General features: G+C 63.9%; 102 protein-coding genes and 1 pseudogene. 38 read left to right on the forward strand and 65 right to left on the reverse strand.

The window, feature by feature from the left end:
• The 7 genes and pseudogenes from YUA_RS51500 to ltnD form a co-directional block, all read right to left on the reverse strand.
• Positions 1-161 (reverse strand): annotated as a pseudogene (locus tag YUA_RS51500) (IS701 family transposase); the annotation flags it as partial.
• Positions 162-281: 120 nt separating this feature from the next.
• Positions 282-1,478, reverse strand: a complete 1,197-nt coding sequence (locus tag YUA_RS0100010; RefSeq protein WP_027528771.1) for an efflux RND transporter periplasmic adaptor subunit — start codon at positions 1,476-1,478, stop codon at positions 282-284.
• Positions 1,465-4,644 (reverse strand): efflux RND transporter permease subunit, encoded by a 3,180-nt coding sequence (locus tag YUA_RS0100015; RefSeq protein ID WP_027528772.1) that lies wholly within the window; start codon positions 4,642-4,644, stop codon positions 1,465-1,467. Before YUA_RS0100015 ends, YUA_RS0100010 begins: the two co-directional genes overlap by 14 nt.
• Positions 4,645-4,888: 244 nt before the next feature.
• A complete protein-coding gene (locus YUA_RS0100020) occupies positions 4,889-6,580 on the reverse strand; it encodes a methyl-accepting chemotaxis protein (protein WP_027528773.1) in 1,692 nt (563 codons plus the stop codon).
• A 165-nt stretch (positions 6,581-6,745) separates the two neighbouring features.
• Complete coding sequence (otnK, locus tag YUA_RS0100025) at positions 6,746-8,035, reverse strand: 3-oxo-tetronate kinase (protein WP_027528774.1); 1,290 nt, start codon at positions 8,033-8,035, stop codon at positions 6,746-6,748.
• Positions 8,032-8,814: a 2-oxo-tetronate isomerase gene (gene otnI, locus YUA_RS0100030; RefSeq protein WP_027528775.1), complete on the reverse strand. Its 783-nt coding sequence runs from the start codon at positions 8,812-8,814 to the stop codon at positions 8,032-8,034. The genes otnK and otnI overlap by 4 nt, the downstream gene beginning before the upstream one ends.
• Positions 8,815-8,826: 12 nt before the next feature.
• Entirely contained in the window at positions 8,827-9,885 is a 1,059-nt protein-coding gene (gene ltnD / locus YUA_RS0100035; RefSeq protein WP_256375352.1) for an L-threonate dehydrogenase, read from the reverse strand.
• Here ltnD and YUA_RS0100040 point away from each other — a divergent pair.
• Positions 9,849-10,553 (forward strand): aldolase, encoded by a 705-nt coding sequence (locus YUA_RS0100040; protein WP_035970266.1) that lies wholly within the window; start codon positions 9,849-9,851, stop codon positions 10,551-10,553. The genes ltnD and YUA_RS0100040 overlap by 37 nt on opposite strands.
• A 139-nt stretch (positions 10,554-10,692) precedes the next feature.
• Here the strand turns inward: YUA_RS0100040 and YUA_RS0100045 are convergent, their stop codons facing one another.
• From YUA_RS0100045 to YUA_RS0100070, 6 genes are all read right to left on the reverse strand, one after another.
• Complete coding sequence (locus tag YUA_RS0100045; RefSeq protein WP_027528778.1) at positions 10,693-11,397, reverse strand: ABC transporter ATP-binding protein; 705 nt, start codon at positions 11,395-11,397, stop codon at positions 10,693-10,695.
• Complete coding sequence (locus tag YUA_RS0100050) at positions 11,381-12,112, reverse strand: ABC transporter ATP-binding protein (protein WP_027528779.1); 732 nt, start codon at positions 12,110-12,112, stop codon at positions 11,381-11,383. Before YUA_RS0100050 ends, YUA_RS0100045 begins: the two co-directional genes overlap by 17 nt.
• Entirely contained in the window at positions 12,109-13,092 is a 984-nt protein-coding gene (locus YUA_RS0100055) for a branched-chain amino acid ABC transporter permease (protein WP_027528780.1), read from the reverse strand. Before YUA_RS0100055 ends, YUA_RS0100050 begins: the two co-directional genes overlap by 4 nt.
• Positions 13,092-13,970, reverse strand: a complete 879-nt coding sequence (locus YUA_RS0100060; RefSeq protein ID WP_027528781.1) for a branched-chain amino acid ABC transporter permease — start codon at positions 13,968-13,970, stop codon at positions 13,092-13,094. The genes YUA_RS0100055 and YUA_RS0100060 overlap by 1 nt, the downstream gene beginning before the upstream one ends.
• Positions 13,971-14,123: 153 nt before the next feature.
• Entirely contained in the window at positions 14,124-15,368 is a 1,245-nt protein-coding gene (locus tag YUA_RS0100065; RefSeq protein WP_027528782.1) for an ABC transporter substrate-binding protein, read from the reverse strand.
• Positions 15,369-15,457: 89 nt separating this feature from the next.
• The gene (locus YUA_RS0100070; RefSeq protein ID WP_027528783.1) at positions 15,458-16,273 is read right to left on the reverse strand and encodes a putative hydro-lyase; all 816 of its coding nucleotides are present in this window, start codon (positions 16,271-16,273) and stop codon (positions 15,458-15,460) included.
• A gap of 119 nt (positions 16,274-16,392) precedes the next feature.
• On the opposite strand from YUA_RS0100070, the gene YUA_RS0100075 reads away from it, so the two are divergent.
• From YUA_RS0100075 to YUA_RS0100090, 4 genes are read left to right on the forward strand one after another with little or no spacing between them, the layout of a single operon-like run.
• Positions 16,393-17,310 carry a LysR family transcriptional regulator gene (locus tag YUA_RS0100075; protein ID WP_027528784.1) on the forward strand — a complete coding sequence of 306 codons (918 nt, stop codon included), beginning with the start codon at positions 16,393-16,395 and terminating at the stop codon, positions 17,308-17,310.
• A gap of 31 nt (positions 17,311-17,341) precedes the next feature.
• The gene (locus YUA_RS0100080) at positions 17,342-18,592 is read left to right on the forward strand and encodes a Zn-dependent hydrolase (RefSeq protein ID WP_027528785.1); all 1,251 of its coding nucleotides are present in this window, start codon (positions 17,342-17,344) and stop codon (positions 18,590-18,592) included.
• A gap of 12 nt (positions 18,593-18,604) precedes the next feature.
• Positions 18,605-19,516 (forward strand): NAD(P)-dependent oxidoreductase, encoded by a 912-nt coding sequence (locus tag YUA_RS0100085; RefSeq protein WP_027528786.1) that lies wholly within the window; start codon positions 18,605-18,607, stop codon positions 19,514-19,516.
• Between the two features lie 11 nt (positions 19,517-19,527).
• Positions 19,528-20,601, forward strand: coding sequence for a malate/lactate/ureidoglycolate dehydrogenase (locus YUA_RS0100090; protein ID WP_027528787.1), 1,074 nt, complete (start codon positions 19,528-19,530; stop codon positions 20,599-20,601).
• A 234-nt stretch (positions 20,602-20,835) separates the two neighbouring features.
• Here YUA_RS0100090 and YUA_RS0100095 read toward each other — a convergent pair whose 3' ends face one another.
• The gene (locus YUA_RS0100095; protein WP_027528788.1) at positions 20,836-21,909 is read right to left on the reverse strand and encodes a tartrate dehydrogenase; all 1,074 of its coding nucleotides are present in this window, start codon (positions 21,907-21,909) and stop codon (positions 20,836-20,838) included.
• A 155-nt stretch (positions 21,910-22,064) separates the two neighbouring features.
• On the opposite strand from YUA_RS0100095, the gene YUA_RS0100100 reads away from it, so the two are divergent.
• Positions 22,065-23,483 carry an amidase gene (locus YUA_RS0100100; RefSeq protein WP_027528789.1) on the forward strand — a complete coding sequence of 473 codons (1,419 nt, stop codon included), beginning with the start codon at positions 22,065-22,067 and terminating at the stop codon, positions 23,481-23,483.
• 59 nt (positions 23,484-23,542) lie between these two features.
• On the opposite strand, the gene YUA_RS0100105 is transcribed toward YUA_RS0100100, so the two are convergent.
• Both YUA_RS0100105 and YUA_RS0100110 read right to left on the reverse strand, forming a co-directional pair.
• Positions 23,543-24,649 carry an amino acid ABC transporter permease gene (locus tag YUA_RS0100105; protein WP_027528790.1) on the reverse strand — a complete coding sequence of 369 codons (1,107 nt, stop codon included), beginning with the start codon at positions 24,647-24,649 and terminating at the stop codon, positions 23,543-23,545.
• 2 nt (positions 24,650-24,651) lie between these two features.
• Positions 24,652-25,839 (reverse strand): amino acid ABC transporter permease, encoded by a 1,188-nt coding sequence (locus YUA_RS0100110; RefSeq protein WP_027528791.1) that lies wholly within the window; start codon positions 25,837-25,839, stop codon positions 24,652-24,654.
• Positions 25,840-25,926: 87 nt separating this feature from the next.
• Between YUA_RS0100110 and YUA_RS0100115 the strand changes: the two genes are divergently transcribed.
• The 4 genes from YUA_RS0100115 (at position 25,927) to YUA_RS0100130 (ending at position 29,973) form a co-directional block, all read left to right on the forward strand.
• A complete protein-coding gene (locus YUA_RS0100115; RefSeq protein WP_027528792.1) occupies positions 25,927-26,799 on the forward strand; it encodes a MurR/RpiR family transcriptional regulator in 873 nt (290 codons plus the stop codon).
• Positions 26,800-26,802: 3 nt separating this feature from the next.
• Positions 26,803-28,152 (forward strand): aspartate aminotransferase family protein, encoded by a 1,350-nt coding sequence (locus YUA_RS0100120; RefSeq protein ID WP_027528793.1) that lies wholly within the window; start codon positions 26,803-26,805, stop codon positions 28,150-28,152.
• 12 nt (positions 28,153-28,164) lie between these two features.
• A complete protein-coding gene (locus YUA_RS0100125) occupies positions 28,165-29,178 on the forward strand; it encodes an amino acid ABC transporter substrate-binding protein (RefSeq protein ID WP_027528794.1) in 1,014 nt (337 codons plus the stop codon).
• Positions 29,179-29,322: 144 nt separating this feature from the next.
• A complete protein-coding gene (locus YUA_RS0100130) occupies positions 29,323-29,973 on the forward strand; it encodes an aspartate/glutamate racemase family protein (RefSeq protein ID WP_027528795.1) in 651 nt (216 codons plus the stop codon).
• On the opposite strand, the gene YUA_RS0100135 is transcribed toward YUA_RS0100130, so the two are convergent.
• Positions 29,970-30,617 carry a TetR/AcrR family transcriptional regulator gene (locus tag YUA_RS0100135; RefSeq protein ID WP_027528796.1) on the reverse strand — a complete coding sequence of 216 codons (648 nt, stop codon included), beginning with the start codon at positions 30,615-30,617 and terminating at the stop codon, positions 29,970-29,972. The two genes, YUA_RS0100130 and YUA_RS0100135, sit on opposite strands and share 4 nt — an antisense overlap.
• A gap of 155 nt (positions 30,618-30,772) precedes the next feature.
• Here YUA_RS0100135 and YUA_RS0100140 point away from each other — a divergent pair, with 155 nt between their 5' ends.
• The 5 genes from YUA_RS0100140 (at position 30,773) to YUA_RS0100160 (ending at position 35,564) form a co-directional block, all read left to right on the forward strand.
• Entirely contained in the window at positions 30,773-30,982 is a 210-nt protein-coding gene (locus tag YUA_RS0100140; protein WP_027528797.1) for a ferredoxin, read from the forward strand.
• Between the two features lie 92 nt (positions 30,983-31,074).
• Positions 31,075-32,295, forward strand: a complete 1,221-nt coding sequence (locus YUA_RS0100145; protein WP_027528798.1) for a cytochrome P450 — start codon at positions 31,075-31,077, stop codon at positions 32,293-32,295.
• A 28-nt stretch (positions 32,296-32,323) separates the two neighbouring features.
• Entirely contained in the window at positions 32,324-33,646 is a 1,323-nt protein-coding gene (locus YUA_RS0100150) for an MFS transporter (RefSeq protein ID WP_027528799.1), read from the forward strand.
• Positions 33,647-33,649: 3 nt separating this feature from the next.
• Positions 33,650-34,309: a sulfite oxidase-like oxidoreductase gene (locus tag YUA_RS0100155; RefSeq protein ID WP_027528800.1), complete on the forward strand. Its 660-nt coding sequence runs from the start codon at positions 33,650-33,652 to the stop codon at positions 34,307-34,309.
• A 25-nt stretch (positions 34,310-34,334) separates the two neighbouring features.
• Positions 34,335-35,564, forward strand: coding sequence for a bifunctional alpha/beta hydrolase/OsmC family protein (locus YUA_RS0100160; RefSeq protein ID WP_027528801.1), 1,230 nt, complete (start codon positions 34,335-34,337; stop codon positions 35,562-35,564).
• Here YUA_RS0100160 and YUA_RS0100165 read toward each other — a convergent pair.
• Positions 35,561-36,991: a PLP-dependent aminotransferase family protein gene (locus YUA_RS0100165; protein ID WP_027528802.1), complete on the reverse strand. Its 1,431-nt coding sequence runs from the start codon at positions 36,989-36,991 to the stop codon at positions 35,561-35,563. The two genes, YUA_RS0100160 and YUA_RS0100165, sit on opposite strands and share 4 nt — an antisense overlap.
• Positions 36,992-37,091: 100 nt before the next feature.
• Here YUA_RS0100165 and YUA_RS0100170 point away from each other — a divergent pair, with 100 nt between their 5' ends.
• A complete protein-coding gene (locus tag YUA_RS0100170) occupies positions 37,092-38,009 on the forward strand; it encodes a DMT family transporter (protein WP_027528803.1) in 918 nt (305 codons plus the stop codon).
• Here YUA_RS0100170 and YUA_RS0100175 read toward each other — a convergent pair.
• From YUA_RS0100175 to YUA_RS0100250, 16 genes are all read right to left on the reverse strand, one after another.
• Positions 37,988-39,043 carry a YeeE/YedE family protein gene (locus YUA_RS0100175; RefSeq protein ID WP_027528804.1) on the reverse strand — a complete coding sequence of 352 codons (1,056 nt, stop codon included), beginning with the start codon at positions 39,041-39,043 and terminating at the stop codon, positions 37,988-37,990. The genes YUA_RS0100170 and YUA_RS0100175 overlap by 22 nt on opposite strands.
• A gap of 2 nt (positions 39,044-39,045) precedes the next feature.
• The gene (locus YUA_RS0100180) at positions 39,046-40,050 is read right to left on the reverse strand and encodes a zinc-binding alcohol dehydrogenase family protein (RefSeq protein WP_027528805.1); all 1,005 of its coding nucleotides are present in this window, start codon (positions 40,048-40,050) and stop codon (positions 39,046-39,048) included.
• 52 nt (positions 40,051-40,102) lie between these two features.
• Positions 40,103-41,434, reverse strand: a complete 1,332-nt coding sequence (gene paaK, locus YUA_RS0100185) for a phenylacetate--CoA ligase PaaK (protein ID WP_027528806.1) — start codon at positions 41,432-41,434, stop codon at positions 40,103-40,105.
• Positions 41,435-41,477: 43 nt separating this feature from the next.
• Positions 41,478-41,927, reverse strand: a complete 450-nt coding sequence (gene paaI / locus YUA_RS0100190) for a hydroxyphenylacetyl-CoA thioesterase PaaI (protein WP_027528807.1) — start codon at positions 41,925-41,927, stop codon at positions 41,478-41,480.
• 55 nt (positions 41,928-41,982) lie between these two features.
• Positions 41,983-43,065 (reverse strand): 1,2-phenylacetyl-CoA epoxidase subunit PaaE, encoded by a 1,083-nt coding sequence (gene paaE / locus YUA_RS0100195; protein WP_027528808.1) that lies wholly within the window; start codon positions 43,063-43,065, stop codon positions 41,983-41,985.
• A 138-nt stretch (positions 43,066-43,203) separates the two neighbouring features.
• Positions 43,204-43,707: a 1,2-phenylacetyl-CoA epoxidase subunit PaaD gene (paaD, locus tag YUA_RS0100200; protein ID WP_027528809.1), complete on the reverse strand. Its 504-nt coding sequence runs from the start codon at positions 43,705-43,707 to the stop codon at positions 43,204-43,206.
• Positions 43,701-44,477: a 1,2-phenylacetyl-CoA epoxidase subunit PaaC gene (gene paaC / locus YUA_RS0100205; protein WP_027528810.1), complete on the reverse strand. Its 777-nt coding sequence runs from the start codon at positions 44,475-44,477 to the stop codon at positions 43,701-43,703. Before paaC ends, paaD begins: the two co-directional genes overlap by 7 nt.
• The gene (gene paaB / locus YUA_RS0100210) at positions 44,477-44,764 is read right to left on the reverse strand and encodes a 1,2-phenylacetyl-CoA epoxidase subunit PaaB (protein WP_008136594.1); all 288 of its coding nucleotides are present in this window, start codon (positions 44,762-44,764) and stop codon (positions 44,477-44,479) included. The genes paaC and paaB overlap by 1 nt, the downstream gene beginning before the upstream one ends.
• Positions 44,765-44,775: 11 nt before the next feature.
• The gene (gene paaA / locus YUA_RS0100215) at positions 44,776-45,768 is read right to left on the reverse strand and encodes a 1,2-phenylacetyl-CoA epoxidase subunit PaaA (protein ID WP_027528811.1); all 993 of its coding nucleotides are present in this window, start codon (positions 45,766-45,768) and stop codon (positions 44,776-44,778) included.
• Between the two features lie 74 nt (positions 45,769-45,842).
• The gene (paaX, locus tag YUA_RS0100220; protein ID WP_027528812.1) at positions 45,843-46,709 is read right to left on the reverse strand and encodes a phenylacetic acid degradation operon negative regulatory protein PaaX; all 867 of its coding nucleotides are present in this window, start codon (positions 46,707-46,709) and stop codon (positions 45,843-45,845) included.
• Positions 46,710-46,906: 197 nt separating this feature from the next.
• The gene (locus YUA_RS0100225) at positions 46,907-47,677 is read right to left on the reverse strand and encodes a triacylglycerol lipase (protein WP_027528813.1); all 771 of its coding nucleotides are present in this window, start codon (positions 47,675-47,677) and stop codon (positions 46,907-46,909) included.
• Positions 47,678-47,866: 189 nt separating this feature from the next.
• On the reverse strand, positions 47,867-49,153 hold the full coding sequence (locus tag YUA_RS0100230) for a DUF445 domain-containing protein (RefSeq protein WP_027528814.1): 1,287 nt from the start codon (positions 49,151-49,153) through the stop codon (positions 47,867-47,869).
• A 162-nt stretch (positions 49,154-49,315) separates the two neighbouring features.
• Complete coding sequence (locus YUA_RS0100235; protein ID WP_027528815.1) at positions 49,316-49,771, reverse strand: phasin; 456 nt, start codon at positions 49,769-49,771, stop codon at positions 49,316-49,318.
• Positions 49,772-49,996: 225 nt separating this feature from the next.
• Positions 49,997-50,590 carry a GNAT family N-acetyltransferase gene (locus YUA_RS0100240; RefSeq protein ID WP_027528816.1) on the reverse strand — a complete coding sequence of 198 codons (594 nt, stop codon included), beginning with the start codon at positions 50,588-50,590 and terminating at the stop codon, positions 49,997-49,999.
• Positions 50,587-51,669 carry an alpha/beta fold hydrolase gene (locus YUA_RS0100245; protein ID WP_027528817.1) on the reverse strand — a complete coding sequence of 361 codons (1,083 nt, stop codon included), beginning with the start codon at positions 51,667-51,669 and terminating at the stop codon, positions 50,587-50,589. Before YUA_RS0100245 ends, YUA_RS0100240 begins: the two co-directional genes overlap by 4 nt.
• Positions 51,666-52,046, reverse strand: a complete 381-nt coding sequence (locus YUA_RS0100250; RefSeq protein WP_027528818.1) for a hypothetical protein — start codon at positions 52,044-52,046, stop codon at positions 51,666-51,668. Before YUA_RS0100250 ends, YUA_RS0100245 begins: the two co-directional genes overlap by 4 nt.
• Before the next feature lie 164 nt (positions 52,047-52,210).
• On the opposite strand from YUA_RS0100250, the gene YUA_RS0100255 reads away from it, so the two are divergent.
• Positions 52,211-53,125 carry an alpha/beta fold hydrolase gene (locus tag YUA_RS0100255; protein WP_027528819.1) on the forward strand — a complete coding sequence of 305 codons (915 nt, stop codon included), beginning with the start codon at positions 52,211-52,213 and terminating at the stop codon, positions 53,123-53,125.
• On the opposite strand, the gene YUA_RS0100260 is transcribed toward YUA_RS0100255, so the two are convergent.
• From YUA_RS0100260 to YUA_RS0100285, 6 genes are read right to left on the reverse strand one after another with little or no spacing between them, the layout of a single operon-like run.
• The gene (locus tag YUA_RS0100260; RefSeq protein ID WP_027528820.1) at positions 53,122-53,796 is read right to left on the reverse strand and encodes a spermidine synthase; all 675 of its coding nucleotides are present in this window, start codon (positions 53,794-53,796) and stop codon (positions 53,122-53,124) included. The genes YUA_RS0100255 and YUA_RS0100260 overlap by 4 nt on opposite strands.
• Before the next feature lie 30 nt (positions 53,797-53,826).
• A complete protein-coding gene (locus tag YUA_RS0100265; RefSeq protein WP_027528821.1) occupies positions 53,827-57,063 on the reverse strand; it encodes a bifunctional cytochrome P450/NADPH--P450 reductase in 3,237 nt (1,078 codons plus the stop codon).
• Positions 57,064-57,094: 31 nt separating this feature from the next.
• Entirely contained in the window at positions 57,095-58,090 is a 996-nt protein-coding gene (locus tag YUA_RS0100270) for an alpha/beta fold hydrolase (RefSeq protein WP_027528822.1), read from the reverse strand.
• A 10-nt stretch (positions 58,091-58,100) separates the two neighbouring features.
• Complete coding sequence (locus YUA_RS0100275; protein ID WP_027528823.1) at positions 58,101-59,651, reverse strand: wax ester/triacylglycerol synthase family O-acyltransferase; 1,551 nt, start codon at positions 59,649-59,651, stop codon at positions 58,101-58,103.
• Positions 59,652-59,697: 46 nt separating this feature from the next.
• Positions 59,698-60,498: a triacylglycerol lipase gene (locus YUA_RS0100280; RefSeq protein WP_027528824.1), complete on the reverse strand. Its 801-nt coding sequence runs from the start codon at positions 60,496-60,498 to the stop codon at positions 59,698-59,700.
• Positions 60,498-60,755, reverse strand: coding sequence for a DUF6489 family protein (locus YUA_RS0100285; protein WP_027528825.1), 258 nt, complete (start codon positions 60,753-60,755; stop codon positions 60,498-60,500). Before YUA_RS0100285 ends, YUA_RS0100280 begins: the two co-directional genes overlap by 1 nt.
• A 375-nt stretch (positions 60,756-61,130) precedes the next feature.
• Here YUA_RS0100285 and YUA_RS0100290 point away from each other — a divergent pair, with 375 nt between their 5' ends.
• The 12 genes from YUA_RS0100290 (at position 61,131) to YUA_RS0100345 (ending at position 74,843) form a co-directional block, all read left to right on the forward strand.
• A complete protein-coding gene (locus tag YUA_RS0100290; protein ID WP_027528826.1) occupies positions 61,131-62,729 on the forward strand; it encodes an ABC transporter substrate-binding protein in 1,599 nt (532 codons plus the stop codon).
• Between the two features lie 115 nt (positions 62,730-62,844).
• On the forward strand, positions 62,845-63,825 hold the full coding sequence (locus YUA_RS0100295; protein WP_027528827.1) for an ABC transporter permease: 981 nt from the start codon (positions 62,845-62,847) through the stop codon (positions 63,823-63,825).
• A gap of 1 nt (position 63,826) precedes the next feature.
• Positions 63,827-64,786 carry an ABC transporter permease gene (locus YUA_RS0100300; protein WP_027528828.1) on the forward strand — a complete coding sequence of 320 codons (960 nt, stop codon included), beginning with the start codon at positions 63,827-63,829 and terminating at the stop codon, positions 64,784-64,786.
• 13 nt (positions 64,787-64,799) lie between these two features.
• Complete coding sequence (locus tag YUA_RS0100305; protein WP_027528829.1) at positions 64,800-65,786, forward strand: ABC transporter ATP-binding protein; 987 nt, start codon at positions 64,800-64,802, stop codon at positions 65,784-65,786.
• Positions 65,783-66,772: an ABC transporter ATP-binding protein gene (locus YUA_RS0100310; RefSeq protein WP_027528830.1), complete on the forward strand. Its 990-nt coding sequence runs from the start codon at positions 65,783-65,785 to the stop codon at positions 66,770-66,772. Before YUA_RS0100305 ends, YUA_RS0100310 begins: the two co-directional genes overlap by 4 nt.
• Positions 66,773-66,853: 81 nt before the next feature.
• Positions 66,854-68,659 (forward strand): gamma-glutamyltransferase family protein, encoded by a 1,806-nt coding sequence (locus YUA_RS0100315; protein ID WP_027528831.1) that lies wholly within the window; start codon positions 66,854-66,856, stop codon positions 68,657-68,659.
• A 9-nt stretch (positions 68,660-68,668) separates the two neighbouring features.
• Entirely contained in the window at positions 68,669-69,379 is a 711-nt protein-coding gene (locus YUA_RS0100320) for a DUF1028 domain-containing protein (RefSeq protein WP_027528832.1), read from the forward strand.
• Positions 69,376-70,365: an ABC transporter ATP-binding protein gene (locus tag YUA_RS0100325; RefSeq protein ID WP_027528833.1), complete on the forward strand. Its 990-nt coding sequence runs from the start codon at positions 69,376-69,378 to the stop codon at positions 70,363-70,365. The genes YUA_RS0100320 and YUA_RS0100325 overlap by 4 nt, the downstream gene beginning before the upstream one ends.
• The gene (locus YUA_RS43260) at positions 70,362-71,471 is read left to right on the forward strand and encodes an ABC transporter ATP-binding protein (protein ID WP_084291867.1); all 1,110 of its coding nucleotides are present in this window, start codon (positions 70,362-70,364) and stop codon (positions 71,469-71,471) included. The genes YUA_RS0100325 and YUA_RS43260 overlap by 4 nt, the downstream gene beginning before the upstream one ends.
• A gap of 22 nt (positions 71,472-71,493) precedes the next feature.
• Positions 71,494-73,002 carry an ABC transporter substrate-binding protein gene (locus YUA_RS0100335; RefSeq protein ID WP_027528834.1) on the forward strand — a complete coding sequence of 503 codons (1,509 nt, stop codon included), beginning with the start codon at positions 71,494-71,496 and terminating at the stop codon, positions 73,000-73,002.
• A gap of 10 nt (positions 73,003-73,012) precedes the next feature.
• Positions 73,013-73,954, forward strand: coding sequence for an ABC transporter permease (locus YUA_RS0100340; RefSeq protein ID WP_027528835.1), 942 nt, complete (start codon positions 73,013-73,015; stop codon positions 73,952-73,954).
• A gap of 4 nt (positions 73,955-73,958) precedes the next feature.
• Entirely contained in the window at positions 73,959-74,843 is an 885-nt protein-coding gene (locus YUA_RS0100345; protein WP_027528836.1) for an ABC transporter permease, read from the forward strand.
• Here YUA_RS0100345 and YUA_RS0100350 read toward each other — a convergent pair.
• The 9 genes from YUA_RS0100350 to YUA_RS51505 all read right to left on the reverse strand — a co-directional run bounded on the left by YUA_RS0100350 (position 74,840) and on the right by YUA_RS51505 (position 85,798).
• Positions 74,840-75,586, reverse strand: a complete 747-nt coding sequence (locus YUA_RS0100350; RefSeq protein WP_027528837.1) for a hypothetical protein — start codon at positions 75,584-75,586, stop codon at positions 74,840-74,842. The two genes, YUA_RS0100345 and YUA_RS0100350, sit on opposite strands and share 4 nt — an antisense overlap.
• A gap of 9 nt (positions 75,587-75,595) precedes the next feature.
• Complete coding sequence (locus tag YUA_RS0100355) at positions 75,596-76,846, reverse strand: adenylate/guanylate cyclase domain-containing protein (protein WP_027528838.1); 1,251 nt, start codon at positions 76,844-76,846, stop codon at positions 75,596-75,598.
• A complete protein-coding gene (locus YUA_RS0100360) occupies positions 76,843-77,232 on the reverse strand; it encodes a response regulator (protein WP_027528839.1) in 390 nt (129 codons plus the stop codon). Before YUA_RS0100360 ends, YUA_RS0100355 begins: the two co-directional genes overlap by 4 nt.
• Positions 77,229-79,826, reverse strand: a complete 2,598-nt coding sequence (locus YUA_RS0100365) for an ATP-binding protein (protein WP_027528840.1) — start codon at positions 79,824-79,826, stop codon at positions 77,229-77,231. The genes YUA_RS0100360 and YUA_RS0100365 overlap by 4 nt, the downstream gene beginning before the upstream one ends.
• A 54-nt stretch (positions 79,827-79,880) precedes the next feature.
• The gene (locus YUA_RS0100370) at positions 79,881-80,096 is read right to left on the reverse strand and encodes a hypothetical protein (RefSeq protein WP_027528841.1); all 216 of its coding nucleotides are present in this window, start codon (positions 80,094-80,096) and stop codon (positions 79,881-79,883) included.
• Between the two features lie 49 nt (positions 80,097-80,145).
• A complete protein-coding gene (locus YUA_RS0100375; protein WP_027528842.1) occupies positions 80,146-83,241 on the reverse strand; it encodes a MexW/MexI family multidrug efflux RND transporter permease subunit in 3,096 nt (1,031 codons plus the stop codon).
• A 79-nt stretch (positions 83,242-83,320) separates the two neighbouring features.
• A complete protein-coding gene (locus YUA_RS0100380) occupies positions 83,321-84,514 on the reverse strand; it encodes an efflux RND transporter periplasmic adaptor subunit (RefSeq protein ID WP_027528843.1) in 1,194 nt (397 codons plus the stop codon).
• Position 84,515: 1 nt separating this feature from the next.
• Positions 84,516-85,217 (reverse strand): TetR/AcrR family transcriptional regulator, encoded by a 702-nt coding sequence (locus tag YUA_RS0100385; RefSeq protein ID WP_084291869.1) that lies wholly within the window; start codon positions 85,215-85,217, stop codon positions 84,516-84,518.
• A gap of 137 nt (positions 85,218-85,354) precedes the next feature.
• Positions 85,355-85,798, reverse strand: a complete 444-nt coding sequence (locus YUA_RS51505; RefSeq protein ID WP_084291871.1) for a hypothetical protein — start codon at positions 85,796-85,798, stop codon at positions 85,355-85,357.
• A gap of 106 nt (positions 85,799-85,904) precedes the next feature.
• Here YUA_RS51505 and YUA_RS0100395 point away from each other — a divergent pair, with 106 nt between their 5' ends.
• From YUA_RS0100395 to YUA_RS43270, 3 genes are all read left to right on the forward strand, one after another.
• On the forward strand, positions 85,905-87,125 hold the full coding sequence (locus tag YUA_RS0100395; RefSeq protein WP_027528845.1) for a cytochrome P450: 1,221 nt from the start codon (positions 85,905-85,907) through the stop codon (positions 87,123-87,125).
• Positions 87,126-87,342: 217 nt separating this feature from the next.
• Positions 87,343-88,557, forward strand: a complete 1,215-nt coding sequence (gene rocD, locus YUA_RS0100400) for an ornithine--oxo-acid transaminase (protein ID WP_027528846.1) — start codon at positions 87,343-87,345, stop codon at positions 88,555-88,557.
• Positions 88,558-89,068: 511 nt separating this feature from the next.
• A complete protein-coding gene (locus YUA_RS43270; RefSeq protein ID WP_245285079.1) occupies positions 89,069-90,493 on the forward strand; it encodes a Spy/CpxP family protein refolding chaperone in 1,425 nt (474 codons plus the stop codon).
• A gap of 157 nt (positions 90,494-90,650) precedes the next feature.
• Here YUA_RS43270 and YUA_RS52480 read toward each other — a convergent pair whose 3' ends face one another.
• Positions 90,651-91,094, reverse strand: coding sequence for a hypothetical protein (locus YUA_RS52480; protein ID WP_371259859.1), 444 nt, complete (start codon positions 91,092-91,094; stop codon positions 90,651-90,653).
• 266 nt (positions 91,095-91,360) lie between these two features.
• Positions 91,361-92,938 carry a winged helix-turn-helix domain-containing protein gene (locus tag YUA_RS0100415; protein WP_027528849.1) on the reverse strand — a complete coding sequence of 526 codons (1,578 nt, stop codon included), beginning with the start codon at positions 92,936-92,938 and terminating at the stop codon, positions 91,361-91,363.
• 94 nt (positions 92,939-93,032) lie between these two features.
• On the opposite strand from YUA_RS0100415, the gene YUA_RS0100420 reads away from it, so the two are divergent.
• Entirely contained in the window at positions 93,033-94,076 is a 1,044-nt protein-coding gene (locus YUA_RS0100420; RefSeq protein WP_051383067.1) for a tripartite tricarboxylate transporter substrate binding protein, read from the forward strand.
• Positions 94,077-94,095: 19 nt separating this feature from the next.
• Positions 94,096-95,100, forward strand: a complete 1,005-nt coding sequence (locus YUA_RS0100425) for a methyltransferase (protein WP_027528851.1) — start codon at positions 94,096-94,098, stop codon at positions 95,098-95,100.
• A 489-nt stretch (positions 95,101-95,589) separates the two neighbouring features.
• Here the strand turns inward: YUA_RS0100425 and YUA_RS0100430 are convergent, their stop codons facing one another.
• The 9 genes from YUA_RS0100430 to YUA_RS0100470 form a co-directional block, all read right to left on the reverse strand.
• Positions 95,590-96,453: a sugar phosphate isomerase/epimerase gene (locus YUA_RS0100430; protein ID WP_027528852.1), complete on the reverse strand. Its 864-nt coding sequence runs from the start codon at positions 96,451-96,453 to the stop codon at positions 95,590-95,592.
• The gene (locus YUA_RS0100435; RefSeq protein ID WP_027528853.1) at positions 96,453-97,658 is read right to left on the reverse strand and encodes a dihydrodipicolinate synthase family protein; all 1,206 of its coding nucleotides are present in this window, start codon (positions 97,656-97,658) and stop codon (positions 96,453-96,455) included. Before YUA_RS0100435 ends, YUA_RS0100430 begins: the two co-directional genes overlap by 1 nt.
• Before the next feature lie 10 nt (positions 97,659-97,668).
• Complete coding sequence (locus YUA_RS0100440; protein WP_027528854.1) at positions 97,669-98,820, reverse strand: Gfo/Idh/MocA family protein; 1,152 nt, start codon at positions 98,818-98,820, stop codon at positions 97,669-97,671.
• Positions 98,817-100,214, reverse strand: a complete 1,398-nt coding sequence (locus tag YUA_RS0100445) for a hypothetical protein (protein ID WP_027528855.1) — start codon at positions 100,212-100,214, stop codon at positions 98,817-98,819. The genes YUA_RS0100440 and YUA_RS0100445 overlap by 4 nt, the downstream gene beginning before the upstream one ends.
• 213 nt (positions 100,215-100,427) lie before the next feature.
• Positions 100,428-101,276, reverse strand: a complete 849-nt coding sequence (locus YUA_RS0100450) for an ABC transporter ATP-binding protein (RefSeq protein WP_027528856.1) — start codon at positions 101,274-101,276, stop codon at positions 100,428-100,430.
• The gene (locus YUA_RS0100455) at positions 101,273-102,265 is read right to left on the reverse strand and encodes an ABC transporter substrate-binding protein (RefSeq protein WP_027528857.1); all 993 of its coding nucleotides are present in this window, start codon (positions 102,263-102,265) and stop codon (positions 101,273-101,275) included. The genes YUA_RS0100450 and YUA_RS0100455 overlap by 4 nt, the downstream gene beginning before the upstream one ends.
• Before the next feature lie 55 nt (positions 102,266-102,320).
• On the reverse strand, positions 102,321-103,130 hold the full coding sequence (locus YUA_RS0100460; RefSeq protein ID WP_027528858.1) for an ABC transporter permease: 810 nt from the start codon (positions 103,128-103,130) through the stop codon (positions 102,321-102,323).
• Positions 103,131-103,449: 319 nt separating this feature from the next.
• Positions 103,450-104,109 (reverse strand): TetR/AcrR family transcriptional regulator, encoded by a 660-nt coding sequence (locus tag YUA_RS0100465; RefSeq protein ID WP_027528859.1) that lies wholly within the window; start codon positions 104,107-104,109, stop codon positions 103,450-103,452.
• Positions 104,110-104,327: 218 nt separating this feature from the next.
• A complete protein-coding gene (locus YUA_RS0100470; RefSeq protein ID WP_027528860.1) occupies positions 104,328-105,176 on the reverse strand; it encodes a VOC family protein in 849 nt (282 codons plus the stop codon).
• Between the two features lie 210 nt (positions 105,177-105,386).
• On the opposite strand from YUA_RS0100470, the gene YUA_RS0100480 reads away from it, so the two are divergent.
• Positions 105,387-106,280, forward strand: a complete 894-nt coding sequence (locus YUA_RS0100480; RefSeq protein WP_027528861.1) for a sugar kinase — start codon at positions 105,387-105,389, stop codon at positions 106,278-106,280.
• A gap of 18 nt (positions 106,281-106,298) precedes the next feature.
• Positions 106,299-107,216, forward strand: coding sequence for a ribokinase (gene rbsK / locus YUA_RS0100485; protein ID WP_027528862.1), 918 nt, complete (start codon positions 106,299-106,301; stop codon positions 107,214-107,216).
• Here the strand turns inward: rbsK and YUA_RS0100490 are convergent, their stop codons facing one another.
• Entirely contained in the window at positions 107,217-108,437 is a 1,221-nt protein-coding gene (locus tag YUA_RS0100490) for an NAD(P)/FAD-dependent oxidoreductase (protein WP_027528863.1), read from the reverse strand.
• A gap of 244 nt (positions 108,438-108,681) precedes the next feature.
• Here YUA_RS0100490 and YUA_RS0100495 point away from each other — a divergent pair, with 244 nt between their 5' ends.
• Entirely contained in the window at positions 108,682-109,476 is a 795-nt protein-coding gene (locus YUA_RS0100495; protein ID WP_027528864.1) for an enoyl-CoA hydratase/isomerase family protein, read from the forward strand.
• Between the two features lie 4 nt (positions 109,477-109,480).
• Here the strand turns inward: YUA_RS0100495 and YUA_RS0100500 are convergent, their stop codons facing one another.
• From YUA_RS0100500 to YUA_RS0100515, 4 genes are all read right to left on the reverse strand, one after another.
• On the reverse strand, positions 109,481-110,821 hold the full coding sequence (locus tag YUA_RS0100500; protein WP_027528865.1) for a TRAP transporter large permease: 1,341 nt from the start codon (positions 110,819-110,821) through the stop codon (positions 109,481-109,483).
• On the reverse strand, positions 110,818-111,396 hold the full coding sequence (locus YUA_RS0100505; RefSeq protein ID WP_027528866.1) for a TRAP transporter small permease: 579 nt from the start codon (positions 111,394-111,396) through the stop codon (positions 110,818-110,820). Before YUA_RS0100505 ends, YUA_RS0100500 begins: the two co-directional genes overlap by 4 nt.
• Positions 111,397-111,615: 219 nt before the next feature.
• Positions 111,616-112,623: a TRAP transporter substrate-binding protein gene (locus YUA_RS0100510; RefSeq protein WP_027528867.1), complete on the reverse strand. Its 1,008-nt coding sequence runs from the start codon at positions 112,621-112,623 to the stop codon at positions 111,616-111,618.
• Positions 112,624-112,684: 61 nt separating this feature from the next.
• Complete coding sequence (locus YUA_RS0100515; RefSeq protein ID WP_035970338.1) at positions 112,685-114,403, reverse strand: IlvD/Edd family dehydratase; 1,719 nt, start codon at positions 114,401-114,403, stop codon at positions 112,685-112,687.
• 184 nt (positions 114,404-114,587) lie between these two features.
• Between YUA_RS0100515 and YUA_RS0100520 the strand changes: the two genes are divergently transcribed.
• Positions 114,588-115,271 carry a GntR family transcriptional regulator gene (locus YUA_RS0100520; RefSeq protein WP_027528869.1) on the forward strand — a complete coding sequence of 228 codons (684 nt, stop codon included), beginning with the start codon at positions 114,588-114,590 and terminating at the stop codon, positions 115,269-115,271.
• Positions 115,272-115,343 lie beyond the last annotated feature (72 nt).

Raw genomic sequence — 115,343 nt, forward strand, 5'->3', positions numbered from 1 at the left:
GCAGCCATCGGCTCGACGCTCTTACGTTCGCCCGGCAATATCAAGCCGGTGCAATAGTCACGCAGCGGCCTCATCCGCACTGCCTGACCGATCACACTTCCAAGCCCAGCTACATAGGCCGCAAACCGTGCCCCGCTGCTTTCACCCTGATTGAGATCCATCTGGCCCTCCGCATGCCAAATATTGAATCTCCTCAAATATTTGATTCTCCGCCCACCGCGGCCGCGACCGAATGACTCAGTAAGATTAGCCGAAGGCGTAACCCACCCTACAAAACCGTCTCAGCCCTTCGGCGCCTGCTTTTCCGACGCAGTTGCCGGCTTGCCGCCGGCGCCGACCACGCGCACCTGGTCGCCGTCGGACAAGCCGTCCGGCGGCGCCGCGATGATGCGGTCGTCGGGCGCGATGCCCGAGGCAAGCTCGATCTCCTTGCCGAGATCGCGGGCGATGGTCACGGTCTTGAACTGCACCTTGTCGTCGGAGCCCACGGTCGCAACGCGCAGGCCGTTGCTGTTGAAGATCAGGGCACTGGCGGGAATGCTGAGCGGCGCGGAATCGCGCTGCAGGTTCAGCTTCACGCTGGCGTAGCCGCCGGGCATCAGCTCGCCGCTCGAATTGTCCAGGCCGAGCTGCATGCGCGTGGTGCCCGAGGCGACGTCGACCGCCTGCGAGGAGGCCTCCACCGTGGCCTGGAACGTCCGGTTCGGGTAATCCGGCATCACCATGGTGGCCTTGGCCCCCATCTTGATCGCCGGCACGTAGTTCTGGGGCACGTTGACGTAAACGCGCAGCTTGGTGATGTCGGAGACCACGAACATCGCCGGACCCGAACCGCCGCCGGCGTTGATCAGCGCACCGACGTCGGTGTCGCGCGCCGTGACCACGCCGTCGAACGGCACGGTGATCTTCTTGTAGCCGGCGAGCGCCTCGAGCCGCTCGACATTGGCCTGCCCGGAATGGACGGCGGCGTTCTTGTTGGAGAGATCGGCGGTGCGCTCGTCGATCTCCTGTGCCGAGACGAAATTGGAGGCCACCAGCGTCTTGCGGCGGTTGAGCGTTGCCTCCGACAGCCTGGCGCTGGCCTGCTGGCTGGCGAGGTCGGCGCGGGCCTGCAAGAGCTGCTGGTCGAGGTCGGGCGCCTCGATCTCGGCGATCACCTGCCCTGCCTTGACGCGGGCACCGATGTCGGCGCTCCAGCTTTTCAGATAACCGGAGACGCGCGCGAAGATCGGGGCGCGGTAATAGGCCTCAAGCCGCCCCGGCAGGTCGATGGTGGAATTAAGCGCCTTGGCGGTGGGCAGCGTGACCGCAACGCTGGGAACGGCCTGGTCATCGGTCCATTCCTTCAGCTTGGAGCTTTGGTCCTCGCGAGCCCGGATGCCGGTGCCGACCACGAGGCCTGCCGCAATCAGCGCCACCACGCTGAAAATGCCCAGTTTCCGGCGCGACACCGGGGAGCGGGATTCAGTGGGCGACATGCGGAGTCTCCAATGGGGCGGCGGCTTTGGCGCCTTGTTTCTTGTGTACCATGCTGAACACCACGGGAACAAACATCAGCGTGGCGAAAGTTGCAAAGATCAGGCCGCCAATCACGGCGCGGCCAAGTGGCGCATTCTGCTCGCCACCCTCGCCGAGCCCCAGGGCCATCGGCGCCATGCCGATGATCATGGCGAGTGCGGTCATCAGCACCGGCCGAAACCGGACGAAGCCGGCTTCCAGCGCGGCCGCGATGGGGTCGCCCAGCTCCTCATAGCGCTCGCGGGCAAAGGAGATCACCAGCACGCTGTTGGCGGTGGCAACGCCCATGCACATGATGGCGCCGGTGAGCGCCGGCACCGACAGCGTGGTCTGGGTCGTGAACAGCATCCAGACGATGCCGGCGAGCGCGGCCGGCAGCGCCGTGATGATCACGAACGGATCGGACCAGGACTGGAAGTTCACGACGATCAGGAAATAGATCAGCACGACGGCGCCGAGCAGGCCGAACAGAAGACCGGTGAAGGCGCTGTTCATGGTCTGCACTTGACCAAGCAACGCCACGGAGGAGCCCTTCGGCACGTCTCTGGCGGTGTCGGCGATGGCCTGGCGGATGTCGGTTGCGACAGCACCGAGATCGCGGCCCGACGTCGTGGCAAAGATCTGCACGAGGTTTTGAATGTCGTATTGCGACACCACCGCGCTCGAGGTTGCACGCTTGATGTCGGCGATGCCGCCGAGGATCGGCGACTGCGAGGCGCCGGCCGCGGTGATCGGCAGCGTCTGCAACGCGCTGAGCGAATCGATCTGATATTGCGGCGTCTGCATCACGATCGAATAGGACACGCCGTTATCGGGATTGAGATAGTAAGTCGGCGCCACTTGTGACGAGCCGGCGAGATTGACGACGAGGCTGTTGGTGACGTCGCGCTCGGTCAGGCCGACATATTGCGCGCGGGTGCGATCGACATCGATATTGAAGGTCGGCAGGTTCGGCGATTGCTGGATGCGGGCATCTGCAACGCCTGGAATGCGGCGGACCCTGGCGAGCAACTTGTTGGCGTAGGCAAAGTTGCCGTCGAGATTGGCCCCGCGGATTTGCAAGTCGATCGGCGCCGGCGCGCCGAAATTCAGGATCTGGCTGACGATGTCGGCCGGCAGGAAGGCGAAGCTGACGCCCGGGAACAGCCGTGGCAGCTGCTCACGCAGCACCTTCACATGCTCTTCGGTCGGCTTGTGACCTTCCTTCAGCTTGATCTGGATGTCGCCGTCCTGCGGACCGATCACGCCGGTGTTGTTGTAGGTCATGTTGATGCCGGAGATCGGCATGCCGATGTTGTCGGTCATGGTCTCGATCTCGCCCGGAATCAGCTTGCGCACCGCCTTCTGCACGTCCGCGAGCTGGTTGGCGGCCTCCTCGACGCGGGTGCCGACCTGGGTGCGCACATGCATCAGGATGTTGCCGGCATCGACGGCGGGGAAGAAATTGCGCCCCAAGAACGGCACCAGCGCGAAGGACGCACCGACCACGCAGAGGAATCCGATCACGAACACTGCGCGGTGTGCAAGGGCGAGCCCGAGGAAGTTATGGTAACCGCCACGAATGCGCTCGAAGCGTGCCTCGAAACCGCGCTGAAACCACACGAGCGGATTGCGCGATTTCGGCGGCTCGCCCTCATGATGGACATGGGCCTGCAGCAAATAGTTCGCCATGGTCGGCACAAGCGTGCGCGACAGGATGAACGACCAGATCATCGCGAACATCACCGCTTCGGCCATCGGCACAAACAGGAAGCGCGCGACGCCGGTGAGAAAGAACATCGGCACGAATACGATGCAGATACAGAGCAGCGAGACAAAGGCCGGCGTCACGATCTGGTTGGCGCCGTCGAGGATCGACTGCTCGACCGGCTTGCCCTGCTCGAGATGATAATTGATATTCTCGATGGTCACCGTGGCGTCGTCGACGAGGATGCCGACCGCTAGCGCAAGGCCGCCGAGCGTCATGATGTTGAGCGTCTCGCCGATCGCCGACAGCATGACGATGGCACCGAGCACGGACAGCGGGATCGAGACCGCGATGATGACGGTCGAGCGCCAGCTGCCGAGGAACAGCAGGATCATCACGCTGGTGAGCAGCGCCGCGATCACGCCTTCGAAGGCGACGCCCTGGATCGCGCCGCGGACGAACACCGACTGGTCGCCGATGAACCCGACCTTCAGCGCGTCCGGCATCTGGTCCTTGACGTCAATCACCTTCTGCTTGATGCCGGCGATGATATCGAGCGTCGAGGTCGCGCCCGCCTTCAGCACCATCATCAGCACCGAACGGTTGCCGTCGACGTGGACGATGTTGGTCTGCGGCGGATTGCCGTCGCGCACGGTGGCGACGTCGCGCACATAGACCATCGCACCGTTGACGGTCTTGATCGGCAGATTGCCGAGCTCGTCGATCTTGAGTGGCGAGTTGTTGAGCTGGATGCTGTACTCGAAGGTGCCGATCTTCTGGGTGCCGACCGGCGTGATCAGGTTCTGGGCCGCGAGCGCATTGGCGACGTCCTGGCCGGACAGGCCACGGGCCTGCAGCGCGGTCGGGTCGAGGTCGATCTGGACCTGGCGCTGCTTGCCGCCGAACGGATACGGGATCGCCGCACCGGGCACGGTGACGAGCGGCGTGCGCAGCTGGTTGATTCCGATGTCGGCGAGGTTCTGTTCGGTCAGGCCGTCGCCCGACAGCGCCACCTGGATGATCGGCACGGTGGAGGCGGAGTAGTTCAGGATCAAGGGCGGCGTCGCGCCCGGCGGCATCTGCTTCAGCAGCGTCTGCGAGATCGCCGTAACCTGCGCATTGGCGGTGCGGATGTCGACATTGGGCTGGAAGAAGATCTTGATGATGCCAAAGCCGTTATAGGAATTGGCGGTGATGTGCTCGATGTCGTTGACGGTCGTCGTCAGCGCCCGCTGGAACGGCGTGGTGATGCGGCCCGACATCTGGTCGGGCGGCAGGCCGGTGTACTGCCAGACCACACCGATCACGGGGATGCGGATGTCCGGAAAGATGTCGGTCGGCGTCCGCAGAGCCGCAAGCGGCCCGATGATCAGAAGCAGGAGCGCCAGCACGACAAACGTGTAGGGCCGGCTCAGGGCAATACGAACCAGAGCAATCATTCGTCAGGCAATTCCAAAACAGGGGACAGGGAACACCCCCGCGGGTTCCTCGGCTGATTTAGCCGAACACCGCCGAAATGGCTAATGGGCAGCGCGTCACGCGCGGTCACTTCCCTGCTATTGCATAGCGAAATCGCATTCCAGATATGCAGCCTCTGGCCAAAAGATTACAGAGAGGGCTTTCAACCACGTAAAAAAGCGGCGCCCGGAGGCGCCGCTTTCAGAACAGGTATCGTCTTCAGGCTTACGCCGCGCGGACGTTGGTCAGGAACTTGCTGACCTCGGTCTTCAACCGGGTCGAGTCGTTGGACAGCATCTGTGCCGCCGACAGCACCTGCGAGGAGGCCGTGCCGGTCTCGGTCGCACCGCGCTGCACGTCGGTGATGTTGGAGGAGACCTGCTGGGTGCCGTGGGCCGCCTGCTGCACGTTGCGGGCGATTTCCTGGGTCGCGGCGCCCTGCTCTTCCACTGCGGCGGCAATCGCCGAGGAGATTTCCGAGAGTCGCTCGATGGTCGAGGAGATCTCCTTGATGGCGCCGACCGAGTCGTTGGTCGCCGCCTGGATGCCGGAGATCTGCTGGCCGATCTCGCCGGTCGCCTTGGCGGTCTGCTCGGCGAGTGCCTTCACCTCAGATGCGACCACCGCGAAGCCGCGGCCGGCCTCACCGGCGCGCGCCGCTTCGATGGTGGCGTTCAGCGCCAGCAGGTTGGTCTGGCCGGCGATGGTGTTGATGAGTTCGACGACGTCGCCGATGCGGGAGGCGGCCTTCGAGAGCTCACTGACGCGTTCGGTGGTGGCGCGGGCCTGGCCGACGGCGTCACCGGCCATCCGCGCCGATTCCTGCACCTGACGGCTGATCTCGCCCACGGAAGAGGCCATCTCTTCGGTCGCCGAGGCCACCGACTGCACGTTGGTGGAGGCTTCTTCGGAAGCCGCGGCAACCGTGGTCGCCAGACGCTGCGAGCGGTCGGCGGTCCCGGTCAGCGTCGAGGCCGAGGCTTCGAGTTGGGTCGAGGCCGACGACACGGTCTGGACGATCTCGCCAATCATCGTTTCGAATTCGCGGGTGACGTTGTCGACGCGGCGGCCGCGCTCGATCTTGGCCTCGGCATCGGCCGCAGCGGCCTCGTCGGCGGCCTTCTTGGCGATCAGCGCCTCCTTGAAGACCTGGAGCACGTCGGCCATGGCGCCGATCTCGGTCTTATCGCCGCGATGCGGGACTTCGGCGGACAGGTCGCCCTTGCCCAGCGCCTGCATCGGCTCGATGATCGAGTTGATGCCGCTGGAGACGTCCCGGACGAGATAGAAGCCGACGCCGATGCCGGTCAGGACGGCTGCGCCGAGAATCACCACAACCAGCATGAAAGCATTGAAGTAGCTATCGGCGGCATCCTGGGCCGCCTGAGTGCCGCCCTTGGTATTGAGGTCGATATCCTTTTGCAGGACCTCGTCAGACTTGAGGCCGATCTTGTTGACCGTCTTTGTGTTCAGCTCATGGGACGCGTGCGGGACCTTGCCGGCCTCCATACGTGACAGCTCCATGACCTCTTCGGCGCCTTTCTGGTAGTCGCCCCACAGCTTGGACCACTCGGCATACAGCGCGCGCTCTTCCGGTAGGCTAATCATGGCCTCATATTGCTTGCGAGCTTTCCCCAACGTCTCCGTCACTGTCGCCGCGGTTGTTTCTGCCGCAATCTTGTCGTCCAGCTTCTCGGACAACATGTGCTCGCGAACCACATTGCGATAAGTGATGACGGCGGCGCGAATTTCGCCGAGCACCCGCACGCTGGGCATCCAGTTCGTGGTGATGTCGGTGGTGTTGGCATTCATCGACCGCATCTTCATGACGGCGAGCACGCCCATGCCGGCCATCGCGACCAGCAGGAACGCCACGACGCTGATGATCTTGGCGCGGATGGAGATGGTGGCGAGCATAATTGGGTCTCTTTACGTTGGCGCGGCACGCGGCCTGGAAAAGCAGTCAACCGAAAGCGGCGGTGCCGATATCCAACAACAAAGCGACTGAGCAGTTGTTAACTACGACTCCGTACGAGTACGGAACGCTAAAGAAATGAACGGGGCGCTAAAAACGCCCTGCGCTCAGCGCATGAGCCCAAGCGCGTCCGAGAAAAACTCGGGTCCACCGAAATTGCCCGACTTCAAAGCGAGCAGCATGTCGCCCGCCTCGGCGCCGACGGCACGAAGCACCGGCACACCCGCGGCGATCTCCGCCCCAACGAGGAAGCCGGGAATCCTGAGGCGATCGACGACGGCACCGGAGGTCTCGCCGCCGGCTATGATCAAGCGCCGAACGCCTGATTTCACTAGGCTTTCCGCGATATCGGCCATCGTCTGCTCGATCGCCTGCCCCGCGGCGTCGCGGCCGTGACGCGCCTGGAGCGCAGCGACATCAGCCGGCGTCGCGCTCGATGCAATCAGCACCGGCCCCTGGGACAATCGCTCCTTCGCCCAGTCCAGCGCGCGCTGCGTTTCACTCGGTCCCGTAAGAATACGGTCAGGGTCGAGATGTAACACCGGCATGACGCGTTCGGCGTTGGCGATCTGCTGCAGGGTGGCCTGCGAGCAGCTTCCCGCAAGGCACGCCGCCTGTCCGCCGACGGCGGCACCCCGGTCGCTGCTCGTGGTGGCCGACTTGACCTTGCCGGTCGACACCAGCGCGCGAGCGAGCCCAAGGCCGATACCGGAGGCACCGACCGACAGCCGGTGCTCGACGGCGACAAGGCCGATGGTCTCGAGGTCGCGGTCGAACACGGCGTCGATGATCGCGGCGCCGATGCCCTTGCCTGATAACTCAGCAAGCCGGGCCCGTACGGCCTCCGCCCCGCGCGTCAGGGTCGCGAGATCGACGAGATCGATCTGCGTCTTGCTCTGGCGCGCCAGTACGCGCACCAGGTTGGAATCATGCATCGGGTTGAGCGGATGGTCCTTGAGCGGACTCTCGTTCAGCGGCACGGCACCGACGAACAGATTGCCCTGGTAGACGGTGCGGCCGGTCTCCGGGAAAGCCGGCGTGACCAGCACGACGGCCTCGCCGCAATCGGCGCGCAGCGCATCCATCACCGGCCCGATATTGCCGGCGTCAGTGGAATCGAAGGTCGAGCAGATCTTGAACAGCACGTGGCTCGCGCCGCGACCACGCAGCCACTTCCCGGCCGCGCGCGAGCGTGACACCGCAAGCCCCGCCTCGATCGAGCGGCTCTTCAGCGACACCACGACGGCATCGACCTCCGGCAGCTTCAGATCGTCGGCGGGCACGCCGATGGTCTGCACCGTGCGCAGGCCGGCGCGCGTGAGCGTGTTGGCGAGATCCGAGGCGCCGGTATAGTCGTCGGCAATGCAGCCAAGAGAAATCTTCGCTGCTAGCGTCACGGCTTCACTCCCGCATAGGGCTTGAACCAGGCGAGCCCATCGGCGGTCTTGCCACGCGGATTGTATTCGCAGCCGACGAATCCGGCATAGCCGAGGCGGTCGAGCTCATCGAACAGAAACGGATAATTGAGCTCCTCGCCGTCAGGCTCGTTGCGCGAGGGAATGCTGGCGATCTGGATGTGGCCGATGATCGGCATCATCTCGCGCAGCCGCATGGTGACGTCGCCATGAATGATCCCGCAGTGATAGATGTCGAACTGAAGTCTCAAATTGGGAAGCCGCAACTCCTGGATCAGATCGCGCGCGAAGCCGAAATCGTTGAGGAAATAGCCTGGCACGTTGCGGGAATTGATCGGCTCGAGCACGATGTCGATGCCATGCGGCGCGAAGAACTCCGCGGCCCACGCCACCGATTTGTAGAAGGCCTCGATTGCGACGCGTTCGCCGCGGTTGGCGATGCCCGCCATCAAATGCAGCCGCTTGACGCCGGTCGCTTTGGCGTAAGGCAGCGCCGTCTCCAGGCTCGCCTTGAGATCGGCAAAGCGTGCCGGCAGTGCGGCAAAGCCCTTCTCGCCGGCGCTCCAATCGCCCGGCGGCAGGTTGAACAGCGCCTGTGTCAGGCCGTTGCGCTTGAGCCGCTCGCCGACCGCTTCGACCGGATGCTCATAGGGAAAGAGAAACTCGACAGCGGTGAAGCCGGCTGCCGCGGCGGCATCGAACCGGTCGAGGAACGGCACCTCGGTGAACATCATCGAGAGGTTGGCGGCGAAACGGGGCATTGGAATCCTCTTCTACTTGTCGCCGGGAAGTTTTACGCCGGTGACCTGCGCATACATCCGCGCCACCGACGCATCATCGTCACGCCCCATGCCGGCGGCTGACGTCATCAGGAACATCTGGAGGGCCGCGGCGGAAACCGGCACCGGGAATCTGGCGCTGCGCGCCATGTCCTGGATGATGCCGAGGTCCTTGACGAAGATCTCAACCGCGCTGCGCGGCGTATAGTCGCCGTCGAGCACGTGCGGCATGCGGTTCTCGAACATCCACGAATTGCCGGCAGACGCCGTGATCACCTCATAGACCTTGCGGATGTCGAGGCCTTGCTTGGCGGCGAACGCGATTGCTTCGCTCGCGGCGGCGATATGCACGCCGGCCAGCAGCTGATTGATCATCTTGAACGCCGCACCCTGCCCAGCAGCATCGCCAAGTTCGTAGAGCTTTGCCGCCATGGCATCGAGCGCCGGGCGCGCTTTCGAAAAGGCGGCCGGGCCGCCGGATGCGAGGATCGTCAGCTCGCCTTGCGCGGCACGCTGCGCACCGCCGGAGATCGGCGCATCCAGGTAATTTCGCCCGGTTGCTTCCAGCTGTTTTGCCAGGCGCCGGGCCACGTCGGGATCCATGGTGGCAGAAGAGATGAAAACACTGTCCTTCGGCAGGGTCTCCGCGACACCATCTTTGCCGAACAGAATCGCTTCGGTCTGCGCGGCATTGACGACGACGCTGACGACGATGTCGGCGCCCTTGGCCGCCTCGGCCGGCGTTGTGGCGCCGGCGCCGCCGTCCTTCACAAAGCGCGCCACCGCATCGGCCGAAACGTCGCAGCCGGTGACCGTATGGCCGGCGCGCTTCAGCGAGGTCGCCATGCCGTACCCCATCGAGCCGAGCCCGATGACGGCGATGCGCTGATTTTGTGACGTGGAGGCGGCCATGCAACTAACCCTTCGAACGTTTCCCGGACGGCCGCCCTTTGCGGCGGCTCGTAACCTCGAATAACACGGCTTGGCCGCGCTGCCAAAGCGTGAGACAAGCGGGCATGACGGCCATGAGAACTGAAACGAGCAACGAGACAAGGCTGCGCGAGGATATCTGCCGCTTGGGACGGTCCCTGTTCGAGCGCGGGCTGACGCCGGGCTCGTCCGGCAATATCAGCGTCAGGCTGGATGGCGGCGGCTGGCTGGTGACGCCGACCAACGCCTCGCTCGGCTTCCTAGATCCTGCAAAACTGTCGCGGCTGGACGATCAGGGCCGACTCATGTCCGGCGATGCGCCGACCAAGGAAGTTCCGCTGCATACCGCACTCTACGACACGCGCGGAAGCGCGCGGGCGATCGTGCATCTGCATTCGACGCATTCGGTCGCGCTCTCGATGCTGCCCGAGATCGACCCGCGCGCCGCGCTGCCGCCGATGACGGCCTACTACCTGATGAAATGCGGCGCTACCGCGCTCGTGCCCTATTACCGCCCCGGCGATCCCGCGGTCGCGGATGCGATCAAGGGACTGGCGGGGAAATATTCATCCGTGCTGCTCGCCAATCACGGGCCCGTCGTCGCCGGCGACACGCTGGAAGCGGCGGTGTTCGCGACGGAAGAACTGGAAGAGACTGCGAAGCTGTATCTGCTGCTGCGCGGGATGAACCCGCGTTTTCTGTCGCCGGACCAGGTGACGGATCTGGTGAAGGTGTACGGGGTGATGCTGCCGGAGGATGGGCACGAGCCACACACGCCGGCGTCATCCTGAGGTGCGAGCCTTGCGATGCAAAGCATCGCAAGTTGAAGCCTCGAAGGATGGGCTACAGGCGCTTGCGGCTCATCCTTCGAGGCGCGCAAGAGCGCGCACCTCAGGATGACGGCAGTGCTCGCGGAGGCAGCTCCGGCGCCTACAGCCCCAGATACGCTTTGCGCACGTCCGGATTGCCCCTGATGTCGGCTGCCGGTCCCTGCATCAGCACGCGTCCGGTCTGCAGGATGTAGGCGCGGTCTGCGATCTCGAGGCACTCCGCCATGCGCTGTTCGACGATCAGCACGGTCATCCCGGCATCGCGGATGGTTTTCACCGCCTGGAAGATTTCATCGACCAACTTTGGCATGATGCCTTGCGACGGCTCGTCCAGCATCAACAGCCGCGGACGCGTCATCAAGGCGCGGCCAATCGCGAGCATCTGTTGCTCGCCGCCGGAGAGCGTTTCGGCGCGCTGCTCAAGGCGTTCGGACAGGCGCGGGAACAGCTTGAAGACGAGATCGAGCGGCCCCTCGCGATCCGCCTCGCCGCGATAGAGATAGCTGCCGAGGCGGAGATTGTCGCGCACAGAGAGGCGTGGAAACAGGCGGCGGTTCTCCGGCACATAGGCAATGCCGGTGGCGGTGATGTGATGCTGCGCCATGCCGTCAAGGCGCTTGCCGTCGAACGTCACGGTGCCCGAACGCGGGCGCTCGGCACCGGCGATGGATTTGAGCAGCGTCGACTTGCCCGCACCGTTGGCACCGGCAACGCAGACGATCTCCCCCTTCTGGACCTCGATCGAGATCGCGGAGATCGCGACCAGGCCCTGATAGGCGGTCGTGACTTCATGCACTGACAGCATGACGATCTCCCAGATATGCGCTGATCACCTTGGGATCGCGGACCACGTCGGCGGGCTTGCCTTCGACCAGAACCTTGCCGAGATCGAGCACGATGGCGCGGTCGACCAGCGGCATCACGATCTCCATGACGTGTTCGACCATCAGAACGGTGATGCCGGTATCGCGTACTTTTCGCACCAGCGCCACACCGGTTTGCGCCTCGGTCGGTGTGAGGCCGGTGAGGACCTCATCGAGCAGCAGCAGTTTCGGTTCGGTCGCAAGCGCACGAGCAACTTCGAGGCGGCGCTTCTCGGCCGGCACGAGGTCGCTCGCGAGCACGTCGGCGCGCGCGGCGAGCCCGGTGAACTCCAGTACTTCATGCGCCTTGCGGCGCGCCTCGCGCATCACCGTGTTGCGCACCAAGGCACCGACGATGACGTTGTCGATGACCGTCATGGTCTCAAAGCTCTTGACGACCTGGAAGGTGCGTCCGACGCCGCGCTGGCAGCGTTCAGCCGCGGGCAATGTGGTGACATCCTCACCGTCGAACCAGATCGAGCCTTGCGTCGGCGGCAGAACGCCGGCGATGAGATTGAACAGCGTCGACTTGCCGGCGCCGTTGGGACCGATCAGACCGACGATCTCGCCGCGGCCGACTGAGATCGAGACGTCGCTGTTGGCGACGAGGCCGCCGAACCGCTGCCAGACGCCGCGGGTTTCAAGGAGCGCGGTCATCGCGTGGCTCCCTTTGCCTTTGAACGGGAGAACAGGCTCACCAAGCCTTGCGGCAGCGCCAGCGAAATCGCCACGATCAGCGCACCATAGACGATGAGGTCGACGCCGCGTCCGGAGCCGCCGATATAGGAGCGCGTCAGTTCCGTCATCGGGATCAGGATGGCCGCGCCCAACACGGGACCCCAGAGGGTGCCGATGCCACCGAGCACGGCCGGGAGCGCCATCAGCAGCGAAAACTGGAAGCCCATGACGCTTTCTGGATCGATATAAGCGAGGAACTGCGCATAGAACGCGCCGCCGACGGCAACGAGGAAGGCGGAGACGGCGGCCGCACCCATTTTGGAGTTGAACACGACGACGCCGAGGCTTTCAGCGGCTTCCGGATTGTCCTTCACCGCGCGCCACCAAAAGCCCCACTTGGAATCCTCCAGCCACCAGGTGACGAACCAGGCGAGGCAGCAGAGCGCAAGCGCGAAATAGAAGTACGGCAGCTTGCTGCGCAGGAACTGGAATTTCAGCCAACTGTCGCCGCGCACCGGAATGGTGATGCCCATTGCGGCCCCCGCCCATTCCCAATTCTGGAACAGCAACAGCCCGATCTCGGCGATGACGATGGTCGCGATCACGAAGTAATGGCCACGCAGGCGGAAGAAGGGATAGCCAAGCCCCATCGCGATGAGAGCCGCGATTACGCCGCCGGCGAGCATGCCGAACCAGGGCAGCACGCCGAACTTGGTGAACAGCAGCTCCGTGGTATAGGCGCCGATGCCGAAATAGAGCGCGTGGCCGAGCGAGATCTGACCGCAATAACCGGACAGGATGTTCCAGCTCTGCGACAGCGCCGCATACATCAGGGTCAGGATCAGGATGTTCTGGACGTAGACATCCCTGACGAACACCGGCGCGAGCGCTGCGAGTCCAGCCAGGACCGCGGCGATGATGAGATCGCGGCGGCGCCGCGCGGCAAAATTCTTGTCCATCACATCTGTCCGAACAGGCCACGCGGCCGGATGAAGACAACGAGCAGATAGACAGCATAGATGCCGACCGACTTCAGCGAGGGCGGCAGCACCAATGCGGTGGTCGCTTCGACCAGGCCGACGATGATGCCGCCGGCGAAGGCGCCGAACACGCTGCCGAAGCCGCCGAGCGCGACGGTCACGTAGGCGATCAGCGCAAAGGATGCGCCGACATCGGGATAGATGTAGAAGAACACCGCCATGATCGCGCCGGCAAGACCGACCAGCGCGGCCCCTAAGCCCCAGCCGAGCGCAAACACGCGATTCTTGTCGATGCCGACCAGCGCCACCGCGCCGGGATCCTCACGGGTCGCTTCCAGCGCACGGCCAAAATCAGTGCGGTGGATGAAGAAGTAGAGGCCGGCAAAGGCCGCGATCGCGACCAACGCGCCGATCAGTTGCGGCTCCGGCAGGAAGATGCCGGCGACGGAGATGGTCTTACCGCCGGCCCAGGAGTGCGGGATGCTTCGGTAGTCCGGGGTGAAGAAGAACTGCGCGAGCCCGCGCATCACGATGGCGAGGCCGAAGGTGGAGAAGATCTGCACCATGCCGGCGTTGGCTTTGGCCCGCATCGCGAAGCGCACGACCAACAGGTAGACCACGGCTCCGAGCACGAACAGCGCCGCGGCGACCAGCGGCGCTGACAGCAAGGGGTCGATCGCGAAGAACGTGAACAGGAAGAAGCTCACATACATGGCGATCATCAGGAACTCGCCATGGGCGAAGTTCACGACGTCCATCAGGCCGAAGATCAGCGCGAGGCCGACCGCAATGAGTCCGTAGAGCAGGCCCATCAGGAGGCCGCTCGCGAGACTCTGGATAATGGCTTGGGCTGTCACAAGTCTGTCTCCCGAAATACGTCCTCATCCTGAGGAGCGCGCACAAGCGCGCGTCTCGAAGGATGGCCCAGCCCTCGTCCTTCGAGATGCGGGCTACGCCCGTTCCTCAGGACGACGGCGGGAGCTACCGTCTGCGCTCCCGCTCTTCGCACCTTACTTCATCGGCCAGGTCGCTTCCGCGATCGCGGCCTGCGGCGGAAAGATGGTGACGAACTTGCCGCCGATATATTGCAGCAGCACCGGGTCGGCGTCGTTGTTCTGGCCCATGTCGTCGAACTTGACGCGCTTCCAGGGCATGATGGTCTGCTCGCCCGGAATGTCCGTGGCGGCGAGCGCATCGCGGATCTTCTCGCCATCGGCGGACTTGGCGCGGTTGATCGCGTCAGCGAGGATGATCAGGCCCATAAACTGGCGCGAGGTGAGGTCGTTGAAGTCCTTGCCCGAGCGCGCCTTGAACATCTCGTTGAGCTTGCCGACCATCGGGCGCTTCTGCGCGAGGTCGAGCGAGAAGGTGCCGCGCGAGATCACGCCTTCGAGCTTGTCGCCGACGGCGTCGTAGAGCGCCTTCTCGGAAAAGCCGGCGTCCTGCGCCACGATCGCGTTCGGCTTGTAGCCGAGCTCGGCCATGGTCTTGACCAGCAGAATGCCGTCGGTGGTGTAGCTCGACGGCATCAGCACGTCGGCATTGGCGCTCTTGAGCTGCTGCACCTCGGCCGACAGCGAAGGCGAGTTGGCACGGTACTTAATGTCGGAGACGATCTTGTAGCCGCGTTCGCCGGCGATCTTGGCCTGGGCGTTGCCGGAGTCGGTGCCGAAAATGGTGTCTTCGTGGAACAGCGACAGCGTCTCGATCTTGGTGCCCTTCTTCTTCAGGGCATCGAAGAAGTCGAACATCGCGGCCGAATACATTTCGTCATGTGGCGCCGCACGGAAGTAATATTTGAGACCGCGGCGATGCAGGCTCGGCGAGGAGTTGTCGGCCGAAACGAACGGGATCTGGTAGCGCTCGCAGATCTGGCTGACAGTGACGGCCACCGCACTCTGATAGGTGCCGATGATGGCGGAGACCTTCTCCTGCGTGATCAGGCGCTCGGCCTCGGCGCGGCCCTTCTGCGGATCGGCCTGGTGGTCGGCAAACACGAGACGCACCTTGGCGCCGCCGAGGCCCGGCAGGCCCTCGCCCTTCGCCAGCGGCAGATCGAAATCAGTGTCCTTGTTGATGACCTCGAGCGCGGTCTCATAAGCCTTCTGCGCGTCGACGCCCTGCTGCGCACTGCCGCCGGAGAACGGATAGATGACGCCGATCACGACTTCAGAGGCCTGGGCGCGTGCAGCGAGCGGCACCAGGGCAGCAGTGGCGGTAGCACCGAGCAGAACGTCGCGGCGAGAGATCGTCATGGCAGAGTCCCCTGTTACTGAATTTCGACAGATCGAATGAAACGATTGACGGGTACGGTAAAGCCTGAAGAAGCAGCAAACGCTGCCCACTAAATCACGGCCATGGTTCTGTTCTTTAGATCCGTCACCAACATCAAACCAGGCGAATGCGTAATCGCGAACGGAACCTTGGCGGCATTGATGACTGATTGCGGCGTCACGCCGCAGGCCCAGAACACCGGGATCTCGTCATCGGCAACAAATACGGGATCACCATAGTCGGGCTTGGCAATGTCCTTGATGCCGATCAGATGCGGATGGCCGAGATGGACGGGCGCGCCGTGCACGGCGGGATAGCGCGAGGTGATCTGCACCGCGCGGATCGCATCGGCCGGCTTGAAGGGGCGCATCGAGACCACCATCGGACCCGCGAACGGACCGGCCTCGCCGCAGGCGATATTGGTGCGGTACATCGGCACCCGCACATTCTGCTCGATGTGCCGGATCGGCATGCCCTCGTCGAGTAATGCCTCCTCGAACGAGAACGAGCAGCCCAGCACAAAGGTCACGAGATCGTCGCGCCAGTGCTTGGTGACGTCGGTCGGCTCGTCCACGACCTCGCCGTCGCGCCAGACGCGGTAACGCGGCACGTCGGTGCGGATGTCGAGATCGACGCCGAGCGCGGGGATGTGCGGGCTGCCGACGTCAGACATGCCGATGATCGGACACGGTTTGGGATTGAGCTGGCAGAAGCGGTGGAAGGCGCTGGCGTATTCCGCCGGCAGGATCGCCAGATTGCCCTGGACGAAGCCGGGAGCGACCCCCGCGGTGGAACCGACCTCGCCACCACGATAGGCGAGCCGTGCCTTGCGGCTCGGGAGGGTGTCGGGCGTTTCAGTTTGCTGCGCTGCCACAAAAACAGTCATGTGATCGATCTGCCTATGAACTCGACAAGCGTAGCCAACATCAAGCATACTATAAAGTCTAATCGTCCTTTCTAATGGGTATCGATAAATCTATTTTATCGATCAGGAAAATCCTTCCAATGCTGGACTTCAGGTCGATCGAAACCTTCCTTTGGGTTGTGAAGCTCGGCAGCTTCCGCGGCGCCGCAGCACGGCTCAATACAACCCAGCCGGCGATCTCCCAGCGCATCGCCCAGCTCGAGCGCGAGATGGGCGTAAAGCTCCTGAACCGCGATCATCGCGTGGCCTCGCCGACCCCGAGCGGCCGGCAGATGATGGTCTATGCGGAAAAGCTGATCGGCCTGCGCGCTCAGATGATGGCCGAGATCGGCGATCGTTCGGCGATGCGCGGCGTGATGCGGCTCGGCGTCGCCGAGACCATCGTGCACACCTGGCTGCCGCGGCTGGTGAAGAGCATGAACGAAGTCTATCCGAACCTGTCGCTGGAGATCGAGGTCGACATCACGCCGAACCTCACCGCGCGCCTGCTTGCTCAGGAGATCGAGCTTGCCTTCGTGGTCGGGCCGCTGTCGGCCTCCGGCGTGCACAATCGTCTTCTCGCCGATTATCCGATCGGCTTTCTCGCAAGCCCGTCACTCGGGCTCGGCCATGGCCCGGTGACGCCCGCCGATCTCGCGCGGTTTCCGATCATCACTTTTCCGCGCAAGACCAGACCCTACGAGGTCGTGCGCGAGGTGTTCGACCGGCCGGACCTGCCGCCAATCCGTCTTCACGCCTCTGCCTCGCTCGCCACCGTGATCCACATGGCGGTGGAAGGTCTCGGCATCGCCGTGATCCCCGACGCCATCGTCGAGAACGAGCTCGCCGACGGTCGGCTGCAGTTGCTCGACACCGATCTCGAGATCGCGCCGCTGACGTTCACGGCAAGCTGGCTCGCCTCGCCCGACGTCGTCGCGGTGGAGCGCGTCGCCGAGCTTGCATGTCAGATTGCGCAGAGCAGCCTCGCAGTTGACGCGCCCGCGCTGGCGCGTCATTGAAAAAGGCGCCGGACCAATGAGAGACTGACGCATGAGCCGAGCCGCGACTAATTTGCAAATCGATTCCGCCCGCCTCTGGGGCTCCATCCACGAGACCGCGCAGTTCGGCGCGACGGCCAAAGGCGGTGTGCGGCGGCTGACGCTGAGCAGCGAAGACAAGCAGGTTCGCGACTGGTTCCGAAAGGCCTGCGAGGAAGCCGGCCTCGAGGTGCATGTCGATGCGCTCGGGTCTCAGTTCGGCCTGCGCAAGGGCCGCGACATGTCGAAGCTGCCCGTCGGCATCGGCTCGCATCTCGACACCCAGCCGACCGGCGGCAAATATGACGGCATTCTCGGCACGCTCGGCGCGCTCGAAGTGATCCGCACGCTGAATGATGCCGGCATCGAGACTGAGGCGCCGATCTGCGTCGTCAACTGGACCAACGAGGAAGGCTCACGCTTCGCGCCGGCGATGATGGCGTCCGCAGCTTACGTCGGCGATTTCACCACCGACGACATCCTCTCGCGCAAGGACATCGAGGGCACCACCGTCGGCCAGGCGCTCGACAGTATCGGCTATCGCGGCAACAAGCCGGTCGGCTTCCAGAAGCTCGGCTGTTTCGTCGAGCTGCACATTGAGCAGGGCCCGATCCTGGAAGCCGAGGGCAAGACCATCGGCGTGGTCGATTCCGGCCAGGGCGTGCTGTGGTACGATGGCAAGATTTCCGGCTTCGAAAGCCACGCGGGATCGACGCCGATGCCGTTGCGGCGCGATGCGCTGGCGACGTTGTCCGAGATCGTGCTGGCGATGGAGGCCACCGCGAAGAAGCACGGGCCGAACGCGGTCGGCACCATCGGCGAGGCTGTGATCGCAAACCCCTCGCGCAACGTCATTCCCGGCGAGATCGCCTTCACGATGGATTGCCGCAGCGCCGATGGCGCGATCATGGATGCCCTCGATCGCGACCTGCGTGCGGCCATCGCCGAGATCGCCGCGCGCCGCAAGGTCGAGGTCAAGATTGATCTCGTCTGGCGCAAGCCGCCGACGCATTTCGATCCCAAGCTCATCACGGCCGTCGAGAATGCGGCCGAGACGCTGGGCTATTCCTCCCGCCGCATCACCTCCGGCGCCGGCCACGACGCCTGCAACCTCAACACCGTGATGCCGGCGGCGATGGTGTTCGTGCCGTGCAAGGACGGCATCAGCCACAACGAGCTGGAAGACGCCACGCAGGGCGACTGTGCCGCGGGCACCAACGTGCTGATGCACACCGTGCTGGCGATCGCCGGCGTCGCATCCTGATCGGAGACAGACATGCGCGGAGTTTTCGTCGACGCCAACGAAGCCCTTGCCGTGATCATGGAGCGGCTGGAGAAGCCTGATGATCCCAAGGTACGGATCCACCGGGACCCTGATATCAAGCCTGAGCAATATCCTGAGATCCTCGACGGCGCCGAGATCGCGATCGTCGACCACACCGCGCTTCCGACCGAAGTCGCGAAGAAATGCGCGGGCCTCAAGCACGTCGTGTTCCTCGGCACCGGGGCGCGCAGCTACATGAATCCGGAGGAGCTCGCCGAGCTCGGCATCTCAGTGCATCTGATCAAGGGCTATGGCGACACGGCCGTAGCGGAGTCCGCGATAGCGCTGATGTGGTCTTCCGCGCGCGTCATCGCGATGATGGACCGCGAGATGCGCGCCGGCAACTGGCTGCGCGAGGACGGCATGCAGCTCACCGGCAAGACGCTCGGCCTGATCGGCTTCGGAGGTATCGCGGCCGAGGTCGCGCGCATCGCATCCGGCAGCGGCATGAAGGTGATCGCCTGGAATCGCTCGCCGAAGACCCATCCCGGCGTCGCGTTCACCGATCTCGACACGCTGCTGGCGCGGAGCGACGTCGTATCGCTGCATCTGCTGCTCAACGACGAGACGCGCGGCATGATCACACGCGAGGCGATCGCCAAGATGAAGCCGGGCGTCGTCTTCATCAACACCGCGCGCGCCGCGATCGTCGACGAGCAGGCGATGATCGATGCATTGAAGTCGGGCCACATCCGTCACGCCGGTCTCGATGTCTTCAACGTCGAGCCGCTGCCCGCGGACCATCCTCTGACCAAGATTCCGAACGTGACACTGTCGGCGCATTCGGCGTTCCGCACGCCGGAAGCGAGTGAGAACCTGATTGAAGCGGCATGGGTCCATTGTCGCCGGATCGTGAAAGGATAAGAGCAACAACAATGGCCGACTATCGCACCATCAAGGCAGAGCCGCTCACCAACGTCATCCGCGCCATCGTCAAGGCGGGCGGGTCTACGGACCGCGAAGCCGGGCTGGTGTCCACCAATCTCGTCGAGGCCAATCTCAAAGGACATGACTCCCACGGCGTCGGCATGATCCCGCGCTATGTCCAGAGCGTCACCAACGGCGGCCTCGCCGTGAACCAGCACGTCAAGATCGTGCTCGACACCGGTCCGCTTCTCACCCTCGACGGCCTCACCGGCTACGGCCAGGTGATCGGCCATGAAGCGATGGAGCTGGCCGCAGAGCGCGCCAAGCGCAACGGCGTGTGCCTCGTCGGCCTCTCCAACGCGCACCACATCGGCCGCATCGGCCATTGGGCCGAGCAGTGCATCGACCACGGGCTGGTCTCGATCCACTTCGTCAACGTGATCTCGCGCCCGATCGTGGCGCCCTGGGGCGGCAGCGATGCGCGCCACGGCACCAACCCGTTCTGCGTCGGCATCCCGCGCAGGGGCAAGGACCCGATCGTGCTCGACTTCGCCACCAGCAGGATCGCGCAGGGCAAGACCCGCGTCGCGCACAACAAGGGCGTCGAACTCGAGCCCGGCACCATTATCGACAATGAAGGCAAGCCCACCGTCAATCCGCGCTACACCGTGATCCCGCCGCACGGCGCCATCCTGCCGTTCGGCGAGCACAAGGGTTCGGGGCTCGCGCTGGTGTGCGAAATCCTCGGCGGCGCGCTCTCTGGCGGGCAGGTGGTCAAGGGCCCGTCTGACGGCAAGCACAACGTCCTCAACGGCATGCTCTCGATCATCATCGATCCGGACAAGCTCGGCACCGGCGAAAACCTCGCGCGCGAAGTCGAGAGCTTTGTCGCCTGGCACACCGGCTCGCCTCCCGGCCCCGGCGTCGACAAGGTGAAGATCGCCGGCGAGCCCGAGCGCGAGACGAAGCAGAAGCGGTTGGCCGAGGGAATCCCGGTTGACCCGACCACCTGGCAGGAGATTGTGGAGGCCGGCAAGAAGTTCGGGCTGGATCAGGCAGCGATCGAGAAGATCGTGGGCTGAGCAAGGACGAAGCAATCACAACCGCTGTCGTCCCGGACAAGCGCAGCGAAGCGGAGCGTTGATCCGGAACCCATAACCACAGGGAGTGGTTTGGCGACGACTCGGAGTTACCTGCGAATGCTGCGATTACTCCCTGTGGCTATGGGTCCCGGATCTGCGCGCGGTTTGGCGCGCTTGTCCGGGACGACCACGGAGTTTGCCGCGATGGCGGAGCCTAGCTCTCGCGAGTCCCCACTAATCCACCATCTCCGCCACCGCCTTGCCGCAAGCCGTGGTGTCGGCGTTGCCGCCGAGATCCCGGGTGCGCAGCGTGCGCTCCGCCAGCGTGCGCTCGATCGCATCGACGATCGACTTGCCGGCGACCTTCTCGCCGAGATGCTCGAGCATCATCGCGCCCGACCAGATGGCGCCGATCGGGTTCGCGATGCCCTGCCCCGCGATGTCAGGCGCCGAGCCGTGCACCGGTTCGAACACCGAGGGGAAATCGCCCTCGGGGTTGATATTGCCCGACGGCGCAATGCCAATCGTGCCGGTGCAGGCCGGACCGAGATCGGAGAGGATGTCGCCGAACAGGTTGGAGCCGACGACAACGTCGAACCAGTCCGGGTGCAGCACGAAGTTCGCCGTCAAAATGTCGATGTGGTACTTGTCCCACTTCACGCCCGGAAACTTCTTGGCCATCGCCTCCACCCGCTCGTCCCAATAGGGCATGGTGATGGAGATGCCGTTCGACTTCGTCGCCGAGGTCAAATGCTTCTTCGGCCGCGACTGGGCGAGCTCGAAAGCGAACTTCAGAATGCGGTCGACGCCGGTGCGGGTCATCACCGTCTGCTGGGTGACGAACTCGCGGTCGGTGTCCGGGAACATGCGGCCGCCGACGGAGGAATATTCGCCTTCCGTGTTCTCGCGCACCACCCAGAAATCGATGTCGCCGGGCTTGCGATTGGCCAGCGGCGACGGCACGCCGGGCATCAGCCGCACCGGGCGCAGATTCACATACTGGTCGAACTCGCGACGGAATTTGATCAGCGAGCCCCAAAGCGAAACGTGATCCGGAATCTTGGCCGGCCAGCCGACCGCGCCGAAATAAATCGCGTCGTGCTTGCCAATCTTTTCTTTCCAGTCGTCCGGCATCATCTGGCCGTGCTTCTCGTAATAGTCCCAGGACGAGAAGTCGAAATGATCGAAATGCAGGGAGACTCCGTGCTTCTTCGCGGCTGCCTCTAAAACGCGCAGGCCCTCGGGCATCACTTCCTTGCCGATGCCGTCGCCGGGAACGACTGCGATCCGGTATTGTTTCTTGCTCATCGAGAACGTCCTTGTTTGGTCCGGCAGCCGCCGCTTTTTTTGACCGCACTGCAATGGACCAAAGTCAGCGGCAGTGCAACGCTGCACTGCAATGTTGACCATGGCGCAGCCGTGCGCCTACTGATTTCATCCTTGTTCCGATAGGAGCACAATACTTGTCTCAAGACCTGATCCGCGAAACCGCCTGCGCCGTCGTCGACAAGCTACGCTCCGGCGATGTCTCTCCACTCGAACTGCTGGATGTCCTGGAGAAGCGCATCAGTGAGGTCGACGGCAAGGTCAACGCTCTGCCGACGCTATGCTTCGATCGCGCGCGGACCAACGCGAAAGCGCTGATGCAGAAGCCGGCCGGCGCGCGCGGTCTGCTGGCCGGCCTGCCGCTGCCGATCAAGGACCTGACCGATGTCGCGGGCGTGCTGAACACGCAAGGCTCGCCGATCTACAAGGACAACATTCCCGCGACGTCCGACCTCATGGTCGAGAACCTCGAGGCCAATGGCGCGGTCGTCTACGCCAAGTCCAACACGCCGGAATTCGGCGCCGGCGCCAACACCTTCAACGAAGTGTTCGGCGCGACGCTCAATCCCTGGGATACGACCAAGTCGGCGGCCGGCTCCTCCGGCGGCGCGGCGGTGGCACTCGCGACGGGGATGGCCTGGCTGGCGCAGGGTTCCGACATGGGTGGCTCCTTGCGCAGCCCTGCGGCCTTCTGCGGAATCGTCGGCATGCGGCCGAGCATCGGCCGCGTCGCGCATACTCCCAAATCGGGCATCGATCGCAATCTCGGCGTCGTCGGCCCGATGGCGCGCAATGTCGAGGACCTCGCATTGCTGCTCGACGCCATGAGCGGCGACTATGCGGACGATCCGCTGTCGCTGCCGGCGCCGACAACCTCCTTCCTGTCGGCCGCGCGCTCGGGCAAGAAGCCAAAACGCATCGCCTACTCGCCCAATCTCGGCATCACACCGGTTGATCCCGAGGTACAGGCGATCACACGCAAGGCGGCCGAGCGCTTCGCGGAAGCCGGCGCCATCGTCGAGGAGGCACATCCGGACTGGCGCGAGGCGCACGAATGCTTCCACGTGCTGCGCGCCTTCGATTTCGCGATCACCAAGGCCAATCTGCTGCGCACCAAGCGCGACCTGCTCAAGCCCGAAGTGATCTGGAACATCGAAGAGGGCCTCAAGCTCACCGTCGAGCAGCTCGCACGCGCCGAAGCGCAGCGCGTCGGTATGACCTCACGCGCGATCGAGTTCTTCAAAACCTACGATCTCCTGCTGACGCCGACCACGATCGTCCCTCCCTTCCCGATCGAGAACCGCTATGTCGCGGAATGCGCAGGCAAGAAATTTGAGAACTACGTCGAATGGCTCGGCATCGTCTACGCCATTACGCTCGCCTGCTGCCCGTCGCTGTCGTTGCCTTGCGGTTTCACCGCCTCGGGCTTGCCGGTCGGCGTGCAGCTCGTCGGCGCTCCCCGCGCGGATGCGCAGGTGATCGCTGGCGCGAAGGTGCTGGAGGACATTTTGGGCCTGGGCGGGCAGACGCCGATCGATCCGCGGGCGAAGAAGTAGCGCTCCGCACGCTCGGTACGCACCCTCGCCCCGCTCTTGCGGGGAGAGGTTAAGAACCTTCACCTCGCGCTCGTCGCTTCCAGGCTCCGGCTATAACGCGACATTGCAAAGCAGAAGGCGAAGTAGATCGCGGCGACGAAGATGTAGACTTCCACCGAAAACTGCTGCCAGGCCGGATCGATGATCGCGGTCTTCGCCGTCGTCAGCAGGTCGAAGATGCCGATGATCAGGACCAGGCTGGTGTCCTTGAAGAAGGCGATGAAGGTGTTGACCAGCGGCGGGATGACGTGGCGGATCGCCTGCGGCAGAACGACCAGCCGGTGCTTGCGCCAATAGGACAGCCCCAGCGCGTCGGCGGCCTCATATTGCCCGCGCGGCACGGCCTGGAGGCCGCCTCGGATGACTTCGGCAAGATAGGCGCCCGCGAACAGGATGATCGCGATCTGCGCGCGCAACAGCTTGTCGATGTTGAATCCGCTGGGCATGAACAGCGGAAACATGACGCTCGCCATGAACAGCAGGCTGACCAGCGGCACGCCGCGGATCAGTTCGACATAGACCACGCTCAGCGAGCGGATCGCCGGCAGTTTTGAGCGCCGGCCGAGCGCGACCAGAATGCCGAGCGGGAAACCGAACGCCAATCCGAACGTCGCCAGGATCAATGTCACCGGCAGCCCGCCCCAACGATCCTGCGAGACGAAGGGGAGCCCGAACACGCCGCCCCACATCAGCACGCTGATCAGCGCAAGGGCGCCGATCCAGAGATAGGCGAGCTCGCGCCGCCACAAGGCGCGGCGGGTGGAGAGATAGAACAACGCGATGAACAGCACCACGGACAGCGCTGGCCGCCATTGCTCGTCGAACGGATAGGTGCCGAACAGGATGAAGCGGTATTTTTCGGGGATGATGGCCCAACAGGCGCCGAGGCCGCGCACCGCCTTGCAGGCGCTGGAATCGTTGGCCGGCGTGAGCCAGACCGCGTTGGCGATGCCCCACTGCACGAAGCTGATCACGCCTTTCGCCAGCACCGCCAGCAACACCACCGAGAGGATGCCGTTGGGAATCGACGAGAACAGATTGGTGCGCAGCCAGCGCAGCACCGGATTGCCAATTTGCGGGCGGCGGGCGGGGCGCGGCAGGTCCGGCATGTCAGTGATCGCGGTCATGCTCAGCGCTCCGACAGCGCGATGCGCGCATTGAACCAGTTCATGAAGAAGCTGATGCCAAGGCTGATGGTGAGGAAGACAGCCATGATCAGCGAGATCGCCTCGATCGCCTGCCCGGTCTGGTTCAGCGTGGTGTTGGCGACCGAGACCACGTCCTGATAACCGATCGCGACCGCGAGCGAGGAGTTCTTGGTCAAATTGAGATACTGGCTGGTCATCGGCGGCACGATCACGCGCAGCGCCTGCGGCAGGATGATCTGCCGCAGCATGAAGCTGCGGCGCAGGCCGAGCGCGCTGGCAGCATCCCACTGGCCGCGCGGCACCGACTGGATGCCACTGCGCACGATCTCGGCAATGAAGGCCGAGGTGTAGGTGACGAGCGCAATCAGCAGCGCGAAATATTCCGGCGCAAGCGTCAACCCGCCGACGAAGTTGAAGCCGCGCAGCTCCGGCCATTCGATCTTCCACGACACGCCAAGCGACAGCGACACCGCCGCTGGCAGTACCACGATGAGGCCGAGCGCAAAGGGCCATGCCGGCCGCGGCTTGCCGTCGCGCATCTGCTGGGCGACGAGCCAGCGCTGAATGACAAGGAATGCAGCGCAGCCCAGCACGGCCGTGCCGAGAACCCAGAGCTGGGTCGAGCCAAGCGGGATCGCCGGCAGGATCAGGCCGCGATTGGAGAGGAAAACGCCCTCGACCGGACGCCACGCCGCGCGTGCGGCCGGCAGCGCCTGCATCAGCACGTACCAGAACAGCAGCTGAAGCAGCAGGGGAATGTCGCGCAGGACCTCGACATAGACGGCAGCGAGTCGCGACAGCAGCCAGTTTGCGGACAGTCGCGAAATCCCGATCAGCGTGCCCAGAATGGTCGCGAGCACGACGCCGATCACGGCGACGCGCAGCGTATTGGCGACGCCGACGACGAAGGCCCAGAGGTAGCTGTCTCTCGGATTGTACGCGAGCAGGCTGTCGGCGATCGGCATGCCGGCTTCGCGGCCGAGAAAGGAAAAGCCGGTGGTGATGCGGCGAGCCGAGAGGTTGGTGACGGTATTGGACCAGAGGAAGGCGATGACGGCGACCGCGATGCCGACCACCAGCACCTGCCAGAACAGGCCCTTCAACTCGTTCGGCCCGAGCGCGCCAAAAAAGCCGCGGCGCGGCGGCGGCCTGGGATCATCGGAGGTCACGGCACAAAAATCCTTCCTGAAAACAGCGATTTTCGGCGGCGCGCGTCAACTGTTGCACCAATCCAAGAACCGTGCAACAAATGTTTCATGGCCGAGCCCGCGAAATCTTCGCCCTTGAGCGAACTCCGCATTGCGTTGCCATCGCTCCCCTTGCGCCTGCAGGAGGTCGGGCGTTTCGTCGCGGCCAATGACTACGACGCCACGACCCGTTCGATGCGCGATCTCGCGGCGGAAGCCGGCGCCGATCCCGCCGCATTTACGCGCCTTGCGAAGGCGATCGGCTATTCCGGCTGGGACGAATTGCGCGCCGCGCTGACCGAGGCACGGCGGCCATCGCAGACCTCGCCCTTCTCGGCTCGCGCCAAAGGCCGCCGCCACGGCCCGAACGCCGACGTCACACTCATCACCGACAAGCTCGAGGCCGAGGCCGCGGATCTGCCGCGCATCTCCGCCCACGCGATCGCGGACGCGGCCCGCACGCTGCACGGTGCAAAACGGATCTGGATCACCGGCTATCGCAGCTGCCGCAGCGTCGCGGAATTGCTCAACTACGAGCTCCGGCTGTTTCGCCCCGAACAGGTGCAGATCGTCGGCGCGTCCGGCCCTGACGATCTCGATCTTGGCGCCTTCAGCCCCGGCGAGGCCGTGATCGTCATCGGCTTCATGCCCTATACCAACGCCAGCGTCCGGGTCGCGCAAGCCGCCTATCGCGCCGGTACGACGCTGATCGCGATCGCGGACAGCGTGGCCGCGCCGATGGCCGAGGGCGCCGACCACGTGTTGCTGTTCGAAGCCGCCTCCTCGCCCGGCTTCTTCCCGAGCCTCACCGGCGCGCTCGCGATTGCGCAGTCGCTCGCCGCGGTGACGTTCTCGCTCGGCGGCACGGCCGCCAGGAAGCGCCTTCAGGATACCGAGGCCCGGCTCGCCGCGGCCTCCACTTACGTCGCAGAGAAAGGTTGACCCATGAGCACCCGCACCAGCCGCGTGCTGCATCGCTCGTTGCGTGAGACGCCGCCCAAGGCGATCGGCGGCGAGGGCGTCTATCTGTTTGCCGAGGATGGGCGGCGCGTGATCGACGCATCCGGGGGCGCAGCAGTCTCCTGCCTCGGCCACCAGCATCCCCGCGTGATCGCGGCGATGGCGAAGCAGGCCTCGACACTCGCCTATGCGCACACCGCCTTCTTCTCCTCCGAGCCGGCCGAGGCGCTGGCTGAGACGCTGGTCGGCCATGAGCCCGGCGGTCTCGCCTACGCCTACTTCGTCAGCGGCGGATCGGAGGCGATCGAAGCCAGCATCAAGCTCGCTCGGCAATATTTCATCGAACGCGGCGAACCGCGGCGACAACATTTCATCGCGCGGCGGCAGAGCTATCACGGCAACACGCTTGGCGCACTCGCTGCCGGCGGCAATGCCTGGCGTCGCGCGCCCTACGCGCCGCTGCTCTCGGCCGCATTCAGCCATGTGACGCCGGCCTTCGCGTATCACGAGAAGCACGACGGTGAATCGGATGCGCAATTCGTGGCACGCCTCGCCGCGGAGCTCGAAGCCGAGTTCCAGCGGCTTGGTCCGAACACCGTTGCGGCGTTCCTGGCCGAACCCGTCGTCGGCGCCACAGCCGGCGCGGTCACGGCACCGGACGGCTACTTCAAGGTCGTGCGCGAGATCTGCGACCGGCACGGCGCTCTTCTCGTCCTCGACGAGGTCATGTGCGGCATGGGCCGCACCGGCACGACGCATGCCTGGCAGCAAGAAGGCATCGCCCCGGACATCCAGGCGATCGCCAAGGGCCTCGGCGGCGGCTATCAGCCGATCGGCGCAATGCTTGCGAGCGGCAAGATCATCGACACCATCCGCTCCGGCTCCGGAGCATTCCAGCACGGCCATACTTATCTCGCGCACCCCCTCGCCTGCGCGGCTGCGCTCGCGGTGCAGGATGTGATCCGGGAGGACAATCTGCTTGAGCAAGTGAAGCAGCGCGGCAAGCAGCTCGAGCAGCGGTTAACCGAACGCTTCGGCAATCACCGCCATGTCGGGGATATCAGAGGCCGCGGGCTGTTCTGGGCGATCGAGCTCGTCGCTGATCGTGCCAGCCGCACCTCGTTCGATCCGGCGCTCAAGCTCAATCAAAAGATCAAGGCGGAAGCCTTCGCCAACGGGCTCGGCTGTTATCCGGGCGGCGGCACCGTGGATGGCGTCCGCGGCGACCATGTGCTGCTGGCGCCGCCCTATATCGCTTCGGCTGACGAGATCGATCAGATCGTCGACAAGCTCGGCACGGCCGTCGACAACTTGTTGCGTAGTGTCAATCACTGAGGGGAGAGTAGCATGATGAGGAAAGTGGTTATTGCAGCGGGCGTGCTCGCGGCATCGACGGTTGTCGCCCACGCGGCGACGCTCGACACGGTCAAGAGCCGCGGCACATTGGTGTGCGGCGTCAGCGCGGGCTTTGCCGGCTTCTCGGCACCGGACTCGCAAGGCAATTACAAAGGCCTCGACGTCGATTATTGCCGCGCGCTCGCGGCCGGCGTGCTCGGTGATCCCAACAAGGTGCGTTACGTTTCGCTGACCGCACAGAATCGCTTCACTGCGCTGCAATCAGGCGAGATCGACGTGCTCTACCGCAACTCCACGCAGACTTATTTGCGCGGCGTCACGCTGGGCCTGCGGCAGGGACCGATCAACTTCTACGACGGCCAGGGTTTTGTCGTGAAGAAGGACCTCGGCGTGAAGGAGCTGAAGGACCTCAAGGGCGCCACCGTCTGCGTTGCGCAGGGTACGACCCATGAAGTTACGCTCGGCGATTACGGCCGCGCCAACGGCATCGACTGGAAGCCGCTGGTGTTCGACCGGGTCGACACCATGTACCAGACCTTCTTCGGTGGCCGTTGCGATGCCATGACCCAGGACGCCTCCGCGCTTGCCGGTGCCGTGACCACCGCAGCGCCGAACCCGGCCGACTACGTCGTGCTGCCGCAGACCATCAGCAAGGAGCCGCTCGGGCCCTTCACCCGCAACGGCGACGAGGTCTGGAGCGACATCATCACCTGGCTGCATTACGGCCTGATCGAAGCCGAGGAGCTCGGCGTGACGCAGGCCAATGTCGACGAGATGACGAAGTCGCAGACGCCCGCGATCCAGCGCCTGTTAGGAGCCTCCGGCGATCTCGGCTCGCGGCTCGGTCTCGACAACAAATGGCTGGCCACCGCGATCAAGGCCACCGGCAATTACGGCGAGATCTACGAGCGCAATGTCGGCAAGGCGAGCCCACTCAAGCTCGAGCGCGGTCTCAACGGCCTCTGGAGCAAGGGCGGCTTGATGTACGCGCTGCCGTTCAAGTAGACGTCTCCCGTGTCCCGGACGCGCTGCAGCGTGCAACGCTGCTGCGCTGAGCCGGGACCCAGAGGCCACAATGGGCCCCGGCTCTGCAGCGCAATACTGCGCATTGCGCTGCGTCCGGGGCACGAGACCTAGGTACTACGTTCAATGACAACGTCCCCTCGCATCGCCCTGATCCACGCCCTCAAACACTCCATCGCCCCAATCGAGGCGGCATTCGCGGCGGCGTGGCCGGAGGCGCGGCTGATGAACCTGCTCGACGACAGCCTGTCGGCGGATCTGGCGCGCGACGGCAAGCTCAACGATGCCATGAACGAGCGCTTTCTTGCGCTCGGCGATTATGCGGCAGCGACAGGGGCGAACGCGATCCTGTTCACCTGCTCGGCCTTCGGTCCCTGCATCGAGGCCGTCGCGGGGGCGCATGCGTCGATGCCGGTGCTGAAGCCGAACGAAGCGATGATCGAACGAGCCGTAACGATGGGCAAGAAGATCGGCCTGCTCTCGACTTTCCCGCCGACACTGGTCTCTATGCCGCCGGAGTTTCCGGCCTCCGTCCAGATCGTGCCAAAGCTTGCTGAGGGTGCGCTGGCTGCACTTGACCGCGGCGACCGCGCCACGCATGACCGGCTGATCGTCGAGACGTCAAAGGACTTGCGCGATTGCGACGTCATCGCGCTGGCCCAGTTCAGCATTGCATCAACCGGGCCGCTCGTCGCAGAAGCCACCGGCCGTCCCGTCGTGACAACGCCTGATAGCGCGGTCGAGAAGCTGATAAGGCTGCTCGCAGCGAAAGCTTAAGCGCCCGCCTTCTTACGACGCTGCGCATCCTTGATCGCGACGACGAGCGCCACCTTCGTTTCGTTCACAAAATCCTCGACCAATTCCTCGCGCGTAGCATGTGCGGCCTCGCCGGTGAACAGACCCTGCTCGGCCAGCATCACCACGCCATGCAGCGCGGCCCAGATCTTGAGCGCCTGCCGCTCGCGCAAATAGCCGACCGCAGGCGCTTCCAGCGCTTCAATCACGAGCTCGAATGTCTCGCGCGTGGCCTCGTGCAGCTCGCTACCCTTGGCCGCGCAGGAGACGGTGCGGGACGCGAACATCAAGCGGTAGACACCGTTACGACGCAGACCGAAGTCGAGCGTCGCCTGCGCGAGCCGCGACAGTTTCGATTGCTTTGATGGCTTCGCCATCGCTTCGCGCAACATCGTACTGAATTGCCGGAATGCCTCTGCCGTCACTGCGGCAAGCAAGGCCTCGCGATCGGCGAAATGACGGTAGGGCGCCGGCTGCGAAACCCCGAGCTGCTTTGCCAGCGCCTTGATGCTGATCGCTTCCGCCCCGCCCTGCTCCGCCTCGCGTAACGCAGCCTTGATCAAGGCGTCGCGGAGATCGCCATGGTGGTAGGTGTTCTCGGGCTTGCGAGCGAGTTGTGAACGCATGTTACGGCGGAGCCTATAAGTTTGCGCTTGACAGGGGAAGCCTGCCGCGAATGTAATAGCATATAACTTAGAATAAGCGGCAAACGCCGCAGACAATATTGACAAGAGGAACGCGCCGCCCTCCGGGCCACGCGCATACGACCGAGGGAGCCGCAATGGCAGAACGACTGCGAGTTCACGTCGATCCCGACAAATGCCAGGGCCACGCACGCTGCAAGGCGCTGGCGCCGGAGCTGTTCGAACTCGACGAATATGGCAACGCCCATGAGGTTGGAGACGGCACGGTTCCGCCGGGCCTCGAAGACAAGGCCTGGCTTGCCAAATCCAACTGCCCGGAAATCGCGATCGATGTGATCGAGGAGTAGCGCGGCCCTGCCCGCGCCTTCGCGTGCCTTCAGCGAACACGAGCCCCAAGGGATTTTCAAGGGATTTTCGATTTTCAAGGGATTTTCCTGCCATGTCCGACGTCAGCCAGCCCGCCGCCCATCCGCCTGTGACCGACTGGGTCAACGATTTCGACCACACCGATCCGCAATGGACGGACGATCCCTTCCCGATCTGGAAGGAGCTGCGCACCGCGAGCCCGGTCGTGCATACCGAGCGCTTTCTCGGCTGCTACATGCCGACGACCTATGAGGCGGTGCGCGAAATCGCCAACGACACCAAGCATTTCTCGTCGCGCCGCATCATCGTGCGCGACGTGCGCCCCGAGGTCGCCAGGAACGCGGCGCCGCCGATAACTTCGGATCCGCCCGTGCACAAGCCGGCCAAGCAATTGCTACTGCCGCCGTTCACGCCGGATGCGATGAAGAAGCTCGAGCCTCGGATGCGTGCGATCTGCAACGAGCTGATCGACGGGTTCATCGCCGACGACAAAGTCGACGCCGCGGCGCGCTATGGCAAATACATCCCGGTTCAGGCCATCGCGCACATGCTCGGCATCCCCGAGAGCGACAGTGATCTCTTCATCAACTGGATCCACATGATCCTGGAACTCGGCATCAAGGACGAGAACAAGCTGCTCGAGGCGGTGCAGGAGATGAGCGCCTATTTCAGGACGCATATCGAGGAGCGGAGGTCGAAGCCGACCAACGATCTCATCTCCTATCTGATGAATGCCAAGAACAAGGAAGGCCAGCCGCTGGAAGAGTCGCACGTGCTGGGTTCGCTGCGTCTGCTTCTGATCGCCGGCATCGACACCACCTGGAGCGCGATCGGCTCGTCGCTTTGGCATCTCGCCCGGACGCCGGCCGACCGCGAGCGGCTGATCGCCGAACCCGGGTTGATCCCGACCGCCGTGGAGGAGCTGCTGCGGGCCTATTCGCCGGTGACCATGGCCCGCGAGGTGGTCAAGGAGACCACGATTTCAGGCTGCCCGGTCAAGGCGGGCAACATGGTGTTGCTGTCTTTCCCGGCCGCGAACCGCGACCCAAAAATGTTTCCGGACGCTGACAAAGTCGTGATCGACCGCCGGGAGAACCGCCATGCCGCTTTCGGCCTCGGCATCCACCGCTGCGTCGGTTCCAACCTGGCGCGGATGGAGATGCAGGTGGCGCTGGAGGAGCGGCTGAAGCGGATTCCGGACTTCCGGCTCGATCCGGCAGGCACCGTGACCTGGTCGCAGGGTACGGTGAGAGGCCCCCGCCAGTTGCCATTTCTGCTTGGAAAGGCGATGTAAGCCCTTCCAAGACCAAGAGGGGCCGGACGTGACTGAGCAAGCAACCCAACCGGCCTCCAACCACATCGACCTCGCCGACGCCAGGCGTCGGATCAAGGCGATCTTCATCGGCTCGATCGGCAATCTCGTCGAGTGGTACGACTTCTACGCCTATACGGCGTTCGCGCTCTATTTCGCCCCGGCCTTCTTCCCTGGTAACGATCCCGTCGTCCAACAATTGAACGTCGCCGTGGTGTTCGCGGCGACCTTCCTGATGCGGCCGCTTGGGGGCTGGCTGTTCGGCTACATCGCCGATCATTTTGGCCGACGGATTTCGCTGACGCTATCCGTCGTCTTCATGTGCTTCGGTTCGCTGATCATCGCGCTGACGCCGACCTATGCCACGATCGGCCTTGCCGCCCCGGTGATCCTGGCGCTGGCCCGCGTGATCGAGGGCCTGAGCCTCGGCGGCGAATATGGCGCCAGTGCCACCTATTTGAGCGAGGTCGCTGATCCCAAGCATCGCGGCTTCTATTCGAGCTTTCAGTACGTCACGCTGATCGGAGGCCAGCTCACCGCGATCATCGTGCTGCTGCTCCTGCAAAAGGTCTTCCTCACGCCCGACGAGCTCAAGGCCTGGGGCTGGCGTATCCCGTTCGCGATCGGCGCGGCGCTCGCGATCTTTGCCGCCGTGATGCGGCGCAATCTGCACGAGACTGAAGCCTTCGAGGAAGCCAGGAAGGTGGTGAAGCCGACCGGCTCGCTCACGAACCTGCTGCGCTATCCGCGCGAACTGCTGCTGGTGGTCGGCCTCACTGCCGGCGGCACCGCGGCGTTCTACACCTTCACCACCTACATGCAGACCTTCGTCAAGCTCTCGGTCGGGCTGACCGAAGACCAGACCACCTTCGTGATCTTCGGCACGCTGATCTTCGCAACCATCCTGCAGCCGATCTATGGCGCGATCTCCGACAAGATTGGCCGCAAGCCACTTTTAATCTTCTTCGGCGTCGCCGGCACGCTCGCGACCGTGCCGCTCCTGATGACGCTGAAAGAAACCAAGTCGCCTTTCATGGCGTTCATCCTGATCTGCGCCGCCTGGCTGTTCGTCGCCGGCTACACCTCGATCAACGCGGTGGTGAAGGCCGAGCTGTTCCCGACCAATGTCCGCGCCCTCGGCGTCGGCCTGCCCTATGCCATCACGGTCTCGATCTTCGGCGGCACGGCGCCGGCGATCGCGCTCTATTTCAAGAGCATCGGGCGCGAGGAATGGTTCTACTATTATCTCGCCGGCGTCATCTGCCTGTCGCTGATCATCTATTCCACCATGCGCGACACCAAGCATGCCTCCGCGATGCATCGCCACGAGTAGCTCATGTCCGACGAGACACCATCCGACAGCAAGCTGACACGCACCAAGGAGAAATGGGCGCGCGAAGGCCGCTTTCTCACCGGCAAGATCACGCGTCCGGAAGACCAACGCCTACCGCCGGGCCAGCACCTGACCAGGGATTGGCCGGTGCTGGATCTCGGCGTCATGCCACCCGTGTCGCGCGATCGCTGGCGGCTCGACGTCTACGGCGCGGTCGACAATCCGGTGTTCTGGACCTATGCCGAGTTCGCGGCGCAGAGGCAGGCGCAGTTCACTTCCGACATCCATTGCGTGACAACGTGGTCGCGCTACGACAATGAATGGGAGGGGCTTGCGACGCGCGAGCTGCTCGCGGCCTGCCAGCCGCGTGACGATGCGCGCTTCGTGGTGCTGCATTCCCATGATGGCTACACCACCAACCTTGCGCTTGAAGACTTTGCCGCCGAGGACGCGCTGCTGGCCCATAGCTGGTCGGGTCAGCCGCTGTCGGACGAGCATGGCGGCCCGGTGCGGCTTGTCGTGCCGCACCTCTATTTCTGGAAGAGCGCAAAGTGGCTCCAGGCCATCGAATTCGTGACCGAAGACGCGCCGGGTTTCTGGGAAGTCCGCGGCTATCATAACCGCGGAGACCCCTGGGCCGAACAGCGCTATTCAGGCGATTAGGTTCAAGCAAGAACGGGGGGAGCCCATGCCGACGGAACGCTTTCAATTCACCGGCGAAGGCGGTCATCAGCTCTCGGCTGCGCTGGAGCTGCCGGAGGGCGAACCCGCAGCCTACGCGCTATTCGCGCATTGCTTCACCTGTGGCAAAGATACACTGGCCGCCAAGCGCATTTCCGTTGCACTTGCCGCCAAGGGCATCGCGGTGCTGCGCTTTGACTTCACCGGGCTTGGCTCCAGCGAGGGCGAGTTCGCCAATTCGACGTTCTCCTCCAACGTCGCCGATCTCGTGCATGCCGCCGATCATCTGCGCGCGACCCGCAAGGCGCCATCAATCCTGATCGGCCACAGCCTTGGCGGCGCCGCGATCCTGGCGGCAGCCGGAAAGATTCCGGAAGCCAAGGCGGTCGCGACCATTGCGGCGCCGTCCGATCCTGCTCACGTCACCGGTCTCTTCAAAGAGCATCTCGACAACATCCGCACGCAGGGGGAGGTTGAGGTCTCGCTCGCGGGCCGCCCGTTCCGGATCAAGCGCGAATTCCTCGACGACATTGTCGAGCACGAGCTGATGAAGGACGTCACCGGTCTCCACAAGGCGCTGCTGGTGATGCATTCGCCTGTCGACGATACCGTCGGCATCGACAATGCGACCAAGATCTTCGTTGCGGCGAAGCATCCCAAGAGCTTCGTCTCGCTCGATCATACCGATCATCTCCTGACGAAACCAGCGGACGCGCTTTACGCAGCCGACGTGATTGCGGCCTGGACCAGCCGCTACATCGATACGGCAAAACCTGCAAAAGAGATGGATCTCGCCGAAGAACCTCGCAAGGTGGTGGTGCAGGAGACCCGCAAGAGCAAGTTCAACCAGATCATCACCGTCGGGCCGCATCATCTGGTGGCGGACGAACCGGTAGCGGCCGGCGGCGAGGATGCCGGTCCCGGGCCCTATGATTTCCTTCTCGCCGGTCTCGGCGCCTGCACGTCGATGACCATGCGCCTCTATGCCGACCGTAAATCGCTGCCGCTCGACCGCGTCACCGTCACGCTGAAGCATTCAAAGATCTACGCCAAGGATTGCGCGGAATGCGAGACACGGGACGGCATGCTAGACCAGATCGAGCGCGACATCGCAATCGACGGGGCGCTCGATGCCGAGCAGCGCAAGAAGCTGATGGAGATCGCCGACAAGTGCCCGGTGCACCGGACCCTGACCTCGGAGATCCGCATCGTCACGAAGGCGGTGGACCAGAGCTAGAAGCACGACGCCATCGTTCGCACCGCCGTGCTGATCTCGCTCTCGCGCCAGGCCGCAAAGCCGAGCAAGAGACCATGATCGCGCGGCTTGCCCAGCGCCAGACTGGATAGAGCGCGCGTTTCGACGCCCGCCTCGACCAGCCGCTTCACCGCCGCCTGATCGGCACGACCGCGCTTGAGGCGCGCGACGAGCTGGATTCCGCCCGAGGGGACTTCGACCGAGAGCACCTCGCCGAGATGACGCTCCAGTCCCTCGACCAGATGATCGCGCCGCGCGTGATAGAGGCGGCGCATCCGGCGCAGATGCGCGAGGAAATGCCCGTCGGCGACGAACTCGGCCAGCGCCTCCTGGATGTGGCTGGAAGCGATTAGCCCGATGTGCCGCTGTGCGATCTCGAATGTGCTGACCAGCGCCGGTGGCACGACGAGATAGCCGAGCCGGATATCCGACGTCATCGCCTTTGAGAACGTGCCGACATAAAATACGCGGCCATGGGCATCGAGCCCCTGCAAGGCCGGCACCGGCCGGCTGTCATAGTGAAATTCACCGTCGTAATCGTCCTCGACGACCCAGGTCTTGCCGGGCTTACTTGACCGGAGAAACTCGGTGCGGCGGGCCAGCGACATCAGCCGTCCGGTCGGATGCTGGTGCGACGGCGTCATGAAGATGAGCTTCGGCGCCGCCATTCCCGGCATCCGCTGCATGCCCTGCTCGTCGAGCCTGATGCCGGTCACGCGCGCGCCAGACGCGCGGAAGGCGGCGGCAGCGCCGGGATAGCCGGGGTCCTCGACCCAGACATCGTCACCGGACGAGACGAGCACAGCCGCAATCAAGGTCAGAGCGGCCTGCGCACTCGGCAGGATCATGATCTGGTTCGCCGTGGCGCCAACGCCTCTGTTGGTCGCGAGATAATGCGCCAGCGCCTCGCACAGGCGGCTCCGGTTGACCGGACCAAGCTCACGCCTGGCCGCACGCACGGCACTGCGGCGCAGGCAGCGCGCCCAGACCTCGTTCGGAAACTCCCTGAAATCGCCATGCCCCGGACGCAAGGGCTTGAGCGGGGCCTGATAGGACATCGGCCAGTCCGTCTGCTTGAGCTGCGAAGCCCAAGGCGAGAGCTGCGGCCTGGCGGAGCGAACGCGCGAAGCGACGGTGCCTGCTCCTTCGATGCGCTCGGCACCATCGACCGTCACCACAGGACGACGTCCGTGTGACGCCTCGAGATATCCCTCGGCGGCGAGCTGCTCGAACGCATAGGTGACGGTGTTGCGCGAGACGCCGAGATCGCTCGCAAGCCGGCGGCTCGACGGCAGCGCGCGGCCTTTGCCGAGGCGGCCGGCCGCGATCAGGCTTCGAAGCCGGCTTGTCAGCTGGGCCACCAGCCCTTCTTCGTCGGCCCGGTTCAGGTCGATCAGAGCGGAGATCATGCTTTCGACAACTGGCACCTTATTCCTTTCCAATCTGGCACTTTTTCAGGTTCCAGCCGGAATGCTATCTCGCAGGCCACACCGCTTCAAGGATTCTGCGATGGACTCTCCCCTGTCCCCCCGCACGGCCATCGGCCTGTTCCTCATCGTCGTGCTGGCCTGGGGCGTGAACTGGTCGATCACGAAGCAGCTGGTGCAATTCCTTCCGCCACTGTGGACCTCAGCGATCCGGAGCTGGATCGCGTTGGCCGGATTGTTCGTGATCCTCGGACTGAGCAACAATCTGGTGATCCCGGAGCGGCGCGACATTCCAGTGGTCCTGAGCGTGGCGCTGCTGCATATGACGGTGTTCTCGGTCCTGGTTGCGGCCGGTGTGCGCTTCCTGCCCGCGAGCAAGGCGGTCGTGCTCGGCTACACCACGCCGCTCTGGGTCGCGATCGCAGCACCGTTGCTCGGGAAGGACACGCTGACCGCGCCAAAACTCGCCGGCGCCTTGTTGGGACTGATCGGCCTTGCCGTGATCCTGAACCCGGCGTCGATCGACTGGACCAACACCAACGTCGTGCTCGGCGCCGGCATGGTGATCCTGGCCGCGATCTCCTGGGCCGCAAACATCATCTATATCCGCGCGCATCGCTGGATCGCCTCGCCGCTCCAGCTCTTGATCTGGCAGGTGCTCGTGGCAACCATCGTACTGACGGGATCGGCGCTGGTCGCGGATGGCCTGCCGCACGCGGAATGGTCGTGGAGGCTCGTGCTGCTGTTCCTGTACTCCGGCCTGATCGGCACCGCGCTGGCCTATTGGGCGATGTCGATGGTCAACAAAAGCATCTCGGCGCTGACGACGGCGCTCGGCACCACCGGGACGCCGCTCGTCGGCATCGCCAGTGCGGCGATCCTGCTGGGGGAGCCGATCGACATCAGTCTGGCCGTTGCGGCCGGACTGATCGTCGCCGGCATTGGTCTTGCGACGCTGGGCGACCGGCTGCTGCGCCGTCAGGTCGCCGCGAGCGGCTGAAAGCGCAAGCTACCGCGCAGGCCTGCCGTCGTACCGAGCAGGATGCCGGCGACCGCAATGAACGAGCCCAGCGCGAGTGTCGACACGCCGGTGAGCCCCTGCCCGATCGAGCAGCCAAACGCCATCACGCCGCCGATGCCCATCAGCGCGGCGCCACCAGCCGAGCGCAGCATGTGGCGTGGCGATGAATAGCCTTCGAGATGGAAGCGGCCGGTGGTGAGTGCAGTTACCAGACTGCCGGCAAAGACACCGGCAACGGTCACGATGCCGAAGTTGAGCGTCAGGCCGGTCGAGAGCATCGCGTATTGCAGGCTATCGGCGATTGGCGCGATGAAGGTAAGCGAGGTCACCGGGACGGGATTGAAATCGTCGGCGCCGAGATAGCCAGTGACGTACCAGCCGCCGGCGACGAGAAAGCCCACGACGACACCCGCGGCGACCTGGCCTGGCGAGCGGCGGAACGCCGGATCGGCGAAGGCAAACAGGACCAGCGCGACGACGATCGCCGCTGCGGCCAGCGCGCGCGAAACGGCTTCACCGAGACCAAGAGTCGCCAACAGTGTGGGCAGCGAATTGGCGCTGACGGTGGTTTGGGAAGCCTGAACCAGCGCAATGCGCGCCGGCGCGATCAGGCCCTTGAGCGTCATCTGCGCGGCAATGGCGAGCACGATCACGACGACGAAAGAGCGGAGATTGCCGCGCCCGAGCAGAACAAGCGCACGCGAGCCGCAGCCGTTCGACAACACCATGCCGTAGCCGAACAGCAGGCCGCCGAGGAACAGCACCGGCACCGAAAATGTCTGTTGCAGGTAGATCGACCTGCCAAGATCGACCATTCCGTTGCCGGCAAGGACCTGGCTCGCGGCAATTGCGACCGCAACCGCCAGGGCATAGCTGCGCACCAGCCGCCCGTCCCCCTCCGTCAGCCATCCGCGCATGCTGCTCATCAGGCAGAAGCCGCTGAGCAGGCCGACGGAGCCATAAACCAGGCCAATGACGAGGCCGGCGAGGATGACGAGTTGGGAGGCCTCCATGATTACGGCTTCAGGATCACGCGATCGCGCCAAGAGCCGGCGACCGCAACGTACGCCTCCTTCGCGCACTCGAGCGGATAGATCGCATTCGTCTTGATCGGGAACGGCTTCAGCTGGCCGCTCGCAAAGCCGGGGCCGAGATCCCGCAGCACGGCGCCCGTTGCTGCCGACGACAGCCCGAGCGTGTCGATACCGACATAGGTGTGCTGTCCCCGGTAGAATTCGAGGATGTTGAACTGCACGATGCGGTCGATCGCGGCGATCAGTATCTGGCGGCCGCGAAGGGCGAGCGACTTATGCGCCGCCTGGAAGTAGGGATCGCCGACCGTATTGAAGACGATGTCGGCGCCCTTGCCGCCGGTCAATTCGCGCACACGCGTTGCGACGTCGGTTGCCGAGGCGTCAATCACTTCGATCGGCGCGTTGCTGTGGCCTTCATAGGCTTCCGCCTTGCGCACCACGCCAATCAAGCGCGCGCCCTGCCAGGTCGCGATCTGCACCGCGGCCTGACCGACCTTGCCGTTGACGCCGAACACCAGCACGGTCTCGCCCCTCTTCGGCACGCCAGCGCGGCGAAAGCCTTCCATCGCGGTGACGAAGGGCACGCCGATGCCGGCGGCCTCCTCCCAGGATACGGTCTTTGGTTTCTCCACGACTGCGTCCTCCTCGACCACGAGATGGCTTGCATGCGTGCCGTCGCGGCGGATGCCGAGATCACCGGAGGAGCCGAACACCTCGCGGCCGATCGTGCCGGCCGGGCCGTCGATCACCACGCCTGCATAGTCACGACCGGGCGTGCGCGGAAACACGGCATAGGGCATCAGCCCCGTCGCAGCCTTGACGTCGGACGGATTGATGGCTGCAGCCTTCACTTCGATCAGCAGGTCGCTCGGCCCGCGTATGAGCGTATGACGCTCGACGCTAGGTGCGATCGCCGCGGCATTTTCGGCCTTGGCATTGAGGCGGACGCAACGCGCCTCGACGGTTTTGGTATCGGCTGGCGACATAGGAAAGACCCGCGATTTCTCGCGGGCCTTGTCGCCCTTGGGGGCAGTCAAGTCAATCCTTCGGCCGCTTGTCGTAGAGCCGCTTGGCCTTGCCGAGCGAGCGCTCCAGCGTGGCCGGCGCGACCACCTGCACCCGGGAACTGATGCCGATCGTGTTCTTGATGTGGGTCGAGATCCGGTTGGCGTGATCGACGAGACCCCTTCCGTCCCAGCTCTCGGGCCGCGCCTCCGCGATGATGGTCAGCTCGTCCATGCGGCCTTCGCGGGTCAATTCCAGGATGAAATGGCCGCCGCACCAATCGGTCGCGAGCAGCACTTCCTCGATCTGGGTCGGGAACAGATTGACGCCGCGCAGGATGATCATGTCATCCGAACGGCCCGTCACCTTCTCCATGCGCCGCATGCCCGGCCGCGCCGTGCCCGGCAGCAGCCGCGTCAGGTCGCGGGTGCGATAGCGGATCACCGGAAAGCCTTCCTTGGTCAGCGAGGTGAACACCAGTTCGCCCTTCTCGCCGTCCGGCAGCACCGCGCCCGTCTGGGGGTCGATCACCTCGGGGTAAAAATGGTCTTCCCAGATGTGCAGGCCGTCCTTGGTTTCGATGCATTCCTGCGCGACGCCGGGACCGATCACCTCGGAGAGGCCGTAGATATCGGTCGCATCCATATCGAAGGCGTCCTCGATCTCGCCGCGCATGGCGTTGGTCCATGGCTCGGCCCCGAAGATCCCGACCTTGAGCGAGCACTGACGCGGATCGAGCTTCTGGCGCTTGAACTCGTCGAGGATCGCCAGCATATAGCTCGGCGTCACCGTGATGATGTCTGGCCGGAAGTCGTTGATGAGCTGCACCTGCCGCTCGGTCATGCCGCCCGAGATCGGCACCACCGTGCAGCCGAGCTTTTCAGCGCCATAGTGAACGCCCAGCCCCCCCGTGAACAGGCCGTAGCCATAGGCATTGTGGATGATCATGCCGGTACGACCTCCGGCGGCGCGGATCGACCGCGCCATCACCTCCGACCAGGTGTCGATGTCGCGTCGGGTATAGCCGACGACGATCGGCTTGCCCGTCGTGCCGGAGGACGCATGCACACGCACCAGCTTTTCACGGGGCACGGCGAACATGTTGAAGGGGTAATTGTCGCGAAGATCCGTCTTCACCGTGAACGGAAAATTGGCGAGATCGGAGAGCTCGCGAAAATCGGACGGATGTACGCCAGCCTTGTCGAACGCCTTGCGATAATGCGCGACATTGTCGTAGGCGTGCTTCAGCGACCAGGTGAGCCGCTGCTTCTGCAACGCCGTGATCTCGTCGCGTGAGGCGCGCTCATGCGCATCCAGCTCGGCCTTATAGACGTGGCCGCCTTCCCTCAGCTTCATCGAAGCCATTCTTGTTTCCCCACATTGATTTGTTCTTTTCTTTATTGATCTCTTACTGTTCTTGAGCCGGCAGCCACGTGCCGGGAATGACACGCGAATGCCCGCGGAATTCTGCGATGACGGTGTCGCCGGCGGTGACCCGCACGTCGTAGATGCCGGAGCGGCCGCCGCGGGTCACTTCGCGCGCCTTCGCGACGAGGCGGTCGCCGAGATTGCCGGGCTTGATGAAGGTAATCTGCCCCTGTGCGGCCACCACACGGTCGTTGTGCGAGTTGCAGGCAAAGGCAAAGGCGGAATCGGCGAGCGTGAAGATGAAGCCGCCATGGGCGATGCGCTGGCCGTTGACCATGTCCGACCGCACCGTCATGGCGAGCGTCGCGAAACCGGGGCCGACCTCGACAATCTCCATGCCGAGACCCTTGGAGGCATCGTCCTCCGCCCACATCGCATCGGCGCAGGCGCGGGCAACATTTTCAGGCGACAGGGCGGCTTTGACGTTCACGCGCTTCTCCCGGCGAAATACTTGCTCATGATGTTCTGCTGGTTGGCCAACACTGTCAAACATGGTCGTAGTCGACCACGACCCGCTCCGACGATGGCTTGGCCTGGCAAGTGAGAACAAAGCCGGCCTTCAGCTCCCAGGGCTCCAGCGAATAATTGAGGTCCATCGGTGCCTCACCCTCGACCAGTTTTGCGCGGCAGGTCGAGCACATGCCGCCCTTGCACGCGAAAGGCAGATCGACGCCGGCGCGCAGCGCGGCATCGAGGATCGCCTCGTCCTCGGCGACCGGTACGTCGCGACGCTTGCCGTCGATGATCAAGGAGGCAATCGCCTTCGGCGGTGCATCGGGCGCAACGACCTTCTGCGGCCGCGGCTTGCCGCCGAACTCCGAGACGAAGCGTTCGACGTGAATGCGATCGTCAGCGATGCCGATGTCACGACAGGTCGCCTCGATCTCCTCGCTCATGCCAAGGGGACCGCAGATGAAGACGTGATCGACGCTCGCCGCCGGCACCAGCGAGCGCAACAGCACCCGCACCTTGTCGCCGTCGAGCCGGCCATGCAGGATCGGGATGTCCTGCTCCTCGCCGGAGATGACGTGGAAAATCGAGAGCCGGTCGATGAAACGGTCTTTCAGCTCCTCGAGCGCCTCGAGGAACATGATGTTATCGGTCGCGCGGTTGCCGTAGAACAGGAAGAAGCGGCTGTTGGGCTCGCGCGCCAGCACACCCTTGACGATCGACAGGATCGGCGTGATGCCGGAGCCCGCGGCAAATCCGACATGGATACGCCCGACCTCGGCCGGCGGGACCGCGCCAAAACGCCCGGTCGGCGTCATCACATCGAGCTCGTCTCCGCGTTTCAACTCGTCGGCCGCCCAGCTTGAGAACGCGCCGCCGTCGACCTTCTTCACGGCGATGCGGATCTCGCCGTCGTCGGGGCCGGAGCAGATGGAATAAGAACGGCGCACCTCCTCACCATCGAGCGTGGTGCGGAGCGTGAGGTACTGCCCGGGACTGAAAGCATAATCATCGGCAAGCTCGCGGGGGATGGCGAACGTCATCGAGACCGCGTCCGACGCCTCGCGGCGGAGATCGTTGACGGCCAGGCGATGGAAGCGCGGTGCGGCTGCTGACATTATGGGCATCCTAGAGTGGTCTCACCGCCGTCATTGCGAGGAGCCCTTGCGACGAAGCAATCCAGACTGTCACCGCGGAGACAGTCTGGATTGCTTCGCTTCGCTCGCAATGACGATGGGGTTGGCATTGTGTGCTTCTCAATGACACTTGAAATAATCAAAGGGTTCGCGGCAGGACTTGCAGCGCCACAGCGCCTTGCAGGAGGTCGAGCCGAATTCGGACAGCAGCTCGGTCTTGTCCGAGCCACATTGTGGGCACGTGACGGCCTGCTCGCCGAACAGCGCGCGGCGCGAACCCGAAGCGTGCGGCGGCGCGATGCCGTAGGCACGCAGCTTGCGGCGGCCCTCTTCGCTCATCCAGTCGGTGGTCCAGGCCGGCGACAGCACGGTGCGTACTTTTGGCTCGCGGAAGCCAGCGCGCTCCAGCGCGATCTCGATTTCGAGCGCGATCATGTTCATGGCCGGACAGCCCGAATAGGTCGGGGTGATCGCAACCTCGACGTGGTCGCCGTCGAGAACGACATCGCGGAGTACACCGAGATCGGCGATGGTCAGCACCGGAATTTCGGGATCGACCACACTCGCCGCGGCGTCCCAGGCACGCCGGCGCAGCTCGCTATCGTGCTCCAGCACCATCACCATGTCTGCCCCGGAAAGGTACGCTGCATCGATTGCAGCTCGGACAGGAGGTGACCGAGATGCTCGGTGTGGCGGCCTGCCCGGCCGCCCTGCTGCATCCAGTCGCTTTGCGGCAGTGCCAGTGTGGCCTCGTCGACAACATCAGAGAGCGTCGTCATCCAGCGGCCGCGCAAGGTGCCGGGGTCCACAGCGATACCGGCATGGACCAGCGCGCGTTCGCCTTCATCGACGGCAAACATCTCTCCCGTGAAGGCCCAGAGGTGATCGATCGCGGCCTGTGCGCGGACGTGGCTCTCTTCCGTGCCATCGCCGAGCCGGATGATCCACTCCGAGGCATGACGCAGATGATAGGCGCTCTCCTTCTCCGACTTGGCGGCAATCGCCGCGAGCGTCGTATCGCGCGAACTCATCATTGCGCGCCAATAGAGATCGGCGAAGGCGGAATAGAAGAACTGCCGCACCAGGGTCTGGGCGAAGTCACCATTGGGCTGCTCGACCAGCAGCAGATTGCGGTACTGCCTGATGTCGCGCAGGTAAGCGAGCTTGTCCTCGTCGTTGTCCTTGCCTTCGGTCTTGGCAGCGCAAGTGTAGAGTTCGCGCGCCTGGCCGATGAGGTCGAGCGCGATGTTGGAAAGCGCCATATCCTCTTCCATCATCGGCGCGTGCCCGCACCATTCCGACAGCCGGTGGCCGAGGATTAGCGCATCGTCGGCGCGACGCAGCGCGTAGAGCACCAATGGCGTTTCGGAGACCTGGATGTTGGCGGCGGGCATCACATGTGCCCCACTTCTTCCGGCACCTCATAGAACGTCGGATGCCGGTAGATCTTGGACTCCGCCGGCTCGAACATCATGCCCTTCTCGGCGGGGTCGCTTGCGGTGATCGCGGTCGACGGCACGACCCAGATCGACAGGCCCTCGCCGCGGCGGGTGTAGATGTCGCGGGCGGCTTGCAGCGCCATGGTGGCATCGCTCGCATGCAGCGAGCCGACATGCTTGTGCGCAAGCCCGTTGCGGCTGCGAATGAAGACTTCCCACAGCGGCGTATTCGGCGTGGCCATTTTTGATCTCCCTATTCCGCAGCCTGGGCGGTCTGACGCTGCGTGCGCTTTGCGGCATAAACGGCAGCGGCCTCGCGCACCCAGGCACCCTCGTCGTGTGACTTGCGGCGCGCGGCCATGCGGTCACGGTTGCAGGGGCCGTTGCCGGCGAGCACCTGCTTGAACTCGGTCCAGTCGATCTCGCGGTAGCGCCAGTGACCTTCCGCATCCTTTGTCATGTCGGGATCGGGAATGGTGAGCCCGAGATATTGGGCCTGCGGCACGGTGGCATCGACGAACTTCTGGCGCAGCTCGTCATTGGAGAAGCGCTTGATCTTCCACTTCGTCGAGGTGTCGCTGTGCTGGCTCGTCGCGTCCGGCGGGCCGAACATCATCAGCACCGGCCACCACCAGCGGTCCAGCGCATCCTGCGCCATCGCCTTCTGCTCGTCCGAGCCGCGGCACAGCGTCAGCATGATCTCGTAGCCCTGACGCTGGTGAAACGACTCCTCCTTGCAAACGCGGATCATCGCGCGCGCATACGGTCCATAGGAGCAGCGGCACAGCGGGATCTGGTTCATGATCGCGGCGCCATCGACCAGCCAGCCGATGGTACCGATGTCGGCCCAGGTCAGCGTTGGATAGTTGAAGATCGAGGAATATTTGGCCTTGCCGGCGAGCATGGCGTCGACCAGCTCTTCGCGCGAGGTGCCGAGCGTCTCGGCCGCGGCATAGAGATAGAGCCCGTGGCCGCACTCGTCCTGCACCTTCGCCAGCAGCGCGGCCTTGCGGCGCAGTGTCGGCGCGCGCGTGATCCAGTTGCCTTCGGGCAGCATACCGACGATTTCGGAATGGGCGTGCTGGGAGATCTGGCGGGTAAGCGTCTTGCGATAGGCCGCCGGCATCCAGTCGTTCGGCTCGATGCGCTCTTCGGCATCGATGCGGGCCTGAAACTGCGCGGCCTTGGCCGCGTCCTCAAGACCGCGATCATCGGTCTCGGCCATGTTCAGCGCCTGGGTATACATGCGCATCCTCCCGTTTATTGGGAGCAATATATAACAAAAATTACTTCATGCAAGATATTTCTGTAACATATTGATCAGGCGCCAAACCTCCGCTCCAGGATCTTTCGCGCCGGGGGCAACGCCCCCTTCTCGTTGGTTCCATGGCTATCAAGCCATTGCTCGGACGGCGCAAGCAGTGCGCGATAGATCTCGCCGCAGAGCTCGCGAGCGGCCCTGCCCGGCCAATCCGCCGGCAGCAGGCTTTCGGGCAGCAGCGGATCGCGCAGTACGACGCGGCGGTAGTGGTGGATCAGCAGGATGCGCGCGGTGAAGGCGTCGGCTTCGGACAACTCCGTGCCGCGCGCGATCGCGGCGCGCAGCGGCTCGAACGTCTTCCTGAATTTCAGATAGGCGTCCGCGGTACGGTCCAGTGGCCAGCTTGCACTGAGCAGGCGACGGCCGCTGTCGTCCTCCGCCGAGACTTCGAGACGGATGGCAGTCGCAGCTTGCTCCGGCACGGGCACGCCTGATGGTGCGACCCACACGCCCGGCAGCGGACTGCCGAAGCCGGCATTGCGCAAGGCTTCACGCGAAGCGTCGCGATCCTCACCGTTGCCGATCAGCAGCAGCTCGAAGCGGCCGGTCCAGTCTGACGTTGGCGGATCGTAGATGTGACGCGTCGCGGCCTCGAACGTTTCTCGGCCCTTCTCGGCAAGACGATAAAAGCTGTTGCGGCCGACCTTTTCGCGCGTCAACCAGCCATCGGCAGCGAGGCGCGACATCGCCGTGCGCACCACGCCGGCATCGATGTCCAGGCTCTCGAAGAACGCCAGCAGCGTGCCCAGCCACACCGAACCGCCGCGCGGCACAATGGCATCGCCGAACATGGTGATGACGATGGAGCCGGTGCGGGACGGCTCACGCTTGAGCTGGTCGATGATGCGAGAGAGCGGATGCGCCATGCGCGAGGCATAGCGCGTTTGGTGCGGGCGCGACAATGGACGGGAATGACAATGCGAGAGCCGGGCTCGATCCTTCGAGACGGCGCTTCGCGCCTCCTCAGGATGAGGTCCAATCGCTTTCGCGCGGCGCTAGGTACTCTCAACCCTCATGGTGAGGAGTGCGGCAAAGCCGCGCGTCTCGAACCATGCAGGCCCGCTTACCGATGCGGATCGGGATAGGCCAGGCTGCGCCAGCCGCTGCGGTCGAACGGCCGCCACTGGCCTTCCCTCTGCGCGAGGCGGTCGGCCACCGCATAGACGGCGGCCGGATGGTGGCCCATGCCGCAATGGCTGCTCTCGACCTCGATGCTCTCAGTCTGCGCGCCCGTCTTCTCCATGCAGCCCTGCCAGGCGCAGACGCCGTCGGTGCGGCTGAAGATGGCGGTGGTCGGCACCGGCGGCGGTACGGCAAGCTCGCCGCCGAACTCGGGATCGACCTCGTCGGACCTCCGGCCGCTCGCCCATTCATAGACGCGCCAGGCATTGGTCGACCGGGGATTACCCGCGAAGGGGCTGCCGAGCGTGATCACCTGACGCACGCGGTCGGGCATCATCTTGGCGAGCTGGCGTGCGTAGAGACCGCCAAGGCTCCAGCCGACCAGGCTGATTTTGCGGCCATGCTTGCTGCTGAGCTCCTCGACCAGGTCGACCATCGCATGCTGCACACCCTCGCGCAGGCCATAGTTGCGGCCCTGGCGCCAGCCGCTCACCGCATAGCCCTTGCTGGTCAGAAAGGTACGCAGCGCACGCGTGGACTCGTCGGAGGCGACAAGGCCCGGCAGCACCAGCACCGGATGCCCGTCGCCGCGCGGCGCGAGGCTCAGCAGCGGGAGCGCGCCGAGGAATGCGCCGAACTCGTGGATCGCGCGCCCTTCCAAGAACATCAGAGTACGGGACGGCGGACGCAGCGTCTGGGCAGTAGCGGTCATCAATGAATCCCCCTGGAGAAGGCGCCGGCCGCGATGCCGGCAATGGACATGAATTCCAATACGCCGGCTTCTTGAACGTTCCGCAGCGCAACATAAATCAGCTAGGTGTCCGGTTCCGCACATTCAAGCCGGAGAGACGCAGGGCGACAATAGGCTCGCGCGTTAATGCTAACGGGCGTGACGCAAAAGTCACAACCATCGGAGCAGGAATTCTACGGAGTAGAGCACAAGACCAGCGAGGCCACCAATCAGCGAGCCGTTGAAGCGGATGTATTGCAGGTCGCGTCCGATGTTGATTTCGATCAGCGAAATCAGCTGTGCCATGTCCCACGCCTTGACCTGGTCGGAGATGAAGGTCGAGACGCCGCTCTTCTGATCGGCGACGAAGCTGCGCAGCACCGTCACCAGGCCCTTGTTGATCTCGCCACGCAGCTCGGCATCGCCGGCGAGCGCATCGCCCGCCGAAACGAACATTCCGGCGAGATGATGCTGGAGCACCTGCGTTTCGCCGGACGCGCTGCGCTCGATGAAGGAGCGCGTGTTGGCCCAGACGGTGCGGGCGAGATCGGCAAGCTCGGGACGCGCCAACAGATCGCGCTTCAATCCGTCGATACGGTCGATGTAGGCTTGGTCGGTGCCGAGCCGGTCGACGAAGCTCAGCACCATGCGGTCGAACTCGCCGCGGAACGGATGCTTGGGGTCGCTGCGCACCTCATTGAAGAAAGCGGTGGCGGACGACACGATCTTGTTCACCAGAAACTTATCGGCGCGGTAGAGCCTGAGCAGGGTCGGCAATTCCGCGCGCACCTTCTCGCGGATCATCGCCATCGTCTCTTTCTGGTTCAGCGTCTCGTGCATCACGCGCAGGAGATCGTCGAACAGGATCTGGTGCCGTCCCTCCGCCACGAAGCCGCGCAGCGTGCCGGCGGCGAGCGGCGCGAGATCGATCGCCTGGAGCTGCGAGGACATGCGGCGAATGATGAAGGTCATCAGACCGGAGGTCTCGGTCGCGGAAAAAGCCTCCGGCAAAAGACGTAGCGCGAAACGGGCCAGATCGTCGCTGCGCTTGCGGTTGCGCAGCCAGTCGGCGACGAAGGAGCCGAAATCGATCTCCTTCAGCTTGGCTTCGACAGGACCTGCCTCGAGGAAATGCACCTGGATGAACTCGCCGAGCTTGTCGGCGATGCGGGCCTGGTTGCTCTGGATGATCGCAGTATGCGGGATCGGCAGGCCCAGCGGCCGCCTGAACAGCGCGACCACGGCATACCAGTCGGCGAGCCCGCCGATGGTTGCGGCCTCCGCGAAGGCGGCGATGAAACCGAACACTGGATGTACAGGCAGCAGCCACTTCGCGACGACGAACAGGGCGAGCGTCGAGGCCAGCACCAGCGTCGCCAGCGCTTTCACGCGGCGCAGCTCGGCCGCACGTTCGGCGTCGCCGGGTGTATCGAAAGAGAAGGTGGCACGTGGAGTCATCACTGCATCACAGTACTCGTCATTGCGAACGAAGCGAAGCAATCCAGAGTCTTTCCATCGAGGCAGACTGGATTGCTTCGCTTCGCTCGCAATGACGGCGGCACACAACAAAAGGCCCGCCGAAGCGGGCCTCAAATTTCAGTTTGTACTCAGGGCGCCAGATCAGGCGGTCTTGTTGTAGACCTTGGCAAAGTTGTCCTGAGCGGACTTCGCACCGTTGGCGGCGAGCTTGCCGAAATAGTCGGCGGTCGCCTTGGCGCGCGAGACGAGCACTTCGCCGCGGGCGCGGAGCAGGCTCGACTGGATTTCGACGGCTTCGCTGACCGACTTGGCCGACGCGAGCTTGTCGATGCCCGAGAAGAACGCTTCGGCGTCCTCGTAGATCGCCTGCTGGATGTTGCGGCTGATCTTGCCGGCTTCCGTGACGGACTCGGTCACCGCGTTCTCGACGGCGGCGGTCACGCGCTCGGAGCCAGCGAACACCTCGGCAGCACGGTCCTTGGCGGTGTTGGCAGTCTTCTTGACGAATTCGCGGGCGGCCTCGGGAACTTCCAGATTCTGGATGTTCTTGAAAGCGTCTTTGAAGCCCTCGAAAGCGGTGTTGGTTTCGGTGGTCATGGGGGTCTCTCCATCCTCATTGATTTGAGCTATGGGCTCACCCCGTCCGCATTGGCCCGGGGCACGGTCTATATGACATAATTAATTGTGCAATGCAACATCTCGTTGCACCGCGTCATCACGAAATAGTGAAGCGCCTTTATGGCGGGCAAGCTGCCGCTTTTGCCGGCCGCCTACTGTGCATGGGGTTGAATTGCACTTTATTGGTGCCGGCCGGCATTCTATTCAGTGCTGAACCGCGCCTGGCAACCCATAGGCGTCCATCTGGGCTCGGACCTGCGCGATATTGTGCCCGAGCACAACGATGTCGTGGGTCTTGCCGTCGACGTCCCGGGCATGGTCCCGCAGCAGCGCCTCGGCCTTGAAGCCGAGGCTCTCGAACAGCGCGATCGCCGCCTGCTGGTCGACCGTCATCTGGACCGAGAGCTTCTCCAGCCCCGCCCCGAGCGCAAGTGCGAAGGTCTCCTGCGACAGCGCCTTCCCCACCCCCTTCCCGCGGACGTCCTGCGACACCACCATTCGGATCTCGCCGACATGAGGCGACCAGGAATGTGGATCGCGCACCAGCGTGCCGCAACCGACGACCTTGCCGTCCTTCAGTGCGAGCAGGCTCTGAATAGCGCCGCGCTCGATCTCCTTGACCCAGGCGGACAGCACCTTCGGCTCGCTGATATTGCGCGGCAGGAACAACAGATCATGCGTCGGCAGGTCCTTGCCGAACGCAAGCACGGCGCCTTCGTCTGCAAGCGACATCAGACGGATCTCGATATCGCCCGCGTCGGTCTTGACGTGACGCGGGTAGGCACGCTGCACACTCATGTCGATCTTGTCCCCAGCCAGGAATCCAGTTTCGGCCACAGCCGCTTCACTGCGTTGGCGCCGGCGACCAGCGAGACGTGACCGCCCTTCAGCATCACCTCCTCCTTGTCTGCGGAGCCGATCTTCGCGATCAGATGCTTTGCGGCGTCATAGGGCACGATGTGATCGTGCTCGGCGACCGCGTGCAGAATCGGCACCTTGATGTTCTCGAGCTTCGCCGCGCGGCCACCCACCGACATGGTGTCGTTGTAGAGCTTGTTGTCCCACATCAAATCCTTGGTGATGGTGCGGAAATATTCGCCGGCGAGCGGCAGCGTATCGGTCGCCCAGCGGTCGAACATCCGGTACGACTTGACGAACTCGTCGTTCCAGATGTTTTCCCAGAGCTGGATCTGGCTCACTGTGCGCGAGGCCGGACGCAACATCTCGAACGAGGACAGGATCATCTCCGGCGGCACGTTGCCGACGCTGTCGACGAGGCCGTCGACGTCGAAATAGCGGCGGTCGGAGAAATTCGAAAACAGCTTCATCTCGCGAAAATCGATCGGCGTGGTGAAGCAGATCAAATTCTTCATCGGCCCGTCCGGGAAGATCGAGCCGTAGAGCAGCGAGAGCACGCCGCCGAAGCAATAGCCAATGACGGAGACGTCCTGCTCGCCGGAATCGGCTTGCACGCGGCGGACGCAATCCGGGATGAAGTCGAGGACATAGTCCTCCATCCGCAGGCTCTTCTCCTCCGGCCGCGGCGCGCTCCAGTCGAGCATGTAGACGTCGTAGCCGCGCTTGAGCAGGAACTCGATAAAACTCTGGCCCGGCACGAGATCGAGGATGTAGCCGCGGTTGGTCGTCGCCATCACGACCAGCACCGGTACGCGGTAGATTTCGTCTGACATCGGCCGGTAATGATACAGGCTCATCGTGCCGCGTGAATGAAACACATCCTTCGGTGTCGAACCCAGCGTCGGACCTGAGGTCGAAAAATATTCGACGCCCTTGATGCTGCGCATGATCGCGCGCTGCACCTCGGACTGGATGCGCTCCGGGATCGCCGCGAAATCAAGTCCCGTCGGCGCGTTCATTTTTGCGCTCCGCCTTCGGATGGCGGACGTCTGGTGCGCGGCGGCCGCGGTGCGGCGCCGATCCGCGCATCGCCCGAATTGGCCGACATCTGGCTCAGCATCGACCTGATCTCGCCGAGCTGCCCCTCGATCGCCTGCAGCCGTTCGGCGATTCCGGTCATCTGCTCGCGGCTCGGCAGGTTCATCGAGAGCAGGTACTTCTCCATGAGATCGGCGAACTGCTTCTGAGCGCCCGCAGCAGCGCCGCCCGCGCGATTCATGGCTTGCGAGAATTCAGGCGTCTCCATCGCCTTGGTGGCGAAGGAGTTGAACCCCTTCTCCATTTCGCCGACCATCTTTTGCCACAAGGCGATTGGATCGGTGATCTTGTCGGTCATCAGCATCCTCCCTGATGTGGAGGGCTTGTGCCCTTCTTTTCCCGCCATACCACACCGTTGTGGGGGGCCGGTCAACCGGCAAGCGGCGGGTGCCGCGCACACGGCTTCTTTGACGCGGGAAACCGTGCGATACACCATTGATCAAAAGCCAAGGGAATACGCCTGTGAACGCCCATCAGCCGCCCCAGACCCTCTGCGCCAACGGCATCGACATCTGCTACGAGATTTTCGGCAATGACAATGCCGAACCGCTGCTGCTGATCATGGGACTCGGGGCTCAGATGATCCATTGGGACGATGCGTTCTGCGAGCAGCTCGCCGCGCGCGGCTTTCGCGTGATCCGGTTCGACAATCGTGACATCGGCAAGTCGAGCCATCTCGCCGGCGGCAAGCGGCTGACCCCGCTCGAGCTGTTGAAGCTGCGCTTCCTCAGGATTCCCGTGGCGGCAACCTACAAGCTGATCGACATGGCCAGGGACACGGTCGGCCTGATGGACGCGCTCGGCATCAAGTCGGCGCATCTGGTCGGGGCGTCCATGGGCGGCATGATCGCGCAGGAGGTCACGCTGTCGTTTCCGCAGCGCGTGCGCTCACTAACCTCGATCATGTCGACCACAGGCAATCCGCGTGTGCCGCCGCCGACGCGCGAGGCCGCCGCCATGCTGATGGCGCCGCCGCCGCGCAGCAAGGAGGAGTTCATCACCCGCTTCGGCCAGACCTGGAAGGTGTTGCGCGCTGGGTCCTTTCCGGAGGAGGAAGCGCTCGATCCCGGCCGTGCCGAACGCGTCTTTGCCCGTGGGCTCAATCCGGCCGGCGTCGGCCGGCAGCTGCGCGCCGTTCTCGCCTCCGGCAGCCGCAAGGAGCGGCTGCATGGCGTCAAGACGCCGACGCTGGTCATTCACGGCACCGTCGATCCGCTGGTGCATCCCGAAGGTGGCAAGGACACGGCGGAATCAATTCCGGGCGCGAAGCTGCTGATGATCGAGGGTATGGGCCACGCGCTGCCGATGCGGTTCTGGCCGGAGATCATCGGCGCCATCGACGAGCACGCGCACGGCGCAGCAGCGCAAGCGGCTTAGTTCTTCCGTGCGATCCAGATCACGTGGCGCGCGCCGCCGCCCCTGCCGGTGGCGCGCACATTGACCTCGTTGACATCGAAGCCGGCGCCGCCGAGACGCTTGGTGAATGCGGGGTTCGGTCCCGACGACCAGACAGCGAGCACGCCGCCCGGCCGCAGCGCCGTCTTCGCCGCCTTCAATCCGCTCGCGCTGTAAAGCGTGTCATTGCCCTTCCGGGTCAGCCCTTCCGGCCCGTTGTCGACATCGAGGAGAATGGCGTCGAAGGCCGAGCTCTTCGCCCGGATGATTTCGCCAACGTCCATTTCGCGGATACTCACCCTGACATCATCGAGACTGTCGCCGAAGACCTCCGCCATCGGCCCCCGCGCCCAGCTGATGACCGCCGGCACCAGCTCGGCGACCACGATCTTCGCCTTGCTGCCGAGCACGGTGAGCGCCGCGCGCAGGGTAAAGCCCATGCCCAGTCCGCCGATGAGGATGACGGGCTTGGCAACCCTCTCGATCTGCTTCGCCGCAAGCGTCGCGAGCGCGGCTTCGGAGCCCGACAGGCGGTTATTCATCAGCTCGTTGGTGCCGAGCTTGATGGAGAACTCCTTGCCCCGCCGCATCAGGCGGAGCTCCTCGTCGGAGCCGGGGATTTTGGCGGTGTCGATCTTTTCCCAGGGAATCATGCGAGAGCTTTAGCACGACCGGACGAGCAATCACCCTCCCGCCCAGACGTCCAGCACATAGCGGTTCTTCGCACCCATCTCCTCGATCCAGCGCGCGCCCGCAGCCGCATCGCAGCCGCTCTTCTCGCGTTGGATCGCAACCAGCGCCGCCTTCACATCCGGCTCCATCTTGCTGCCATCGCCGCAGACATAGATGATCGCGCCTTGCTCGATCAGCGGCCAGACCCTGTCCTTCTGCGCGGCGAGGACGTGCTGCACATAAGTCTTCGGCCCATCCGCGCGCGAGAACGCGGTGAAGAGCTCGGTGATGCCATTGGCCGCCAGCGCCTTCAGCTCATCCGCATAGAGAAAATCCTGGTCGGGATCGCGGCAGCCGAAGAGCAGCATCGCCGGCCCAAGGGCAGCACCCTTGGCCTTGCGCGCGGCGCGCTCCTGAAGGAAGCCGCGGAACGGAGCCAATCCCGTACCCGGACCGACCATGATGATTGGCACGGACGGATCATCCGGAAGCCGGAAGCCGGCCTTGGTCTCGCGCACGGTCGCGTAGACCGTATCGCCCGCACGCCGGTTGGTCAGATAGTTCGAGCAGATGCCCTTGTAGGTGCCACGCCCAGAGGCGGCCGGCCCTTCGACGACGCCGACCGTGACGCTACAGCGCGTTGGATCGACCGACGGCGAGGACGAGATCGAGTAGTAGCGCGGCGCCAGCAGCGAGAGCATTTCCAGGTAAACGTGGAACGGCAATTCGCAGGCCGGATATTCGAGCAGCACGTCGAACACCGATTTGCGCTTGCCTAAGATCTCGCTGCGATAACGCTCGAGCGGCTCGCCCTCCTCGCCGACGAAAGCCAGCAGCTTCGGCTTAGTGACCGGGCAGCGGGTGTGCTCTGCCATGATCTGGATCTGCTTCCTGGTCGCCACCTGCTGCAGTTCGACGAACTCGCTGAGCAGGCGGCCGACCGACACGGCATCGCCGACCGGCAATTGCGCACGGCGGCCTTCAGCGACCTGAAGCCTGATCTGGTCGGACGGCAGGAACCCGAACCGGCGGGCAACCGAATCCACCAGCGTCGGATCGTTGCGTGGAACTACGCTCAAATGGTCGCCGACGCGGTAGGCGACGTTGGACGGCAGCTGCACTTCGATGTGGCGCGTCGAGCGCTCCGACGGATTGGATCCGCCCTTGTTCTGGAGCTCGTCATTGGCCAGCACCTTCATCGCGACAGCGCCGCCCTGGGCGACGATGGTGTTGACGGCGGTCACCGCGACCGGCTCGATCGCGTAGAGCGGATCATCCTCCGCGGTACGCGTAAAATTCCAGTCGATGCCGAATTCCTTCGTGGCAACCTGGGCCGCTGCCGGGAACCATTTCTGGAACTGGCCGTCGAGATCGCTGCGCGCGTCACCTTCGCCACGCGGATAGACTGCGCGTGCGCCATGCTTCGACAATTGCTCGTCGATGAAACGCGGCACCGATTGATAAGTCGCGGCCCAGTCACTGTTGCCGCAGCCGAACACGGCGTAGCGGACGTTGGCAAAGGCATTTTTTGGCAAGTCGTCGCCGAGCCATTTGACGAACTGCGATGCATTGTCCGGCGGCGCGCCGTTGTAGGAGGCGCAAATGATCAGCACGCCGCCCTCCTGCGGCAGCTTGCCGACGTAATCGTCGAGCGGACCGAGATGCACGGCAAAGCCGTTGATCTCCGCAAGGTCGGCCATGCGTGTCGCAAGCTCCTCGGCCGTGCCGAGATTGGAGCCGTACAGCACCAGCATCGGCGTGTTGTGGCCGAGACGCGCCGTCGGCTGGCGCGGCGCTTTCGGCGCTGAAGCCGCAGCCGCGACTGGTCCGCCATAAGCACCGCGCTCGCGATCCGCACGCGGCCGCACCTTGATCTTGAAGCCTTCCGGCTTCATCGTCAGCGTTTCCTTCAAATGCATCTGATAGCGCTGATGATCGATCAGCCTGAAGCGCTGGAGGATCATGCCGAGCGCAAGCGCGGCCTCGTGCATGGCGAAGCCGCGGCCGATACAGGCGCGTTGGCCGTTGCCGAACGGCTTCCAGGCATTGATTGGCCGCTTGGCTTCTGCTTCGCGGCTGAAATTCTCGGGATCGAAGGCATCCGGGTTCGGGCCCCAGACCGAGGGATCGCGATGCAGCGCTGTCACCAGAACCGTGGTGAAGGTGCCCTTCCTGAGCTTGTACGTGCCGCCACCGAGGGTCTCGTCCTTCAGCGGCGAGATGCCGTAGGCGGGCGCGGGCGGCCACAGCCGCAGCGCCTCCTTCAGGATCTGCGTGATGTAGGTGAGTTGCGTCACCTGCTGATAGGTCGGCCTCGCATTGACGTCCGGGCCGAAGACGCGGTCGACCTCGTCGTAGGCTTTTTTGAGAATATCCGGGTGCTTGAGCAACGCATAGAGCGTGTAGGACAGCAGGCCGCTGGTAGTCTCATGGCCCGCGATCAGGAACGTGTTGATCTGGTAGCGGATGTTGACGTCGTCAAGCTGATCGCCGGTGGAGCGGTCGACGCCGGTCATCATCGCAGCCAGCATGTCCTTCTTGTCGTCAATTCCTTCCGCGCTCTTGCGGCGCTCGGCGATGATCTCGTCGACCATCTTGTTCATGAAGGCGACGTCTTCGCCGAGCCTCTTTCGACGCTTCTGCATCCAGAGCTGCTCGAACGGCAGGCCGCGCGTCATCATGATGGTTTCGAGCGAGCGCACGAGCGATTCGACGAAGGGATGGTAATCGCGCCGGTAGAACGAATTGAAGCGGTAGTCGAAGCCACAGAGGCCGATCGTATCGAGCGTCAGCGCCGTCATGTCGTGGACGACGTCGATCTCATCGTCAGCGTTCAGCCGCTCCCATTTGTGGACGAGCTGCTCGGCGATATCGACCATGCTCGGATGGTAGGACTGCATGGCGCGATTGCCGAAGGGCTGCAGCAGGATGTTGTGCGCCTTGCTCCAGTTCGGTTCCTTGGTATCCGCCGTGAAAAGGCCGTCGCCACCGACCGCGCGCACGCGCCGCAGCGCGCCGCGCACCGTCTTGTCGAAGCGTTTCTCGTCGGAGAGCTCGTCGACGAGATCGTGGCCGGAGACGACGACGATCGGCGAGCCCATCATGTCGAGCCAGAAGATCGGCCCGAGCTCCTTGGCAAGCCGCGTCAGGTGCTGCACCGGGGCAGCCGAGTCCAGCGACAGCATGTTGCCGACCACCGGCTTGGTCGGCGGCTGCGGAATCGGGTCCAGACGATTCTTGGATGACACTGCTAGGCTTCCCCCCGCTCGCAATGACGAGCTAACCAAACCGCCTTCTACGCCATTCGATCAGCTTGGCGCTGACCTCTTCCGGCTTCTCCTGCTGCGTCCAATGGCCGCTGTCTTTCACCAGGTACTTCTCTAGATCGGGTATGAGCTTCTCCATGCCGTCCGCCGACGACGGCGGCAGCACCGCGTCGTTCTCGGCCATGATCATCAGCGACGGCACCCGCACGGTGTGATCGAGGCCCTCAGAGCGCACCCAGTTGCGCGACATGTTGCGGTACCAGTTGATGCCGCCCGTGAAACCGGTCTTCGTGAAAGTGTCGACGAACACCTGCTTTTCCTCCGCCGACAAGATCGGCGTGCGCGGGTCGTGCTTGGCGTCATAGCCGGCAATCATCTGCGGAAAAGCCAGATTGACCCGCGGTGAGGCCCCGACACCCGCGACCACATCCTCTGCCGGCGCGTCGGCCGGACGTGGCGCCGGCTTGCGCATGAAGGCGTCGAAGGTCTGCTCGACGCGACTGCCAAAGATCCTGTCGGGCTCGCGCGCCGGATCCTGGAATTGCACGATGTACATCTTTTCGCCGAAGCGCGTGCGCAACAGTTCGATCGGATCGGCCCAGGCGCGGTTGGTATGGGGGGTGTTGATGCCGACCACGCCGGCGACCCGGTCGATATGGCGCAGCGGCATCTGCCAGACCACGAAGCCGCCCCAGTCGTGGCCGACGAAGATCGCCTTGTCGATTTTCAGATGATCAAGGAGCCCGACCAGATCGCCGGTCAGATGCTCGATGTCATAGGCCTCGACCGGCTCGGGCCGATCGGTCGCGCCATAGCCACGCTGGTCTGGCGCGATCACGCGGATGCCGGCCTCGCTCAACGCCTTGATCTGGTGGCGCCAGGAGAAAGCCAGTTCGGGCCACCCATGGCATAGCACCACGGGCGGCTTGTCGGTGACAGGGCCCGCCTCGTAGTAGCCCATGCGAATTCCGTTCGTCTGCGCGAACTTGAGCGGCGGCATTTTGATCATGGCAGAATTCCTACTCAGCAGCGCCCTTGATGTCAGTCGCCGGCGGCGCGTACGCCGCCTCGAGCGCGGCAAACTCCCCCGGCAGCATGTCGCACATCACCTGCACGTGCGGAATGATGTTGGCGCCGACGATGAAGCCGAAATCGAGCTGGTCGCGGTAGCTCTGCACGGTGATGTTCAGCGCCTGCCCATGTGTCGAGATCGACACCGGGAAGATGTGCAAGAGCTCGGCACCTGCGGCATAGAGCGTCTGCCGCGGCCCCGGCACGTTGGAGACCGTGATGTTCGCCGCCGGCGGCAGCACGTCCGACAGGTCCGAGCGGCTGTAGAGCAGCGCCATGATCTGCACGATGATCGGCGCGCCCAGCATCGAGATGTTGGAAACCTGCGGCATCAGGGCGCGCAGCGGATGCGACATCTCCTTGGACTTGGTCGACTGCGCGATGATGGCTTCGAGCCGCGCCTTGGGATCCTCGATATTGGTCGCGATCGAGCAGATCATGCCAAAGACCTGGTTGTTGGCCTCGGTGTTGCCCTCCTCGCGCAACGAGATCGGCACGGCGGCGGTTAAGGATTTCGCCGGCAGTGTGCCATATTGCTGAAGATAACGCCGGACCACGCCGGAGGCGAGCGCCAGCACCACGTCGTTGAGCTTGCCGCCGGCCTGCTTGGCCAGCGCCTTGGATCGCGACAACGAAATCGACACGCCGGCAAAGCTCCGCTCCGACGAAATCGACTTGTTGAGCATGGTCGGCGGCGACACCATGCTGGCGAGGCTCTCGCGCGACTTCGGATCGGAGATCTTGCCGAGCACGTCGGAGACGCTCTTGACCATGGTCGGGATATTGCCGGCAAAGCGCACTGCGCTCTCGATCTGGTACATCGCGTTGTCGAACAGGATCGAGCCGATGTCGCTCTTGCCGGTGCGCGGCAGTTGCAGGTTCTTGGCGGCCGCGGACGCGTCGAGCGGCTGGGTGAAGAGCTGCTGGTAGGAATCGAGCAAATTGGCGGCGATGTCGCGCGGCTCCTGTCCGGGTTTCGATCCGCTCGTCGGCGGCTCGACCTTTCGCGGAATCGGCGAGATGTCGTAGATCATGTTGGTCAAGGCCGCACCGGCGCCGCCATCGATGGCAGCATGGTGCATCTTGGAGTAAAGCCCGACCTCGTTGTCCTTCATGCCCTCGAACACGTAGAACTCCCAGAGCGGGCGAGCGCGGTTGAGGAGCTTGGCATGCATCCAGCCAACGATGCGCTCGAGCGTGGCACGGTCGCGCGGCGCCGGCAGGCTGGCGCGGAAGATGTGACGGTCGATATCGAACTGGTCGTCCTCGACCCAGGTCGGATGATCGATGTCGAGCGGCGCCTTCTCCAGGCGCGCTTTCAGGATCGGCGCGATGTGCAGCCGCGAGACGATCATCGCCTTGAAGTCTTCGAAGAAGTCGCCCTTGTAGTCATCGGGCAGGCGAAAGATCGCCATGCTGCCGACATGCATCGGCATTTCCGGCGTTTCCAGATAGAGAAACGACGCATCCAGCGACGACAGCTTCTTACCGTCAGCCATAGTTCCCTCCGCTTATATTCAACGGGCGCCTTGCTGGCGCTTCTCGTCAGGCCGATACTGCCCGCTCCGGCGGGGCATATGCAATGGCAAACGGACCAGCCCGGTCAAATGGCCAGAACTCCCCCTCCGGTTGCGCCAGGCGATCCGCCACGGCCCACAACGCAGCCGGGTTCACCCCGAGCCCGACATGGCTTGCGAAATGCACCTCGATATTCTCGGCCCGCTCGGAGGGGTGCAGCAGGCAAGTCCGCCAATTCACGACGCCGTCGGTGCGCGAATAGATCGACGTCGCCGGCACCGGAAGATCACCGGCGATCGCTTCGCGCGCTTCCGCGAAATCCTCGACCCGTTCGCCGGACAACGCCTCATAGAGCGCCGTCGCGTTGGTGGCCCGCACATCATTGGCAAAGGGGCTGCCGAGCGTGATGACAGAGCGGACCATGTCGGGCGCCTGGAGCGCGAGATCGCGGGCATAGACGCCGCCGAGGCTCCATCCGACCAGACTGACCTTCCGTCCGCTATCGGCGTAAATCTCAGTGAGACGGCCGCGCAGCGTTTCCCGCATCCGCGCCATCCCGCCGAGATTGCGGCCGATCCGCCAGGCATGCGCCTCATAACCGAGTTCGCTGAGATAACGCCGCATCGGCGCCATCGAGAGATCGCTGGCGAGAAAGCCCGGCAGCGCCAGCACCGGATGACCATCCCCTCTGGGCGCGCGCATCAACAACGGCGACAGCAGGACGCTGGCGTTGAATTCGAACAGGCCGCGGGCTTCGGCGAGCAGAAGACCAAGGGACGGCGGACGAAGCCGGCCCGGCGCCTGCGCTCGGTCCCGCCCGCGCGACACTATTTCTTCTTGTCGCTGCTACGCGTTCCGCCGAGGCCAGCCATGGTGACGAACATGTCCTGAAACCGCTCTGCGAGCTTCGGATCGAAAGTGAACCAGCTCTGGATCAACGATTCCGGTGAGACCTTGTCGATATTGCTCAAGACCTGCTGCTGTAGCTTCTCCATAACGGCAACCTGCATCGGCGAGACGTCCGGCAATCCGAAGAACTGGCGGGCCTCGAGGGGGGTGCAGTCGATTTCGATATTAACTTTCATGTCCCCTCCGGATGAGATTCGAGCGGCGTCACACAGTATCGCCGCGACATGGTGGGCGACGCAAGCGACCTGAGACCGGGGCCAGACACGGGCTTCCGCAATCGGCGGATATGGTCAATCAAATTGTCGGCGCGAATGAGCGCCGGCGGGGCCGTTTCCGCCCTCGTTCCCGGGACCGGGCTGACCGAAAGTCCAATGTCGCCCATGCGCCTCCCGCCCCTAAATTGTTGGTCAGCAATGCTGCACAGCGGTGCAACTTGGCGCGTTCCTTGCTGGAATGGCGCTTGCACGGGTCGAGAACTCTGGGCAACATGGATCGATCAGCCCCGCCGAACAATCAAAAATCACGGCGCGGGCGAGTGGAGAGGGTCAAGAATGTCAGTTGGACGAAGTCTGTTTGCGGCGACGCTCGCCGGTGTGCTGGTGTTGGCGGTTTCGCCGGCGTCGAGCCAGACTCTGCGCTACGCCAACCAGGGTGAGCTGAAGTCGCTCGACCCCTACACGCTGAACGAATCGACCACCAGTGCGCATCTCGGCCACGTCTATGAGGGCCTGGTGGCCCGCGGCAAGGACCTGAAGATCGTCCCGGCGCTCGCCGAAAGCTGGGAGACGCCGGAGCCGACGCGCTGGCGCTTTCACCTGCGCAAGGGGGTGAAATTCCACAACGGTGACCCCTTCACCGCCGATGACGTGGTGTTCTCGGCCGAGCGCGTGCGAGCGAAAGGTTCGAACTTCCAGAGCCGCATTCCCGCCGATGCAAAGGTCGTCAAGGTCGACGATTACACCGTCGATTTCATCCTGACCTCGCCCAATCCCATCCTGACGGCGCTGTGGGCGACCTGGTACATCATGGACAAAAAATGGGCAGAGGCGAACGATGCGGTGGCGCCGACGCCGGCCGCCGCGACGACCCCGAGCTATGCCTCGCTCCATGAAAACGGCACCGGCGCCTTTACCATCGAGAGCCATCAGCCAGGCGTGAAGACCGTCTTCAAGGCCAATCCGAACTGGTGGCGCAAGCCGGAGCATAATCTGAAGGAGATCGTCTTCACGCCGATCGCAAACCCGGCCACGCGTGTCGCGGCGCTGTTATCGGGAGAGGTCGACGTGATCGAGCCGGTTCCGGTCCAGGACATCGAGCGCGTCAAAGCAAGCCCCAACGCCACGGTGCTGACGGGACCCGAGCTCCGCACCATCTTCGTTGGCATGGATCAGGCGCGTGACGAACTCCTGTATTCCAACATCAAGGGCAAGAACCCGTTCAAGGACGTTCGCGTCCGCGAAGCCGTCTACCGGGCGATCGACGTCGACCTGATCAAGAATCGCGTTATGCGCGGACTGTCCACGCCGTCCGCATTGATGGTCGCACCAGAGATCTTTCCCTCGAAGGATTTCACCCGGCCGAAGTTCGATCCCGACGCCGCCAAGAAGCTTCTGGCAGACGCCGGCTATGCCGACGGTTTCGAGGTGACGATGGACTGCCCGAACGATCGTTACGTCAATGACGCCGCGATCTGTCAGGCCATCGTCGGAATGCTCGCCCGCATCAACATCAAGGTAGATCTGCTGGCGCAACCCAAGGCCCAATATTTCGCCAAGGTGCTGAAGCCCGGCGGCTACAAGACCTCGCTGTTCATGCTGGGCTGGACCCCGGATACACTCGACTCCCAGAACGTGCTCCACGACATCATGGGCTGCCGGGATGACCCCAAGGACCCCAACCGCGGTGAAGCCAATCTCGCCGGCTATTGCAACAAGCAGTTCGACGAGCTCGCCGACAAGGTTCTGGTGGAATCCGATACGACCAAGCGCGATCAGCTGATCAAGCAGGCCTTCGAGGTTTCGATGAAGGACTGGGCCTATGTCCCGCTGCACCAGCAGGCGCTCGCCTGGGGCGTGTCGAAGAAGGTGAAGCTGACCCAGCGTGCGGACAACATGGTCATGCTCTACTGGGCGACCAAGCAGGACGAGTAGGTGTCGACAAGTTGTGAAGTCCCGGAAGCCGTGGCTTCCGGGACTTGGCTTCCGGGACTTGCCGTTTCGGGCTAACGCGATGATGCGTGCTGCTGAAGAGATGTGAAAGGAACAGATGCTCGCTTTCACACTGCGCCGAGCCATTCAGGCCATCGGCGTCATGATCGCCGTCGGGATCATCTCCTTCTCGATGTTCCGTTTCGCCGGCGACCCCGTAAATCAGATGGTCGGGATGGATACGTCCGGCGCCGAACGCGCGGCGATCCGCAAATCGCTCGGCCTCGACGATCCCGTGATCGTGCAGTTCGGCCGCTATGTCGGCAACGCAGCGCAGTTCAAGTTCGGCGTGTCCTACCAGTTCCGCCTGCCGGTCACCAATCTGCTGATGGAGCGGATGCCGGCAACGCTGGAGCTCGCGATCTGCGCCACCATCTTCGCCATGGTCAGCGGCATCCTGATGGGGGTCTATTCGGCGCTTCGCCGCGACAGCTGGCTCGCGCATATATTCCAGGCCGTCTCGCTGATCGGCATTTCGCTGCCGACCTTCCTGATCGGCATTCTCATGATCTATCTGTTTTCAGTGACACTCGGCTGGCTGCCCTCGTTCGGGCGGGGCGATGTCGTGCATATCGGCTGGTGGACGACGGGGCTCCTGACACTGTCAGGCTTGAAAGCGCTGATCATGCCTTCGATCACCCTCGGCCTGTTCCAGATGACGCTGATCATGCGGCTCGTCCGCGCAGAGATGCTCGAGGTCATGCGCACCGACTACATCCGCTTCGCCCGCGCCCGGGGGCTTTCGACGCGGGCGATCCATTTCGGCCACGCGCTGCGCAACACGCTGGTTCCCGTGATCACCGTCGCTGGCCTGCAATTCGGCTCGGTCATTGCTTTCGCGATCATCACCGAAACCGTGTTCCAGTGGCCAGGCATGGGGCTCCTGTTCGTGCAGGCCGTTCAGAACGTCGATATTCCGATCATGGCGGCCTATCTGATGATGGTGTCCCTGATCTTCGTCACCATCAATCTCGTGGTTGATATCCTCTACACCATCGTCGATCCGCGGCTGCGCTCGACGGTCAGCCGGGCGCACTGACATGAGCGAGGCCGTCGTTCCGCACAGCACCGAGAAGCGCGCCGCCGCACCAGGCTGGGTCAAGCGCGCGCTCGACAGCGACCTGTTCTATTCGTTCCGCCGCTCAAGGATCACCATGATCGCGGCGGGGGTGACGTTGCTGTTCTTCCTGCTCGCGATCTTTGCCTCAGTGCTGTCGGTGCAAAATCCATTCGACCCGGCGCAGCTCCAGCTGATGAATTCGCGCATCTCGCCGCTCTGGACCGCCGATGGCCAGAGCCCGTTCCTGCTCGGCACCGACGAGCAGGGCCGCGACGTGCTGTCCGCGATCCTCTACGGCCTGCGCATCTCGCTTCTTGTCGGCGTACTCGGCGTGGTCTTATCCGGCGCGCTCGGCATCCTGCTCGGACTCACGGCCGGCTATTTCGGCGGCGCCGTCGACGGGCTGATCATGCGCATCGCCGACGTGCAACTTTCTTTTCCGGCCATCCTGATCGCGCTGCTGATCAACGGTATCGCCAAATCGGTCTTTGGCAACAAGCTCGACGAGATGAGCATGTTGGCGGTCCTGGTCTTCGCGATCGGCCTGAGTTTTTGGGTGCAGTACGCGCGCACGGTGCGTGGCTCGGTGCTGGTCGAGAAGAACAAGGATTATGTCGCAGCCGCGCAATTGATCGGCCTGCCTGCCCCCGTGATCATGCTGCGCCACGTGCTGCCGAACACCACGGGGCCGATCCTCGTGATCGCCACCATCAACCTCGCGCTCGCCATCATCACCGAGGCGACGCTGTCGTTCCTCGGCTCGGGCATGCCCGAGACCATGCCGTCACTCGGCACGCTGATCCGCATCGGCAACGGCTATCTGTTCGCAGGCGAATGGTGGATCGTCGCCTTCCCCGGAATCGCACTCGCGGCGCTGATCCTGTCCATCAACCTGCTCGGCGACTGGCTGCGCGACGCGCTCAACCCGAAACTCCGATGAGTATCCAGCGTTCATGACCGAACCCGTCCTCTCCGTCCGCAACCTCCAGGTCGAATTCGCCTCCCGCCGCGGCACGCTGCGTGCGATCGACGGCGTCTCCTTTGACATCGCCAAGGGCGAGGTGCTTGGCGTGGTCGGTGAATCCGGCGCCGGCAAGTCCGTCACCGGGCTCGCGGTGATCGGCCTGATCGACCCGCCCGGCCGCATCGCCGGCGGCGAAATTCATCTCGCTGGCCTGCGCATCGACAATCTGCCGCCAGAGGAAATGCGCCGTATCAGGGGAAAGCGCATCGGCATGATCTTCCAGGATCCTCTCACTTCGCTCAATCCGCTGTACAAGGTGGGCGACCAGATCGTCGAGACGATCCGGACCCACCTCAATCTTTCCGAACAGGCAGCGCGCCGCCGCGCCATCGACCTGCTGGCCGAGGTCGGCATTCCCGCGCCGGAAAAGCGTATCGACGGCTATCCCCACGAATTCTCCGGCGGCATGCGCCAGCGCGTGGTGATTGCGCTCGCGATCTGCGCCGAACCGGAGCTGATCATCGCGGACGAGCCCACCACCGCACTCGACGTCTCGGTGCAGGCGCAGATCATCTCGCTGATCAAGCGGCTCGGCCGTGACCACGGCACCGCCGTGATGCTGGTCACGCACGACATGGGCGTGATCGCCGAGACCTCGGACCGCGTCGCGGTGATGTATGCCGGCCGCGTCGCCGAAATCGGCCCGGTACAGGACGTCGTGAAGAACCCGCTGCATCCCTACGCCAGGGGCCTGATGGGCGCGATCCCGACGCTTGCCGGTGACGACAAGCGCCTGGTGCAAATCCCCGGCTCGATGCCGCGGCTGTCGGCGATCCCGCGCGGCTGCTCGTTCAACCCGCGCTGCGCCTTCGCCTTCGATCGCTGCCGGGTCGACCGGCCAGAGCCGCTGGCGCGCGGCACACAGTCGGTTGCCTGCCATCTCTATGACACCGCGCCGGCAGAGACTGCGGCATGAGCGCCCCTTTCGTCCAGGCCACAAATCTCCGCCGCGTCTTCGACGTCTCAAAGCCGTGGCTCAACCGCGTGCTGGAAGGCGGACATCTCGAATACCTCAAGGCTGTCGATCACGTCACCTTCGACATCAAGAAGGGCGAGACATTTGCGCTGGTCGGTGAGTCCGGCTCGGGCAAGACCACGGTGGCGCGGATGGTGGTCGGCCTGTTACCGCCGAGTTCCGGCGACGTCCTGATCGACGGCGTCTCGATGACCGATCCGCGGCAAGGTCAGGCGCGCCGAAAGCTGCGCCGCCGCATCCAGATGATTTTTCAGGATCCCTATGCGAGCCTGAACCCGCACTTCCGCGTCGACGCCATCATCGCCGAGCCGATCCGCGCCTTCGACCTGATCCAGGGCGAGCGCGATATCCAGGCCCGCGTCGGCGAGCTGCTCAGCCTCGTCGGCCTGCACCCCGACGATCGGCTGAAATTTCCGCACGAGTTTTCCGGCGGCCAGCGCCAGCGTATCGCGATCGCGCGTGCGCTCGCATCGGACGCCGAGTTCATCGTCTGCGACGAGCCGACCTCGGCGCTCGACGTCTCCGTGCAGGCGCAGATCCTGAACCTGATGCGCGACCTCCAGGACAAATTTGGCCTGACCTACATGTTCATCAGTCACAACCTCGCCGTGGTCCGCCACATGGCGAGCCGCGTCGGCGTGATGTATCTCGGCCGGATCGTCGAGATCGCGGAGGGGCGCGAGCTGTTCGCCAGCCCGCGCATGCCCTACACCAAGATGCTGCTTGGCGCCGTGCCTGATCTCGCCATGAGCGGCCGCCAGCGCATTCCGGTGAAGGGCGAGATTCCGAACCCGATCAATCCCCCTCCCGGCTGCGCCTTCAATCCGCGCTGTCCGCTGGCGTTCGAGCTCTGCCGCAAGGAAGCACCGAGCCTGATCAACGGCGTCGCCTGCCACGCGGTTAACACCGCGCCGGTCCCGGCGTGACGCGCGCGTGCCATGCGGCCTGCGCATTGGCAGCACGGCATTGCCTGTGATCAATTGCGCGCGCCGCAAATGAGGTAGCCCATGGCCAGCATCGTCAATCCCGATCCTTTCACGACGCGCCCCGAAATCGAGGGCACCTTCGGCGTCGTCGCCACCACACACTGGATCGCAACCGCCGTCGGCATGGCCATCCTGGAAAAGGGCGGCAACGCCTTCGACGCCGGCGTCGCCGCCGCCTTTACGCTGCAGGTGGTCGAGCCGCACCTGAACGGCCCCGGCGGCGACGTGCCGGTCATCGTGCACGACGTCAGGCGTGGCCGCACCGAAGTGATCTGCGGCCAAGGTCCGGCGCCGGCACGCGCCACCATCGCGCATTACAGGAGCGAAGGCCTCGATATGGTGCCCGGCACCGGCCTGCTTGCGGCCTGCGTTCCCGGCACTTTCGAGTCCTGGATGATGCTCTTACGCGACTACGGCACGATGCGTCTCCGCGACGTGCTGGAGCCCGCGATCTCCTATGCCCGCGACGGCTATCCGCTGGTCGAGCGCGCCTGCGCCACGATCCAAACCGTAGAGCAATTGTTCCGCAAGCATTGGCCGACCTCAGCCGCGGTCTACCTGCCGAACGGCGAGGTACCGAGGCCCGGTACGCTCTTCACCAACAAGACGCTGGCGGCAACCTACACCCGGATTCTGAACGAGGCCGAGAGCGGCAATGGTGGCCGCGATGCCGAGATCGAGCGCGCGCGGAAAGCCTGGTCGCAGGGGTTTGTCGCCGAATCCATCGACAAGTTCTGCCGGACGCAGGAGGTGATGGACGTCAGCGGCTCGCCGCATCGCGGCGTGCTCTCCGCCGACGACATGGCACGCTGGCAACCGACGATCGAGGCGCCCCTCACCTACGACTATGGCCGCTACACCGTCTGCAAGGCCGGCGTCTGGAGCCAGGGCCCGGTGACGCTGCAACAGCTCGCGCTGTTGAAAGGCTTTGCGCTCGACGGGCTCGACCCGACCGCGCCGGAGTTCATCCATCTCCAGATCGAATGCGCCAAACTTGCTTTCGCGGATCGCGAAAAGTTCTACGGCGATCCCAAGTTCAGCGAGATCCCGATCGCGACGTTGCTGTCGGACGCCTATAATGACGAGCGTCGCAAGCTCGTTACTGACAAGGCTTCGCTCGACTTCATCCCCGGCTCGGTCGAAGGCTTTGGTGGCGTGGTCAAGCTGCGCCGCGCGGAGGGCCAGCGCGAAGCGGTCGGCGCGCTCGGCGCCGGCGAGCCGACGGTGGGGCGTTTCGGCGAGGTGCGCGGCGACACCGTGCATTTCGACATCATCGACAAGGCCGGCAACATGGTGTCCTCGACGCCGTCGGGCGGCTGGCTGCAATCTTCACCGGTGATCCCGGAGATCGGGTTCTGCCTCGGTAGCCGCGCTCAGATGTTCTGGCTCGAGGAAGATCACCCGGCGGCGCTCGCGCCGGGCAAGCGGCCGCGCACCACGCTGTCACCGACCATGGCGCTGCGCGACGGCGAACCCTACCTCGCCTGGGGCTCGCCCGGCGGCGATCAGCAAGACCAATGGATCACGCAGTTCTTCCTGCGCCATGTGCACTGCAACCTCAATCTCCAGGAAGCGATCGACGCACCGGCCTGGCATTCCGAACATTTCCCGATCTCGTTCTGGCCCCGCACCGCGCGCCCCGGGGTGCTCGTGGTCGAGAACCGTGTACCCAAAGCGACGATCGAGAACCTGCGCGAGCGCGGGCATATCGTCGAGGTCGGCCCCGACTGGTCCGAAGGTCGCCTCACCGCGGCCTCGCGCGTCGGTCCGCGCCGCCGCGCCGCCGCCAATCCGCGCGGCATGCAGGGCTACGCGGCCGGACGCTGAAGGCAGCCCATGACCTGGTCGATCATCGCGCGAGACCCTGCTACCGGCCAGTTCGGCATTGCGGTCGCGACCCGCTTCTTTGCAGTCGGCGCCCGCGTGCCCTATATCGCCGCCGGCCTCGGCGCCATCGCGACACAGGCCTTTGTCAATCCCTATTACGGCATCGACGGCGTCAAGCTCTTGCTCGAAGGCCTGAGCGCGCATGACGTGCTCGCCGCCCTGCTCGCGACCGACGACGGCCGCGAGAGCCGGCAGATCCACATCATGGATGCGAGTGGCGTGATCGCCGCGCATACCGGGCGCGATTGCGTCGACTGGTGCGGGCACATCGCAGGCAGCGGTTTTTCGATTGCGGGCAATATGCTGGCAGGCCCCGACGTGCTCGACGAAACGGCAAAGACCTACATTGCCAATGACGGCCTGCCCTTCCCTCGCCGCCTCCTTATCGCGATGCGGGCGGGCGAGGCCGCCGGCGGCGACAAGCGCGGCAAGCAATCCGCGGCACTTCTGATTCATGGCGAGGAGGAATGGCCGGCGCTGGACATTCGCGCCGACGATCATCCAGACCCGCTCGGCGAACTTGAGCGGCTCGAACGGGTCAGTCACGAACTCTGGGTCCACTTCCGCAGCTCCATGCCGACCCGCCAGAATCCGGCCGGCAACACCGACCGCAGCGTCATCGACGCCAGCATCGCCGCAGCGCGCGCAAGGCAAGTATGAGCGCGAGCCCCCTCATCGAAATCAGGGATCTCCGTATCCGTTTCCATGGTGACGACGGCCGCGTCACCCATGCGGTCGACAGCGTCGATCTCAGCGTCGCCAATGGCGCGACGCTCGGCCTCGTCGGCGAATCCGGCTGCGGCAAGAGCGTGACCTCGCTGGCGATCATGGGCTTGCTGCCGAAGCAGACGACGGAGATATCAGGCGCAATCCGCTTCGACGGTTTTGACCTGCTGAAAACGCCCGACCAGACGCTGCGTGATCTCCGCGGCAACCGGCTCGCGATGATCTTCCAGGAGCCGATGACCTCGCTCAACCCGAGTTTTACGATAGGCGACCAGATCATCGAGACGATCCTGCGTCATCGCGGCGGTTCCCGCCGCAACGCACGGGACCGTGCGATCGAGCTGCTGCGCCGCGTCCACATCCCTTCGCCCGAGCGGCGCATCGACGAATATCCGCACAAGCTCTCCGGCGGCATGCGCCAGCGCGTCATGATCGCGATGGCGCTCGCCTGCGATCCGCAGCTCCTGATCGCGGACGAACCGACCACTGCACTCGACGTCACCCTGCAGGCACAGATCCTGGAGCTGATGCGGGAATTGAAGGCGGCGAGCGGCGCCGCGATCATCCTGATCACCCACGATCTCGGCGTGGTCGCCGAAGTCTGCGACGAAGTCGCGGTGATGTATGCCGGCGAGATCGTCGAGCGCGCCCCGGTGGATGAATTGTTCTCCGCGCCGCAGCACCCCTACACGGTCGGCCTGCTCGGCTCGATTCCGCGGCTCGACCATCGCGCCGAACAGCTTGCGACGATCGAGGGCATGGTGCCGAATATGGCGCAGCCACCCGCCGGCTGCCGCTTCGCCGCGCGCTGTCCGTTTGTGCTGGATGCCTGCACCGAAGCGCCGCCGCCGCTGGTCGAAGTCAGTCCCGGCCACCTCTCGCGCTGCATCCGCGCGCCGCTCGAACTGCTGGTGTCATGATGGAGCTGCTCGAGGTCCATGGCCTGGTCAAGCATTTCGTCGCCCAGCGCTCGCTGTTCGGCCGCGCGCTGGCCCATGTCAAAGCCGTCGATGGCGTCAGCTTCACGCTCGAGGCCGGCAAGACCCTCGCCTTGGTCGGCGAGTCCGGTTGCGGCAAATCCACCGTCAGCCGTCTGGTGCTGCGGCTGATCGAACCCGATGCGGGCACAGTACGCTTCGACGGCCGCGATCTGCTCTCCCTCGATGCAGATGCGCTCCGCAAATTCCGCCGCGAGGCGCAGATCATCTTTCAGGACCCCTACGCCTCGCTCAATCCGCGCATGACGGTCGGCCAGATCCTGACCGAGCCACTGGCGCTGCACGATCTCGTGCCGTCAGCACAGCGGCGCGAGCGTGTCGCGGAGCTGCTGCGGATGGTCGGGCTTGAGCCGCGGCTGGCCCGGCGCTATCCGCACGAATTCTCCGGCGGCCAACGCCAGCGCATCGCCATCGCGCGCGCGCTCGCGGTCGAGCCGAAGCTGATCATCTGCGACGAGCCGGTCTCGGCGCTCGACGTCTCGATCCGTTCGCAAATATTGAACTTGCTGCGCGAGCTCCAGGACCGGCTCGGCCTTGCCTACATCTTCGTCTCGCACGACCTCGCCGTGGTCAAGCACATTGCCGACCGCGTGGCGGTGATGAATCTCGGCTGCATCGTCGAAGAAGCCGATGCGGACGCGCTGTTTGCCCAGCCCCGCCACCCCTACAGCCGCGCGCTGCTATCCGCGATCCCGCTGCCGCAGCCGCACGCCAAGCGGGCGAAGGTCGTGCTGCAAGGCGAGATCCCGAGCGCGCTCAATCCGCCGGCCGGCTGTCGCTTCCACACCCGCTGCCCCTTCGTGATTGACCGCTGCCGCGCCGAGGCGCCGGCGCTGGTGGCAGACGAGGCAGGGCACGCCACCGCCTGCCATCGCGTCAGCGAGCTGCCCCCGGCCGACACCATCCTGCCCGCAACGAGCGGGTTTTCGCCGACGCTAGGAAAATTAGTCGCAGCTTTCAGCCGAAAGACGGAAGGCGCGATCCCGTCCGGTGTTGGTATACAGAGTGCAAGGCCTACACCGACGTAGCCGGAGCAATGGGGACTGTTCGATGAAGATGTTTCGCCTGGCCGCAACGGCGGCTGCGTTCCTGCTGTCGCTTGGGGCCGCCCAGGCCCAGACCACGCTGCGCATCGGCCTGGCCGAGGATCCCGATATCCTCGATCCGTCGATGGCGCGCACCTATGTCGGCCGCATCGTGTTCGCCGCGTTCTGCGACAAGCTGTTCGACATCGACGAGAAGCTCAACATCGTGCCCCAGCTCGCGCTGTCGAGCGAGACCGTCGACGACGGCAAGGGCCTCGTCATCAAGCTCAGGCCCGGCGTGAAATTCCACGACGGCGAGCCGTTCGACGCGGAGGCCGCCAAATTCTCGCTGGAGCGCCACCTGACCCTTCCCGGCTCGTTCCGCAAGCCGGAGCTCGCCTCGGTCGACCACATCGACGTCGTCGATCCCCTCACCATCAAGCTGGTGCTGAAATCGCCGTTCTCTCCGCTGCTCGCTCAGCTCACAGATCGCGCCGGCATGATGCTGTCGCCGAAAGCCGCGAAGGCAGCCGGCGACAAGTTCGGCCTGCACCCGGTCTGCGCCGGCCCCTACAAATTCGTCGAGCGCGTGCAGCAGGACCGCATCGTGTTCGAGAAGTTCGCGGACTATTGGAACAAGGACAACGTCCACATCGATCGCATCGTGTTCCAGCCGATCGTCGACGCCACCGTGCGGCTGGCGAACCTGAAATCCGGCGGCCTCGATCTGATCGAGCGCGTGCTCGCCACCGACCTCAAAGACGTGCGCGCCGATTCACGGCTGAAGGTCGCGACCGCGATCGAGCTCGGCTATCAGGGCATCACGCTCAACATCGGCAAGGACAAGGCCAAGGGGCCGCTGAGCCAGTCCGCCAAAGTGCGGCAGGCTCTCGACCTCGCCATCGATCGCGAGGCGATCAACCAGGTCGTGTTCAACGGCGAGTTCCAGGTCGGCAATCAATGGGTCAGTCCCGATCATCCCTACTATCAGAAGAGCCTGCCTGTCCGTGCCCGCGACGTGGAGAAGGCCAAGGCACTGCTGAAGGAAGCCGGCGTGAAGCCGCCGGTCAGCGTCGATTTCCTGGTGCCGAAGGGCGCGGAAACGGAGACGCCGGCGCAGGTGATCCAGTCGATGGCGGCAGAGGCCGGGTTCGACATGAAGATCCGCGTCACCGAGTTTGCGACCGGGCTCAAGCAGGCCGAGGCCGGCGACTACCAGGCCTTCATGCTCGCCTGGAGCGGTCGCGTCGATCCTGACGGCAACACCTTCATCTTCCTGCACAGCGGCGCTCCTCAGAACTACGGCGACTGGAACAATGCGCAAGCCGACAAGGCGCTGGAGGACGCGCGGCTCGTGACCGACCCTGCCAAGCGCAAGGCCAGCTACGAAGTTTTGGCCAGGCTGGCCCAGGATGAAGAGCCGCTCCTTTATCTCTATCACCGCCGCATCATCATTGCGCATACGACCAAGCTCGAGGGCTACAAGCAGATGCCCGACGGCCTCGTGCGCGTCGTCGGCCTCAAGCTGAAGTGACGCTAAGAGGATGCTGAACTTCCTCGCCCGCCGGCTTGCGCAGATCGTACCGACACTGTTCTTCGTGTCGGTGCTGATCTTCTCGCTACAGCAATTGCTGCCGGGTGATCCGGCCCTGGTGATGGCGGGCGAAGAGCGCGATCCAGCCGTGATCGAGCAGATCCGCCGCCAATACCGGCTCGATCAGCCGGTCCCCGTGCAATACGCCTACTGGATCAAGGGCGTACTATCAGGCGATTTCGGCGAGTCCCTGCGCAACAAGATGCCGGTGCGCGAGCTGATTGCGCAAAAGCTGCCGGTGACGCTGCAACTCGGCTCGATGGCGATCATCATCGCGTTCCTGATCGGCATTCCCGCCGGGATCGTCGCGGCCGTGAAGAAAGGAACGGCCTGGGACTACGGTGCCAACTTCTTCGCGCTGTGGGGCATCTCGACACCAAATTTCTGGCTCGGCATCATGCTGATCTTCCTGTTCTCGATCGAGCTCGGTTGGCTGCCGGCCTCGGGCTACGTGCCACTCACCGAGAATTGGCGCGCGAGCCTTGCCGCCACCATCATGCCCGCCTTCGTGCTCGGCAACGCGATTGCCGCGGTCCTGATGCGGCATACCCGCAGCGCCATGCTCCAGGTGCTGGAAAGCGATTACGTCCGCACTGCGCGCGCGAAGGGTCTCTCCGAGCGCTCGGTGATCCTCAAACATGCCATGCGCAACGCGCTAACGCCGATCATCACGCTAGGCGCGCTGGAGCTCGGCACACTTCTGTCCGGCGCGGTGCTGACCGAGCAGATTTTTTCCATTCCCGGCTTCGGCAAGCTGATCGTGGACGCCGTGTTCAACCGCGACTACGCCGTCGTGCAGGGCGTCGTGCTGGTGACGGCCACCGTCTACATCACCCTCAATCTGGTTGCCGACATCGCCTATATCCTCGTCAATCCGCGGCTGAGGGGCTAGGGCCATGACCGACGCCGCCTTGTCCGGCCCCCTTGTGCAAACCGACGAGCTGGACAGCCCGGCACGGCGCGCACGGCGCCGCCTGTTCAAGCGCAAGGCGGCGGTCGCTGGCCTCGTGGTGCTCGTCATCTCCATCCTGCTCGCGCTGCTCGCCCCGCTTCTCGTGCCCTACGATCCCATCGCGACGAGCTGGAGCCTAGTGCGCAAGCCGCCGACAATGGCGCACTGGTTCGGCACCGATGAGCTCGGCCGCGATATCCTCAGCCGCGTCATCTACGGCGCGCGGGCATCCCTGCTTGCGGGCTTGATCTCAGTCGCGATCGCGCTCGGCATCGGCGTCCCGCTCGGCCTGCTGGCCGGCTATCGCGGCGGGTTCGTCGATGCGCTGATCAGCCGGATCACCGATGCGATGCTGGCCTGCCCGTTCCTGATCCTGGCGATTGCGCTGGCGGCCTTCCTCGGTCCGAGCCTTGGCAACGCCATGATCGCGATCGGCATTTCGGCAACGCCCATCTTCGTTCGCCTGACCCGCGGCCAGGTGCTGAGCGTCAAGGCCGAGGACTATGTCGAAGCGGCGCGCGCACTCGGCAATCCAGGATGGCGGATCGCGGTTTCGCACATCCTGCCGAACATCCTGCCCGCACTGCTGGTTCAGGCGACACTGTCGATCGCCGCGGCCATCATCGCCGAGGCGGCCCTGTCCTTCCTTGGCCTCGGCCAGCAGCCGCCGGCGCCGTCCTGGGGCAGCATGCTCAATGCCGCGCAACGCTTCCTGACCCAGGCGCCCTGGATGGCGATTTGGCCGGGGCTTGCGATCTTCCTCGTGGTGCTGTCCCTCAACCTGCTCGGCGACGGCCTGCGCGACGCCCTCGATCCACGCCAGCGCTAGATCACGGTCTCACGCATCACGCGGCGGCAATCCATCTCGTATTCGAGATCGACCACCGGGGGCCGCGCAAAGTGCCAGGTGAGCCCCGTGCGCAGCGCGCCGCGCCGAACCAGCTCGTCGACCAGCGCGTGGTGGAAATCGTGCACGGAATAGGCCTGCACGCCGGTCGTGTCCTTCCAGCCAAATCCGAACGCCGTCATCCGGTTCTCCATCTGGGACGTCGTGGTGAACCGCACCTTTTCGCGCAACCCCTCCGGGCTGAGGTCGCGGTAGCGCACCGTGCGCTCGACATAGGTGCCGCTGCCCTCGCGCGCCTCGGCTCCGCCGGCGATGACGAAGGACGGCGCTTTGGAGTTTGTCGGGCGCGTGAAGGAGAACGCGTCGAACGACGGCTCGGACGGCGGATCGATCTCAGGACAGACATTGCTGCGCGCCACCGGATTGGTGGTGCCGTCGAAGATGCCCCACTCGGACAACGTCTTGACGTAATGCAGGTTGAACGCGCGAAAGCCCTCCTCGCTGAAGGCGGCCGGCGAGCGCAGCTCGCAGGCACAGAAGGCCGTCAACGGACGCCCTGCCTCCTGGATGAACTTTGCTGCGAGCGCAAATCCCTCGGCCAGAGGCACGAGGCGGTCGAACCGGACGCGCTCGATCTCATAGCCATCATCGGCGGCCGCGCCAGCCGAATACTGAAACACGGAGGGTATGAACCGATAGTTGCCGGCGGAGAATTCACGCGTCATGACGAACTCCTAATCCAATTGAATGCGGATGCCCTTGCCGCCGTTGAGGAGGCGCCTCAAGTGAAATCCGGCGAGAGGATCATCGGCGTGCGCGCCGACCAGTGCGGCAAAGGTCGGCATCGCCGCGGCGTCACCGGCTTCCATCTTGGCAAAAGCCTCGGAATACTGCGTCGTCTCGGGCGCCTCGAACCTTTCACGCGGCAGTGGCTCGAACGCCCGCAGCGGCTCGCTGCGTCCACGCAGCATCAGATCGCCCACGGGACGCCCCTGGAAATTCCTGGCCGCCTCGGCGACACTGGAGCTGACACAGATCCGGGTGCCCAGCTGCTTGTTCGCAGCTTCCAGCCGCGCCGCGATGTTGATGGTGTCCCCATACGCGGTGTAGTCGAAGAAGCGGTTGCCGCCGAAATTGCCGACCAGTGCGGACCCGGCGTGAATGCCGATGCGGGTGGCGCCGAAATCCACGCCTCGATCACTTTGGCGCGCGCAAAAATCCTGCGCCCAAGCGTCGAGATCGTGGGCGCAGGCGACCGCACGCGTCGCGTAGTCCGGCTGATCGCCGGGCGCGTTGAACAGCACGTGGATCGCATCGCCGATGATCTTGGCAACCGTCCCCTCATGCGCAAACACGACCTCGGTCATGCCGCCAACATATTCGTTGAGGAGCGCGCCCAGCGTCTCTGGCGGCGCGCTCTCGACCAGCGACGTAAAGCCGGTGATATCCGTGAAGATGGCGGCGACATCGCGCCACTGGACCTCGATCCCCTCGCCGTCGCCGCTTGCCGCCAGACGCTTGGCCAATTCGGGCGAGAAGTGGCGCGACAAGGCCGCATGAGCCCGCTCGGCCTCCGCCTGACGGCGCCGCACCTCGCGCAGCATCTCGATGTGGCGAAGGGTCTTCTCGATCGTGGTTTCGAGGTCAGCGAAGTCGATCGGTTTGGTCAGGAAGTCGAACGCGCCGCGGTTCATGGCGGTGCGAATGTTGCTCATGTCGCCATAGGCGGAGACGATGATGGTCGACTTCTTGTCCTCGGCTTCCTGCAGCTTCTGCAACAGCGACAGCCCGTCCATCCTGGGCATGTTGATGTCGGACACCACCATGTCGACGTGCGGATGCTGCTCGAGCGACTCCAGCGCCTCGATGCCGTCACGCGCGAACATGATGGCGACGAGCCCGTCGCGGATCTGCCTGCGAAACTTTTGCAGGATCAGCGCCTCGAGATCCGGCTCGTCGTCGACAAAGAGGATGGTCGGAGTCATGCCGCCTGCTCGAGCCTCGTGTCGATCTGCTGGCGCAGCAGCGCAAAATCGATCGGCTTGGTGAGGAGCCCAGTGGCGCCACGCTCGAGCGCCTTGCGATGCGTCTCGGCATCGCCGTACGCCGTGATCATGATGACCGGAACATGCGGATGCTCGGCGCGCACCTTGGGCAGCATGTCGAGCCCGCTCATGCCGGGCATGTTGATGTCGGACAGGATCAGGATCAACGAGGGGTCGCGAACCTCGGCGGCGAGCTTCAGCGCATCGGGCGCCGAGAGCGCAAACTCCATATGAAAGCGACCGGCGCGCAGGTCGCGTCGGAACTGCTGCCGGAATAGCGCCTCGACATCGGGCTCGTCATCGACGACCAGGATGTAAACGTTCAAATCTTGCCTCCGGAAGTACCGCCTGCCGCCATCGCGCGCGGCAGGGTGATGATGAATTCGGTGAATACACCGGGCTCGGTATTCACGTCGATCGTGCCGCCGTGCTGTTTCACGACGATGTCATGGCTCATGGACAGGCCAAGCCCGGTGCCCTCGCCGGCCGGCTTGGTGGTGAAGAAGGGATTGAACATCTTCTCCTTCACGTCCTGCGGAATGCCCGTGCCATTGTCGCGGATCCGGATCTCGACCTTGCCGCCGAGATTCTTCGTCGCGGCGCTCACGGTCGGCTCGAATCCATCCGCGTCGCTCTCCTTGCGCTTGGTCGCAGCATAGAAGCCGTTCGAGATCAGATTGAGGAAGACGCGGGTGATCTCCTGCGGATAGATGTCGGCCATCCCGGCGGTCGGATCGAGGTCGCGCCGGAGCGTCACGTTGAACGACGGCCTTTCGGCGCGCGCGCCGTGATAGGCCAGATTGAGGCTCTCCTCCACGACCGCGTTGATGTCGGCGGGGCGATGTTCGCCGGAGCCTTCGCGCGAGTGCAAAAGCATGTTTCTGACGATGGAATCGGCGCGCTTGCCGTGCTGCACGACTTTTTCGAGATTGCTCTTGAGCATCCCGGTCAGCTCGTCCACCTCGCCCTTCGTCTTGCCGTCAAGCGATGCCGTCTGCAGGACCTCGTTGAGCTCGTCGATCAGTTCGGTCGAGATCGAAGAGAAATTATTGACGAAGTTGAGCGGGTTCTTGATCTCGTGGGCGATGCCCGCCGTGAGCTGGCCGAGCGAGGCCAGTTTCTCGGTCTGAACCAGGCGATCCTGTGCGGCGCGCAGATCGTTGAGAGATTGAGAAAGCTCCGTCGTCCGCTTGCGCAACTCATCGAGCAGCCGGGCATTCTCGATCGCGATGACGGCCTGATTGGCGAAGCTCGTCACCAGATCGATTTGCTTCTCGGTAAACAAACGAACATCTTGCCGGAAAATTGCGATCACACCGACGAAGTCGCTTTCTTTGAGCATCGGCACCAGCAAGATCGTCCGGGCACCGCCAAGCTCGGCCAGTTCCACGATTGGCGGAAAGCCCGCCAGGTAGTCCGGCTCGCGTCTGACGTCCTCAACGTGGATAAACCGCCGCGTCGATGCGACCCGGCCCAACGGGTCCGACTGAGGCGGGAAGATGACAGGCGTGCGCGCGAACGTTTCCGAAAAGGCGGGAGGCAGGTCAGACACCGACACGCAACGAAACCCACCATCCTCGAACAGGAACAAATTGCCGAATTTGGCGTCGCAGATGAAGGTCGCGCGCTCGATGATTGTCTGAAAGACGGGGGCGAGATCGCCAGGCGATCGACTGATAACCTGTAGCACGTCGGAAGTCGCCGTCTGGTGCAACAGCGATTCGCGCAGTTCCATGGTCCGCTGCTCGACCTTCTTTTCCAAATCGGCATAGGATTCCTGCAAGCGCACGCCCATGTCGTTGAACTGATCGGCGAGCTCCTCGAGTTCGTCGCCGGTCTTGATCGATATCCGCTGCGAGAAATCACCTCCGCCGATCCGTTCGGCACCGCTGCGCAGCGCCTGGATCGGACCGACCATGCGGCGCGCGAGGAATATTCCAGCGAGCACCGCGAAGATCGAGGCCGCGAGCAGCACGATCACGAGCCGTTCCAGCGAGGCATAGAGCGCCGCATAGGCCTCCTCGACCGGCAACTCGACGAACATGGTCCAGCCGAGCGGGGCGATCGGCGCGGACGCCGTCAGGACTTTCTGCCCCTGGATGTTGGTCGCTTCCTGCAAGGCGTCGGGCATGACACCGCCACCGGCCAGCGCAGCGCGCACCTGCGCCAGTCCCGACAGGTCGGTGTTGCGCAAGACCAGGCTGATATCGGGATGCGCGATCAGGCGCCCCTCCGGGCCGACGACATAGGCATGTCCGTGCTCGCCTACCTTGATCTGGGACACGACGTCCCAGATCAGCTTGAGATTGACCTCTGCAATGCTGACGCCCGCATCCTTGCGCGCGCCGGCCTGCGCGAGCGTCATGTAGGGCTCGGAATCCCTGCGGAAATAGACCGGCCCGTAAAAGACCTTGTGCGCGACCGCCTGCGTGAATTTTGGATCGTCCGACAGATCGATGCCGCTGTCGATCGCGTCCATCGCCAGCCGCGAAACCCGCAACCGCTCTCTGCCGGTCGCGTCGACCTGGGCGAGTTCGGTGATCGCCGGCACTTGACGCAGCAGCCGCAGCGCGTCGAACCGGCGCGGCTCGATCGAGCCCGCCGACCACGGCAGTTGCGTGGTCCAGCCGAGCTGGCTCTCGATCTCCTTGACGAACTGGCTGATCTTGGCGGCGGCCGCCTCGGCCTGCTCGTGCTGGACACGGATCAGCGAGGCCTTGTGCTCCCGATAGTCGAAGAAGACCTCGAACAGGCCATTGGCCAGCAGGGCGACGGCGACCAAGGCCACGAACAGCGCGACATATTTGGTGAACAGCCGCGTCCTGAGCCTCCGGCCCACTTCGCCGGACACGACGCCGCCCGCGGCCGCGCGCGGTAGCGGCCTGGTTTGCGGGGTGTCGGGATGCACGGAAATGCTCATTCCCCCAAGCCTAGCAAGAAGGCCGGACCTTGTCTCTCGCCGCAGCGCACGAGGTTACTCGATCACCTCGTCGGCAAGTGCCAGCACCAGCGCGGCCGCCCGCTCGAAGGATTCCAAGGAATCCGCGCCATAGGACATCAGGTCACCATCACGGGCGAATTGGTCGAATTCGTAGATCGCCGGCAGCTTTCGGGCGGCCGCGAATTCGGACACGCGCTCGCGATTGAGAATGGTCAGCGCGTCCGCCAACATCAGAATGCCATCGGGCAAGCGGCAACAGCCATGGCTGTTGCCGCTTCGCACGCAAATCGGGCCTTGGTCAGGTCGGCCGCAGCACCTTGGAGTCGAGATCGACCTCGTTGACCTGCTTGTTACGCTCGGAATCGGCCGCCGCGCGATGGTCGGTCGCCAGCACGACATAGACCGCAGGCAGCACGAACAGCGTGAACAGCGTGCCGATCGACATGCCCGCAACGACCACGAGGCCGATCGAAAAGCGGCTGGCCGCACCGGCGCCGGTTGCCGTCAGCAGCGGGATCAGACCCGTGACCATCGCGGCCGTCGTCATCAGGATCGGCCGCAGGCGGATGCGGGCCGACATTTCGATGGCCGAGCGGCGGTCGAGCCGCTCGTTAATCTGAAGCTCGTTGGCGAACTCCACCATCAGGATGCCGTGCTTGGTGATCAGGCCAACCAGGGTGAGTAGACCGACCTGGGTGTAGATATTCATGGTCGCCGCGCCGAAGAACAGCGGGATCAGCGCGCCGACGATCGCCATCGGCACCGAGATCATGATCACCAGCGGGTCACGCAAGCTCTCGAACTGCGCAGCAAGCACCAGGAAGATGATGATCAGCGCGAAACCGAATGTAATTGCGAGCTGGTTGCCTTCCTGCACGTACTGCCGGCTATCCGCGAGATAGTCGTGGCTGAAGCCCTGCGGCAGCTTCTTGGCTTCTCCTTCGAGGAAATCGACCGCGGCGCCGACGGTCACGCCGGGCATCGGCACGGCCGAGAAGGTCGCCGAATTGAGCTGATTGTAATGCGTCAACGAGTTCGGATCGGTCCTGGTCTGGATCGACACCACCGTCGACAGCGGAAGCTGCTGGCCGGTGTTAGTCGACACGTAGTAGCCACCGAGCGATTCCGGCGAGAGGCGCTGGCTCCGCGGCACTTGCGGGATCACCTGATACGACCGCCCCTCAAGATTGAAGCGATTGATGTAGTTGCCGCCCAGCAGCACCGCGAGCGCGCTGCCGAGATTCTGCATGTTGACACCGAGATCCTGCGCCTTGCTGCGATCGATCTTTACCGTCACCGTCGGCTGGTTATAGGCGAGGTCGCTGTCGGAGACGATGAACATGCCGCTCTTGCGCGCGGCGTCCTTCAACTTCTCCATCTGTTCGTAGACGGCCTGGAAGCCTGCGGTCGAATTGATCACCATCTGCACCGGCAGGCCGCCCGGGCCGCCCGGCAACGGCGGCAGATTGAAGGCGAAGGCCTGCACGCCCTCGATCTTGGAGAGCTCGGCCTGAACCAGCGGCTTCAGCGCGATCGACGAGCGCTTCCGTTCGTCCCAGGGCTTCAGCAGCATACCGGCGATACCGCCCTGCGGCCCGTTGATGCCGTTCAACACGAAACGAAGATCGGTCTCGGGGAATTTCTGGAATTCCTTGTCGAGCTTCTCGCCGTAGAAATCGACATAGTCGATGTTGGCATATTTCGGCGCCTTGGTCACCGCAAAGACGATGCCCTGGTCTTCTTCGGGCGCCAGCTCCTTCGAGGTGTGCATGTAAAGGAAGCCAACAAGCCCGAGGATCGTGATTGCGAACAGGCCGGTGATGGCCTTGTAGTCGAGCGACCGGTCGAGCCTGCGGCCGTACCAGCGGGTCACAGCACCGAACACGCGGTTCACCAGCTTGGCGAAGCGGCCCTCCTCGGTGTTCTTGAGGAGCACCGAGCACATCATCGGCGACAGCGTCAGGGCGATCACGCCTGATACGATCACGGAGCCTGCCAGCGTGAAGGCAAATTCGCGAAACAGCGAACCCGTGAGGCCGCCGAGGAAGCCGATCGGTGCGTACACAGCGGCGAGCGTGATGGTCATCGAGACGACCGGACCGACGATTTCGCGCGCGCCTTGCAGCGACGCCTGCACCGGTGTCTTGCCCTCCTCCAGATGGCGGTGGATGTTCTCCACCACCACGATGGCGTCGTCGACCACAAGGCCGATCGCGAGCACCATAGCCAGCAGCGTCAGCAAGTTGAAGCTGAAGCCCAACATCAGCATCAGTGTGCAGACGCCGATCATCGACAGCGGAATCGTGACAACCGGAATGATGACGGAGCGGAACGACGCCAGGAACAGGAAGATCACCACGATGACAATTACGATGGCTTCGCCCAGCGTTTTCTCGACCTCGTCGATCGACGACTGAATGAATTTGGTCGAATCGTAGGCGACTTTCATCTTCATCGATGGCGGCAAATTACGCTCGAGCTCCGGGAACAGCGCGCGCACGCCCTTGACCAGCGTCAGCGGGTTGCCCTGCGGCGTCGCGTTCACGCCAATGAAGATCGCGTGCTCGCCGTTGAAGGCGACGCTCGCATCCGTACTCTGGGCAGCAAGCTCGACGGAGGCGATGTCCTCCATCCGCACGAAGCCGCCGTCCTTGGCCTTGACGATCATCTTCTTGAACTGCTCGACGTTACCAAGGTCAGTATTCGTCGAGATGTTCGAGACGATCAGATAGCCCTTGGTTTGGCCCGCCGCAGACTGGAAGTTGTTGGCGGCGATCGCGGAGGCGACGTCCGCCGGCGACACATTACGGCCGGCCATCTTCACCGGATCGAGCCACAACCGCATCGCAAAATTCTGGGCGCCGAGAATGTCGGCGGACGCGACGCCGTCGACGGTCGACAGCACCGGCTGCACCACGCGCGTCAGGTAGTCGGAGATCGCCGAGCCCGACAGCTCGTCGGACGAGAAGCCGAGATACATCACCGCCGTGGTCTGGCCTGTGGTCTTGGTGACGATCGGGTCGTTTGATTCCTTCGGGATCAGATATTTGACCGAGTTCGTCTTGGCCAGCACCTCGGTCAGCGCCTGGTTCGGATCGAAGTTCAGCTTGATGTAGACCTGGATCGTCGAGGTGCCGAGCACCGAGGACGAGGTCATGTAGTCGACGCCCTCGGCCGAGGCGACCGCCTGCTCGATCGGCGTGGTAATAAAGCCCTGGATCAGGTCTGCGGACGCGCCGGGATAGACGGTCGTGATGTTGATGACCGTGTTCGACAGTTTTGGATATTGCCGGATTGGCAGCGTCGTCGCCGCGCGCAGACCGATCAGCAGGATCAGCAGGCTGACGACGACCGACAGAACCGGGCGTTTGATGAAAATATCGGTAAAGGCCATCGCGGCGATCTCTATTCGATCTCGATTTCTTGGGCTTATGAAGCATGATCCGGCCTCGCCGGACCATGCGAGCGCATTGTCAGTAGCGTGGCGGTTGCGCCGGGATAGCCGGAGCCGGATCCGTTGAAATCGACACAGCCGAGCCCGATTGCAGCTTGAGCTGACCGACGGCGACAACCTTGTCGCCCGGCTTCAAGCCTTTGACGATTTCAGCGCGACCATCGACCCGGTTGCCAGTCTGCACGAACGTGCGCACCGCGCTCAGGCTGGTCTTGCCGTCCTCTCCCTTTTTCTCGGTGATCACAAACACGGAGTCGCCGTACAACGTGTAGTCGACGGCGGTCTCGGGCACGGTGACCACCGCCGGCTTGTCCGGCAACACCACCGTGGTCGTAACGAACATGCCTGGCTTCAGGATCTTCTCCGGATTGACCACCGTCGCCTGCACCCGGATGTTGCGGGTGTCGGTGGCGATCTGCGGCTCGATCGTGGTGATCTTTGCGTCGAAGGTCCGGCCCGGATAGGCGTCGACCTTCAGCCGGACTGGCTGGCCGACCTTGAGATTGCCCGAGTCCTTTTCGGTCACCGTGAAGTTGGCCCACAGCACCGACAGATCGGTCAGCGACACGATCGCCGTGCCGGCCGTCAGATATTGGCCGACCTCGACCTTGCGGACGCCGAGATCGCCCGAGAACGGAGCACGCACCAGCTTCTGCGAAATCAGCGCTTCGGTCTTGGCGATGCCGGCCAACGCCTGGTCATAGGCGGCTTGGGCCGAATCGACGGTCGCCTGCGGACCGAACTGGCGCGAAGCAAGTTGCTTGGCGCGATCCAGCGAAAGCTGCGCGACGGTCGCCTGCGCCTTGTAATTGGCAAGATCGCCCTGATCCGGCCCGTCGAACAGTTGCACCAGCGGCATGCCGGCCTCGACATGAGCGCCCGGCTCGAACTTGATCTCGGTGACGCGGCCGTTGACGTCGGCGCTGACGTCGACCTGGTGTACGGCAACGAGGCTCCCGACCGCGGTCAGCAGGTTCGGCACGACCTCCGACTTCGCCTCGGCTGCGCTGACCAAGGTCGGCGGCGGCTTGTTGTTGGCGAAGAACTGCTTGATCATCTGGCCGCGGAAATAATTGAACCAGACGAGGCCACCAACCAGCGCGCCAAGCAGCACGCCGACGATGATGAACCAGAGCACCGGCCGGACCGGACGCTTGGGGGCCTTGCTGTCGATCGGTTCGCCCGAAATCTTGTGTTCGGCTACGATGTTCATGTCATGCGCTTTCTGCAATCGCCGTCTTGCCGACACCCGCGGCCTGATCGCGGCCCAGATGCGAAGCAATTGCGGCGTCGTTAAGTCCGATGCCTCTCAGGAGAAACTCACAGAGCTGCCGCTCCAGATCGTTCGCCCTGCCATAAGCGAGACAGGGCACGGAGGGCAGCCTGGTCAGCGCAGCGGTCATCATCGTGTGATGCGCAAACCAGAACAGGTTGAGCGGTTCGATGCCGCACGGCCGCGCATCGCCGGCGGCGATCGCGCGTGTCAGCGAGGCGACGAAGATCGCTCCGATCAGCGTCTCGATCTTGGCATATAGCAAACGAGCGAACTCGCCGTCATCCAGATGACTGGTGGCCATCAGTCGCAGGCGCTGGCCCTCCTCCTGGTCGGGGCCGTCGGCGATCTCCAGGAAATGCTGGACCATCCCGCGAATCAGTTCGACCAGGGTGGCCGTCGACGGCTCCCGCTCGAGCAGCTCCATCAAGGCCGGGTCCGCCTCGCACTCGTCGCTGAGGATCTCGGCGTAGAGCGCCGCCTTGGACGGGAAATGCTTGAACAGGAGTGCCTCGGAAATGGCAGCAGCGGCCGCCACGCTCTTGGTCGTGGTGCCGGTATAGCCATGTCGGGCAAAGCAGCGCTTTGCGGCTCCGAGGATCAATTGACGCCTCAGGTCGCTCGTCATACGCAATGAGCTCATGTTAGTGAGTAAGCACTCACCCACGCCAAAGTCAAGCCAAATGGTGCGACGCAACCTAGATGGGTGCTGACTTGTTGGGAATTGGCCACACAACCCCGAGGGCCCGCGGCCGGTCAGGGCTTCGGGAACCGGCGTTGTCAGATCGGCTGGAAGCCGAGGTCGCCGAGGATCCGGTTGACGATGTAGGTCCCATCCCGGCTCGGCAAGATCCGATCGACGCTGGCGCTGTCGATCTTCACATTGGCAAAGCGCGGGCCGGCCGAGAGGTCGTGGACGGCTTTGGCGAAGGTTTCCACCTCGGCCATGGTCGAGATCGCCCGACTGTCGGCGATGCCACAGGCCTTGGCGATGCCGACGAGATCGGCAGCAGCGGAGGTGTGGCTGGTCTGGCCGCCGGTCTCGCCATAGGCCTCGTTGGGCACCTGCCATGGATTGAACTCGCCCCACTTGCCGCGCATGGTCACGAGCTGGCCGGCATCGGGCACGTAAGGCACCTGCCGGACGTCGAAGCGCTGCAAGGTCGCGAAAATATCGTCCGGCCAGTTCGGGGCCGTGTCGGAAGCGTCAGCGCGGGCGTGCATTTTCCTGTCCGGTCGGCTAGCAAATCGCGGCGAGACTGTAGACGGTGATCCACACGGCTCGAAAGAGCGAAAACGGCATATCGGTCTCAACCGGTGAGTATGGCGCATGAACGCAGATGCGAAAGAATCGGCGGCCAATTTCGATCTGGCGAAGCTGACGAGCGAATTCTGCGACGATCCCTACCCGACTTATCGTGCACTGCGGGAGAATGAGCCGGTCAAGCGCCTGCCCAGCGGCACCGTGTTCCTGACCCGCTACGACGACCTCGTCACCACCTACAAAAACACAAAGTCGTTCAGCTCGGACAAGAAGCGCGAGTTCGCGCCGAAATATGGCGACACCCCGCTCTACGAGCACCACACCACGAGCCTCGTCTTCAACGATCCGCCGGCGCACACCCGGGTGCGGCGCCTGATCATGGGCGCGCTGTCGCCGCGCGCGATCGCGGGGATGGAGCCTGACATCATCAAGCTGGTCGACGGGTTGCTCGACGCCATCGCCGCCAAGGGCCAATGCGAGCTGATCGAGGATTTCGCCGCCTCGATTCCCATCGAGGTGATCGGCAATCTGCTCGACGTCCCCCATGAGGAGCGCGCGCCGTTGCGCGACTGGTCGCTGGCGATCCTTGGTGCGCTCGAGCCGGTCGTATCGTCTGAGGTCGGCGCGCGCGGCAACAAGGCGGTAACGGATTTCCTGGCCTATCTCGAAACGCTGGTCGCGCGCCGGCGTCAAAAGCCGGGCAATCCCGACCGCGACGTGCTGACTCGCCTGATCCAGGGTGAAGAGAACGGCGAGCGGTTGACCGAGAAGGAGCTGCTGCACAATTGCATCTTCCTGCTCAATGCCGGCCACGAGACGACGACCAATCTGATCGGCAACGGCCTCGTCGCGCTGCATCGGACTCCGGACCAGAAGCAGCGGGTGATCGACAATCCCGATATGATCAAGACCGCGGTGGAAGAGATGCTGCGCTACGAGAGCTCGAACCAGCTCGGCAATCGCATGACGACCGAACGGGTCGAACTTGGCGGCGTCATGCTCGAGGCAGGCACGTCGGTGACGCTGTGCATCGGTGCGGCCAACCGCGACCCTGCGCAGTTTCCCGATCCTGAACGCTTCGACGTCGCGCGGACGCCGAACCGGCATCTCGCCTTTGCCACCGGTGCGCATCAATGCGCCGGCATGGCGCTGGCGCGGCTCGAAGGCGCGATTGCGATCTCGCGTTTCCTGGCGCGCTTCCCGAACTATGCCGTGAACGGTCAGCCCGTGCGCGGCGGCCGCGTCCGGTTCCGCGGCTTTTTGAGCGTGCCCTGCGCGATCGGCTGAGGGCACAAAAACAAAACTGCGAAAACAACCCCATGCACAGTAGAGCACGGGTCGGCGAACGATGACCTGTGGCTTCGCAGAACCATCTGAAATTTCGAGAAAATCAGGCTGCATCCCATCATCGAGCGCATGCAGGCTTCCGGAGGTCCCGGCTGATACCCACATCAAGTTGAGCGCAGCCGGTCGACGCCAGCGCGCAGCAATGGAGTGACGAAAAATGAGCTCGTCGGTCATTGATTTCCTCGCAACGGAAAGGCGCCTCGGCACCCACAATTACGAGCCGATCGGGGTCGTCCTGTCGCGCGGCGAAGGTGTCTGGGTCTGGGATACCGAAGGCAACCGTTATCTCGATTGCCTCTCGGCCTATTCCGCAGTCAGCCAGGGCCACTGCCACCCCAAGATCCTGGCGGCGATGGTGGAGCAGGCCCACCGGCTGACGCTCACCTCGCGCGCCTTCCACAACGACCAGCTCGCCCCCTTCTACGAAGAGATTGCGGCGCTGACCGGCTCCCACAAGGTGCTGCCGATGAACAGCGGCGCCGAGGCGGTCGAAAGTGCGATCAAGTCGGTGCGCAAATGGGGCTATGAGGTGAAAGGCGTGCCGGACGGCCAGGCCGAGATTATCGTCTGCGCCGATAATTTCCACGGACGCACGCTGGGCATCGTCGGCTTCTCAACAGACGCCGAGACCCGCAAGCACTTTGGGCCGTTCGCGCCGGGGTTCAAGCTCATCCCGTTCGGCGATGCCGCTGCACTGGAGGCGGCGATCATGCCAAACACCGTCGCCTTTCTGGTCGAGCCGATCCAGGGCGAGGCCGGTGTCATCATTCCCCCGGCCGGCTATTTCACGAAAGTGCGGGAGCTCTGCACGGCCAACAACGTGATGCTGGTGCTCGACGAGATCCAGACCGGGCTCGGCCGCACCGGCAAGCTGCTGGCCGAGCAGCATGAGGGAGTCGAGGCGGACGTGACGCTGCTCGGCAAGGCCCTCTCCGGCGGTTTCTATCCCGTGTCGGCCGTGCTCTCGAACAACGAAGTGCTCGGCACACTGAAGCCCGGGCAGCATGGCTCAACTTTCGGCGGCAATCCGCTTGCCTGCGCGGTGGCGCGCGCCGCCATGCGCGTGCTGGTCGAGGAAGGCATGATCGAGAACGCGGCCAGGCAGGGCGCGCGCTTTCTGGAAGGCCTGAAAGACATCCGCGCCAATACGATCCGCGACGTGCGCGGGCGCGGCTTGATGCTGGCGGTCGAGCTGCATCCTGAAGCCGGCCGCGCACGCCGCTACTGCGACGCACTCCAGGCCAAGGGCATCCTGGCCAAGGATACCCATGAGCACACGATCCGCATCGCCCCGCCGCTGGTGATCACCGGCGACCAGGTCGACTGGGCGCTCGAGCGGTTCGCCACGACCCTGACGCAGGATTTCTCCTGAGGCTGGCTGCGACGGAAGATCGCAATGCCGGCCGTGGCCTACAACGAACGATTCCGCCACCTGTGCGTTGAACATCGTGGGCGATTACGAGCTGGGAGCTACAATCATGCTTCCGCGTGGCGTTTGCTTGACGGCTGTTTTAGTCGGTGTCTCGATGCTGGCGACGAGCGTCGGCGCGTTCGCCCAAGGACCCGGCCACGGAAGGGCCGGACCACCCGGTCCCGCCGCAGCGCCGGCCGCCCGGCCAGCAGCACCACCGGCCATGGCCCGTCCGGCGGCACCGCCAGCCATGGCACGTCCCGCCGCACCGGCATTCCATCCCCCGGCCATGGCGCAGCGACCGGCCATGGCGCCACATCCGGCGCCGCATATCGCCTCACCACCGCCACCGCGCCCGACCCCACATTTCGCTGCCCCGCCGCCGCGGGCGGCTCCGCATGTGGCAGCGCCGCGGCCTGAATTCCACCCGGGGCCGGCAGCACCGCACCGCCCGGCCATGGCATCCGGGCCGATGCCGCACATCGCCGCCCCCTCGCACCCCAGCGCACCGCCGGCTGCGCGCGAGCAGCTGTCGCGGCGGGATCAGATCGAACAGCGCGCGCAACAGCGCCAGCAGCAAGTCCAGCAGCGGCAGCGCGACATGCTGTCGCGCCAGACGACGGAGCGCCAGACCCGCATCGATCGCTTGCAGCAGCGCGTGCAGCAACTCCAGTCGCAGAAACCGGAGGGCGCGCGGGCATTGCGCCAGCAGCAACGGACGTTGCAGACGCAGAACCGCCTGCTTCAGCGTGAGCAGCGTGCGCAGCAAAGCGACCTGACGCGCCAGCAGCGGCTTGGACTACAGGCTCCGGCCGGGCGCACGCCAGCTACTGCGGCGGCTGCGCAGGCCGCCGAGCGCGGGCGATTTGGCGAGCGCTTCCGCGAGCAGGCCCCTGCGCAAGTCCAAGCGGCGCTCACCACCCGCCAGAGCGGCTGGGCGCCCCGGCAGGCCTGGCGACACCGCCATCCCGCGGTGTTCGTGGCATGGCTAGGGCCCGTGTTCTGGCCCTACGCCTATTCCGACATTTTCGACTACACGTTCTGGTCCTATGCTTACGAGCCCGGCTATTGGGCGTACGCGTATGACGACTTCGTCGACACCGTGTTCTGGGGCAGTGACAGCCCCTATTCGGCCTATGCCAGCATCAACCCGTATGACTATCCGCAAGCCGGCGGCGGCTCCCGCGTGCGCCAGCGCGCCAGCGTGAGCCCGCAAACGCTACAGCAATTGTGCAGCACACCGGACAAGGGCGTCACCGCCTGGCCGCTTGCCGATATCGCGCAAGCGGTGCGGCCGACGCCGGAGCAACGCGCGCTGCTCGACGAGTTGAAGGCAGCGGCAGCCAAGGCTGCCGATGTGTTCAAGGACTCCTGCGCGGAGACCTATGCACTCACCCCACCTGGCCGCTTGCGGGCAATGGCGAACCGCATCAACGCGACGCTGGAAGCGGTCAAGATCGTGCGACCGGCACTGGAGAATTTCTACAACTCGCTCAGTGACGAGCAGCAGGCCCGCTTCAACGCGCTCGGCCCCAATGTCGGCGACCGCTCGCAGCAGCAGCAAGCCGGCGCCGAGAACTGCGGCGATCCGAAATCCGGCCTGACCCAGTTGCCGATCCAAAGGATCGAGGCCGTGCTCCACCCCGCCGGCAAGCAGAAGGAGGCGCTCGACCGCCTCAGTGAAGCAACAGCCAAGGGCGTTGAAGGCCTCCAGGCGGCTTGCCCGAACGATATACCGCTGACGCCGGTCGGACGGCTCGAGGCGATGCAGCACCGGCTCGAGGCCATGCTGACGGCCGCCAAGCTGGTCGAGCCCGCGCTGGACGAGTTCTATGCCACGCTGAGCAGCGAGCAGAAGGCGCGCTTCAACACGCTGCAACAGGTCGCAGGCCCGTAGGGGCGGAGCCGCCTTCTCTCGTTGTAATTTGCGCCGCAGGCGAACGATGCGGGGCGCGCAATCGTCCTGCTTCACAGCTCGACGACACCATCTATATCCCCGCGGCTCTCTGTGAGAGTACAGCGGCACGGAACGCAACGACAGCTTGGTTCTGGCCTCACGCGGAAATCGTCTTCCGCTCAGCATCATTCGTGTTTGTGATCGGTTGAGGCTGCTCTATCTCATTCGAGCCAGCGGCGTTGCATTGTTGGAAGTGAGAAGACAACTCAAGATCGGCCAGATGATCCCAGTATTCTGCTTCTGCGAGCAGCTTCCATTTGTTCATGCTGTTGTAGGCGGCCTGTTGGCGGCACAGCGAACCCATCGCACGCAAGCGCTGCACTTTTTCCACTGCGAACCTCCCTTCGCGCTTGCTTGTCTGCAAGCGCATTTGTGTTGTCGCAGCTTCGCAGATCGGATTGAAGACTGATAGCCCGGAGTTTGACGGTAAATCGATGATAGCGCAATCGTCTGACTTTTCAGTAGGACCCGGCAATTTGACCCGATCACAACAATGGCCCGGACGATTGCACGTCGGGGCCATTTCAAGATCAACAGGCATAGGTAGATCCGCCGTGCCTGCTGATCATTGATGCCAATGATCACCACATCCAATCTGGCACAGGCTGCGGCGAGGCTGCAGCGTCGGGACGATGACATTCTGCCAGAAAGCTGATGGCAGTCCACCTCATCATTGGTGTACTCCAACCGGCTCGCTGAACCTCCAGTGTTCTGGCCCGCAATGGGTCGCAAGCTGACAATCCTCATCCAAGTCTGGACATCGGCTTTGGGGCCAGTTGCTGAAGTGAGCCACCCGAATGTCGGTTTTCATTCCGGCAGTCCAGCCTGGCGCAATCCCTCCTCGTATCGGGAAACGTTCTCGGCCTTTTGATAAGGCCCCAACCCGTCTTTCAAATTGGAAAGGACCAGCGTGGGATTTAGCTCTCGCAGCCTCGCCAATAAATGCCGGGCTTGCTCCATATGTCCAGCCATCGCGTTGCTTGCGGCAGCGATGCGCAGCGCAGGTTGGAAGTTTGGATTGTCCTGCAATGCCATTGCCGCCCAGCCTGCCGCTTCTTCGTAGCGGCCGGCAAAGAAATATGCATGCGCGACGCCGCTTCGCATTCCGCCCATCCGTGGATCTAGGGGATCCAGGCGCATAGCACGCGCGAAGCGTTCGATTGCAGCTTCGGGCTCTCCGAGCCAACTTTTCACCCATCCGCCGAAACGCCACGCCTCCGCCAGATTGGAATTCAGCACAAGCGCCCGCTCCATTAAGTCGGCGGCTGCGCCGAGATCGTGAACGACAAACGCTAAGGCCCATCCGCTCGCGGCGAGCGCGATCGCATCGTCTCTGCCCAGTTCGATCGCTTTCCGAGTGAGCCGCACAACCTCGGCTATCTCGTTCGGAGTTACTACGATCCAAGCATCAGCCTTTAGGCGGGCGAAGCAGGAGGCGGCACGCCCGTAAGCACATGCGAAGTCTGGATCAAGCTCGATTGCACGATAGAACAGGCGTAGCGCCTCTTCGTTCGCTCGCTGGCTGGAAAACTGGTACAGCTTGGTCATGCCGCGCAAATAGAAGGCGTAAGCATCCAGACTCTCTGTCGGTCTACGCTTGGTGTGCTCGATCTCTGCCTTTTCCACGGCCGGTGCAATGGCGGCGACAACGCTCTCTGTCACTCGATCCTGCAAATCAAATATGTCGCCAAGCCCACCATCGATTCGGTTCGCCCCAAGATGTCCCCCGGTTGCAGTATCGATGAGCTGTGCCGTGATCCGAATGCGGTTTGCTGCTTTGCGGACGCTTCCTTCTAGAACATAGCGCACCCTAAGCTCACGCCCGACCTGCTTCACATCGACTGCGCGCCCCTTGTAAGTGAAGCTGGAATTCCGAGCAATGACGACCAAAGCCTTGAAGTGAGATAGCGCCGTTATGATGTCTTCGACCATTCCGTCAGCAAGATATCCCTGCTCCGGATCGGCGCTCAGGTTGACGAAGGGGAGAACCGCAATTGAAGGCTTATCAGGTAGCCTGAGAGCCGGCTGAGGCGGTTCTATCGGGCGACCGGCGATGGTTGGATCTGCGTCCCCCTGCGCCTCCTGCACGCGTCCGATGAAGCGGTAGCCCTTGCGCGGCAGTGTCTTGATGAGACGCTGCTCATCGCCCGAATCGCCGATCGCGTTCCGAGCCACATTCAGCCGGGTCGTCAGCGCGGCGTCAGATACGACACGGCCGTTCCAGACCGCCTTGATAATCTCTTCCTTGCTGAGGACGCGTTCCCTGTTGCAAATCAAGTAGTCGAGCAGATCGAATACTCGTGGCGCGACGGAAACTATGTTCGTCCCGCGGTGCAGTTCGCGCCGTTCAGCGTCAAATACGAACTCATCGAAGAAATAGCGCAAGCTGCCATGACCTGGGTTACGTGCGACGGTGCTGGTGCCGAAAGATAAGCCATCAGTGAGCAAATAGTAAGCCGGAGGTTAAGCGCGTACGGACATGGCCTGGTACGGTCTTCGCGTGAAGGTTCAGATCGTTGCACACAGTTCGCTGAAGGAGGATACCATGAGCATTTCCAGTCGCTCCGCCGCTGTCATTGGTATCCTCCTGGGCGTCGTCCTTTCCTGGAGTTCTGCTGTCGTTGCCGGCGACTGGCCGCATCGGACTGTCCGGCTGGTCGCACCCGTCCCGGCGGGGACCGCACCAGATTTCAGCGCGCGGCTCTTTGCCGAGCGACTTTCCCAACGCTGGGGACAGCCCGTGATCGTGGAAAATCGGCCGGGAGCCGATGGGATGATTGGAGTCTCCGCCTTTCTCGGCACCGACGACGATCATACCCTGCTTTATGCAATCTCTGCCGTAGTGACCGTCCATCCGATCACGCAACAGAAGCTTCCCTATGATCCCGTTCGTGAGCTGGTCCCGATTTCCCCGACGTCAGACGTTGTCCTTGCAATAGCAGCCAGTGAAAAAAATTCGATCCGGTCTCTCGACGGCTTGGTTAAAACGGTGCGTACCGAACCGGGCAAGCTGAACTGGGCCAGTTCGCCTGGCCTTCCTCCCTTCGTTGTAGGAGGGTTCTTGAAAAATTCGAAACTGGATCTCGCTTTAGTCTCCTATCGGGACATTGCTCCTGTTCTCCAGGATCTTGGCGAAGGCCGCATAGATGTATACGTCGGCTCGCTTGGCGTCATCATGCCGCAGGTGCAGGCAGGCAGAGCGCGGCTCCTCGCCGTTGCGAGCGGCGTTCGCGTGCCGCTTGTTCCTGATGTGCCGACCGTAACCGAAGCCGGATATCCCGAGCTTCGAATGGACGGCGTGGTGGGATTTTTCGGCAAGCGGGGAATGCCGGACGCGTTACGTGACCGGATTGCATCTGACGTCAGCGCCGTCGCAAGCGATCCTGCCATTTGCGAAAAACTGGCCGCCGTTGGACAGGCCGCCCGTCCAGGCACCGCGGCCGAGTTCGCGGCCTTGCTGGATCAATACCGTCGGCGCCTTGCTGATCTCGCGAAAACAATCGAATTCAAAGCGCCCCAGTGAAGGAGCGGAGGCCCGTCAAGTGACATCCGACCCCCGACTGACCCTGCTGAGCCTGATCAATGGTTTTCAGATCACGCAGGCGATCCGTGTCGCCTCGATCCTACGTGTAGCTGACCATCTGAATGACGGAACTCGCTCAGTCGGCGAACTCGCGGGGCTGACGAAAAGCCATCCCGATACGCTGTACCGGCTGTTGCGCGCGCTCGCTGCGGTCGGTGTTTTCCAGGAAGAAGAAGGCCGAAAGTTCGCGCTGACTCCCATGGGTGATTGTTTGCGCGCGGACTCCGCGACGCCGCTCGGGGCGTGGGCGGAAGTCGTCGGAAGTCCTTATTTTTGGCGGGCTTGGGGCCATCTGTTGCACAGCGTCCAGACCGGCGAGAACGCATTTAAAAATCTGAATGGCAAGGACGTCTGGCAATTTCGCGCCGAGCATCCCGAACACGGCGCAACGTTCGATCGGGCGATGACACAACTTTCACGCGGCAGCGCCGAGGCGGTGATCCGCGCCTATGATTTCTCCGCGTTTCTCCACATCGTAGACGTGGGCGGCGGGCAGGGCCTGATGTTGGCCGCGATCCTGCGCGCTCACCCTCATTTGCGCGGCACGCTGTTCGACCAGCCGGACGTCGTAACGGCAGCAACGGCCGTTTTGGCGGAACGCGGCGTCATCGACCGGTGCGATATCGTGGGCGGAAGCTTCTTCGAAACGGTGCCTGAAGGTTTCGATGCTTATCTAATGCGGGCGGTAATTCACGATTGGGAAGACGACGAAGCCATCGCTATGCTGAAAGTATGCCGGCGCGCGGTGGGGGAAACTGCAAAATTGCTTCTCATCGAACGGCTCGTCGCGCCCCCAAATGAAATGCCGGCAGCCAAGTTCAGCGATCTGAATATGCTGGTCTCGCCGGGCGGGCGAGAGCGAACGCGCGAGGAATTTTCAGACCTCTTTGCCAAGTCCGGTTTCGAGTTGACGCTCGTTTTTCCGGCGGGCATCCACAATGTGATTGAAGCTCGACCGCGCTAAGCCTCGCGGATTATCGCCCATCCCGTATCGGGGAAGAACACCTGGAAACTGGAGTTTCGTATCCCGCTTTTGAGAATCTCGGACGTCCGCTATGGGGTCATTCGCGACCGGGTCGAGCCAGCAGCAAGTCCGAGCAGCGTCCGTTCTGCCGCCGAAAGCGGAAGTAAAATTCATAACATTAAAGCGCGATGGAGTTAGGTTCGATCGGCTGTCCGAGGTCACCTCTCCCCAGCGGGGAGAGGTCGGATTGCGCCTAGCGATGTGAAGCATCGTCCAGAGCAATCCGGGTGGGGGGCCGCAGCACTCAGTGAGACTGTACCCCCTCACCCGAACTCTCGACTCGCACCGATTCAACCAAATCTCATCGCATTGGGACCTTGCTGACAGCCGCCAGGCTGGTCGAGCGCCCTGGACAAGGTCTATGCACGCTGAGCAGCGAGGAGAAGGCGCATGCGGCAGCAAGTCGCGAGCCCGTAGGATCCGCACTCTCTACACCACCGTCTTGTGCCGTTCGATGCAGGTGCGCAGCACCTCGTCCATCGGCTTGCCCCACCAATCATTCGAAAAAATCTCGATCTCCGAATAGCCGGCAAAACCCTGCGACTCGACGGCGGCGCGCACCGATTTGATGTCGATGACGCCGTCGCCCATCATGCCGCGGTCGTTGAGGATGTCCCTGGTCGGCACCAGCCAGTCGCAGACGTGGAAGGCCAGTAGCCGATCCTTGCCGGCGCGCGCGATCTGTCCCATCAGCTCCGGATCCCACCAGATGTGATAGACGTCGAGCGCGACGCCGAGCATGCCGCTGCGGCCGGGGTCAAGCCGATCGCAGATGTCGAGCGCCTGCTTTGTCGTGTTCACGCAGGCGCGGTCCGCCGCGTAGGCCGGATGCAAGGGCTCGATCGCCAGCGGCAGCTTTGCCTGCCTGGCATACTCGAGCATGTCGGCCAGCGCTTCCTCGACCTGCCCGCGCGCCGCGACGATATCCTTCGACGCCTCGCTGCCCGGCCGCGAATATTGCGGCAAGCCGCCGACGACGAGTACGATGCAGGGTGCGCCGAGCGCCTTGGCTTCGTCGACGCAGCGCCGGTTGTCGTCGCGTACCTCGGTGCGGCGCTCCGCGTCCGAGGTGAACATGCCGCCACGGCAATAGCCCGAGAGCTCAAGCCCCGCATCGCGCACGGCGCGCACGGCGCGGTCGAGACCGACGGAAGCGACCTGGTCGCGCCAGGGATCGATGGCACGGATGTCATGCTGCGCACAGGCATCGATGATCTGAACGAGGTCACCCTGCTTGCGGACTGTCGCCGTGTTCAGCGACAGCCAGCGATGGTCGGACGAGAAATCGCGCATCAGGCGTCCAGTCCGTGCGAAGCGAGTACCGTCTTCATCCGCCGCATCGCCAGTTCAGGATTGGCGAGCAGCCCGGCCTTGTCGGCCAGACGGAACAGCTCGGCCAGATGCAGCATCGAGCGCGCGCTCTCCTGGCCGCCGACCATGGTGAAGTGATCCTGGTGGCCATTGAGATACGCCATGAACACGACGCCGGTCTTGTAGAAGCGAGTCGGCGCTCTGAAGATGTGGCGCGACAGCGGCACGGTCGGCCCGAGCACGTCGTGGAAGCCGGTCTCATCGCCGGCCGCGAGCCGCGACAGCGCGTAGGACGCCGCCGGCGCGATCGCATCGAAAATGCCGAGCAGCGCATGCGAAAAACCGTGCTCGTCGCCGGCGATCAGTTCGGCATAGTTGAAATCGTCGCCGGTATACATCTTGATGCGCTTGTCGAGACGATGGCGCATGTCGATCTCGCGCTGCTTGTCGAGCAGCGAGACCTTGACGCCGTCGACCTTGGCAGCGTTGCCGTTGATGATGGCGACAGCAATATCCATCGCCTTGTCGAGATCCTTGGTGCCCCAATAGCCCGTCAGCGCCGGATCGAACATGTCGCCGAGCCAGTGGATGATCACGGGCTGCGCTACCCCCGACAGCACGCGGTCATAGACCTTGGCATAGTCGCCGGCATTGCGGCCGAGTTTTGCCAGCGCGCGCGACGCCATCAAAATGATGCGGCCGCCGACCTTCTCGACCGCCGAGATCTGTTCCTCATAAGCGCGGATCACGTCGTCGATGGTCTTGGCGTCCTCGACCGCAAGATGATCCGTGCCTGCCCCGGAGAACACCAGCGCGTTGCGGCGCCTGGCGGCTCCGACCGAACGCGTGATCAGCTCCAGCGAGGTCGCCCAGTCCAGCCCCATGCCGCGCTGCGCGGTATCCATGGCTTCAGCGACGCCGAGGCCGAGGTCCCAGACGTGCTCGCGGAAGGCGATGGTCTTGTCCCAGTCGACGGCCACCGAGAGCCAGGGATCGTTGTCGGCGAAGGGATCGGCCACCGTGTGCGCGGCCGAGAAGGCGATGCGGTTCAGCGGTCCTTCGAGCTTTGCGGGGAAGGTGCGCGAGGCCGCGAGCCGATAGGTCTCGATCGAGCGATCGGCCTTCGGCAGCTTGAGCGACAATGACGGCATTAGAGGAGCAGGATTGGGCAGGACGGGCTTGTTCATGTGTCCCTCCTCAGGCCTTGATCGGGGCGACGTCGATCCAGCGCCGCTCCTTCCAGCTCCTCAGCGCGCATTCGGCGAGCTGCACGCCCTTGACGCCTTCGAGCAGCGTGAACTTGTAGGGCGCATCCTCGTAGACGTGGCGGATGAACATCTCCCACTGCTCCTTGAAGCCGTTGTCGTAGGTGACATTGTCGGGCAGCTTCTGCCAGTCGCCGTAGAAATCGTGCAGCCGCTTCTCGTCCGGGTTCCAGACAGGACGCGGCGTCGCCTGCCGCGCCTGGATCATGCAGTCGGCGAGGCCCGCGACCGCCGAGCCGTGCGTGCCGTCGACCTGGAAGGTGACGAGATCGTCGCGATAGACGCGCGTCACCCAGGACATGTTGATGTGGGCGATGATGCCGCCCTCGAGCTGGAAGGTCGCGTAGGCGGAATCATCCGCGGTCGCCTTGTACTTCTTGCCCTGCTCGTCGAACCGTTCGGGAATGTCGGTGTTACCGATGCAGACCACGCTCTGGACATTGCCGAAGAGGTTGTCGAGCACGTAGCGCCAGTGGCAGACCATATCGAGGATGATGCCGCCGCCGTCTTCGTCGCGGTAGTTCCAGGACGGCCGCTGCGCCTCCTGCCAGCCGCCTTCGAACACCCAATAGCCGAACTCGCCGCGTACCGAGAGGATGCGGCCGAAGAAGCCGGAATCGCGCAGGAAGGCGATCTTCTTCAGGCCCGGCAGGAACAGCTTGTCCTGCACCGTGCCGTGCTTGACGCCCTTGGCATTGGCGAGCTTGACGACTTCAAGCGCCTCCTCAAAGTTCGTCGCGATCGGCTTCTCGCAATAGACATGCTTTCCGGCATTGATGGCCTGGGTCAGCAAGCCCGGCCGTGCCTGCGTCGTCGCGGCATCGAAGAACATGGTGTCGTTCTTGTCGGCGAGCGCCGCGTCGAGGTCCGTGGTCCAGCGCGTGATGTTGAAGCGTTTTGCGAGCGCCTCGATCTTATCGGCGCTGCGGCCGACCAGGATCGGGTCGGGCATGATGCGATCGCCGTTCTTCAAGCGGACACCGCCCTGGTCGCGGATCGCCACGATCGAGCGGATCAGATGCTGGTTGAGCCCCATGCGGCCGGTGACGCCGTTCATGATGAGGCCGAGGCGTTGGGTGGTCATGCCAATTGCTCCCTAAGTGATTTTGGCTGTTCGAGCGGGCGGAGCGCCGACCAGTCCGGATGGACCGACGTCGCAAAGCCCGCAACATGAAGCGATCCCGTCAGGAGATCGCCGTCGTGAATGGAGAGACGAATGCCCTGCCCGGCATCGGCGTAGAGATCGGGATGCGCAGCCGCGAAGGCCTGCGCTTCAGCGGTCGGCGTTTCGCCAAAGCCGTCGACATAGTGGTGCCCGTTGCGTTCGGCGTGCGTGACGCCGATGAAAGCGCTGAGCGCGAGGTCCTGCTGCACGGCGAGGCCGGCCTGACAGGTGAGGTCTTCGCCGGTGACGAAGAATTTTTCGCCGCCCGCGCTCCATTTGGCGGCACGCGTCGCGTTGACGATGGACTTGTAGAGGCCCTTACAGGATTTCGAGGAAATGCCGTGATAGCCGAGCGCCCGCGCCGCGGGGAACGCGTCGTAGGAATCGTCGGCTTCGTCGACGATGAAGCCGCGCGCGGCGAGCAAACCGAGCGGCGACTGCCTGGTGATGTCGCGCGGCAGCGGCTGCTCGATATAGAGTAATCGTGAGGAAATCGACCGCAGCGTGGGCTCGCGACCGAGCTGGTCGATCAGCGCCTGAAGCGCGGCAAGATCGGCATACTGCTCGTTGGCATCGAGCGTCACCTTGTAGGCGCGCCCAAGCGTGTCGAGCTCCTTGCCGATCCGCGCCAGCCGCGCCGCATCGGCTGCGGGATCGCCCGACAGTTTCAGCTTGAAGTAATTTGCACCGGCGTTCTCGTGCGCATCGGCAACACCGCCCTCACCTTCGACGGTGTCATCAAGACCCACGGTATGCCTGATCGCGACGCGCAACAGCGGCTTGCGGCTGGCCAGAAACGCCGTGAGGTCCGCTTCCTTCAGGTCGGGCGAAAGCCGCGCATCGATGCCAGCGACGTTGCCGGCCATCCCGTCGAAGAAGTTGGTCTCCAAGGCGCGCAGCAGCGCATCGAGGATCGCCTTGTCGATTTCCGCTGGACCGTAGGCCGCAGCAAGCGCTGGGATGTTCTTTTTCGCGCACGTCACGACCTGCGCACCGATGCACGAGGCATGCAGGTCGAACGCCGTCAGAAATCCCGTCCGCGCCAGATAAAGCCCGCGCGCGATGTCCAGCGACCGTCGCAAGCCGTCGACCGTCTGCGTCGGCGACAGCTCTGGCCGCTTGTCGAACCATTTTGGCACCAGCAATTCGGCGCTGGCGCCGACAGCAATTCCCCTGCCCTCGACCTCGATCTCCACCCGCACGAACAACTGCGGCGTCGCGTTGATGGTAACCGCGCCAAAGCGGAACGGCCGCGCGAACTGCACAGGACGTTCAAAGAAGGCAATGTCTCGCAGCTTCAGGCGCGGTGACATGATACAACCGAATGATCGTTAGCGGCGCTAGTGCGGCCGCGGCGGCAGTGCACCTCTCCCGCTTGCGGGAGAGGTCGGCACGAAGTGCAGGGTGAGGGTTGTCTCCTCTGGGGGGGTCTCGCGAGTGGAGACACCCTCTCCCCGACCCTCCCCCGCTCGCGGGGGAGGGAGCGCAGCGTCGTCGCGGCTGCACCCCAAACCAATCGCATCGCCTTAATCCAATGAACCTTGCGAGAAGAAATGCTTGCGGATGCGCTGCACGAGCTCGATGAAAACCGGATCGGCCATCACGTCGAGTGAGCGCGGGCGCGGCAGCGGCACGTCGTAGATCGCAGCGACCGCGCCGGGCCGCTCGGTCATGACCAGCACGCGGTCGGCCAGGAACACGGCTTCCGGAATCGAATGCGTAATCAGCAGCACAGTTTTCCTGGTTTCGCGCTGGATCCGCATCAATTCGACATTCATGCGCTCGCGAGTCAGAGCATCGAGCGCGCCGAACGGCTCGTCCATCAGCATGATCTTGGGATCGTGCACCAGCGCGCGGCAGATCGAGGCGCGCTGCTGCATGCCGCCGGAGAGCTGCCAGGGCAGCTTCTTCTCGAACCCCTCGAGCCCGACCAGTTTGAGCAGCGCCTTGGCGCGGATGAGATATTCGTCCCGCGGCAGCCGCTTCATGTCGATCGGCAGCATCACGTTCGAGAGGATGTTGCGCCAGGGCAGCAGTAGCGCGTTCTGGAAGACGATGCCGACATTGCCGTGCGGCTTCGTCACCTTTTCGCCTTCGACCAGGACCTCGCCTGAGGTCGGCGGCAGCAGACCCGAGATCAGCTTGAGCAGCGTGGACTTGCCGCAGCCGGACGGGCCGACCACGACAAAGAACTCGCCGTCATTGATGTGGAAATCGAGCGGCCGCAGCGACGGCACGTCGCCGTCGCGCGTCCGGTAGGTTTTTGACACGCCGGATAGTGTGATGCCCGACGTATCGCCGGCCGCCCGGTCGCTCACCAGTCTCAGATGCGCGGCGGGCTGCACGGCTTCACTCGGTATTGCGGCTTGCTTCACGAGCCACTCTTCGGCAAGTAATCGTTGGTGTAGAAGGCCTTCGGGTTGGCCTTGGCCTTGGCGTCGAGCCCGCCATATTCGACCATCAGGTTGACGCTATCAGTCATGTTCTGGTCGGTGACCTGGAACGGGCGCTTGCTCTTGGTCTCAGCCGTCCGGTACAGCGGAATGGTCAATTCAAAGCCCTGCGTCAGCGTGTCGATCTTGCCGCCCTTCGGGTTGGCATCGAGGATCGACTGCGCGGCCGCCTTCGGCTCCTTCTCGGCAGCTTCGACCGCCTTGGTCGTCGCCGACATAAAGCGGCGGACGAGATCGGCATTGGCCTTCACATAGTCCGAGTTGGCGATGATGCCCGAGGAGACCATGTTGATGCCGTAGTCGGCGAACTTGATCGGATAGACGTCCTTGCCGGTCGCGTCCTTGATCTTCATCGACTGGTCCATGACGTAGCCGAGCAGCAGATCAGCCTGGCCGTTGATGACGGCGTTGAGCTTGGTCTGGCCATCACCGGCAACAGTGGTGAAGTCGCTCTCCTTCAGGCCGGTCTTCTTCAGGAACAGCGGCCAGATCTGGGTCATGGAGTCGGCGGGCGTGATCGCCACCGTCTTGCCCTTGATGTCGTCCGGCTTCTTGATGTTCTTGTCGACGAAGCCCATGGCGGACATCGGGCTGGTCTGCAGCAGCACGCCGGTCGCGATCACCGGCGCGCCCTTGATCGCGGCGCGCATCATGGTGGGAACGTCGACATAGCCGAAATCGGCGGTCTTGGCGGCGACGGCCTGCGTGGTCGCAGCCGAGCCGCGGCCTTCCTGGATCTCGAGGTCGATGCCCTCGGCGGCATAAATGCCCTTGGCCTTGCCGTAATAGAACGGCGCGTGCTCGCCGTAGACGTACCAGTTCAACATCAACACGACTTTGTCGGCCGCCTGCGCCGGCGCAACCGCGAACACCATCAGCGCCGCCGAGACAGCTCCTATCCACCGCTTCATCGTCAACTCTCCCTCTGTCGCTATGCTTCGGCCGTTGGTGGCCGTTCGTTGCTATTTAAGACGCAAAAATTACATCCTCACGCTGGCTGACATGCCAGGGAATGACCAGCTTCTCGATCCGGTCGACGATCCAGAACAGGATGACGCCGAGCAGCGCCAGGATCACGAGCGCGGCGAACATCGTCGGCAGGTCGAACGTGCCGATCGAACGCTGCATCACATAGCCGATGCCGGAATTGGAGCCGACAAACTCGCCGACGACGGCACCGACCACGGCGAGCGTCACCGAGACCTTGAGGCCGGAAAAGATCGCCGGCAGTGCATGCGGCAGGTTCACCGCGCAAAACACCTGGAAGCGGCTGCCCTGCATGGCGCGGGCGAGATCGACCATGTCAGGATCGACCGACTTGAAGCCCTGTACGGCCGAGACGACCACCGGGAAGAAGCCGAGCAGGAACGCCGAAATCACTTTCGGAATGATGCCAAAGCCGAACCAGACCACGAACAAAGGCGCGATCGCGATCTTCGGCACCGATTGGGAGAACACCAGCAGCGGATAGACATAGCTCTCCACCGTCTTCGAGCCCGCGATCAGCATTGCGACGGGAATGCCGAACAGCGCCGACAGCAGGAAGCCGCAGACGGTCGCATAGGTGGTCGGCCAGCACTGGCGCAGCAGCTCGGGCCAATCCGAGCGGAGCACCGCGACGACGTCGGCCGGCGACGGGATCTGATAGGCGGGGATTTTGAACAGCCGGATCGCGAGATCCCAGGCCACGACGATGAAGACCAGGAACAAAAACGGCCGCACCCAGGCCGCGTTCAGCATCTTGGACACCGCACTCTGCGGCTTCTGCTCAGCCACGCCTCACTCCCGGCATTCTTTTTCGTTCGGGGAGAAATTAACCCGTTGGATAAATACTGTCCAGAGCTTTCCCTGTGACGTTTTGGGCGGCCGGTTCCGGACGGGCAAAAGTCGAATTGGGGCGCATGAGGGGATGTGGCCCGCCCTTCGCGCCCACCCTCGGTGTCATTCCCCGCGAAAGCGGGGAATCCAGTACGCCGCGGCTTCTCCGTATCCCACCAGCGTCTCTGGAATGCTGGATTGCCCGCTTTCGCGGGCAATGACGGCGGAGATTGAGGAAACGGCGGACGATCCGTCGACCAACGCGCGGACCGCGCCGCTACACCGTCTGCACCACCGCGGCACGCGACTTCGGCGCCTTGGCGATCTCGAACAGCGCGGCCGACTGCCCTGTCAGCGCGGCCAGCACGAGACCGACCATGTGCGCCAGCCGCTCGTCCTTGGCTTTTTTGTCCAGCAGGTCGCGACCGAAGATCACGCTCAGCGTCGCCGAGTTCGAGAGATAGAAGAAGCAGAGGCCCGCGATCGAGATGTAGAGCTGCACCGGATCGACCGCGACCTGGAAATCGCCGCTCTCGACGCCGCGCCGCACCACGGTGCGGATCATCTCGACAAAGGGCGAGTGCATCGACTTGACCTTGGTCGAGCGCTTGAGGTGCTTTGCGCGGGCGAGGTTCTCGGTCTGGAGCAGCGACAGGAATTCCGGATTGCGCAGGAAGTAACCCCAGGTGAACTCGATCAGCCGCTTGATGGCCTCGGGCGGATCGAGATGTTCGAGATCGAGCCCCCGCTCCTCGCTGCGGATCTTGTCGTAGGCGCCTTCGAGCACCGCGAGATAGAGCTCGTCCTTGTTGCCGACGTGGTAGTACAGCATGCGCTTGTTGGCGCCGGCCTTGGCCGCAATGCGGTCGACGCGCGCGCCGGCGAGCCCGTGAGCGGAAAACTCCTGCTTGGCAGCTTCGAGAATGCGCAGCCGCATCCCCTCGGGATCGCGCTGCCATTTCAGAGTTCGCTTTGCCTTTGTCGCCAAACCGGGTGCTCGCTGGGTGGTCGTCCAGATCGCATTTATCACGCGCGCGGGCCGCCGCATAGTTTCGTCATTGCGAGCGCAGCGAAGCAATCCAGGCTGCCTCCGCGGAGACAGTCTGGATTGCTTCGTCGCAAGGGCTCCTCGCAATGACGGAGGAGAGAGCGGCCTCATTCCGCCGGCTTCGGTGAGCGTTCCAGCAGCACCGTCTGGATGCCGCAGGTGCCGTTGCGGACTGTCATGATCCGCGTGCCCGGCTTGCGGCCGTTGCGCACCTCGGTGACGTCGAGTCCGGCGGCGAGCAGGCGGGCGCGCGTGGCGTCGATGTCGGCGACACGCCAGCTCAGGCCCCAGAGCCGGTCACGCAGGGAATCTCCGCCCGCGACGGGGCGGCGCACCACTTCGACGATGAGATCGCCGCAGCGGAAGAACATCAGCTGGCCCCACTCGTGGTGGGAGCGGTCGAGCGTCAGATCGAGCCCGAGCCGCGCACCGTAGAGCGCGGCAGCGCGATCAGAATCCTCGGTGGTGATCACGACGTGGTCGAGCGCGTCGATCGGCGCAATCTCGGTCGCGACCGACTTCGGTCGCTCCTCGGCCAAGTCGAGAAAGAACATGCGCACGCCGCGCGTCAGCTCGGTCGCGGCCCGCGTGCGCTTCCAGTGCAGGACCGCACCGCTCGCATCGTCGCTGCTCTCGACCTCGGCGACGGCATCTGGCTTCAGCGCCACCCGGTCCAGCCGCCGGTGCATCTTGCTCATGTCCGCGACACGAAAGCACAGGCTGGCGAGCACGCCCTCCTGGTCGTCGAGCAGCGCGCGCATCCGGTCAGCGGTCACGGTAAAGCCGCTCGGCGCCATCAATTCGATGGTCATGTTTTCGAGAGTGAACAGCACGCGATCGGCGCCCTCGCCGGAATTCTGCCAGGCCGGCGCGCGCCCCAGGAGCGTCTGATAGGCCGCCTTGGCCGCACCGATATCCTTGACCAGAGCGACGACGTGATCGAGGCCGGTGATCATATTCCCCCCATTTGATCGACCTGGAACCATGGGCCGAAGAGGCGGCGTTTGTCCGGGCTTGGCATTGGCCTGACATGGTCGTATTCCGGCCCCATGCCGACCTCAAGGCATCGGATGACAGTTTTGCGAATAATTTCCGCGTCCTCCGCGCGGAACCGGTGTTAGAGTAAGCGCGCCGGTCGGGACCACCAAGCGCATCACGGACAAGCAATGCAGGCTCTCTTTATCGGACAGACCTATATCGACGTCGTCTTCATCACCGACCACATGCCGACCGGCGACGAAAAGCACGTGGCCTCCGACTACGCGGTGTCCTTCGGCGGCAACGCGGTCACGGCGGCGTTCTGCTGCGCCAAGCTCGGCATCGTGCCCGACCTGATCGCCACCGCGGCCAATGACTGGCTGGGCCGCATGTTCCAGGACATGTGTGCGAAATATGCGATCTCGCTGCACGGGAGGAAGGTGAACCAGTCCTCGCTGTCCTTCATCATGCCGAAGGACGGCAAGCGCGCCATCGTGCGCTGCCGCGACGACGAGCACATTCACCCCTTTCCGATGCTCAATCTCGGCGGCTGCCGCGCGCTGCATGTCGACGGCCACCAGCCCGATGCCGCGATCCACTACGCAAAAGTCTGCCGCGAGGCCGGCATCCTGACCTCGCTCGACGGCGGCGGTCTGCGCACCAACACGCACGAGCTGCTGGAATTCATCGACGTTGCGATCGTCGCCGAGCGGCTGTGCGAGCAGATGGATCTGACTCCGGAGAAAATGCTCGATTATCTCAAGGGCCGCGGCTGCAAGATCGGCGGCATCACCATGGGTGAGAAGGGCCTGCTCTGGTACGACGAAACCGGGACGGTCCAGGTGATGCCGGCGATGCCGATCCCGCGCGAGCGCGTGATCGACACCAACGGCGCCGGCGACGTCTTCCATGGCGCCTATGTCTATTCCTACCTCGCGCATCCCGGCAAAAGCTGGCGCGAGCATTTTGATTTCGCCCGCGCCGCCTCGACCTTCAAGATCCAGCGCCTCGGCAACGAGGCCGGCCTGCCGACCCTTGTCGACATCGCCAAAGTCAGGCACGAGTTCGAGGTCAAGGTCTAGACTTCGAAAGGGTTGTTCATGGGGCGCGTCTTCGTCGCCGGCAGCATCAACATGGATGTGGTGGCGACCGCCGATCGCCACCCCAGGGTCGGCGAGACTGTCGCCGGTCGGCAGGTGCTGTATTTTCCCGGCGGCAAGGGCGCCAACCAGGCGGTCGCGGCGTCGAGGCTTGGCGCGAAGACCACGCTGATCGGGCGGCTGGGCACTGACGCCTTCGGGGCTGAGCTGAGGACGTTCCTCACGGCGCAGGGCATCGATCCCGGCTCGATCAAGGAGACACCCGAAACGCACACCGGCACCGCGATCATCACGGTCGCGGCGTCCGACAATACCATCGTCGTCATTCCCGGCAGCAACGCCCTGGTCAGCGCGAATGACGTCGCAGACGTTCCCCTGGCGAAGGGCGATGTTGCCGTCAGCCAGTTCGAAATCCCGCTGCCGACCATTGCCGCGTTCTTCCGGCGCGCGCACGTGACGGGCGCCACGACGCTGCTGAATCCTGCCCCGGCGCAAAAGATGTCCGACGAGCTGCTCGCGCTGGTCGATATCCTGGTATTGAACGAGACCGAACTTGGTTTCCTTGCAGGCACCGAGCTCACCGACCACGACGAGGCCGCAAAGATCATCGCCGTCGCGCGAAAACTTCAGGCGCGCCCGGATCAGACCATCTGCGTCACGCTCGGCAAGCGGGGCGTGCTCGCGCTCGCCGGCCGCGAGGAATTTGCGGCTCCGGGCCGCGAGGTGAAGGCGGTCGACACGACGGGAGCCGGCGATTGCTTTGTCGGCGCGCTCGCGTCGCAGCTGGCTGAGGGCGTACCTTTGCGGTCCGCCCTCGCCTTCGCCAACGCTGCCGCCTCGATCAGCGTGCAGCGCATGGGCGCAGGGCCGTCGATGCCGACCGCCGCGGAAGTGGCGGCCGTGCTCGGCGCTGCCTGATCACGCCAGCGCGCTCTTCAGATCAAAGCTCTCATCCGCCGCCTGCTCCGGCGTAATCGAGCGGTCCATGGCCTGCAAGCGGCGGCCGAACATGTGATCGCCGGCGCGGTTGATCGATTCGATGCCGAGCAGCTTGTCGCCATGGTAGCAGAACGCGGAGAACGCCCTCTTGCCGGGATCGCCGCGCAGTACGACGCGGTCGTAACCGGTGGTGAGGCCTGCGATCTGGAGCTTGTCGTCGCCCTGGTCGCTCCAGAACCAGGGATGGCTATCATAGGGTTTGCTGTCGCCGGTCAGCCGCGCCGCCAGACAGCGAGCGTGGTCGGTGGCGTTCTGCACCGATTCCAGCCGCTGCGAGCCACCGAAGCGCGGGCTTGCGAACAGCGCGCAATCGCCGATTGCGGAAATATTCGGATCGGACGTCGAGAGATATTCGTCGACGATGATGCCGGCGGCGACAGGCAGCCCCGCCTCGGCCGCCAGCTCGATGTTCGGCAGCACACCGACACCGACCACGACGAGGTCGGCGGGCAGATGTCTTCCGTCGCTCAGCGAGACGCCGGTGACCTTGCCGCCCTCGGCCTCGATCGAGGTTGCCTGCACACCGAGATGAATGCGGATGCCGGCTTCGCGATGCCGCGCCTGGAAATATTCCGAGACCTCCGCCGTCACCGCGCGCGCCATCACGCGCGGCGCGAGTTCGAGCACGTCGACCTCGAGGCCCTTGATCCGCGCGGTGGCGGCGAATTCGAGGCCGATGAACCCGGCGCCGATCACCACGACCCGCGTCTTCGATGGGATGATTTTGCGCAGCGCCTCGCTCTCGTCGAGGATGCGCAGATATTTCACATCGGGCAGGTTGGCGTTGGGCAGATCAAGCAGCCGGTTGCGCGCGCCCGTCGCCAGGATCAGGTGACCATAGGGAAGCGTCTCACCCGATGCGAGCAGCAGCTTGCGCCCGGCGCGGTCGATCGACACCGCGCGGCCGGCGATCAAATCGATGGTCTGGTCCTGGTAAAATTTCTCCGGCCGGAACATCAGGCTCTCCGGCCCGGCCGAGCCCTTGATGTAGGCCTTGGACAGCGGCGGCCGCTGATAGGGCAGATGCGCCTCGTCATTGATCAGGCAGATGCGCTCGGCAAAGCCCGCCTGCCGCAGGGAGGCCGCGACCTGGTAGCCACCATGGCCGGCGCCGACAATGATCACCGGACCATCCGTCATTGGACAGCCCATTTCCGCAAGACACGAGCGTCACCCATGTCGTCTCCTCTCTCGCTAAATCTGGCTTGGCTAGCCTAGGAGGAGCCGGCGCTCGTGTCCGTCCCTCAACGAAGGCCGGCCCATTTGAGCCTATCGTTCAGCCTAGCGCAAGGGTGCCTTGCGGGGCACCGGCGGCCGGGGATTGTCTCCCCTCGCCTTCTGCGATTTAGTTGCAGCGACGAACCTCTAGCCGGGGATTTCCAGAATGCCAGCTCCCGCCTCCCAACCCGATGATCCCGCGCTGCTGCGGATCGACGGCCCGATCGCGACCATCACACTCAACCGCGCCGCCGCGTTCAACTCGATCAATCTCGCGATTGCCGAGAGCCTCGAACAGCTCGCGGCCTACATCGAAGGCGATGACGCCATCCGCGTCGTGGTCCTCGAAGGCGAAGGCCGCGCCTTCTCGGCCGGCGGCGATCTGCAGACGATTGGCGCTGCCGCCGAGGCCAACACGGTGACCCCGGTCGTCGGTGAGCTGCTCAAGCACTATCATTCCTTCATCGAGATCATCCGGCGCATGCCAAAAATCTCGCTGTCGAGCGTGCACGGCTCGGCCGCCGGCGCCGGCATGGGGCTGGCCTTCGTCACCGATCTCTGCATCGCCGCCGAGGACGCCAAGTTCACGCCCGCCTACGCCAAGATCGGCGTCTCGCCGGATGGCGGCTCGACGGTCGGGATCGTCGGCACGGTCGGCTCGCGCCGCGCGCTCCAGATCTTCCTGGCCGAAGACAATTTTACGGCGCAGCAGGCCTATGAATGGGGCCTTGTCGCCAAGATCGTTCCCGCGACCGAGTTGAAGGTGGCGACGCGGCAGCTGGCCGAACGGCTGGCGCAGAACGCGCCGGCGGCCATCGCCGGAACCAAGTCCCTCGTCTACGCAGCCGCCACCACGCCCGTAAAACAGCAGCTCGATGCCGAGGAACACAAGATCATCATGGCGATGAACACTGAGGAGTTTCGCGTTGCCGTGAAGAAGTTCACAAGCAAAGGGAAGTAGCCCTTCACTTCGGACAGATGTAGCCCGTCCCCGCCGGGGACTTGAAGCAGCCGACCGATTCCGGCAGGACCTTCTGCGGCAGCCACAGCACCACGCTCGGGAAGTAGATCGCGAAGGCGATGGTCGCGAAGAACACGACATAGATCGGCAGCGCCGCGCGTAACGCCTTCGCGAAACTGACGCCGACGAATTTCGACGCCATCAAGAGCACGAGCCCATAAGGCGGCGTGATCAGGCCGAAGGCGAGTGTCGCGATCAGCACCACACCCATGTGCACGCCGTTGATGTCGCCGGCTTCCGTCAGCGTGTTGACCAGCGGCATGAAGATGATGATGGTCGGCACCGGCTCGATGAAATCGCCGACCACGGTGAAGAGCAGCACCATCAGCAACATGATCAGATGCGGATCGTTGCCGGCGATCGAGGTGATCATGTCGGCGATGTAGCTGGCGCCACGCAGATAAGCGAGCATCCAGCCGAAGGCGTTGGCGGCGCCGATCGTGATCAACGGCAACGAGAAGATCAGGCCGGCAAGGCAGAAATCGTAGGGAATCTTTCGGAAATGCCCACGGTTGAGTGCGGGGATCACGACCAGGATGATCCAGACCACGGCGACGACGCCGGCCTCCGTCGGAGTGAACCAGCCGGTCAGGATGCCGCCGAGCAAAATCACCGGGATCATCAGCGGAAGGGCCGCGTCACCAGCCGCGAACACGATCTGCCGCAGCGGCGCGCGCGGCTTGCGCAGGCCGGACGGGCCGAAGAAATAGCAATAGATCATCAGGCCGAAGCCGATCATTAGGCCCGGCACCACGCCGGCCATGAACAGGCCAGCGATCGATACGTTGCCGACCGCCCCGTAAACCACGGCGGTGATGCTCGGCGGCACCAGCGCAGCAATGGTTGAGGCCGACGCGATAATCGCGGCAATGAAGGCGGGCTCGTAGCCTTCGCGCTTCATCGGCCCGCCCAGCGCGCGGCTCATCACGGCGACGTCGGCGGTAGTCGAGCCCGACATTTCCGAGAAGAACATGCTGAAGACGACGACGACCTGCGACAGCCCGCCCCTGATATGCCCGACCAGCGACACCGAGAGATTGGCTATTCGCACCACCACATTGGCCGAGCTCATGAGCTCGCCGACCAGCAGGAAGAACGGGATCGCCAGCAGCGCCTCGGAATCGACGCCGTCAAAGATCTTCTGGATGATCGCGGCGAGCGACACGTCGGACAGGATCGCACCGATGAAAACGCCGGCCATCAGCGAGAACGGCACGGGCACGCCGAGATAGCCGAACGACAGGAAGCAGACCGACATCAACGCCAGGACAATGGGTGCGCTCACGGCTGCGCCCTCATTTGCGCTTCGGTGACGACGGGCGCGGCATCCTCGTCCGGCGGCTCGGAATGGTCGAAGCCGTTGCGCAGGCCGTTGACGAGCTGCTCAATGGTGAACAGGCCGACCAGGATGCCGGAGAGCGGAATAATCGCATAAAGAGAGGCGATCGGCGTCCCCGACGGCAGGCGAAAGCTGCCGAAGCCGCGCAGATAGTTCTGGTAGCCGTACCAGATCAGGCAGAAGGCGACGCCGAGCACAACAACGCGGATGATGACCTCGACGATGATCCTGGGCACGCCATGCATCGCCTCGGAGATCGCGGTGAGATAGAGGTGATCGTTGCGCCGGGTCGCGACCGCGGTCCCGATGAAGATCGCATAGATGAACAGCGTCGAAGTGACTTCCTGCAGCCAGAGCCAGGGATGGCCGATGGTGCGGGTGACGATGTCGGCCGTGACCGACAGCGAGAAGCCGAAGCACAGCACGCCGCAGAGGATCATGAGCGCGAGCTCGAGCCAGTCGAGCCAGCGCCATTTCAGATGGCGCTGGCGTTGCACCAGCAGTTTGTCGGCGATGGCCATTGTTACCCTCGTCGTCCCGGCTTAACGCAGAAGCGGGCTTTGGAACGGTGCTAGTTGATCGTTCACCTCTCCCGTAGGGAGAGGTCGGACCGCATCGCAAGATGCGGTCCGGGTGAGGGGTTACAGTCTCACAGAACGCTGCCGCCCCTCACCCGGATTGCTGCGCAATCCGACCTCTCCCCGATGGGGAGAGGTAAAGCGCCGGCCGCCGCGCTTGACCTAATTGATCGACCGGATCAGATCCTTGATCTTCTCGGCGTGCGGGCCGAGCTCCTTGGCGAGCTTGTCGAGATAGGGATCGGCGATCGCTGCAAAGCTTTTCTTGTCGACGTTATCGACGACCTTGACGCCCATCTTCCTCAGCTTCTCGGCCGCGACCCGCTCGAGGTCGAACGCCTTCGCCGGCTCCTTGGTGCTGATCTCGTTGGCCGCGGTCTGCACCCAGCCTTTCTGTTCAGCGGAGAGGCTCTGCCAGAGCTTGTCGGAGACGAACACCAGCGCGTTGTTGGCCTCGTGCTCGGTGATGTTCAGCACCGGCGCCACTTCGTAGTGCTTGTTGACGAGGTAGACGTTGATGCTGTTCTCGGCGACGTCGACCACGCCGGTTTGCAGGCTCGTATAGACGCTGCCGAACGGCATGTGCACGGTCTGGGCGCCATAGGCCGGGAACATGGTGTCTTCAGTGGCGGTTGCCTGCACACGGACCTTCAGGCCCTTGACGTCGCCGACATTGTGGATCTCCTTCTTGGAGTACATGTGGCGCACGCCCTGCGAGCCCGTGCCGATGAGGTGCAAACCCTGCGTGGTCTCATCGATCATGGCCTTGAGGGCCTCGAACACTTTCGGATCCGCGAGGCCTTTGATTACATGCCGTTCGTCGCGGAACAGATAGTGCAGCGACATCACGCCGGCCTGCGGCGAGATCGTCGCGGTGTTGGCCGAAGAGACGATCGAGAATTCGACATCGCCGGCTTTCACGAGCTGAAGCACCTGCGGCTCTTGGCCCAGCTGCGCGCCCGGATACTGGTCGATGATCATGGTGCCTTTGCTCAATTCCTTGAGCTTGTCGGCAAAGAGGTCGCCGGCGATGGAATAGCCGGTGTTGCGGGGCTGGTCATACGCGAAGCGATAATGCTTCACCTCCTGCGCCCCGGCGCCCGTGACGAACAGCATGGCGGCCGTAGCCACCAACCCATGTAAGAACCTTGGCATGGATCGTGCAATCATCGTCTCCCCCTGTTTTATCGCCCGCCGCTTTTAGCGGTCTGGACGCTCGTTCGAGTGGTTGTCAGCCCTTTTCAGTCTTTGGTCCAGTCCTCTGCATAAAGTCGAAGTCGCAGCCCTCGTCGGCCTGCAGGATGGTCTTGTCGAATAGCCACGCGTAGCCACGCCGCGTCTCGTCGGGAGACGCGGCCGGCTTCAACGCGGCGCGCCGACGCTCCAGCTCGGCAGCATCGACCAGCAGCTCGATGCTGCGCTTGGCCACATCGAGGCTGATCTTGTCGCCGTTCTTCACCAGCGCCAGCGGTCCGCCGACGGCGGATTCCGGCGTGATGTGCAGCACGATGGTGCCGAACGCGGTGCCGCTCATGCGCGCATCCGAAATGCGCACCATATCCTTGGTGCCGCCGCGCGCGAGCTTCTTCGGGATCGGCAGATAGCCCGCCTCGGGCATGCCCGGCGCGCCCTTGGGGCCGGCATTGCGCAGCACCAGCACGTCATCGGAGTTCACGTCGAGCTCGGGATCGTCGACCCGCAAGGTCATGTCCTCGATGGATTCGAACACCACCGCGCGGCCGGTGTGCTGCAACAGTTTTGGGCTCGCCGCCGACTGCTTGATGACGGCGCCACGCGGCGCAAGGTTGCCGTGCAGGATGGCGAGACCGCCTTCCTTCTTGATCGGATTGTCGCGCGACCGGATCGCGTCCTGCCCGGGCACGTCCTCCGCATTCGCGACGACATCGCGCAGGCTCTCGCCCGAGATCGTCTTCGCGTCGAGATCGACGAGGTCGCCGAGCTGCGCCAGCAGTTTCGGCACGCCGCCGGCGTGATGGAAATGCTCCATGTAGTGCTCGCCGGACGGCTTGAGGTCGACCAGCACCGGCACCTCGCGGCCGATCTGGTCGAACGCTCCGAGATCGAGCCGATGCGGCGAGCGATGCGCCATCGCGGTCAGATGGATCAGGCCGTTGGTCGAGCCGCCGATGGCCTGCAGCACCACCTGCGCGTTCTTGAATGAGGCCGGGGTCAAGACCTCGCTCGGCTTCGGCCCCTTGGTCTTGGCCATCTCTGCAGCAACCCGGCCGCTCGCCTCGGCGAGACGAAAGCGCTCGGCATGCGGTGCCGGGATCGTCGCGCTCATCGGCAGCGACAGGCCCATGGCTTCGATCATGCAGGCCATGGTCGATGCCGTGCCCATCACCATGCAGGTGCCGACCGACGGCGCGAGACGTCCGTTGACCGCTTCGATTTCGACATCGTCGATCTCGCCAGCGCGATACTTGCCCCACAGTCGGCGGCAGTCGGTGCAGGCGCCCAGCACCTCGCCCTTGTGATGGCCGACCACCATCGGCCCCACCGGAATGACAACGGTCGGCAGGTCGGCACTGATCGCGGCCATCACCTGCGCAGGCAGGGTCTTGTCGCATCCGCCGATCACGATCACCGAATCCATCGGCTGGGCCCGGATCATCTCCTCGGTGTCCATCGCCATCAGATTGCGCAGATACATCGAGGTCGGATGCGCAAAGCTCTCGGCGATCGAGATGGTCGGGAACACGAACGGCATCGCGCCCGACAGCATCACGCCGCGCTTGGCGGCCTCGATGATCTCAGGGACGTTGCCGTGACAGGGATTGTAGTCACTGTAAGTGTTGGTGATGCCGACGATCGGGCGCTCCAGCGCATCGTCGGAATAACCCATGGCCTTGATGAACGCCTTGCGCAGGAACAGCGAGAAACCGGCATCGCCATAGCTCGTCAGACCCTTGCGCAAACCACTCGTCATCATGCCACTCCTTCCACGTTGCCATTGTGGTACAGCCTGCCCCCTGATTGTCAATAACAGCGTGGAATATTCGACCAAATCGGCGCCATGGCACCCTCCTCAAGACAAATTATTGACAATCTGGACCTTCCCTGATCCACAAGAGCGGCTGGACCTGGGCCCTCCCGGGCCAGGAGGCTGAGGCATGACCGACACTGCAAGCGCTGAATCGGCAACGCTCCGCCGCGACGATCCGGACGACGTCGTCGCGCGGCTGGAGGAAGACATCATCTTCGGCCGTCTGCCGCCGGGCGCGCGCCTGACCGAGGACGCGCTGATGTCGCGCTACGGCACCTCGCGCCACTTCGTGCGCCAGGCGCTGGTGGAAGCCGAACGCCGCGGCATCGTCCGCCGCGAGAAGAACGTCGGCGCTACCGTGCGGTTCTATTCGGCCGAGGAAGTCCGGCAGATCTACGAGGTCCGGGAGATGCTGACGCGGCAGGCCGCGCTGATGATCCCCCTGCCCGCGCCGCAAGGCCTGATCGACGAACTGACTGCCTTGCAACGAGACTATTGCGCGAAGGCCGACATCCGCGATTTGCGCGGCATCCACGAAGCCAACGACGCCTTCCACGTCACGCTGTTCGCAGCCTGCGGCAATCCCTATCTGGTGCGTTCGCTCCAGGACTACATGAACCTGACGCTACCGATGCGCGCCAAGAACCTGGCCGATTGCGACGGGCTGGCGCAATCGCGGCGCCAGCACGAGCTGATGATCGAGTTGCTGAAGGGCCGCGACAGCTGGGCGCTCGCGCAGCTGTGTGTGGACCACATGCAATTCAGCAAGTCGGATTATCTGGCGAGGATTGCGGGAGAGAAGGGGCGCTAGCGCTCACGCGATTGTCAGCGCAGCAGCAGCCAATACGGATAAACCTCGCGCCGGCAACGGAACCGGCGGAAA

Source organism: Bradyrhizobium sp. WSM3983 (assembly GCF_000473045.1).
GTDB lineage: Bacteria > Pseudomonadota > Alphaproteobacteria > Rhizobiales > Xanthobacteraceae > Bradyrhizobium.

Bases quoted from the DNA above. Each gene is read 5' to 3' on its own strand.
- YUA_RS0100115 (WP_027528792.1), top strand. From the start codon at position 25,927: ATGGCCGAGCCCGCGAAATCTTCGCCCTTGAGCGAACTCCGCATTGCG.
- YUA_RS0100300 (WP_027528828.1), top strand. From the start codon at position 63,827: ATGAGCGAGGCCGTCGTTCCGCACAGCACCGAGAAGCGCGCCGCCGCA.
- YUA_RS0100175 (WP_027528804.1), bottom strand. From the start codon at position 39,043: ATGGAGGCCTCCCAACTCGTCATCCTCGCCGGCCTCGTCATTGGCCTG.
- YUA_RS0100130 (WP_027528795.1), top strand. From the start codon at position 29,323: ATGACAACGTCCCCTCGCATCGCCCTGATCCACGCCCTCAAACACTCC.
- YUA_RS0100320 (WP_027528832.1), top strand. From the start codon at position 68,669: ATGACCTGGTCGATCATCGCGCGAGACCCTGCTACCGGCCAGTTCGGC.
- YUA_RS0100480 (WP_027528861.1), top strand. From the start codon at position 105,387: ATGCAGGCTCTCTTTATCGGACAGACCTATATCGACGTCGTCTTCATC.
- YUA_RS0100355 (WP_027528838.1), bottom strand. From the start codon at position 76,846: ATGACTCCGACCATCCTCTTTGTCGACGACGAGCCGGATCTCGAGGCG.
- YUA_RS0100260 (WP_027528820.1), bottom strand. From the start codon at position 53,796: ATGATTCCCTGGGAAAAGATCGACACCGCCAAAATCCCCGGCTCCGAC.
- paaE (WP_027528808.1), bottom strand. From the start codon at position 43,065: ATGTCAGCAGCCGCACCGCGCTTCCATCGCCTGGCCGTCAACGATCTC.
- YUA_RS0100420 (WP_051383067.1), top strand. From the start codon at position 93,033: ATGGCCTGGTACGGTCTTCGCGTGAAGGTTCAGATCGTTGCACACAGT.
- YUA_RS0100235 (WP_027528815.1), bottom strand. From the start codon at position 49,771: ATGACCACCGAAACCAACACCGCTTTCGAGGGCTTCAAAGACGCTTTC.
- YUA_RS0100465 (WP_027528859.1), bottom strand. From the start codon at position 104,109: ATGCGGCTGCGCATTCTCGAAGCTGCCAAGCAGGAGTTTTCCGCTCAC.
- YUA_RS0100515 (WP_035970338.1), bottom strand. From the start codon at position 114,403: ATGACGAGTGGTTTGCGCAAGGGTCTGACGAGCTATGGCGATGCCGGT.
- YUA_RS0100105 (WP_027528790.1), bottom strand. From the start codon at position 24,649: ATGACCGCGATCACTGACATGCCGGACCTGCCGCGCCCCGCCCGCCGC.
- YUA_RS0100015 (WP_027528772.1), bottom strand. From the start codon at position 4,644: ATGATTGCTCTGGTTCGTATTGCCCTGAGCCGGCCCTACACGTTTGTC.
- YUA_RS52480 (WP_371259859.1), bottom strand. From the start codon at position 91,094: ATGCCTGTTGATCTTGAAATGGCCCCGACGTGCAATCGTCCGGGCCAT.
- YUA_RS51505 (WP_084291871.1), bottom strand. From the start codon at position 85,798: ATGCACGCCCGCGCTGACGCTTCCGACACGGCCCCGAACTGGCCGGAC.
- YUA_RS0100345 (WP_027528836.1), top strand. From the start codon at position 73,959: ATGACCGACGCCGCCTTGTCCGGCCCCCTTGTGCAAACCGACGAGCTG.
- YUA_RS0100155 (WP_027528800.1), top strand. From the start codon at position 33,650: ATGTCCGACGAGACACCATCCGACAGCAAGCTGACACGCACCAAGGAG.
- YUA_RS0100385 (WP_084291869.1), bottom strand. From the start codon at position 85,217: ATGAGCTCATTGCGTATGACGAGCGACCTGAGGCGTCAATTGATCCTC.
- YUA_RS0100135 (WP_027528796.1), bottom strand. From the start codon at position 30,617: ATGCGTTCACAACTCGCTCGCAAGCCCGAGAACACCTACCACCATGGC.
- YUA_RS0100250 (WP_027528818.1), bottom strand. From the start codon at position 52,046: ATGACCGACAAGATCACCGATCCAATCGCCTTGTGGCAAAAGATGGTC.
- YUA_RS0100275 (WP_027528823.1), bottom strand. From the start codon at position 59,651: ATGGCTGACGGTAAGAAGCTGTCGTCGCTGGATGCGTCGTTTCTCTAT.
- YUA_RS0100095 (WP_027528788.1), bottom strand. From the start codon at position 21,909: ATGAGCAAGAAACAATACCGGATCGCAGTCGTTCCCGGCGACGGCATC.
- YUA_RS0100170 (WP_027528803.1), top strand. From the start codon at position 37,092: ATGGACTCTCCCCTGTCCCCCCGCACGGCCATCGGCCTGTTCCTCATC.
- otnI (WP_027528775.1), bottom strand. From the start codon at position 8,814: ATGCCCCGTTTCGCCGCCAACCTCTCGATGATGTTCACCGAGGTGCCG.
- YUA_RS0100290 (WP_027528826.1), top strand. From the start codon at position 61,131: ATGTCAGTTGGACGAAGTCTGTTTGCGGCGACGCTCGCCGGTGTGCTG.
- rbsK (WP_027528862.1), top strand. From the start codon at position 106,299: ATGGGGCGCGTCTTCGTCGCCGGCAGCATCAACATGGATGTGGTGGCG.
- YUA_RS0100350 (WP_027528837.1), bottom strand. From the start codon at position 75,586: ATGACGCGTGAATTCTCCGCCGGCAACTATCGGTTCATACCCTCCGTG.
- YUA_RS0100090 (WP_027528787.1), top strand. From the start codon at position 19,528: ATGGCCGACTATCGCACCATCAAGGCAGAGCCGCTCACCAACGTCATC.
- YUA_RS0100120 (WP_027528793.1), top strand. From the start codon at position 26,803: ATGAGCACCCGCACCAGCCGCGTGCTGCATCGCTCGTTGCGTGAGACG.
- paaX (WP_027528812.1), bottom strand. From the start codon at position 46,709: ATGGCGCATCCGCTCTCTCGCATCATCGACCAGCTCAAGCGTGAGCCG.
- YUA_RS0100085 (WP_027528786.1), top strand. From the start codon at position 18,605: ATGCGCGGAGTTTTCGTCGACGCCAACGAAGCCCTTGCCGTGATCATG.
- YUA_RS0100340 (WP_027528835.1), top strand. From the start codon at position 73,013: ATGCTGAACTTCCTCGCCCGCCGGCTTGCGCAGATCGTACCGACACTG.
- YUA_RS0100140 (WP_027528797.1), top strand. From the start codon at position 30,773: ATGGCAGAACGACTGCGAGTTCACGTCGATCCCGACAAATGCCAGGGC.
- YUA_RS0100520 (WP_027528869.1), top strand. From the start codon at position 114,588: ATGACCGACACTGCAAGCGCTGAATCGGCAACGCTCCGCCGCGACGAT.
- YUA_RS0100010 (WP_027528771.1), bottom strand. From the start codon at position 1,478: ATGTCGCCCACTGAATCCCGCTCCCCGGTGTCGCGCCGGAAACTGGGC.
- rocD (WP_027528846.1), top strand. From the start codon at position 87,343: ATGAGCTCGTCGGTCATTGATTTCCTCGCAACGGAAAGGCGCCTCGGC.
- YUA_RS0100070 (WP_027528783.1), bottom strand. From the start codon at position 16,273: ATGACTGTTTTTGTGGCAGCGCAGCAAACTGAAACGCCCGACACCCTC.
- YUA_RS0100315 (WP_027528831.1), top strand. From the start codon at position 66,854: ATGGCCAGCATCGTCAATCCCGATCCTTTCACGACGCGCCCCGAAATC.
- YUA_RS0100230 (WP_027528814.1), bottom strand. From the start codon at position 49,153: ATGACTCCACGTGCCACCTTCTCTTTCGATACACCCGGCGACGCCGAA.
- YUA_RS0100165 (WP_027528802.1), bottom strand. From the start codon at position 36,991: ATGATCTCCGCTCTGATCGACCTGAACCGGGCCGACGAAGAAGGGCTG.
- paaC (WP_027528810.1), bottom strand. From the start codon at position 44,477: ATGCCCGCCGCCAACATCCAGGTCTCCGAAACGCCATTGGTGCTCTAC.
- YUA_RS0100505 (WP_027528866.1), bottom strand. From the start codon at position 111,396: ATGGCCATCGCCGACAAACTGCTGGTGCAACGCCAGCGCCATCTGAAA.
- paaB (WP_008136594.1), bottom strand. From the start codon at position 44,764: ATGGCCACGCCGAATACGCCGCTGTGGGAAGTCTTCATTCGCAGCCGC.
- YUA_RS0100380 (WP_027528843.1), bottom strand. From the start codon at position 84,514: ATGAACATCGTAGCCGAACACAAGATTTCGGGCGAACCGATCGACAGC.
- YUA_RS0100445 (WP_027528855.1), bottom strand. From the start codon at position 100,214: ATGTCACCGCGCCTGAAGCTGCGAGACATTGCCTTCTTTGAACGTCCT.
- YUA_RS0100305 (WP_027528829.1), top strand. From the start codon at position 64,800: ATGACCGAACCCGTCCTCTCCGTCCGCAACCTCCAGGTCGAATTCGCC.
- YUA_RS0100240 (WP_027528816.1), bottom strand. From the start codon at position 50,590: ATGAGTGTGCAGCGTGCCTACCCGCGTCACGTCAAGACCGACGCGGGC.
- YUA_RS0100055 (WP_027528780.1), bottom strand. From the start codon at position 13,092: ATGGACAAGAATTTTGCCGCGCGGCGCCGCCGCGATCTCATCATCGCC.
- paaA (WP_027528811.1), bottom strand. From the start codon at position 45,768: ATGTATACCCAGGCGCTGAACATGGCCGAGACCGATGATCGCGGTCTT.
- YUA_RS0100495 (WP_027528864.1), top strand. From the start codon at position 108,682: ATGCCAGCTCCCGCCTCCCAACCCGATGATCCCGCGCTGCTGCGGATC.
- YUA_RS0100225 (WP_027528813.1), bottom strand. From the start codon at position 47,677: ATGACCGCTACTGCCCAGACGCTGCGTCCGCCGTCCCGTACTCTGATG.
- YUA_RS0100440 (WP_027528854.1), bottom strand. From the start codon at position 98,820: ATGACCACCCAACGCCTCGGCCTCATCATGAACGGCGTCACCGGCCGC.
- YUA_RS0100325 (WP_027528833.1), top strand. From the start codon at position 69,376: ATGAGCGCGAGCCCCCTCATCGAAATCAGGGATCTCCGTATCCGTTTC.
- YUA_RS0100065 (WP_027528782.1), bottom strand. From the start codon at position 15,368: ATGACGATCTCTCGCCGCGACGTTCTGCTCGGTGCTACCGCCACTGCT.
- YUA_RS0100455 (WP_027528857.1), bottom strand. From the start codon at position 102,265: ATGAAGCGGTGGATAGGAGCTGTCTCGGCGGCGCTGATGGTGTTCGCG.
- paaK (WP_027528806.1), bottom strand. From the start codon at position 41,434: ATGGCTTCGATGAAGCTGAGGGAAGGCGGCCACGTCTATAAGGCCGAG.
- YUA_RS0100040 (WP_035970266.1), top strand. From the start codon at position 9,849: ATGACGGCCATGAGAACTGAAACGAGCAACGAGACAAGGCTGCGCGAG.
- YUA_RS0100335 (WP_027528834.1), top strand. From the start codon at position 71,494: ATGAAGATGTTTCGCCTGGCCGCAACGGCGGCTGCGTTCCTGCTGTCG.
- YUA_RS0100145 (WP_027528798.1), top strand. From the start codon at position 31,075: ATGTCCGACGTCAGCCAGCCCGCCGCCCATCCGCCTGTGACCGACTGG.
- YUA_RS0100285 (WP_027528825.1), bottom strand. From the start codon at position 60,755: ATGAAAGTTAATATCGAAATCGACTGCACCCCCCTCGAGGCCCGCCAG.
- YUA_RS0100125 (WP_027528794.1), top strand. From the start codon at position 28,165: ATGATGAGGAAAGTGGTTATTGCAGCGGGCGTGCTCGCGGCATCGACG.
- YUA_RS0100180 (WP_027528805.1), bottom strand. From the start codon at position 40,050: ATGTCGCCAGCCGATACCAAAACCGTCGAGGCGCGTTGCGTCCGCCTC.
- YUA_RS0100160 (WP_027528801.1), top strand. From the start codon at position 34,335: ATGCCGACGGAACGCTTTCAATTCACCGGCGAAGGCGGTCATCAGCTC.
- YUA_RS0100080 (WP_027528785.1), top strand. From the start codon at position 17,342: ATGAGCCGAGCCGCGACTAATTTGCAAATCGATTCCGCCCGCCTCTGG.
- YUA_RS0100490 (WP_027528863.1), bottom strand. From the start codon at position 108,437: ATGACGGATGGTCCGGTGATCATTGTCGGCGCCGGCCATGGTGGCTAC.
- YUA_RS43270 (WP_245285079.1), top strand. From the start codon at position 89,069: ATGCCGCACATCGCCGCCCCCTCGCACCCCAGCGCACCGCCGGCTGCG.
- YUA_RS0100470 (WP_027528860.1), bottom strand. From the start codon at position 105,176: ATGATCACCGGCCTCGATCACGTCGTCGCTCTGGTCAAGGATATCGGT.
- YUA_RS0100270 (WP_027528822.1), bottom strand. From the start codon at position 58,090: ATGATCAAAATGCCGCCGCTCAAGTTCGCGCAGACGAACGGAATTCGC.
- YUA_RS0100435 (WP_027528853.1), bottom strand. From the start codon at position 97,658: ATGAACAAGCCCGTCCTGCCCAATCCTGCTCCTCTAATGCCGTCATTG.
- YUA_RS0100295 (WP_027528827.1), top strand. From the start codon at position 62,845: ATGCTCGCTTTCACACTGCGCCGAGCCATTCAGGCCATCGGCGTCATG.
- YUA_RS0100075 (WP_027528784.1), top strand. From the start codon at position 16,393: ATGCTGGACTTCAGGTCGATCGAAACCTTCCTTTGGGTTGTGAAGCTC.
- paaD (WP_027528809.1), bottom strand. From the start codon at position 43,707: ATGGTGATGGTGCTGGAGCACGATAGCGAGCTGCGCCGGCGTGCCTGG.
- YUA_RS0100245 (WP_027528817.1), bottom strand. From the start codon at position 51,669: ATGAACGCGCCGACGGGACTTGATTTCGCGGCGATCCCGGAGCGCATC.
- YUA_RS43260 (WP_084291867.1), top strand. From the start codon at position 70,362: ATGATGGAGCTGCTCGAGGTCCATGGCCTGGTCAAGCATTTCGTCGCC.
- YUA_RS0100310 (WP_027528830.1), top strand. From the start codon at position 65,783: ATGAGCGCCCCTTTCGTCCAGGCCACAAATCTCCGCCGCGTCTTCGAC.
- YUA_RS0100430 (WP_027528852.1), bottom strand. From the start codon at position 96,453: ATGCGCGATTTCTCGTCCGACCATCGCTGGCTGTCGCTGAACACGGCG.
- YUA_RS0100365 (WP_027528840.1), bottom strand. From the start codon at position 79,826: ATGAGCATTTCCGTGCATCCCGACACCCCGCAAACCAGGCCGCTACCG.
- YUA_RS0100050 (WP_027528779.1), bottom strand. From the start codon at position 12,112: ATGACCGCGCTCCTTGAAACCCGCGGCGTCTGGCAGCGGTTCGGCGGC.
- YUA_RS0100510 (WP_027528867.1), bottom strand. From the start codon at position 112,623: ATGATTGCACGATCCATGCCAAGGTTCTTACATGGGTTGGTGGCTACG.
- YUA_RS0100045 (WP_027528778.1), bottom strand. From the start codon at position 11,397: ATGCTGTCAGTGCATGAAGTCACGACCGCCTATCAGGGCCTGGTCGCG.
- YUA_RS0100375 (WP_027528842.1), bottom strand. From the start codon at position 83,241: ATGGCCTTTACCGATATTTTCATCAAACGCCCGGTTCTGTCGGTCGTC.
- YUA_RS0100020 (WP_027528773.1), bottom strand. From the start codon at position 6,580: ATGCTCGCCACCATCTCCATCCGCGCCAAGATCATCAGCGTCGTGGCG.
- YUA_RS0100395 (WP_027528845.1), top strand. From the start codon at position 85,905: ATGAACGCAGATGCGAAAGAATCGGCGGCCAATTTCGATCTGGCGAAG.